We start from the raw sequence: 92,638 nt of genomic DNA on the forward strand, positions 1-92,638 counted from the left end.
CTGCGGGGCCGCCGTGGTCGGCGCCGGGCTGGCGCGCACCGCCGCCGGAGGGCTGCGGTGCCGCGGCCGCCATCGCCGGCTCCCCCACCCGGCCCAGTGGCCCGGTGGCACCGCCGGCATCGGGCACCGCTCCCGCGCCCGGCTGCGGTCGCGGGCCGGTGGTGCTCAGCAGCGCGGCGGGCACGACCGTGTAGGCGTTGACGCCGCGGAACGCCCGGGGCTCCAGCTGCACCCGCAGCCCGTGGCGGTGGGCGATCCGGCTGGCGACGTAGAGCCCCATGTGCCGCATCACGCGCTTGTCCAGCACCGGAGTGCCCGCCAGGCGCGTGTTGATATCGGAGAGCTGGTCCTGGGGAATGCCGATGCCCTCGTCCTCGACCACGATCAGGACCCCGCCGTCGGGCCTGGCCTGGGCGCTGATGACGACCTGCGCGTGGTCGGGCGAGTGGTTGGTGGCGTTGTCCATCAGCTCGGCCAGCAGGTGGCTGATGTCGTCGGCGGCTTCGCCTGCGACGAACCTGTCCGCCAGCCGGCCGATCTGCACGCGGCTGTAGTTGCGGATTTCAGAGGTGGCGGCGCGGGCGACGTCGAGCAGCGCGACCGGTTCAACGCCGGAGTCGTCGCTCTCCTGGTCGGCCAGCACCAGCAGGTTCTCGCCGTTGCGCCGCATCCGCGTGGCCAGGTTGTCGATCTCGAACAGCTTGGCCAGCAGGTCGGGGTCTTCGGTGGAGTCCTCCAGGCTGCCGACGATGTCGAGCAGCGACTCGACCATGGTCAGGTCGCGCATCGCCAGTCCGGCGAGGGCCTCGGTGAGCAAGCCGGGGTCGGGTGCGGGATCGCGCGGCGGGGCGGCGCCCGGCGCGTGGCGGCCGTTGGCCGGAAGGCCGGCTCCTGGTCCTGGTCCTGGTCCTGCGTAGCCCCCTGCGGGGTGCGCAGGTCCGGGCTGGGGGTGCGGTTGGGGGCCGGGCTGGGGGTGGGCCCGGGCGTGGCCGTTGGGCTGGGCATTGGCCTGCGGAGCGGCCGGCCACTGGCGTGCGGCCGCGGGAGGCGGCCCGTTGCCGGGTGCGGGCGGCAGCGCCGCGGGCGGGGACGGCGGCTGGGCCCGGTGCCCGGCCGGTGCCGGGTTGCCGCCCGGTGCGGATCTGCGGCCCAGTCCCAGGCGGCGCAGCAGCCGCCGGAAGCGCCCTGCGCGGGCGGGTTGGTCGTCGTCGGGGGTCATGGCCGATGGCCGGCCTTCGCGGCCTGGCGGTGAGGGCGCCTGCGCCACAACACGCCTCCTCGAATCAGTGGGGGAAACAGGGATGTCAGCCCCTTGAACAGCACCGGAAATGCGCCGCCGCCGCTGAGGGCCGGCGAGGCGCCCGCGTGCCTTGCGGCAGTGCATTGCAGCACTTCCGGACCGGCCTTGCCCAGGAATTTCCCGCGGCGCCCGAACCAGCGACGGAGCAGTCGCGACGGTACCCCGCACCTGAACAGGACAGGCCATGAAGCAGTCGGAATATTCGCACTAAGTAGGCCTTATTTTCGATGGATCCGTAATTGATCTACCGATTCAACGGCGAGCCTAGCAAAGGGAACCGATCGCAACAGGGGGTTCAGGAGAACACGCCAAAAAGATACGCCCGGAAGCCATTCTGCGGACAATGGACACACGTATCTGCAATGCCCGATTTCGTGCCTGCTTCGCGCCCCTTACGGCCGAATCGACACAAGACAGCCGAAGAAGAGGTTCGCCGCAGTTACGACGCCGATATCCCACTAGGGACTTTAGTAAATCCAGTGGGACCGAGAGGGCCGCAGCAGAGCGGCGGCCGGCTCCGCGGTGGCCAGGGGCCGCGGGCGCCCCCGAAGCTGCGGCACAGCCGTCTCAGCCGCTGTCCCGCAGGCCGTTGATCAGGAGGTCGACCATTCGAGTGGCCGCCCGCTTCCAGTTCTCATCGGGATTGACGTTCGCCACGCCGCCGAGTGCGCGGAGCAGGTCGAGCGGCTCGATGTCGGAGCGCAGCGCGCCGGTTTCGGCCGCCCGGGCGAACAGAGCGCCGACGGCGGATGCGAGGCGGGCCGCGGAGTCGTCGTAGAGCGCGTCCGTTCCACCGATGAGCGTATTGAGGACCTCCGACATGCCCTGCTTGGTGTCGAGGAAGTCCACGAACAGCAGCAGCCACTCGCGCAGCGCCGCCACGGCTTCGCGTTCCTCCGCCAGTTGCGCGGCCGCGTCGACGAGCGAGTCGGTCTCCTGGCGGTAGACCGCCTCGATCAGCGCGTCGCGTACCGGGAAGTGCCGGTAGAGCGTGGCGATGCTGACACCGGCCTCGCGCGCGACCCGCTCCAGGCTGACGCCCGCACCCTGCTCGGCGATTGCCCGCTTCGCCGCGGCGACCAAACGCGCCCGGTTGCGTTCGCCATCGGCGCGCGGCCGGCGCGCCGGCTTCGGCGCAGGACCGTGCTGCATGGCCGTCGACACCCTTTACTAAACGTAGGAACCCTACGTATATTAACCGTAGTCCCCCTACGTTTTACCACGACCGAGTTGGAGTGGCCATCATGCCCATGGATCGCACCATTCTCGTGACCGGTTCGACCGATGGAGTCGGCCGCCGGGTCGCCGAGGGACTCGCGGCACCGGGCGTCCGCCTGCTTGTACACGGCCGGGACGCCGAACGCGGAAAGGCGGTGGTCGACCGTATCGAGCGCGCCGGCGGCTCGGCGGCGTTCTTCGGGGCCGACTTCGACTCGCTTGCCGATGTCCGCAGACTGGCTCGGGCGGTGCAGGCCGAGCACCCGCAGCTCGACGCGCTGGTCAACAATGCGGGCATCTCCAAACCCAGCGGTCCGCGCCGCGAGAGCGCCGACGGGTTCGAGCGCCATTTCGCCACCAACTACCTGGCGCACTTCCTGCTGACCTACCTGCTGCTTCCGCAGCTCGGGGCGCTGGCGCCTTCGCGGGTGGTGAACGTCGTCTCCGCCGCCCAGAATCCCATCGACTTCGACGACGTGCAGCTGGAGCGCGGATACAGCGGCTACCGCGCCTACGGGCAGAGCAAGCTTGCCCAGGTGATGCTGACCCTCGACCTGGCCGAGGACTACGCGGGGGCGGGCATCACCGCCGACTGCCTCCACCCCGGAACCCACCTGGACACCACGATGGTGCGTGCGGCCGGAATCAGACCGGCCGGCTCGGCCGACACCGGGGCCCAAGCGGTCATCGCCCTCGTCGGCCCGAACGGCACCGCGGGAGGAACGGGGCGGTACTTCGACGGCAGGCGGGAAACGCGAGCGCACCGCCAGGCGTACGACCGCGAGGCGCGGCGCAGGCTGCACGCCCTCGGCCGGCGGCTGACAGGGCCGGACCGCCCGGACCGCTGACCCGCTGCCTCCTCCGGCGGGGTCCGGCGGGTGATCGCAAGCGGCGTTTCTCCGGCCGGGGAGCGCAGTGCCTCTTCGGGCCGGAAGCGGCCCCGCCTCCCGCAGGCCCGAGCGGCGCCCCGCCCGGCAGGCATCAGCGGTAGGCCGCCGTGGAGCCGCGTACCACCAGCTCCGGGGCGAACCGGAGCCGTTGGTGGCGGTGCTCGGGGTCGTTCAGCTCCGACAGGAGCAGGTCCATGGCGGCGCGGCCGAGTTCGTACTTGGGCTGGGCGACGGTGGTCAGGCCGGGGTGGACGAGTGCGGCCAGGTTGACGTCGTCGTAGCCGACGACCGACAGGTCGGCCGGTGCGCTGAGACCGCGTTCGCCCAGGCCTTTGAGCACGCCCACGGCCAGCTGGTCGTTGGTGCAGAACACCGCTTGGGGGCGGCGCTTGGGGCCGCCCGCCAGCACCTCCTCGACCGCCTTCTCGCCCGACTCCGCGTTGAGCTGGGGCGTGTGGATGACGCGCACCACGTCGTCGGGGTCGGCGCCGGCCGCGGTGACGGCCGCGCGCAGGCCTTCCAGGCGGGTGCGGCACTGCTCCAGGTCGGCCGGACCGCTGAGGTAGGAGATCCGCTCGTGGCCGAGGTTGATCAGGTGCCGGCCCGCCGCCATCCCGCCGGCGTGGTTGTCCACGGAGACGCTGCAGGCGGTGTCGTCGGTGACGTCGCCGCGGTCCAGCAGCACGCCGGGAACCCCTTGCTTGCGCAGCCACAGCAGGTCGGCTGTGTCGCCGTCGACGGGCATGATGACCGCGCCGGCGGCGCGCTGCTCGGCCAGCAGCCGGATCGAGCGGCTCTGGCGCAGCGTCTGCTCGGCGGAGTTGAGCAGCACCACGGCCAGCCCTTCTTCGCCGGCGGTGTCCTCGACGCCGCGGGCGACCTCGGCGAAGAACGGGTTGGTGACGTCGAGGACGATCAGGCCGACCGAGTCGCTGCGTCCGGCGCGCAGGCTGCGCCCCGAGGAGTTGCGCACGTAGTCGAGCTCCTGGACGGCCCGTTCGACGCGGCGCCGGGTGGATTCCGCGACGCGTTCGGGGCGGTTCAGGACGTTGGAGACGGTACCGGGTGAGACCCCGGCTCGCGCGGCCACGTCATTGATGCCGACGGGGCGCCTGGTGCCTTCGGTCGGGGACAACTCTGCTTCTCCGAGGTGCTCGTGCGGCTCGTGGCCGCTCATGCTCACAGGTTTATTAAATCGTGTCAATGACTATGCCGCACACTACGCTCCCGAGTCCACCGCTGCCGGAGGATAACCACATCCGGCACGTCAGCCAGCACGCCCGCCTCGCAGCGGCAATCCGGCGGCAACCCCCTTGACACACACGCTGTGACCCACTTAACGTCCAGCTTCATTGAATCGTTTTTCAACGCGCCGCCCAGCGGCGCTCGATTTCGAAGGAGGACGCCGTGGCCCATCACCCACCACCGGCTCCTCCGCTCCTGTCGCTGGTCGGCGTGTCGAAGTCCTTCGGGACCGTGCACGCCCTCCAGGACGTCTCCCTGGAGCTGTGTGCGGGCGAGATCCACGCACTCTGCGGCGAGAACGGGGCGGGCAAGTCAACCCTGGTGAAGACGATCGCCGGGGTGCACCACCCGGATACCGGGCACGTCGAAGTCCTGGGCGAGCCGACCGTGTTCGGCGCACCGGCCGACGCCCAGCGCGCCGGGGTCGCGGTCATCTACCAGGAACCCACTCTTTTTCCCGACCTCTCGGTCGCGGAGAACATCTTCATGGGCCGCCAGCCGCTGGCGCGCGGACGCCGCATCGACCGGCGGGCCATGCGCGAGGCCGCCGAGCGCCTGTTCGAGCGCCTGGGCGTGCACATCGACCCCGACCGCCCCGCCCGCGGCATGTCAATCGCCGACCAGCAGCTCGTCGAGATCGCCAAGGCGATGTCGTTCGACGCCCGGGTGCTGGTGATGGACGAGCCGACCGCGGCACTGTCGGGCGTCGAGGTCGAGCGGCTGTTCGCGGTGGCGCGCTCGCTGCGCGACAACGGCGCCGCGGTGCTGTTCATCTCGCACCGCTTCGACGAGGTGTTCGCGCTGTGCGACCGCGTCACCGTGATGCGCGACGGCTGCTACATCGGCACCGATCCGGTGGCCGAAACGACCGTTGACGCGGTCGTGCGCCAAATGGTCGGCCGCGAGGTCGCCGCCCTGTTCCCCAAGCAGGACGTGGCCGCCGGCGAGACCGTGCTGGAGGTCGACGGGCTCGGCCGCGCCGGCGTGTTCGCCGATGTGGGCTTCTCGGTGCGCGCCGGCGAGATCGTCGCGCTGGCCGGGCTGGTCGGTGCCGGGCGCAGCGAAGTCGTACGCGCCGTCTTCGGTGTCGACCGCTACGACACCGGCGCCGTGCGCGTGGCCGGCAAGCGGCTGCCGGGCGGCCGCCCCGCGGCGGCGATGGGCGCCGGAGTCGCGCTGGTCCCCGAGGACCGCCGCCAGCAGGGCCTGGTGATGGAGATGTCCATCGAACGCAACGCCACGCTGACCCGGCGCTGGTCGTTGAGCAGGCTGGGCCTGCTGCGCCGGCGCGACGAGGAGCGCGCGGCGGCCGTGTGGGCCGAACGGCTGCAGCTGAAGTCCGGGCGGCTCTCCGACGCCGTCACCACCCTTTCGGGCGGCAACCAGCAGAAGGTGGTGCTGGCCAAATGGCTCGCCACCGAACCGCGGGTGCTCATCGTGGACGAGCCCACCCGCGGTATCGACGTCGGCACCAAGGCCGAGGTCCACAAGCTGCTGTCGGAATTGGCCGGACAGGGCATCGCCGTGCTGATGGTCTCCAGCGAACTGCCGGAGGTGCTCGGGATGGCCGACCGCGTCCTGGTCATGCACGAGGGCCGTATCACCGCCGAAATCGCCCGCGGCGACGCCACCGAGGAGTCGGTCATGTACGCGGCGACGGGCGAGAAGGGAACGGCGGCGTGAACGGAGCGGACAACAACGGATCCGCGGCCGCGGGCCCGGACCCCCAACCGGGCGCAGGCGCCGCCGCGCAGACGGCCGCGCCCACGGCAGCCGGCCCGGACGGTCCTGCTGCGGGCGACCAACACGGCGGGCCCGGCGGCGGTGGCACCGGCGCCAACGGCGCCCGCACCGGCCGGCGCATCCGCCAGGTGCGCGAGCTGGGCATCCTGCTGGCGCTGGTGCTGCTGGTCGCCGTGACCGCGTTGGCCAGCCCGGGTTTCCTGTCCGGGCAGAGCGTGCGCGACCTGCTGCTGGGCGCCACCCTGCTGGCGATCCTGGCCGTGGGCCAGTCACTGGTGCTGATCACCCGCAACGTCGACCTGTCGGTCGGCTCGGTCATGGGCCTTTCGGCATTCGCGGTCGGCACACTGTTCGTGTCCTTCCCCGGGCTGCCCACGCCGGTCGTGGTACTGGCCGGCGTGCTGGTGGGCACGGTGTGCGGCGCGGTCAACGGGGTTCTGGTGGCCGCGGCGCGCGTGCCGGCGCTGGTGGTCACGCTGGGCACGCTGTACATGTTCCGCGGCATCGACTACTGGTGGGCCTCCGGCCGCCAGATCAACGCCGCCGACATGCCCGACGGTTTCCTGGGCCTGGCCCGGACCACGCTGCTCGGCGTGCCGCTGCCCGCTGTGATCGCCCTGGCGGTGGTGCTGGCGGCGGGCTGGTACCTGCGCAACTACCGCAGCGGGCGCGAGCTGTATGCGGTCGGTTCGCAACCGGCGGCGGCGCGCCTGGTCGGCATCCCGGTGGACCGGCGGGTCTTCGCGCCGTTCGTGGTCAACGGGGCCCTGGCCGGCCTGGCCGGGGTCCTCTACGCCTCGCGCTTCGGCACCCTGGACGCCACCGTGGGCACCGGCATGGAGCTGGAGGTCGTGGCGGCCGCCGTTGTCGGCGGCGTGGCGATCTTCGGCGGCAGCGGCACGGTCTACGGCGCGGCGCTGGGCGCGCTGCTGCTGTCGACCATCGACGCGGCGCTGCCGATGCTGCGCGTCGATTCCTTCTGGCAGCAGGCGGTCGTGGGCCTGCTGATCCTCGTATCGATCGGACTGGACCGGGTGCTGGCGCTGCGCACAGCGCGCCGGCTCCGAGGAGGTGGTTCCCGTGGGGCCTGACGTCGATACGCCCGGCAAGAGCGCCGCGCCCGGTGCCCCGGCGCCCGAGCAGCAGCCCGCCGCGCGCCCCAAGGCGCCCTCGGCACTGGGCTCGCTGCTGCGCACCCGCGAGACCTCGATCATCGGCGCGCTGGCCGTATCGGTGCTGGCGGCCTCGCTGCTGGTCGAAGGGTTCGCCAGCGGCCGCAACGCCGGCTTTCTGATCCTGGACATCGCCTGCATCGCGCTGATCGCGCTGCCGATGACCCTGGTCATCATCACCGGCGAGATCGACCTGAGCGTGGCCAGCACACTTGGGCTGACCAGCGCCGTCATGGGCCAGCTGTGGGTCATGGGCCTGCCGCTGGAGAGCATCGTGCCGCTGTGCATACTGCTCGGCGCGGTGCTGGGCGCCCTCAACGGGCTGCTGGTGACGGTGGCGGGGCTGCCGTCGCTGGCGGTGACCATCGGGACGATGGCGATGTACCGGGGCCTGGCCTATGTGGTCCTGGGCGACCGGGCCGTGGCCGACTTCCCCTTTACCTGGACCGGTGGGGCGACCGCGCGGATGCCGGGTCTGGATCTGCCGTGGATCGCGCTGCTGATCGCGGTGCTGGCGGTGGTGTTCGGCGTGCTGCTGCACGCCACCCCGGTGGGCCGGTCGCTGTATGCCATCGGCAACAACGACGAGGCGACCCGGTTCTCCGGGATCTCGGTGCGCTGGACCAAGCTGTGGCTGTTCGTTGCTTCGGGGACGGTCGCGGCGGGCGCCGGCGTGTTCTGGACGCTGCAGTACGGCAGCGCCCGCGCCGACAACGCCTTCGGCCTGGAACTGTCGGTGGTGGCCGCGGTGCTGCTGGGCGGGGTGTCGATCTTCGGTGGCCGGGGCGCACTGCCCGGGGTGCTGGCGGGCGTGCTGCTGCTGGGCACCATCCGCAACGCGCTGCGGCTGGCCGATGTGTCCTCCGACGTGCTCAACATCATCACCGGCCTGCTGCTGGTGGTGTCGGTGGTGCTGCCCAACACCCTGGCCCGCATCCGCGAGCACCGCTCCCGCCGGTCAGGCCAACCCCGCCGGACTCCGCCGCCATAGCGGCCGCCGCACCCCCTGCCCCCCTGCCCCCTGCTCCCTTGCTCCCTTGCTCCCCGGCCCCCATCCCCGCATCCCCCGCGCAGGAAAGAGAGAACGATGATGAGAAAACGCGTCCGCTACGGCGTCACCGCCGCGGCCCTGGCCGGCATCATGCTGGCGACCTCGGCCTGCGGCGGTACCACCCGCGGCGACGGCGGCGGCTCGGGCTCCGGCTCGGGCGGCTCCGATGCCGAGGCCGACCCCGGCGCCGAGATCCCCGAGGGCATGGCGATCAGCTACCTGCCCAAACAGCTGAACAACCCCTACCACCAGGTGGCCAACAGCGGCGGCGAGAAGGCCGTCAAGGAGCTGAAGGGCGACTACAAGGAGGTCGGCCCCTCCGAGGCGACCGCATCCTCCCAGGTCAGCTACATCAACACGCTCAGCCAGCAGGGCAGCGAGGTCATCGTCATCGCCGCCAACGACCCCAATGCGGTCTGCGGCGCCCTGAACCAGGCGCGCCAGGCCGGCAGCGTGGTGGTCACCTACGACTCCGACACCAAGGCCGACTGCCGGGACCTGTTCATCAACCAGGCCACGGCCGAGGACATCGCCAAGACCCAGGTCGAGATGGTCGCCGAGCAGATCGATGGCGAGGGCGAGATCGCCTTCCTTTCGGCCACCCCCAACGCCACCAACCAGAACACCTGGCTGGAGATGATGGAGAAGGAGCTCGCCAAGGACGAGTACTCCGACATCGAGGTGGTCGACACCGTCTACGGCAACGACGACGACCAGAAGTCCTTCAACGAGATGCAGGCCCTGCTGCAGACCCACCCGGACCTGGCCGGGGTCGTCTCACCGACGACCGTGGGCCTGGCCGCGGCGGCGCGCTACCTCAGCGGTTCCGATTACAAGGGCGAGGTCGCCCTGACGGGGCTGGGCACCCCCAACCAGATGCGCGAGTACGTGCAGAACGGCACGGTCGAGGAGTTCGCGCTGTGGGACCCGGCCGACCTGGGTTACCTGGCGGGCTATGCCGGCGCGTCGCTTTCGGCCGGGCGCATCACCGGCGAGAAGGGCCAGACGTTCAAGGCCGGCGAGCTCGGCGAGTACACGATCGGCGCCGACGGCGAGGTCGTGCTGGGCCCGCCCACGGTCTTCAACAAGGACAACATCGGCGACTACGACTTCTGATCCGGCCGGGTGTGCCTGCCGCGGGCGGTGCGGGCCGGTGAGACCGCCGCACCCGTGCCCGCCCGCGGCGTGGCCGCACCGGCCCCCGTGTGGAGAGGATGGCGATGCAGCGCGTCTGCTTCCTGCTCAAGGTCAAGCCCGACCGCCTGGAGGAGTACCGGAGCCGCCACGCCGACGTCTGGCCCGAGATGCGGGCCGCGCTGAGCGAGGCGGGCTGGCGCAACTACTCGATCTTCTGCCGCGACGACGGTCTGCTGGTGGGCTACCTGGAGACCGAGGACTTCGCCGCCGCGCAGGCGGCGATGGCCGAAACCGGCGTCAACGCCCGCTGGCAGGCGGAGATGGCGCCGTTCTTCGAAGGGCTCGACGGCCGGCCCGACGAGGGCATGGTGCCCCTGACCGAGATATTCCACCTGGACTGACAGCCGCCGGGTGCCTCCGAGCGACCGCAACGAACCGCGACCCGCCCCTTGCCCGCCCAATGCCGTACCGGCGGCCGGCAACGGAAACCGAACCGGAGCCGGGACGGCGACCGCCCGGCCCCTACCGCCCCGCGCCGGCCCCTGCCCGGGCCTGCGGACCGCTTCCGCTCCGGGGCAGCGGAGCGACCGCCGCACCCCCTCCGCACTCCGCACTTCTCATTGAAACGTTCGAAGGAGCTTCCGACATGACCGACCTCAGTGCCGTCAAGGCCGCGCTGCGCCGGCAGGCCATCGAGCTGCCGTCCTGGGCGTTCGGAAACAGCGGCACCCGCTTCAAGGTGTTCGGCCAGCCCGGCGTTCCCCGCACGCCCCAGGAGAAGATCGCCGATGCGGCGCAGGTGCACCGCTACACCGGCATCGCCCCCAGCGTGGCGCTGCACATCCCCTGGGACAGGGTGGAGGACTACGCGGAACTGGCCGCCTACGCCCGCGAGCAGGGCGTGCGTATCGGCACGATCAACGCCAACGTCTTCCAGGACGACGACTTCAAGCTCGGCAGTGTCGCCAACCCCGACCCGGCCGTCCGCGCCAAGGCCCTGGAGCACCTGAAGGCCTGTGTCGACGTCATGGACGCCACCGGCTCGGCCGACCTGAAGCTGTGGTTCGCCGACGGCACCAACTACCCCGGCCAGGACGACATCCGCGCCCGCCAGGACCGGCTGGCCGAGGCCCTGGAGGCGGTGCGCGACCGGCTGGGCGCCGGGCAGCGGATGCTGCTGGAGTACAAGCTCTTCGAGCCGTCGTTCTACACCACCGACGTGCCCGACTGGGGCACCGCCTACGCCCACTGCCTCAAGCTGGGCGACCAGGCCCAGGTGGTGGTCGACACCGGGCACCACGCGCCCGGCACCAACATCGAGTTCATCGTGGCCGTGCTGCTGCGCGAGCACAAGCTCGGCGGTTTCGACTTCAACTCCCGCTTCTACGCCGACGACGACCTGATGGTGGGCGCGGCCGACCCGTTCCAGCTCTTCCGGATCATGTACGAGGTGGTGCGCGGCGGCGGCCTCGACCCCGCCGAGGGGATCGCCTTCATGCTCGACCAGTGCCACAACATCGAGCAGAAGATCCCCGGCCAGATCCGCTCGGTCCTCAACGTCCAGGAGGCCACCGCCAAGACGCTGCTGGTAGACGCCGATGCGCTGGCGGCCGCCCAGCGCGACGGCGACGTGCTGGCCGCCAACGCGGTGCTGATGGACGCCTACAACACCGATGTGCGCCCGATGCTGGCCGAACTGCGCGAAGAGGACGGCCGCGACGCCGACCCCATGGCCGCGTTCAAACGCTCGGGCTACCTGGAGTCCATCGCCGCCGAGCGGGTCGGCGGCCAGCAGGCCGGATGGGGGGCTTGAGCATGGCAGGGGCAAACACCCGCGGCACCGCACGCGCCCGCCTGCGGCTGGCCGCAGCCGGGCTGGCACTGGCGGCGCCGCTGACCGCATTGAGCACACCGACCGGGCTTACCGGGGTGGCGGCCGCCGACACCGGTACCGGTGCGGCGGCAGGCGCCGACCTGCTCCGCGACCGGGTACTCGACGAGCAGGCGCTGTACTTCGAGTCCTACGACGGCATCGTCAACAACAACTCCTTCCAGCAGGACGGGATCCTCACCCACGGCCGCTACCAATACGCGGCCTGGTACACGGCCGACCGCACCGCCGTCATCGCCCGCAGGCCGGCCGGCTCGGCAGCCGCCTGGCAGACCGTGCGGCTGCCGCACAAGCTGAGCGCGGACGACTCGCACAACGTCATCGCCATGGGGGTGTCGGCCGACGACGGCCGCCTGCACATCGCGATGGACACCCACAACTCCACCGTGTACTACCTGCGCTCGCAGGCGGGCCTGGCCGACGGGCGCGGCGCTTGGAAGAGCGGTTCCTTCGGCGACGTGCAACGCGACCTGGAAGGGCTCGACCTAGGCGGCATCACCTACCCCAGGTTCGTGCCCACCCCCGAAGGCGGCCTGCAGCTGACCTACCGCACCGGCGGGTCCGGCGACGGCGTCGTCAACCTGGCCGAGTACACCGGGGACGGCTGGGACCACCTGGGCGCCTGGTCCTCGGCCGAGGGCGACTACAGCGCCAACGGCAGCACCAGCGACACCCGCAACATGTACCTGCACGGAATCGGCTACGGCGCCGGCGGCCGACTGCACGCCTCCTTCACCTGGCGCGAGACCGCCGCCGGGGGCGACATCCTGTGCGACCCGGGCGGGTTGGCCAACCACGACACCGGCTACGTCTACAGCGACGACCAGGGCCGCACCTGGCGCACCGGCGACGGCAACCCCGCCGCAACCACCGGCACCGGCCACCGCGTGTCGGTGGACACCCCCGGCCACGTCGTCGACCCGCTGGGCGTCGACCACGCGCTGATGAACCAGGAGTCCCAGGCCGTGGACTCCGCGGGCAACCCGCACATCATGGTCAGCTACGTGCCCGGCCGCCACACCCAGTGCGTCACCGACTTCGTCGCCCAGCGCGAGCAGTGGGCCCGGCCGTTCCACATCTTCCGCGACCGCTCGGGCCAGTGGCACAAGACCGAACTGCCCGAACGGGTGGCGGCCTTCGGGCGCTCGCGCCTGGTAATGGGACCCGACGACACCGCCTATGCGGTACTGCCGGGCGGCAAGATCCTGGCGGCCGCGGACGACTCGGACTGGAGCGACTGGCGCACCGTCTACAACGGGGCCGGGATCGACTCCTTCGGAGAGGTGCTGGTCGACGACTCGCGCCTGGACCAGGGGCGGTTGTCGGTCTTCTACCAGGAGCCCAGCACCGGCCGGGAACCCTCGCCCATCCACGTCGCCGACTTCGCGGTCGGCTGATCCGGCCGGCGCACGCACAGCACCAGTAAGCACTGATCAGGGGATGAGATGACCGAGCAGACGACCCACCCGGAGGTCGAAGCGCTGCTGGAGCGCTCGCACAAGCTGGGTGCCGATCCGCGCAACACCAACTACGCCGGCGGCAACACCTCGGCCAAGGGCACCGCCACCGACCCGGTCACCGGCGAACCCGCCGACCTGATGTGGGTCAAGGGCTCCGGCGGCGACCTGGGCACCCTCACCGAGGCGGGGCTGGCCGTGCTGCGGCTGGACCGGCTGCGCGCCCTGACCGGGGTCTACCCGGGCGTCGAACGCGAAGACGAAATGGTCGCCGCGTTCGACTACTGCGCCCACGGCAAGGGCGGCGCGGCCCCCTCGATCGACACGGCGATGCACGGCCTGGTGGAAGCCGCCCACGTCGACCACCTGCACCCCGACTCCGGGATCGCACTGGCCTGCGCCGCCGACGGCCGGCAGCTCACGGCGGAGTGCTTCGGCGACCGGGTGGCGTGGGTGCCCTGGCGCCGCCCCGGATTCCAGCTCGGCCTGGACATCGCCCGCATCAAACGCGAGAACCCGGGAGCCATCGGGGTGGTGCTGGGCGGGCACGGCATCACCGCTTGGGGGGACACCGCCCAGGAGTGCGAGGCGAACTCGCTGGAGATCATCCGCACCGCCGAACGCTTCATCGCCGAACGCGGCGCGGACGGCCCCCACCCCTTCGGCCCCGTTGTCGAGGGTTATGCGCCGCTGCCCGAAGCCGAGCGCCACGCGCGCGCGGCCGCGCTGCTGCCGGCGGTGCGCGGGCTGGCCTCGACCGACCGGCCGCAAGTGGGCCACTACACCGACAGCGACGCGGTGCTGGACTTCCTCTCCCGCTCGGAGCACCCGCGGCTGGCGGCGCTGGGCACCTCCTGCCCGGACCACTTCCTGCGGACGAAGGTGCGCCCGCTGGTGCTGGACGTGGCCCCCGACGCGCCGCTGGAGCAGGCGCTGGAACGGCTGCGCGAACTGCACACCGCCTACCGCGAGGACTACCAGGGCTACTACGACCGCCACGCCGACGCCGACTCCCCCGCCATCCGCGGCGCCGACCCGGCGATCGTGCTGGTCCCGGGCGTGGGCATGTTCTCGTTCGGCGCCGACAAGCAGACGGCGCGGGTCGCCGGCGAGTTCTACACCAACGCGATCAACGTGATGCGCGGCGCCGAAACCGTCTCGACCTACACGCCCATCCCCGAGTCGGAGAAGTTCCGCATCGAGTACTGGGCGCTGGAGGAGGCCAAGCTGCGCCGCAAGCCGGCACCCAAGCCGCTGGCCACCCGTGTCGCGCTGGTGACCGGCGGCGGATCGGGCATCGGCCGGGCGACCGCGCTGCGGCTGGCCGCTGAGGGCGCGTGCGTGGTCGTGGCCGACCGCGACGCCGACGGGGCGGCCGCGGTGGCCGCCGAGATCGGCGGCAGCGACGCCGCGGTGCCGGCCGTGGTCGACGTTACCGAGCCCGAGCAGATCGCCGCGGCGCTGCGCACGGGGGTGCTGGCGTTCGGCGGGGTGGACCTGGTGGTCAACAACGCGGGACTGTCGATCTCCAAGCCGCTGCTGGAGACCACCGAAGCCGACTGGGACACCCAGCACCGGGTGATGGCGCGCGGGTCGTTCCTGGTGGCCCGCGAGGCCGCCCGGGTGCTCACCGAGCAGGGCATGGGCGGCGACATCGTCTACATCTGCAGCAAGAACGGGGTGTTCGCCGGCCCCAACAACATCGCCTACGGGGCGGCAAAGGCCGACCAGGCCCACCAAGTGCGGCTGCTGGCCGCCGAGCTGGGCGGCGCCGGCATCCGCGTCAACGGGGTCAATCCCGACGGTGTGGTGCGCGGTTCGGGCATCTTCGCCGGCGGCTGGGGCGCCAAGCGCGCAGCGGTCTACGGGGTGCCCGAGGAGGAGTTGGGTGCGTTCTACGCCCAGCGCACCCTGCTCAAACGCGAAGTGCTGCCCGAGCACGTGGCCAACGCGGTCTATGCGCTGACCTGCGGGGAGCTCAGCCACACCACGGGCCTGCACATCCCAGTGGACGCCGGGGTGGCCGCGGCGTTCCTGCGCTGAGCCCGGCGGGGCGGCGGGGACCGGCACCGGCCCCCGCCGCCCCTGCAGGCGGGGCTGCGGGGGCAGGAAGACCGGCGAGGCCGGCCCGAAAGGCGCCGTGTCCGGCAGGCCGGCCCGGATGCGGACAAGCCAAGGGGCCGCGCGGCCGAATGGGCGCGCGGGGCCGTTACTCGGGGGATCCCCTAATTTCAAGTCAACCCTGCCTCCGCCCCCGGCCGCCACCTCCATTGCCCGCCTGTGGACAACGGCGGCATCCGCCCGCCGGCCCGCACCCCGCCCACCCCCGTAGTGCCTCCCCCCTCCTTCCTCCTCAGCGGCCCGCTGCGGTCGCCGTCTCTTCGGAAAGGCCCGCCCGTGTCCCACTCCGACGTCTTCGCCGCAGTCGACCTCGGTGCCTCCAGCGGACGCGTCGCCGTCGGCCGCGTCGGCCGCGACGAATTCGCGCTGACCGAGGTGCACCGCTTCGCCAACCGGCCGCTGCGCCTGCCCAGCGGCCTGCACTGGGACATCGGCGGGCTCTACCACGGTGTGCTGGACGGGCTGCGCGCGGCCGCCGGCCACCGGCCGCGCTCGGTCGGCATCGACTCCTGGGCCGTCGACTACGGCCTGCTGGACTCCGCCGGCGCGCTGCTGGGGCTGCCACACCACTACCGCGACTCCCGCACCGACACCGCCGCCCCCGCCATGGTGGAGCGTGTCGGCGCCGCCGAGCTCTACACCCGCAACGGCCTGCAGTACCTGCCGTTCAACACGGTCTTCCAGCTGGCGGCCGCCCGCGCGACCCCGCAGCTCGCGTGCGCCCAGACCCTGCTGCTCATCCCGGACCTGCTGGGCTACTGGTTGACCGGCGAGCGCGGCGCGGAGGTCACCAACGCCTCCACCACCGGCCTGCTCGACGTCGCCACCCGCGAGTGGTCGGCGCCGCTGCTGGAGGCCGCCGGGGTGCGCCCGTCGCTGGTGGGCGCGTTGCGCAACCCGGGCGAGCGGATCGGGCCGCTGCTGGCCGAACCGGCCGGGCACACCGGCCTGGACGCGGGCACCGACGTGGTGGCCGTCGCCTCGCACGACACCGCTTCGGCGGTGGCGGCCGTGCCCGCGCTGACCGAGCGGTTCGGCTACGTCTCGTGCGGTACCTGGTCGCTGGCCGGGCTGGAGCTGAGCGCTCCGGTGACCAGCGAGGCGGCGCGCGCGGCCAACTTCACCAACGAGCTCGGCGTGGACGGCACCACCCGGTTCCTGCGCAACATCATGGGGTTGTGGCTGGTCCAGGAGTGCCTGCGCGACTGGGGGCTGGACGACGCGGCGCTACCGGGCCTGCTGCAGGAGGCCGCTGCGGCTCCGGCCTTTGCCGGACTCGTCGACGCCGGCGACCCGCGCTACCTGCCTCCGGGCGGCATGCCGGCGCGCATCGCCGCCGACCTGCGCGAGAACGGCCGGCCCGAACCCCGCAGCCGCGGCGCGCTGCTGCGCTGCGTGCTGGAGAGCCTCGCGCTGGCCCACCGCGACACGTTGCGCCGAGCCTGCGCCCTGTCCGGGCGCGACATCGATGTGGTGCACCTGGTGGGCGGCGGCGCCCGCAACGAGCTGCTGTGCCAGTGGACGGCCGACGCGCTGGGGCTGCCGGTGGAGGCCGGTCCGGTGGAGGCGACCGCGATCGGCAACATCGCGGTGCAGGCCCGCGGCGCCGATCCGGGGGCTTCGCAGGCCGATCTGCGCCGGCTGATCCACACCACCCAGCGGCCCCGCCGCTACGAGCCCGCCTCGGGCACCGCCGCCTGGGACGCTGCCGCGGAGCGCTTGGGCCTGGCCTGAACCGGCGCCCCCTCCCGCTCCCCCGTCAGGCCTCGTGGCTCCCGGGGGAGGCGTGCGGTGCGGCGGGCGCGGCGCCGCCGGAACCGTCCCCGCGCCCGTCCTCGTCCTCGTGCCGCAGAGCTGCAAAGGTCTGGCCGAGCCCGTCCAGGAAGGCCGACAGCGCCAGTTCGAAGCTGTCGGCGTCGATCTCGGCGGCGTGCTCGGCGAGGCGGTGGGCCTGGGAGAGGTTGGGGTAGCGGTCCCGGTAGACCTGGACGTCGGCGTCGAACCCCCGGGCGAAGGAGTTGATGGCGGCCCCCACCACCAGGTACTTGGTCGAGGCGCCGATCATGGTCGCGTAGCGGGCGGGCCAGCCCGCACCCACCAGGCCGCCGTGCACGGCGTCGGCGCGGCGCAGCGCCGCCTCGCGGCGCCCCGGGCCCGCGGCGATGACCGGAACCAGGTTGGGGTGGGCGGCCAGCGCCGCGCGGTAGGAGCGCGCCCACACCGCCAGCCCGTTGCGCCAGTCGCCCGTGTCGAATCCGGAGACGTCCACCCCGGCCATGATCTCGTTGGCGATGTCGGCGAGCAGGTCGTCCTTGGTGCGGTAGTGGCTGTACAGCGACGCCGCCTGCACCTGCAGTTCCTGGGCCAGCCTGCGCATCGACAGGTTCTCCAGGCCCTCGCTGTCGACAAGTGCGAGCGCCGCCGTGCGGATGCCGCCCACGCTCAGCATCGGCGTCCTGGGTCGGGGCACCCCGTCCTCCCTCCTCGGCTGCTGCGGCGCCGCCGCAGCGGGCCTACCGGTCGTCCGCTTGCGATCCTGCCACGCCCACCCGATGCCCGCAGGCCCTGCCCGCCGGGCTGCGGGTACCGCCGGCTGCGCTGAGCGGCCGTGCTTGCGCTGCGGCACGCCCAGCACCTACGCTCAAAAACCGAACGCCGTTAGGTTAATTGGGGAGCGGGCGCATGGTCGACTTCGGACTGAGCGAGGAACAGCGGGAGATCCGCGCGTGGGTACGCACCTTCGTCGAGCGCGAGATCATGCCGCGGGAAAACGACGTGCTGCGCCGCGAACGCGCCGGCGCCGCACCCGGACTGAACGCCGAGGAGGTCGGCGAGCTGCGGCAACTGGCGCGCAGATCCGAGTTCTGGGGTGTGCAGACCCCCACCGAATACGGCGGCATGGGACTGGACGCCGTCACCGCCGCCATCATCGAGACCGAACTCGGCCGCACCTTCCTCACGTTCAAGTTCGGCGGCGAGGCCGACAACATCCTCTTCCACGCCAACGAGGAGCAGAAGCAGCGCTACCTGCTGCCCACGATCGCCGGTGAGCGCCGCTCCTGCTTTGCCATCACCGAGCCCGGCGCCGGCTCTGACGCCAAGGCCATCCGCACCCGCGCCGTCAAGGACGGCTCCGAGTGGGTGATCAACGGCGAGAAGACGTTCATCACCGGTGGCTGCGAAGCCGACTTCACCATGGTGTTCGCCGTGACCGACCCCGAACTGGGCGCCGACGGCGGTGTCACCTGCTTCCTGGCCGACCGCGCTGCAGGCTGGACGTCGGAACCCATCGACACCATGGGCGAGCGCCGCCCGGCTTCGCTGGTGTTCGACGATGTCCGGGTGCCCGAGGAGAACGTCCTGGGCGAGGTCGGCAAGGGCTTTGAGCTGGCCATGCAGTGGATCGGCAAGGGCCGCTACCTGTTGCCGGCCCGCGCGCTGGGCGGCTGCGAGCGGATGCTGGGCATGAGCGTCGACTACGCCAATACCCGCCGGACCTTCGGTGCGCCCATCGCCGAGCGCCAGGCGATCCAGTGGATGATCGCCGACTCCCAGACCGAGATCGAGGCGCTGCGGCTGCTCGTGCTCCATGCCGCCTGGCAGGTCGACCAGGGCCGCGACTCCCGCCACGCGCAGTCGATCGCCAAGCTCTACGGCGGGGTCAAGGCCAACGAGATCGTCGACCGGATGATGCAGATCCACGGCGGCATGGGCTACACCCGCGAGTTGCCCTTCGAACGCTGGTACCGCGACCTGCGGCTGCTGCGCATCTTCGAGGGCACCGACGAGATCCAGCGCCGCACCATCTCCCGCGACCTACTCAAAGGCCACGTCCAGGTCGGCGCGACGCTGCGTTAGGGGGCCGACTGTGCGGCCTTGTGGTCTGCCCGGCGGCGGGTGGCCTGCAGGCAAAAGCGGCACCAAAGGCGGCGGGGCCGGGCGGGCGCGTGTCCGTTATGTCGGGTAGCGGGGCGGTGTTCGGCGATGACCATGCAGAAATGCCCATCTCAGCTCCGATATTTGAGCCTTACTGCAGGGTCATCGGTGCGCCGGGCGGCCCGCCACCCGCGGCCGACCGCGGACAAGGCCGCCCAGCGCACCCGTGTCCCACCGAATCCCAAACGCACTAACCAATCAGGACATTAACGCACGCCGACCAGGTCCACCACGAACACCAGGGTCTCGCCCGGCTTGATGACCCCGCCCGCGCCGCGGTCGCCGTAGGCCAGCTGCGGCGGGATCACCAGTCGGCGGCGCCCGCCCACGCGCATGCCCAGTACGCCCTGTTCCCAGCCCTCGATGACCTGGCGCCCGCCGAGCGCGAAGCTGAGCGGCTCGCCGCGGTTCCACGAGGCGTCGAACTCCTCGCCGGTGGAGTGCGAGACGCCGACGTACTGCACGTCGACCGTTGATCCGTAGCCGGCCTGCGTGCCCTCGCCGATGCTGAGGTCGGTGACCTGCAGGTCGCTCGGCGGCGGGCCGGGAGCGACGTCGACTCTGGGACGTTCGAGCGCCATGGCAGAACTCCTCGCAAGATCGTGATGGGGGTCTCAGCGTACCGGCGCAGGCCCGTTGCCGCGCCGCGGCCGCCCTCCCGGGCGCGCCCGCCTGCGCATCGGCCCACCACGGGGCCCGGCGGCCGCGCCCGGCCACGTGCTCAGTCGCCGACCGTTGCAACCACCAGGTGCCCGTGCCCGCGCACCTTGACCCGCCCGCAGCCGGCCGGCACGAACACCGACTCGCCGCGGCCCAGCGCCAGCACCTCGCCCGACTCCGCGACCAAATCGGCGGAGCCGTCCAGGGCAAGCACCACCGAGGGTGCGCCGCCCTCCAGCCGGGTGCTGATCGGTCCGGGCCCGGCGGTCGCCAGCGCGAAGTCGGGCACGCCCGGGCGGTACTCGGCCCGCCCGCCCGATCGCACCGGGCCGGCGAAGGGGATCGGCAGCACGGAGAAGTCCACCACCGCCAGCAGTTCGGCGGTGTCGACGTGCTTGCCGGTCAGCCCGGCGCGCAGCACGTTGTCCGAACTGGCCATCACCTCGACCGCAACACCGCGCAGGTAGGCGTGCACGTTGCCCGCCGGCAGGAACAGGGCTTCGCCGGGGTGCAGGGTGACCCGGTTGAGCAGCAGCGCCGCAACGGCGCCCGGGTCGCCCGGGTAGCGCTCGGCCAGCTCGACCAGGGTGTCGTGGTGGGCGCCCGAGCCCAGTCGCTTCCACTCGGCCACGAACTCCGCCACCAGTTCGGCGCGCCCATTGTCGGGCAGCGTGAGCAGCCGTGTCAGCGCGCTGCGCAGCGCGGCGTGCGGGTCGGCGGCGGCGAGGTCGCCGCGCAGCACCTCGGCCAGCTCGCTTGCCAGCCCGTCCAGGTCGGCCCGTGCCGCGACGGGGTCGCGGAACCCGCACAGCGCCTCGAACGGCTCCAGGGCCAGCACCAGCTCGGGCTTGGGGAAGGGGTCGCGGTAGTTGCGGTGGGGCGCGCCGACGGGGATGCCGGCCGCCTGCTCGGCGGCGAACCCTGAGCGGGCGCGCACGGCGTCGGGGTGCACCTGCAGCGATAGCGGTTCCTCGGCGGCCAGCACCTTCAGCAGGAACGGCAGCCGCTTGCCGAACCGCTCGACGGTGCGTTCGCCCAGCATCTCCGTTGGCGCGCCGGCGATGACGTCGTCGAAGGACGAGGGGCCGCCGGGTGTGACGACCGTGCTCGGGGCCCCGTAGTGGGCGCCCAGCCACAGTTCGGCCTGGGGCCGGCCGTCGGGCTCGACACCCAGCAGCCGCGGGATGGCGGTCTTCGCCCCCCACGGGTACGGCCGTATCTGGTTGATCAGCCTGTGCATCCGGCCCGCTCTTCCCGTTCGCTGCGGTCACGCTGTCGGGGACCAGTCTGATCGACCGGGCTCCGCCGCGTCAGCCCGGCCGCCCCCTCACCTGCCGGTGGTGCTGGCACCACCGCGGGCCGCGCGACACCCGCAGACCCAACGTATCGAACCGCGCCGCGCATCCCTTGACTTGCCGGGCGGCGGCGGAGAGCGTACCGGAAGGCCGCCCCCGAGCATTCGGAGCACCGCATGCACGACGAGTACGCCCAGCTCGACCGCAGGCTCGCCCGGGTGCTGGGTGAGCGCCTGTGGCCGGCGGTCTACGCCGCGGCGGTGCCGCTGGCCGTGGAGCGCTGGGACGCCCCCGCGGGACCGGTTCCGGCCGCCGAGGGTGTCGCGGCTCCCTACTCCCCCGCCGCCGTCGGCCAGGAGTGGGGACCGGCCTGGGGCACAACGTGGTTCCGCTTCACCGGCGAAGTACCCGACCAGTGGGCCGGGCGCACCGTCGAGGCGGTCATCGACCTGGGGTTCGATCCCGACCGGCCCGGTTTCTGCGCCGAAGGCCTGGTCCATTTGCCCGACGGTACCCCGGTCAAGGGGCTCAACCCGCGCAACCGGTGGGTGCGAGCGGCCGCGCCGGCGCGCGGCGGCGAGCAGGTGGACCTGCGGGTGGAGGCCGCCGCCAACCCGGTGATCCTGGGCCCCTCCGGCTTCGCGCCGACCCCGTTGGGCGATCCCGCCACCGCGGGCGGCGAGCCGCTGTACCGGCTGCGCAGCGCAGACCTGGCGGTCCTCGACACCGAGGTGTGGGAATTGAGCATGGACGCCGAGCTGCTGGGCCAGCTGATGCGGGAGCTGCCCGAGGGGTCGCCGCGCCGGGCCCGCATCCGCACCGCCCTGTCGCGGGCGCTGGACGTGCTCGACCCGGTCGACCCCGCGGGCACCGCCGCGGCGGCCCGCGCCCGGCTCGCGCCGGTGCTGGCCGATCCGGCCGAGGCCAGTGCGCACCGGGTTTCGGCGGTGGGGCACGCCCACATCGACTCGGCCTGGCTGTGGCCGCTGCGCGAAACGGTGCGCAAGGTCGCACGGACCGTCGCCAACACCACTGCGCTGATGGACGACCATCCCGAGCTGGTGCATGCGATGTCGCAGGCCCAGCAGTTCGCCTGGCTCAAACAGAGCCATCCCGAGCTGTTCGCGCGGCTGCGCGAGCACGCCGCCGCCGGCCGGTTCGTGCCGGTGGGCGGCATGTGGGTGGAGGCCGACACCAACATGCCCGGCGGGGAGGCGCTGGCCCGCCAGTTCGCCTACGGCAAGCGGTTCTTCCGCGACGAACTCGGTGCCGACACCCGCGAGGTGTGGCTGCCCGACTCCTTCGGGTACTCGGCTGCGCTGCCGCAGCTGGTGCGGCTGTCGGGTTCACGGTGGTTCCTCACCCAGAAGCTGTCGTGGAACGCCGACAACCCCTTCCCGCACCACACCTTCTGGTGGGAGGGCATCGACGGCACCCGGGTGTTCACCCACTTCCCGCCGGTCGACACCTACAACGCCGAGTTGACCGCCCACGAACTGGCCCACGCCGCCCGCGGCTTCCGCGAGGCGGGCCCCGCCTCGCGTTCGCTGGTGCCCTTCGGCCACGGCGACGGGGGCGGCGGGCCCACCCGCGAGATGCTAGCGCGGGCGGCGCGCCTGGCCGATCTGGAAGGCGCGCCGCGGGTGCGGTTGGAGAGCCCGGCCGCGTTCTTCGCCGCCGCCGAACAGGAGTACGCCGACGATGCGCCGGTGTGGCTGGGCGAGCTGTACTTGGAGCTGCACCGGGGCACCTACACCAGCCAGGCCCGCACCAAGCAGGGCAACCGGCGCAGCGAGCACCTGCTGCGCGAGGCGGAGCTGTGGGCGGCGACCGCGGCGGTGCGCACCGCCGACGATGCGCAGCGGGCCTACCGCTACCCCTACGAGCGGTTGGCCGAGCTGTGGAAACGGGTGCTGCTGCACCAGTTCCACGACATCCTGCCGGGTTCCTCCATCGCCTGGGTCCACCGCGAGGCGGCGACCGCCTACGCCGAGATCACCACGGAACTGGAGCGCATCGCGGACGAGGCCCGCGGAGTGCTGGCAGCGGGCGCGGGAGGCGGCTCGGTCGCACACGCCGGCGCCGGCGTGTGCGACCGCCCCGATGCCGGCACGGTGACCGTGTTCAACTCCTGCCCGCACGAGCGCGGCGGTGTGCCCGCGATGGGCGCCCGCGCCCGCCCTGCCCAGGCCGGCGGCGCTGCGGCACCTGTGCCGCGGGGGCCGGGCCCGGGCGGGCCGGGAGGCGCGGACCTCGCCCTGCTCGCCCGCGAGGGCGGCGGTTACCTGCTGGACAACGGCCTGCTGCGGGTGGCGGTGGACGGCCGGGGCCTGATCGTGTCGGTCGTCGAGACCGCCACCGGCCGCGAAGCGCTGGCGCCGGGCACGGCCGGAAACCTGCTGCAGATACACCGCGACCTGCCCAACGCCTGGGATGCCTGGGACGTCGACTCTTTCTACCGCCGCACCGGCTCCGACATCACCGCCGTCGAATCGCTGGCGGCCGCCGATGAGGGGCCCGAGCGCGCCGCAGTGGCGGTGACCCGGCGTTTCGGTGCCTCCACCGTCCGCCAGGTGGTGGCGCTGGCCCGCGGATCGGGCCGGGTGGACTGCACCGCCGAGGTCGACTGGTACGAGCGCGAACGCTTCCTCAAGGCCGCGTTCCCGCTGGACGTGCGCGCCGCCGCGGCGGCCGCCGAGATCCAGTTCGGGCACGTGCACCGGCCCACCCACACCAACACCTCCTGGGACGCGGCCCGGTTCGAGGCGTGCGGGCACCGGTGGGTGCAGGTGGCCGAACCCGGGTACGGCCACGCGCTGGCCACCGCCTCCACCTACGGCCACGACGTTGAGCGGAGGGTGCGCACTGACGGCGGCACCACCACCGTGCTGCGGCTTTCGCTGCTGCGGGCGCCGCGGTTCCCCGACCCGGAGGCCGACCAGGGGCGCCACGTGTTCGAGTACGCGCTGGTACCGGGGGCCGGCATCGCCGAAGCGGTGCGGGAGGGCTACCGGCTCAACCTGCCCGAGCGCACGGCCTCCGGGGGCGCCGATGTCGCGCCGCTGGTGTCGGTGGAGGGCGAGGGCGTGGTCGCCGAGTCGGTGAAGCTGGCCGAGGACCGCTCCGGCGACGTGGTGGTGCGGCTGTACGAGGCCCACGGTGCGCGGGCGCGCGGCGCGGTGCAGGCGTCGTTTCCGCTGGCGGCCGCGGTGGCGGTGGACCTGCTGGAGGAGCCGCTGGACGGCGCCGGACCGCTGGATGCCGATGGCGATCGGGTGGGCTTCGGGCTGCGGCCCTTCCAGATACTTACGCTGCGGCTGATCCGGGGCTAGGCCGGGGCTGGGCCCGGGCCCGGCCGGCGGGCCGCGCGGCATCGCGCACCACCGCTGCTGCGCGCGTGCGCAGGAGCGGGGCGGGGCGTCGGGGACGGTTGGCGGAGATCGGGGCGGCACCGCAGGTCGCCGGGGTCGCTGCGGGTCACAAGCGGTAACAGTGGGCGGCAACGGGGGCGCAGCGGGGCATCCGGCGGCGTCCAACACGGCCCGACACACAGCCGGATAACAATTTCGAACGGAGCACGTCACACAAGCTCACAAATGGTACTACCATTGCCGCCAGCATTCCTCCGGCGCACGTCACACCGCGCGCCGACCCGTCCCCATTCCCGGAGGAACCCGTGGAACCCATTGACCCCGCATACGGCACGGCGCCGCTGCTGCTCATAGCAGGCGCAGCGATCGCCGTGCTGCTGGTGCTCATCATCTGGTTCAGACTGCACGCGTTTGTTGCGCTCGTGCTGGTCAGCCTGGGTGTCGCACTGGCCACCCGCATTCCGCTGGACGACGTGGTCCCGACCATGCTCTACGGCTTCGGCGATACGCTCGCCAGCGTCGGACTACTCGTCGGCCTGGGCGTGATGATCGGCCGGCTCTTGGAGGTCACCGGCGGAGCCGCCGTGCTCGCCGGGGCGCTGATCAGGGCCTTCGGCCAGAAGCGCGCACCGCTCGCACTGGGTGTGGCCTCGCTGATCTTCGGCTTCCCGATCTTCTTCGACGCCGGGCTGATCGTCATGCTGCCGATCGTCTTCAGCGTCGCCCGCCGCCTCGGCGGCTCGGTCCTGCTCTACGCGCTGCCCACCGCGGGCGCCTTCGCCGTGATGCACGCCTTTGTGCCGCCGCACCCGGGCCCTGTGGCCGCCGCCGGCCAGATCAATGCCGACATGGGCATCACGCTGATCGTGGGCCTGGTGCTGGCCGCGCCGACCTGGTACATCGCCAGCTACCTCTACGGGCTCTACGCCGGGCACCGCATCCACCTGCCGGCTCCCGCCGAGTTCGGCGCCGCCGCCCACGAGGCCGGCCGCTCCGGAAGCGCTCCGGCGCCCTCCTCCGGCGGCACCGCGACCAAGACGGCCGAGCCGTCCGCGCCCGCCGGCGAGGACGTTCCCGGCAACGCCCCGCGGGTCACAACGGTGCTGGGCATCCTGCTGCTGCCCATGCTGCTGATCTTCGCCAACACCGGGCTGACCACCCTGGCCGCCACCGGCACCGTGTCCGACGACGCCGCCTGGGTCAAGGCGCTCATCCTGATCGGCCAGACGCCCATCGCGCTGCTGATCACCACGGTCGTGGCCATGGTCGTACTCGCTCCGGGCCGTTTCTCGCGGGGCTACGTCGAGACGCTCGCCAACGCCTCGCTGGGCCCGGTCTGCTCGATCATCCTCATCACCGGCGCCGGCGGCATGTTCGGCGGCGTGCTGGAGATCAGCGGCATCGGCCAGGCGCTGGCCGGCAGCCTGGAGAACACCGGCATGCCGGTCATCGTGGCGGCGTTCGTGATCGCGGCGTGCCTGCGGGTGGCGCAGGGTTCGGCCACGGTCGCGCTGACCACCACGGCCGCGCTCATCGCCCCGCTGGTGGCGAACTCCGATTCGCTGAGCACCATCGACCTGTCGCTGATCGTGGTGGCGATCGCCTGCGGCTCCACCGTGCTCTCCCACGTCAACGACTCCGGTTTCTGGCTGGTGGGCCGCTTCCTGGGCATGGACGTCAAGACGACGCTGCGCACTTGGACGGTCATGGAGACCCTGATCGGTACGGTCGGCTTCGCGCTCGCCGCGCTGCTGAGCCTGGTCCTGTAGATGGTTTCCGGCGGGCCGCCTGCCCGGGCCGCTTCCTAGGCCAAGGGCGGTCGGGTCCCACCGGAGACGACCTTCGGGTCCGGTGCACCGGAGGGCAAAGCCGCGGGAGGCCTCAGCGGGTCCCGGCGGCTTCGTCCTCCAGGGCGGCCACGACCTCGTCGACGATCGCGTGCATGGCGGCCTGGGCGACATCGGCCAGGCCGCCGGCGATCGCGTCGGCGACGTGGGTGTGCAGGCGCAGCGCCTCGGGCCGGGGCAGGCTCGGCATGAGGTCGTACTCGGTGCGACCGGTGAGGACCTCGGCGACCACTCCGGACAGGCCGGAGAACATCTCGTTGCCCGACATATCCAGGATGCGGCGGTGGAACTCGATGTCCAGGCGCAGGAACCCCTCCAGGTCGCCGCTGCTGCCGGTGGCGACCATACGCGCGTTGAGGTCGGCGATGTCCTCGCGGTCGGCGGCGCAGGCGCGCCGGGCGGCGAAGGCGGCTGCGGGCGGCTCGACGGCGGCACGCAGCTCGGTCAGCGACCGCAGCTGCTGGATGCGGCCCGGCCCCGCCAGGCGCCAGCGGATGAGCTGGGGGTCGTAGACGCTCCACTCCCCGGGCGGGCGCACCCGCACCCCGGTGCGGGGGCGGCTGACGACCATGCGCATCGACTCCAGCACGCGTACCGCCTCGCGTGCCACGGTGCGCGAAACCCCGTAGTCCTGGGCCAAACGGTCGAGGGTAAGAACGGATCCGGGCTCGTACTCGCCGGCGGCGATGGCCGGGCCCACCTCCGCAAGGACGCGGTTGTGCAGGGTCCGGTGGTCGGAAGCGGCCATTGCAGGTCTCCTTCGGCCCCGCCCGGTGGCGGATCCCCCGGGCGCCCGCCGCACAGCGGCGCTTGATTGGTAACACTATTAGTACCCGCGCAGAGCGGTTTCACAGATCCGCACGGTTGGAGCAAGGAATGGCACAAGCCACGCACTTCGTCGTCATGGGAGTCTCGGGTACGGGCAAGAGCACCGTGGCCGAACCCATCGCCAAGCGGTTGGGACTGCCCTTCGCCGAGGCCGACGACTTCCACCCCGAGGCCAACGTCGCCAAAATGTCGGGGGGTACCGCGCTGACCGACGACGACCGCCGGCCGTGGCTGGAGGCGCTGGCGGAGTGGATCACCGAACACGACCGGCGCGGGGAGTCGACGCTCATGGCGTGCTCGGCGCTCAAGCGCCCCTACCGCGACATCCTGCGGGCCGCCGCTGCGGACGTCCGGTTCCTGCACCTGGACGGCTCGACCGAACTCATCGCCGCCCGGCTGCGCGAGCGCAAGGGCCACTTCATGCCCGAGACCCTGCTGCGCTCCCAGCAGTCCACCCTGGAGCCCTTGGGCGACGACGAACCGGGCGCCACGCTCGATATCGCACCCCCTGCGGAGGAGGTCACCGAGCGTGCCGCCCGGATCGTGGCCGCAGCACTGGGCCACGGGGCCGGCTCTTAGGAGTCCGCAGGGGCCGCAGAGCCCGCACGGATAGTCGGCGGCGTATCGGATCGGGGTCAGGTGTCGACGGTCTCCATGTGCCCCATGCGGATCGAGATCTCCATAGCGGCCGTGCAGACCGTCTCGCCGATGGCGGACAGCTTGTCCTCTTCCATCCGGTAGGAGGGGCCCGACGCGCTGAGTGCGGCGATGACCTCGCCGGTGAGCCCCCGGATCGGCGCAGCGACCGCGTTGAGGCCCAGCTCCAGTTCCTCCACTGCCGTGGCGAAACCCCGTTCGAGGATCTCGTCGATCTCGGCCCGCAGGCTGTCGGAGTTGGTGATGGTCTGGGGGGTGAGCTCCTCCAAGCGCCCTCGCAGCACCCGGCGCTGATCGGGGGCGCGCATGTACGCCAGCAGTACTTTGCCGGTGGAGGTTGTGTGCAGTGGGTTCTGCCTGCCGATCCAGTTCTGGCTGACGATCGCCGAGGCCCCGCGGACCTGGTCGATGTTGACGACCATGTCGCCGCTGGGTATGGCGATGTTGACCGTCTCCCCCAGTTCGGAGGCCAGGTCCTCGCAGACGCGCCGACTCTGCTGGGTGAGGTCCAAGCCCGCCGCCATGGTTCCGGCGAGACGGATTATGCCGAACCCGAGTTGGTACTTGCCACGCAGCCCCGGCTGCTCGACCAGCCCGCGCCGCTCCAAGGCTCCAACGAGCCGGAACGCCGTGGACTTGTGCACGCCGAGTTCAGCCGCGATCTCGGTGACCCCGGCCTCGCCGTGCTGCGCGAGGATCTCCAGAACAGTGATCGCCCTGTCGACCGACTGCACGGGCGCCCCATTGCTGCCCGAGCCCGACTTGGTCGACTCTGCTTCACCGCCCGACCCCCGCTCGATCCGTTCCGGACCAAGTGTGCTTTGACTCTTTCCTGCGCGGTGGTCGTTGGAAGCCATGCGACCCACGATAGTGGTCGAACCTGGACACTCCCTGGACACATCCGTCCGACTTGGTGTTATCGCAGGTCAAATCGTTATACACAGGGAACTGGGGCCCCTTGGGCACCGGTGGGCCCACCGGCTGCGGTTCCCCCGGCGCTGCACACGCCGGTACGCAAAGCGGCGCGGACCGGTGCGGAATGCAGCGGGGACCGGTGCGGGGCGGTCCGAGGACCGACGGGCCCGGGGCGGACAGGGCTCAGGTTGAACCGCCCCGATCCGCCTGCCCGGTGCCGGTGCCCGCACCCCGCGCAGCGTCGGCCTGGGCAGTGAGGCGGTCGAGGACCTCCTGCAGCAGCCGCGGATCGGGGTGGTGCAGCCCGGTGATGGCCGCGAGGTACAGGCCGTCGCCGACCAAGCGGATGGTCTCGGCGAGGACCGGGTCGCCCAGCTCCTCGTGCAGCAGATCCGACCAGTGCGCGAACATCCTGCCCAGCAGCTCGCCGGCCTCCTCGGGGATTCCCTCCTTGCTGCGCAGCGCGGCGATGACCGATAGGTACAGTTCGGGATCCTCGACCGATCCAGGCTGCGACGTGCGCAGATAGAACCGCGTTACGCCCTCCGGGCTCGCGCGGGCCGCGGCGAACTCGTCCTCGGCGCGGGCGGTCAGCCGCCGCACCAGCCCGGTCATCAGGGCGGACTTGTTCGGGAAGTGGTAAAGCAGTCCGCCCTTGGAGACCCCCGCCGCCGCGGCCACCGCTTCCAGTGTGACCGCAGGGGCGCCCTCGTCGATCAGGATGCCTTCGAGAGCGTCGAGGATGCGGTCGCGCGTCGTAGAACTCACACCCCGACTGTACTGGCCGGATGGCACTATACCGTCTGGACGGTACAGTTGAAGGCGACGGCGCATGGACACCCCATCGCGCACGACACAGCGGCAAACCGCAGACAGCACCACCGGAAGCGCCGACCCCGGCGCAGCCGGCCCAGCAGCGAACGGAGCAGACCCATGGCCGCGGCCGACCGCACCCCGACGGCACCCGCCACCCGCAGCGGCGGCGGCGCCCGCGACTGGGCGGCGCTGGCCGTGCTCGTCCTGCCCGTCGTGCTGATCTCGGTGGACATGACGGTGCTCGGCTTCGCCGTGCCCTACCTCAGCGCCGATCTCTCCCCCAGCGGCAGCCAACTGCTGTGGATCGTCGACATCTACTCCTTTGTGCTGGCCGGTCTGCTGGTCACCATGGGGTCTTTGGGCGACCGCATCGGGCGCAGGCGGCTGCTGATGGCCGGATCGGCCGGCTTCGGCGCCGCCTCGCTGCTGGCCGCCTACGCCCCCAGCCCCGAGATCCTCATCGCCGCCCGCGCCCTGCTCGGACTGGCCGGCGCCACTCTGATGCCCTCGACGCTGTCCCTGCTGCGCAACATCTTCACCGACGAGCGCCGCCGCCTGACCGCCGTTGCCATCTGGGCGTCGGGGTTCTCTGCCGGGGCCGCCCTGGGCCCCATCGTCGGCGGGTGGCTGCTGGAGCACTTCCACTGGGGATCGGTGTTCCTGATGAACCTGCCGGTGATGGCGCTGATCCTCATCGCCACGCCCCTGCTGGTCGGCGAATCGCGCGACCCTGGCGCGGGGCGGCTGGACCTGCCCAGCGTGCTGCTGTCGCTGGGGGCGATGCTGCCCGCCGTATACGGGATCAAGCACCTGGCCGAGCACGGGTGGTCGGCGGGAGCCCTGGCCGCCCTCGCCACAGGTCTGGCGGCGGGCACCGTGTTCGTACGCCGCCAGCAGCGCCTGCCCGATCCAATGATCGACGTGCGGCTGTTCGCCGACCGCCGGTTCAGCGCGGCGGTGGGCACCAACCTGATGCTCGTGTTCGCGATGGCATCCTCGCTGTTCGCGCTCACCCAGTACCTGCAGCTCGTCGAAGGGCTCAGCCCGATCCTGGCCGGGCTCGCGCTGGTACCGGGCCTGGTGCTGTCGGTGGCCGCCAGCTTCGCCGCGGTGTCGCTGTCGCGGCGGTTGAGTACGGCGGCGGTGGTGGCGGCGGGGCTGGCACTGGTCGCCGCCGGTTTCGTACTGATGGCGCTGCTGCCCGGCGGCGGAGCCGGGCTGATGGCGGTGGCCTTCGCACTGCTGGGCACCGGTATCGGTCTCGCCGAAACACTGACGAACGGGACCGTGCTCACAGCGGCCCCGCCACAGCAGGCCGGCGCGGCATCTGCGGTCTCGGAGACCGCCTACGAACTGGGCGGCGCGCTGGGCGTCGCGCTGCTGGGGAGCCTGCTCACCGCCGTCTACCGGATCCGGCTGGGCGACGTTGCCGGGGTGGGCGACCGGGCGATGGCCGCGGCCTCCGAAACACTGGGCGGGGCGTCGGCGGTTGCCGATGGCGGCCTGTCCCCGGAAACCGCCGCGGTGCTCATGGCCGCCGCCCGGGACGCGTTCACCGACGGCGTGCAGGTCACCAGCGCGCTCGCTGCGGGGGTGACCCTCGCAGCGGGCGTCGTGGCCTGGGTGTTTCTGCGCGAGCGCACCCATGCCGCGGCCGCGGGCGGTCGGGCGGACCCGCGGCGCTGAGGTGGAGGAGCCGTGCGCACCGGTGCCGGCGAACGTGGGAGCCGGGGCTGGGGACGGGCGGGGCGCGCGGATACGGATGCCGGGACAGGCCAGAGTGGCACCGGGCCAGGGGCTGGAGCGGGAGCGGCCGTTGCGGCGGCCGCCTGCGCGCCCGGCCCGCCTCAGCGGTCCGGGGGCACCTCGGCGGTCCGGTGCGCGGACTCCGCCGCGGCCCCCGAGACCCGCGGCTCGGGTACCAGGCCGCCGTCCTCGGCGGCGGGCTGCGACAGCACCGCGTCCAAGCGCCCCTGCAGCGGCACGGAGCGGGCGAACGCGGCCAGCTCGGCGGCCAGCAGCGGCTCGGGATGCTGCTCGGCGATGGCGATGCCCACGCCGGTCGCCTGAGCGGTCCCGGCCATGGGGACCGCCCGCAACCCGCCGGGTACATCGCCGGCCAACCACGAATGCGTGAGGACCGCGCAACCGCCGCCCAGGCTGATGTGCTCGAACAGCGCGGGAAGCGAGTCGACCTCCACCCGCACCACCGGGTCCTCGCCGGTGGTCGCGGCAACGGCGTCGGCCACCCGCGGCCACAGCGGGTCGGGCAGCAGGCGGCACAGCGGCACGCGCGCGAGGTCGGCCCACTCCGCCTGCGTGCCCTCGGCGAAACGGCCGCCTTCGGCCGCCAGCAGGACGGGCCGCTCCCGGTACAGCACCGCCCGGCCGCGCGAGCGGGCCGGATCCAGCGGCGTACGCACCGCAGCGCAGTCCAGGGCGTTATCGGCCAGGCCGCGCTGGATCTCGGGCGCCGGCATGCTGCGCACGCGCAGCGCCACCCGCGGGTTGCGGGCGCCGAAAAGTGCCGCGATGCGCCCGAAGGCGGTCGCCGCCTCGGGTAGCACCCCCACACGCAGGGTGCCGATGCGGCCTTCGCGCACGGTCTCGACATCGGCGGCCAACCGGTCGCACTCGGCCAGGATGCGGGTGGCCCAGCCCAGGACGCGCTCGCCCTCGGGGGTGAAACCCTCGAAACGGTGGCCGCGGCGCACGATGGGTACCCCCAGCTCGGCTTCGAGCTTGCGAATACCGGCCGACAGCGCCGGCTGGGAAACATGGCAGGCAAGAGCGGCCCGGGCGAAATGCCGCTCCCGCGCCAGGGCCACGAGGTATTCGAACTGGCGAATCAGCATCCCCGTTCCCCGATCCGAGGCGATGTCGACCGGGGCCGGACCCAGGGGTTGTCCGGCCCCGGCGTCGGCGTTGCCGCCGGCGCCAACCAGCCCGGCGCCGCAGCCGCCATCGCTACCCCTTCAGCAGAAGAGGTCGAATCTTCATTGTGGTGTCTTACACCACATTCGCGCCAGGCGTAGCACCAAATTCATCCGCGGGCGGCCGCGCCGCCCGGGAACTCGGGGCGGCAGGGGCGGCCGGGAGTGGCGAGAACGACCTTGACGACCGGGCACGGCCGGAGCGCGCCGCGCCGAGGCGCGGCGGCCCGGGCGGGGCCGGGTTGCGGGTCGGCCGCACCCACTGCAGTGGCGCACAGCGGAACACAGCAACGCACAAGGGGACATACAGGCGCCCGCCGCGGCACGGGAGGGCCGGAACCGGCCGAGCCGCAGGGCACCGGGACTACGGGGCTCCGCAGCGGTTCAGGGGGCACCATCGGCCGCGAACCCTCAGATACCGGCGGGCTCCTCAGCCGGGTCATCAGCGGCCTGCTCGTGGTATGCAACGCGGGTCGCCTCGGCGTGCTCGCGCATCAGCGCACCCCGAACACGCAGGCGCCCGCCGCGGCACGGGGACGACCGGGCGGTGGGGACCCGGAACACCCGGGCTCCGCGACAGCTCCGCAGCGGAAGCAGGCGCCGGCACCGGCCGCGAACCCTCAGATACCGGCGGGCTCCTCAGCCGGGTCATCAGCGGCCTGCTCGTGGTATGCAACGCGGGTCGCCTCGGTGTGCTCGCGCATCAGGGCGGCGGCGCGCTCTGTGTCGCCCGCCTCGATCGCGTCGATGATGGCCGCGTGCTCCTCCCACGACTCGCGACCGCGCCGCTGCACCACCAGCCCGTGGTACCAGCGCACCCGCCGCGCCACCTGGCCGGCGAGTCCGGCCAGCACCTGGTTGCCCGCGAGCTCGACGATGCAGCGGTGCAGTTCGGCGTTGCGGTCGACCACCGCGTCGGTGTCGCCGCGCTCCAGCCCTTCCATACCCGAACGCCACAGCTCCCGCAGCCGGCCGACACCTTCGGCGGTGGCCGCGCCCGCGGCGAGCCGGGCCGACTCCGTCTCCAGCAGCGCCCGCACCGCCAGCAGCTGGTCGGCCTCGCTTTCGCTGGGCTGGTGCACGAACGCGCCGTAGCCGGGGCGGAGGTCGACCCAGCCCTCGTTGCTGAGCCGCTGCAGGGCCTCGCGGACGGGCTGTCGGGAGACGCCCAGCTGCTCGGCCAGGTCGCTCTCGACGAGGTGGCGTCCAGGCGGCAGCCGGCGCCGCGTGATCAGCTCCAGCAGCGCGTCGTAGACGCTGTCACGCAGCGGCGCGGGACGCTGGACCGGGTTGGCCAGCACGCCTTTGTCGAGATGGGACGAGGTCATTGTTCGCGGCTTTCGTCGGCTACGAGTGAGCGCCCTTGCGAGTACGGGATTTCCGGGTGCGAGTCTAGGCCAGGGCGGGCCCGGCCCGGCCCGCACCGATCCGCGCGCCCGGAACCCGCGTGCAGGCGCGAGCGCGGCGCCCGCTCCCGACTACCGGGCTACCCGCACCACCAACCTACCGACGTGCGGCTCCGGGCGGCTTCAACGCGGCAGCCACAGCAGGGCGGCGTGGGGACCGCGCCAGCCCGGCGGGATGACGGCATAGGCGTCGGCAAGCGCGGCACCGCGCAAACTACCGGGCCGGTCGTGGCCCACCGGTTCGGCCTGGCCTCCGGCCACGCGCACCGCCACCAGCCGCGTGTCGTGGGCGTGCGGTTGGATCGCGCCCTTGACCCGCATCGACGGCGCCAACACGGTGTCGGTGTCCGGACCGCCCGCCATGGCGCGCAGCACCGGCATCAGCAGGGTCGCTGCGGCGGCGAGGGCGGCGTTCGGGTTGCCCGGCAGGCCGACGACCACCGTCCCGGGGTCTTCGGGCGGGCCCAGGTGGGCCAGCAACTGCGGGTGGCCGGGGCGGCAGGCCACCCCGTCGACCACAACCGTGGCCCCAACCCCGGCCAATGCTCCCCGCAGGTGGTCCGCGGGGCCCTTTGACGAAGCGCCGCAGACCACCAGCACGTCCACGAGCGGGGCCGCCGGCACGTCCACCGACAGGTCCGCCAGCGGGGTCGGCAAGGGGTGCGGCGGCGCGTCCGCCGCGGCCGGGCCTCCGCGGTCGGCCGCACCGTATCCGGCGCCTCCGGCGGCGCGCAGGACCGCCGCCATCGGTTCGAACCCGTCCGGGAGGAACCGGGGCGCTCCCACCGGCTCCGCCCCCGATCCGGCGGCGATACCGGGCACCATCGGACCGATCGCGTCGCGGACCCGGCCACCGCTGGGCCTGCCCGCAGCGGTGATCTCGTCGCCGGTGACGACCACCGCCACACGGGGGCGGCGCACCAGGAGCGTGTCGTGGCCGAGGGAGGCGGCCAGGCCGACCACAGCGGGCGTGACGGCGGTACCGGCCGGCGCCACGGTCTCACCGGCGGCGGTGTCCTCACCCGTCCGGCGCACATGCTTGCCAGCAGCGATCTCACCGCGTATCCGCTCTCCCCCGGCCGGGGAAGCGGTGACGGACTCGTAGGGCAACACCGCGTCGGCGCCAGCGGGCACTTGGGCGCCGGTGGCGATCTCGACCGCCTGCCCGGGGAGCAGCGGAGGCGCCGCATCGGCGGCACCGGCCAGCACCTGCCCGACCACCGCCCACTCCGGCCCGGTCCCGGCGACCGCGTATCCGTCCATGGCCGAGGCGTCGTAGGGCGGAACACCCACCAGCGCCGTCAGATCGCGTGCGAGCACCGCCCCGAGCGCTCCGCCGAGCGCGACGGCACGCTCGCCGCCGGCACGCCCACTGCGGGCCCCGAGCCGCCGAGCCTCTTCACGCGCCTGCGCCCACGGCAGCACAGTCGCAGCGTTCCCGCACCGGACCATCGCACTCCTCCGGCCAACCCCGACGTCTCACCCCAGCGTGCCCCTTGTATATCTGCGGCCCCCAACAACCCCGCTGTCAACCCGCCCGCCGATTTGCCGTCTGCTGACTTTCCGCTACAGTTCTAACTGCACGACAACGGCGCAGCCCAAGCAGGGAGGCGCCGGAGCGTACGCGGACGTGGCTCAGTGGTAGAGCATCACCTTGCCAAGGTGAGGGTCGCGGGTTCGAATCCCGTCGTCCGCTCGGAGACACCATGGGGGTCCCCTACCCTCACAAGAGTCCGGTGGAGTGGCCGAGAGGCGAGGCAACGGCCTGCAAAGCCGTCTACACGGGTTCAAATCCCGTCTCCACCTCCGGTTACACCTAGGGGCGGTTAGCTCAGTTGGTTAGAGCGCTACCTTGACACGGTAGAGGTCACAGGTTCGAATCCTGTATCGCCCACCAGCATCATCGCAGGTCAGAGGCCGTTCATCGGTCTTGTTCAGTTATCGCGGGCTCCGGTCGTGGAGCGAATCTGGAGACGATCTTGCTCCGGGACGGTCACGACGCCCGCTTCGCACCCGGTGCACGGTAGTACTCACCGAGCCGCGGAACCTTCTCCACGGCCCACTGACGCTCGGTTTCCTTGAGGGCGTGCAGGCTCCGTTGCCAGCGCTCCTCCAGCACCGTGCACACCTGTTCTTTCATCGCCGGGGTGACGTTTTCGCAGACGTTTCCCATCCCCCGCATCCGATGCCCCAGCCGAGCCGTCCGCGCAACCTCAGGAATCCCGTCCTCGGCCAGCCACGTGCGGTGGGTGCGGCGCATGCGGGTGCGGCGTTTGGCGGCCTCGCCGCGCAGCGCCAGGTCGGGCGCCAGCCACAGCACCACGGCCGGCATCGCCCACATCGCCAGCCCATACATGCCCCAACGGATGCGCGCGAACTGCTCTACTGTGCGCATCCGGATCCCGCGACGCACTTCGTGAGCGCAAGCTCTGCGGGAGCCCGTGGGCGGCTGCACCTCCGAACCGATACTGCCCGTACACGCCGACGATGCAGAACACAAAGCTGCAAGGCCTTCCGCGGGTGATGAGAGCTACCCCTGATTCGCGTCCTCGGTCGAGCGGGGGTGGGTCAGTGCGGGTGGCGATCGGGGGGTCATGGGCTCAGCTGCGGCGCGGCCAGTCGATGACCAGGCGGCTGTGCGGCTTGTCGATGACAAAGCGCGGATCGTCGGCCCTCAGCCTGTTGCGGGATTCGCCGAGGGCCATGCGAAAGGTGGGGGCCGGTGCGGTATTGCCCCAGCCCTGGTCCCATTCCGCGATCTCGGCCGCGACCTGCTCGGCGAGCCCGGTGGCGCGCGGGCCGTGGCCGATAACGCCGATTTCCCAGAACCGGCCCTGCGCATCTTCGCCTTCGCGCACGGTCAGGTAGGCGAGGCTGTCGCCGTCGAGGGCGGCCATGGAGCCCCAGCCGAAGTGCGGGGTGAAGCCGGGGCGGGAGCCGGGCATGCGGGACAGGCCGTTGGGCAGCACCGCCGCCAGGTACAAATAGAGCCACTCCCACGGGTCGCCCTGGCGGAACTTCACGCCGGAGTAGACCTTGGCCTGCTGTTCGTCGAGAACGGTGCGGATGGCGTCGCGGTCCACCTCCTGCTCGCTGAAGGTCTCCAGGAGCACGTTGCCCTCGCCGGCCATGGGCACGCGCGTGTAGATGTCGTCGCACACCCCGTGGCGCAGGGGGATGAACGTCGCCATCTCACACGAAACGGTTTTCCAGGTGTCGCCGTCACGCTCGAAAGCGAAGCTGCGGGAGATGCTGCCGCGGATCCGCATGGGCAGGACCACACGCCCGTTCGGGGCCAACTGGTCGAGGAGTCGGGCGGGGACATCACCGGCGCCGACGGTGAACTGGATGCGGTCGTAGGGGGCGTGGTCGGCCAAACCGGCCGCTCCGTCGCCCAGGACGGCGGTGACGTTGGAGGCGCCGGCGTCGGCGAGGTTCTTGCGGGCGCCCTCGACGAGGTCCTGGTCGACGTCGATCGTCCACACATGGCCTGCGGGGGCCACGAGGCGGCCGAGGAGGGCGGCGTTGTAGCCGGTCGCGGCTCCGGCTTCCAGCACCCGGTGTCCGGGCCGGGCGCCCACCTGCTCCAGTTGGGTGGCGACGATGGAGGGGGCGGAGATGCAGGAGATCATCTCGCCTGTCTCGTCGTGCTTGGTGGCAACGGCGTCCTCGGCGTAAGCGGCGTGCGGGTCGACACCGGGCAGGAACCGGTCGCGCTGGACCTGGCGGAAGGCGGCGATTGCCTCGGGGGTGCGCAGGTGGCCGCTGCCGATGAGGCGGTTCACGAGTGCCTCGCGCAGGTCAGCGGGGTCGGTGGCGGAAGTCATGGTCTCCATTCGCGTTGCATCGGTTGTTGCGTGTGTGGACAGGCGGGCGGAGGCGTCGGCATCGTCCCCGGTGGCGAAGGCGACATGGCTGAGGAAGACACCGGGCCGCTGCTCGACATCGGGGTGTCGAGCGGAAGGATCTCGAATGCCGCTTCGCGGTCGCGGAAACCGGACTGACTGGCACCGTCAGACCTAATAACCGATATGTGGGCGCCAAAGAGGCCCCAGGTGTGTCTCGGCTTCCGGGCCGAGCACTCATACCAGAATGGTCCCTCGCGCAGAGTGGGCAAGAGCGCTCTGGGTACGGCCATGAAACCCCATCCGATTCCAGTGGAAGATCACGTGGTAAGCCAATATCGCTCGAAGCCCGCGATGTAGCAGGCCCTGGCGGGATGCGTCCTTGAGGCTCTTTCCTAAGTCGCGGAATGCCGAGGTCCAAGCTGTCGCCTCGTGCGCGGCCTCACCCGCGCTGAACAATGAATCCATACCTTCAGCCTGGGTGCGGAGGATCGTGCCCAACTGCGCTTCCATTTCCTGAAGCCGGTCCGGATGCACACCGTCCGGGAGAGGACGCTCCGCGCAGACGCGGTGCCATACGTCGCCTTGTTCGTACCACTCCAGTCCAGCAGCTCGCAGCATGATCGTGCACAGCAGCGTCGACAACTCTCGCGGCCCGAGGGCGTATTCGGACGTGGCATGGCAGTGGTGGAGTATCGACCGGCTGTCGGCGTGGAAGAGCCGGTGCGCCGCGCACATGGCGTCGTTCCCCCCGAACGCCGCGGTTTCCGGCTCGTAAATGCCGTGCCACCAGTCCGCGATGTGTCCGGCGACGGCCAACTCGTCCAGCCCCGCCGCAAGCGTCGACTCCACCCGCTGTCTCGGGCGGATCCGCAGCCGCCATTCCGGGTACTTACGGATGAACCACCATTGTGCTCCGGCGGTGGCCTCGGCATCGGAAAGCAACGGCAATAAATGAGCGGCTGCTACGGCATCGGCTTCGTGCCAGTCGGAGAAGGTGAGGTAGATCTGCCACCAGTCGGTGTCGGCGTCTTCGTTCAGTGCGGCGCGACCAGCCCGGTCGTAGCGCTCGACGGCGGCGCCCAGTTCCCGCAGGGCTATCGGCACAGAGGCAGCGGCCTCCTCCAGCGGCGCGCCGCTGAGAACCTGCACTACAGCATCGGCGAGGCGCTCCGATCCTTGCACGTCAGCCGAATCGCGCGCGAGCAGGCCAGCGTTCAGTCGATCAGCAGGCATGAGTCCCATCCGGTCGTCGGTGCGGTGTCGGTTGCCGCGGTCATCAGCGCCAGCGCGGTTCCGGCGCGACCTTCGAGGAATCCCGATGCGGGGGTAGCGCGATCGGCGCGGCTGGTCAGTTGGTGGACCATCGTCGGCAAGAGGGCACACAGCCGGGGATCGGAGGCGTCCCGGGCGGCGCGCCACGCTGTCTGATAGGCGCCGCCCCAGCCGTGGCAGAGCCCGGCATCGATGAGGCGAGTGGTCTGCGCGGAGTCTGTCAGGCAGCCGACCAGAGCGGTTTCGGCCATGCGTTGTCGGGCGTAGTCGCCGGTGGCGATAGCGGCGACTTGTTGGGCGCGGGCGATGCCAGGAGTCCCATAGCACCAGCTCGGTCGTGCGGGTGCGGTTTGTTGGCAACGGCCGGAGCGAAGCTCTGCAAGCGAGAGTTGTTCGGGCCACCAGGCGCCAGCGGGGTGATCGCGCTGCCAGGTGTCGAGGTGGTGGCAGATGGTCTCGACGGCTTCGCGGTGGCCTTCGACGCTGTGGCCGCGGCGCAGTGCTTGGCTCAGCAGCAGGAGCGGGCCGGCGATGCCGTGTGCGGCGCCGTGGTTGGCGTGTCCGTGAGCGAAGAACGGGGAGTAGCTGCGGTGCGGGTCGTGGTGCACCCACCAGCCCGGCACCTCGGTACCGTCGACGCGCAGCGGGCGCGTCAGCCGGACCAGATAGTCCAGGATGCGGCCGAGCGCGCTGTTGCCGGGGTCGCGGTGCAGGAGTTGGGCACCGATGCCGGTGAGGCCGTAGAACACGTCATAGTCGGCGAACCCGCATGTCCCTCCCCGGTCGATGCGGCCCATGGCGGCGTTCACGCGCCGGTGGGCCAATGCGGCGACTGCTTGGTCGAGGTGCCGGCAGGCGCGTGCGTAACGGGGTGAGGGTCCGGTGGCGGCCAAGGCGGCGGCCAGCGCCGGGGCGCCGAGAAAGAGGCCGGTGTTGTCGGCGGCGCTGATCTCTCCCGAGGTGGCGGCCGTGATCCAGGCGTGGGCGGTCTCCCACCCGCCGTCGCCGGTGCGGGCGCGTTCGATGTGCAGGAGCGCACCGCCGGCGTGTCCCTCGGCGAGCGAGTGGGCCCGCCAGGGTTCGGCCGGGTCCTGCGGCGGCGGGTGGTGCAGTGCGGCGGCGATGCGTGCCGCCGTGTGGTGCGCGGTGGCCGCCGCGTCGCTGCGGATCGGCGCACTCATGGTCTGCTCCCTTCAGCCGTGTAGCGGAGCGCGCAGGCGCGGGCGAGACGAAGGACGACGGCTTCGTGATCGGGGTGCGGATTCACAGCGCGCCGGTGGTGCAGGTGCAGCAGCGAAGGCAGCAGCCGCAGCGGCTTCCGCTCTGGGACGATCTGGGCACGATAGACAGCCAGTGTTTCAGCGCGCTGATGCCAGGCTTGGGCGACTTCGGTGCCGCCGCGCCGTTTCGTGAGACCGGAGTATGTTCCGTACGGATCGGCCAGTTCCAGGGTCTGGTCGCGTTGATGCCGTTCCACTGAACCGGGCGTGTAGGGAAGATCGCTCACCAGCCAGCGCAGTCCGGCGTCGGGGTTGGGTGCGAGGTCGCAGACAAGGGCGACCATGCTCGCCGCCGCCAACGCCGCGGGGTCGCTGCCGACGATCGCGGCCATGCGGATCTGCGCGAGGGCCGCCCTGGTGTCGGCAGCGAACACCTGCTCGGCTGCTTCTCTCGCCGCCCCCGCCCCATAGCGGCCGTTCTGGGGACGGTAGGTCTCCAACGTCAGGTCTGAGGCCAGGCGGTCGCGGTGCACCGAGTCCGCCCAGGCCTGTAGGTGTGCCGCTGAGGTTCCGTACTCCTCCGCGCGTGGCAGGCGGAAGTGGATCGACAGGTCGGGCCCTGATCCGGGGTGCATGGGGTCGCGGTCGCGTGTGAACCACCAGCAGCGGGGATTGCCGAGGTCGTCGAGCAGGGTGGGAAGGCGGTCGGTGAGGATCTCATCGAATCGGTCGGGGTGGGCGTGTAGGCGGGCCCGCAGCGTTGGGGAGGCGCCGGGGAGCTGCGGGGGCTCCGCCACGGTGGGCGGTCCTCCGAGCGCGGTCCGGGGGTGCTTCTCGGGGGGCTGCTCCAGGTTGAGGGGCAGCAGGATCTCGTGCGGCCGACCGATCCAGGAGAGATCGTCGCCTGTCGGTGCCTCCCGCAGTTCCAGGCGGCCGTTCGCGGAAAGGCGGCGCCGCAGCAGCAGTCGGTGGAAGGGATGGGACAGGTCGAGTGGCAGGTGCTGCTCGTGCTCGACCACCGTGACGCGCTCAGGCGCCCACCACCGCTGCATCCAGTCCCGCAGCCCCGCCTCCCACTCGGCGGTGCTGGTGTCGTGGCGGGGCAGGTCACTGTCCGACAGCAGCCACCGCGCGGGTGACAGGATCGTTCGCCGGTAACGGATGCGTGGCAGGTAGGGAAGTTTCGCGGCCGCGCCGAGGTCGAGCGGTCCGTAGGCGGCGCAACGGGCCGTCGGAATCTCCGCGAGGAAGCGCGCCAGGGGCGGCGTCTGGTTTCCCGCTTCCAGCGCGTGTGTGGTCCGGGTTTCGATGGGCGCCCCGGTGGAGCGTTGAATGAGCCAGAACCGGCGGGCATCCGCCGTGACGGCCAGGTCTGCCACGCCGAGCGCGGGCTCGGATGATGAACGGTGCTCGGCCAGGGAAATCACGACGGGAAGGAGCTGCGGCGTGCGGGCGACGTTGGCGTTGCGGCATCGGCGCGGGGTGAACGACAACTGCGCGGCCACGGCGTCGGTGGTTTCGTAGGTGGCGGCCAGCTCGGCGGCGTCCTTGTCGCCGAGCAGGTGGGCGAAGCGCCCGGCCATGCTGCTGGCTGGGCGAGGGGTCCCGGTGACGACCAGGTCGAAGTCACCCCGGTTCACGGCCGCCATGCTGGAAGCCTGCACCTGCACGCAGATCTCGACGCGCGAGGGGAAGCGGAGATCAGCCGCGTCGCCACCGGACAGCTTTTCCAGGTCATCGTCAGTAAGGGCGATCTCGTCGCGTTGGTCGACCATGGCCGTCTGAATGAGCGCGAGGACGGCGGCGTCGCGGTCGTGGCGTTCGGCAGGGCTGGGTTCCCGGGCCGAACCCAAGTAGGTGGCCGGAAGGCCGAGACCGCTGTCTGCGACCAGATCGGTGACCGGGACCAGGGCTCCAGGGCCGTAGCGCTGCCGGAAGCGGTGGTGGTATTCGCGCCAATGCGGCGCGCCGAAGGGATAGGCCGACAGGCGGGCAAGGACCGCGGCGGCCTGCTGAGCCTCCTCCACAACTGGCGCGGGTAGCCGCAGGTCGCAGTCCAGGGCCGTGTCGACCATGAGTGGTGTGGAGGAGGCGTTGTTGAGCGTCGCCATTCGGTGCTGTACGCGGCTCGGTGACGCAGCCGGTGCGGTGGAGGGTTCCGTTAACGAGGCGTGGAGGTCGTAGAGCTCGCGCACCTCGTCGGCGGTCTCGCCGACGAGGTGTGCCCGGACGTGCTGCAATTCCTCACACAGGTACCCGAGCGCGTCTATGCAGGTCATTGGCGCCCACAGGCTGGAGATAAGCAGGTTCTGCGCCAACAGGCCCTGAAGTAGCCCGTCAAGCTGATGAGTGGAAGCGTCGGGGAACGAGGCTTTCAGGTGCGCGTGCAGGCGCTCGTAGGAGATCGGTGACCGCGCGGTCTCCAGCGCCGTCACGGTGGGACGAGTCGCCCGCACGGAGACCTCAATGGGCGCCGCCAGCTCGTCTGCAGGTCCCGCTGGCACCCCTTGAGCGACCAGGCGGGCCCCGCGAGCATGCACGGTGTCGTTGGCGACGACTGACAGGCGCCGCCGCAGCGGTTCGCACTCTTCCAGACGGGTGATAACACCCGCCAGCCATGCGCCATCGGCACGCATCGACCGCCGATGATCCTCTCCCCAACGCAACTCCGCGGTCTCCCCCACACTCACCGCAGCGATGCCGGCGAAATCCCCGAACGGCGTCGAGCGCTGCTGCCAGCGAAGCAGGTAGGACGCGACCGATACTGCGGCCTTGACGATCTGGCGCGGCTGCCTTCGGTGCCCGGAAACGACCGCCTCGACCTGTCGGCACAGCGCCGGACTTGCCGATTCCAAGCCCGCACGCACGTCCTCGCGGGCCCAGACTTCACCGAGCCACGTGCCGAGAGCCGCGGGGTCGTCGGCCGGATCGTCCAGGCGGGGCAACTCCAGACCGCCTGGATCGGTGGGGGCGCGGAGCTGGGCGCCGCCTCGGGACCGGTAGTCCGGCGCGTCGAAGACCATGCTGCACTCTCCCTTCACGAGACGGGGCAGCCGCCCTGGTGCAAACCGGGCGCGCTGCCCCTGATCCGTTGTCGACCTCCCGGAGCGTCAGAACGGGTCGCCGGTAAAGGAGAGGCAGGCCGACGCCTGGGTCTGGCAGGTCTGGCCGCAGCCGTCGCCGGTGTTGCACTGCAGCTTGCCGTTGGGGTGGGCGGCCAGTACGACCTGGACGTCGAGTTCGAACTCGTCGTCGGAGACAGGCAGCTCGGCCGTTGCCGTCGCGGTTGCGGATCCGTCCATGGTGATCACGCTCCTTGCGTTTCTATGGGGTGGGTGAGTCGGCGGGCGTGCCCGCGGGTGGCCAGGTGAGGACTACACGGGAGTGGCGCTTGTCGATGACCTGAGGACCGGGAAGGTCGGCGTCGGGAGTGTCGGCCGGCACGACTTCGATGCGCGGTCCGGGGCCACCGCGTTGCTGGGTGTTCCAGGCGTGTACGAGATCGATCAGTTCCGCGGCGAGGTCGCCGCGGTGGGGCCCGAGCGCGTGCACACCGAATTCGGCTGTGGCGCCGTCGGCGTTGCGGCGGGTGGTGACGTAGCCGAAGGTGTCGCCGGTCGCGGTATCGACGGCAGCCATGGCGAACGAACGGTTGGCAGGCGCCACCAGACCGGTGTCCAGGTCCGGGTCGACGCCCATGATGCAGAAGCCCGTCAAGTAGGTGGCGAGGTACATCGGCAGGGATTCGATCAGCTCGTGACGGCCGACGCTGACACCGGTCCAGGCCTCTTCGCGCGGGCTACGCACCGCGTTGTCGAGGCGGCTCGGCTCGATCGGCAGGCCGTCGTCGAAGCGCAGCCCGATCTCATCAGTACCGTTGACCAGGAGGAGTTGCTCACGGTGGGTACCTGACCCCTGCATCGGTACGAATCCGCACACCAGTGCGGAATCGCTGACGAGGCGGTCTCCGCGGTTTTCGAATCCGATCGAGCGGGTGAGTCCGCGCATCCGAAGCGGGACGACCAAGCGGCCCTTCTCTGTCACCTGCTCCCGCCACGCTGGCGGGATGTCCCAGGCGCCGGCGGTGACCAGGATGCGGTCGAATGGGGCTCGGCTCTGCACGCCGCTTTCGCCGTCGGTGGTGAGCACCCGGACCTGGGAGTATCCGGTCTCGGCCAAGAGGTGCGCGGCCCGGGCGGTCACTTGCGAGTCGATGTCGACGGTGGTGACGTCGCCTTCGGGGCCGACGAGTTCGGCGATGAGGGCGGCGTTGTAGCCGCCGGACCCGATTTCGAGTACCCGCATGCCCGGTTCCAGGCGCGCCTGCTCCAGCATCATCGCCTGGATCTGCGGAGCCGAGACCGAACTCATGGGGATCCCGTGCTCATCGCTCTTGGTGGTGACCGGCGCGTAAGTGCTGTAGACCTCCTCCAGGTTGTTGTCGGGGGCGAACGCGTGCCGCTCGACGCGGCGCATCACGTCCTCGATCTGGGGCGTGGTGATCGTGCCGCCTTCGACGAGGTCGTCGACGACTTGCTCGCGTAGCTGCTTCGCCCGCTCGGAATCGGTCATATTTCTCTTTCTTGTGCATTTGTCGCAGTTGGGAACTGAACGCGCGACGGGAGCTTCTCCATCGGGGGCTTTTGCGCCCGAGTACTCCTGTTTCAGGCGCGCCCGGCCGAGAAGGTGTTCGAGACGGCCTGTCCCGCCTCCGCTTCCAGAGATACCGTCAGAGCGCGCGTCTGCGACAGGGTGTGAACGAACGGGATGTGGCATCCCTTTCACACGGGGTGTGAAGCGAGGGATATCGAAATGAGCGAACCGAACGTCCTGCTTGCTGCTCTGATTGCTGAGGCGGGCGTGTCCAACGCAGGGCTCGCTTCCCGCGTCAACCAGGTGTTGGGCACTCGTTATGACCACACCGCGGTGGCGCGCTGGATCCGTGATCGTGCCGTGCCTCGGGGCCGCGCGCCCCAGGTCATCTGTGACGTGCTGTCGCACCGCGTCGGCAGACCGCTCGCGATGAGCGACATCGGTATGGAGCGCGCCGACTCCGCTCCCATGCCCGGGGATCTGGAGGCGACCGTCAGCCGCACCACCGCCACGTGGCGGCAGGACGCGAGGGACGAAGGGTTTCTGGAAGGTGCCCGGCCGACCGTCGGCGCCGGCGCCATTCTTCCTTTGTTCGAGTGGGAGAACCCGCCGGGCGATGCCGACGTTTCACGCCGAGGCCGGGTCGCCATCGGGGAACACGAGGTGCAGCGCCTCCAGGTGGCACGCCGACGGTACGAAGAGATGTACCGGCGAGCCGGCGGAATTCCGGTGCGCCCCCGCCTGGCCCGCTTCCTGTCCGAGCAGGTGACCCCGCTGCTGTCGGCGTCCTACACCGATGCCACCGGGCGCCGGCTGCACCGAACGGTCGGCTCGCTCACCGCGCTCGCCGGTATCTGCGCATACGACGCCTCCCGGCAAGGGCTGGCGCAGCGCTACTTCCTGGCCGCGCTGCGCATGGCCAAAGCGAGCTCCGACCGCGCGTTTGGCGCCTATATTGTCGCCCTGCTCTCCAACCAGGCCATGGCCGCAGCGGAGTACCGGCTGGTCATTCAGTACTGCGACACTGCGCTGCGCGCGGCGGGGGGTGACGTCTCGCCGGCGCTCGCCAGCGACTTGGGCACCATGCAGGCGCGTGCCTACGCGCGGATGGGCGATCGCTCCTCGTGCCACACCCATATGACCCGCTCGGAATCGATGGCCGACCGCATCCGCATCGGCCAGGAACCGGCCGAGACCTCCTATGTCCAGCCCGGCCTGGTCCAGACCCAGCACGCTGAGGCGCTGCGGCACCTCGGGGACCTCGCTGCGGCCGAGGACTACGCCACAGAGGCCGTTCTCACCGCCGACCACGCCCACCTGCGCGGCCAAGTCCACCGCTACGCCGGGCTCGCCACCATCCGAGCGCAACGGGGAAGAGTCGACGAGGCACTCGACCCCGCGAACCACATGCTGGACCGGGTCCGAGGCATGGAATCGGGGCGCCTGCACGACCGAGTGCGCTCCGTCCGCACGGCCCTGCTTTCCCGAAGCAGCGAGCCGGAGGTGCGCGAGTTCGCCGAACGTGCCGATGCGGAACTGGGCCTCGGGCTGTGATCTCCTGGGGTCGACGCCGACGATGCTGCGGGGAGCTGCCGAATGCGCTGGACCGTCCATTCCGAAAAACCGCTGTACAGCGATCCCTGGCTGGATATCCGGATAGCCGATGTGGAGATCACCGGCGGACGGCATCTCCAGCACCGGCTGATCCGGTCGGCTGCCGGTGCGGGCGCCGTCGTCCTGGACGGCCAGCAGCGCGTACTCCTGGAGTGGCGACACCGCTTCATCACGGACACCTGGGGCTATGAGATCCCGATCGGCGGGATCCACGACGGCGAGGACGCCGCGGCGGCTGCTGCCCGCGAAGTCGAAGAGGAGACGGGATGGCGGCCGGGCGTACTGCAGCCGCTGCTCTACGCCCAGCCGAGCCCGGGCATCAGCGACTCCGAGCACCACATCTTCATCGCCGACACCGCTGAACACGTCGGCCAGCCGGTGGAGGATTGGGAGGCGGAGCGGATCGATTGGGTACCTCTTGCATCGGTCCCCGAACTGGTGGCTCGCCGCGACATCGTCTCAGGCACTTCGCTGAATGCGTTGCTGTACGCGTTCGCCTTACGCCATGCCACCAGCAGTCTGTAGGAGGCTGGGTCTGGTGAGCCCTGCCCGCCCGCAGGGACGGCATGCACCGCGACGGGTAGCGCCGACTATCGACGGCGATCGGTACCGGGCGCGTCGGCTCGTTCGGCGACGACCTGGGCGAGATGGCGGCTAATATCGGCGTTCTCCAGCGTTTTCAGGACGAGGTCGGCTCCCGCATCGGTCAAGTCGCGAAGCGTGCTCGCTCCGGAGGCGACCGCGATTACCGCTACTCCGGCTGCCTTTCCCGCCGCGATGTCATTGGGGGTGTCGCCGATCAGTACGGTCCTGCCTCGGGCGATGGGGGCTTCGTACCGCTCTGCTGCGCGGGTGCGCGCGACCTCGACCAGGTTGGGCCGGTGGGCATCATCGTCTCCGTAAGCACCGATCCCCAAATCAAGGTGGTCGTCCAAGCCGAACGCGCTGAGCTTGATCTGCGCGGCGGTTCGCGTATTTCCGGTGAGGACGCTCTGGATCACCGCGGGGTCGACAGCGACGGCGCGGAGAGCGGACTCGACACCGGGCAGTGCCCGGCCGCGGGAACGGAGTTCTTCCAAACGTGCGCGGTATGCCTCGGCCTGTGCCGCTGCAAAACGACCGAACAGTTCGTCGTCGCGATCGCTGATTCCATTGAGGACCAAGGTCTTTTCCAGCAGTACCGGCTCGGTCTCTCCATGTGCCCTGGCCATACCGGCATTCATCGGGCGTCCGGTCGCCTTCTCGAACGCGTCGCCGAAGACGGCACTGCCGACACCGCGCGTCTCGATCAGTGTGTGGTCGACGTCCCAGAGCACAAGCGAGCGCGGCGGCATGTGCGCCTCCATCGGAATCCAGATCAGGGGGGTGGCCCTTTACCATGTACCCCCACGGACACGGTTCCAGTCAGAGGGGCGATGCCATGTCGTTGGGGAGGGTCTTCGCGCAGCGGTTGCGGTGGCACCGCCGCCACCAGGGCAAGTCGCAGGCCGTCGTCGCTGGGCTGGCGGGCATCAACGCCGAATACCTCGGGCAGATCGAGCGGGGGCACCGGAATCCTTCACTCGACCTTGTTGAAGCCATAGCAGGCGCGCTCGGCGTTCCTGTAACAGATCTCGTGACTGAGACTCCCGAGCCTCCTTCCGTGGCCGCCGACGTGCTTTTGGCATCCGAACTGCACCGATCGCTTCTACTCAGGGATTCGGAAACACCGTCTCCGCGCGGGAGGGTCGCGGAGCTGGAGGCAAGGGTCGAAGACGCCTGGGACCTCTGGCAGGGGGCCTCCAATCGCTACAGCCGACTCGCCGAACTGATACCCGGGCTCATCGGTGATGTGGTCGCTACATGCGACGCAGCCACATCAGACGAGCCTGCTGAGCAGCATGTAGCTGCCGACGCTTATGCACTCCTGCGGACCGTGGCCCGACGGATCAATCGCCCCGACTTGGCGCTTGTGGCCGCCGATCGTGAACGACGAGCCGCCGACCGCACCGACGATGCGATCCGCCTGGCCAGCGCCGACTGGAATCTAGCGCACGCCCTGCTCGGGCAGGGGGAGCCGCATACAGCTGAAGAAGTCGCCTTGGCTGCCGCTTCCAGACTGGAGCGCCGTACCACCCGCGATGCCATCGCCATGAGCGGCGCGCTCTGGCTTACGGCGGCCGTCGCCGCGGCGCGCCGCCGGGACAAGTTCACTGCGGTGGAACGTATCGAGTCACACGCCGCTCCTCGTGCGGCGAAGACCGGAGAAACCAACGTCGGTCGGACGGCGTTCGGCCCCACCAACGTTGCCATGCACGTCTTAAGTATCGAACTGGAGGACGGCCAGGCCGGCAACGCGCTCGCCGTCGCTGACGGGATCGACCCCGCGCCTCTGGCCTCCCGGGAACGCCGAACCACGCTGTTCCTCGACCTCGCGCGTGGCCATGCTCTGCGTTTCGACCCTGGGGCAGCACTGCTGCACCTTCTCCAAGCCGAGCGAAGCAGCGCAGAGGAGTTGCGCTACAACCCGACCGCTCATGAAACCGTCCGCCGGGTGTTTCAGCGGGCCCGGCCGTCTATGCGCACGCAAGTGAGGGAACTTGCGCAGCGCATCGGTATCGAAGAGCACATTATTACTGGTCACACAGTTCCCTAGCAGCGGGCTAGGCCCTCCCGAGGTCACTCTTTCTCAGTCGCGTTTCGTCTTAGCGTCTTCCTCGCTGAACATGCCCAGAGCCACCGCGAGGAGGCACGTCGTGATCTTCAGTCTGTCCTTAAGAGTTGCCGCGAGCGCTGGCCCCTGATCGGAGAGGGCGAATGGCCCCCGACCAGCCAGCCAGCTTGCACCGGTTCTGCTGACCGACCAACGACAGCGTCCGAGCTTGTTCGCTGCCCGCCAAGGGCGCATCCGGCAGCCCTGCAGAACACGCGGGGGAAATGAGCAGGGTCAGAAAGCCACATGTCAGCGACGACTCCCACCTCGTCGCCCTGACCGCCCCGGCCACCTGACCCCCAACCGTGCGTGCGTGCCTCCTGTCCGCACCGACCACCGACAAGGCCTGATCAAGATGACCACTCCGCGCATCACCTACACCAAGCCCGGCACCGACCCGCACCGCCGCACCAGCATCACCGCCGACGACACCATCTCGCCCGGCGACACCCAGACGGCGGACCTGGCCTTGTCAGTGGTGCAGCACTGTCGCACCCAGACCGCCACCGTGGCGCAGGTGGCCAAGGCACTGAAAGTGCCACTAAGCGCGGTCTTGCTGGTGGCCAGCGACCTGGAAAGCGCCGGCCTGATCACCGTCGCCGCGGCGCCCACGGACAAGACGGCCGGCGGGGGTGTGCGGTGAGCCGGAAGATCCTGATCGTGGGAGCCGGCCACTCCGGCCTGCAGTTGGCCCACGGGCTGCAGCAAGCAGGCTACGACGTCACGGTGATGACGGCGCAACCCTCCGAAGAGATCCGCACCGCGCCCCCGTCGATCACGCAATTCTCCCTACCGACCGCGCGGGAGGCCGAACAGCGGCTGGGATTGGACTTCTACGCCACCCTGGCACCCCGCATCGCCGGAGCGCACCTGGAGCTGTACCCGCCCCATACCCCCGAGCCGCTGGTGGCTTCGGGCTACTTCGGAGGCCACGCAGTAGCGGTTGACGCCCGCCACAAGCAGGCCGACTGGCTGGAGTATTTCGAAGACTCCGGCGGCAAGGTCGTCAACCACGGCTGCACCGAAAGCGATCTGTCCTACTTCACGCGGATGTATCACCTGGTCGTGGTCGCCACCGGCGGAGCCGAGCTGGGCCAGACCTTCCCCGACATCACCGCGGACGGGGCGGGCTCCTACCCGCGGGTTGTGACCCAGGTGCTGTGCGAAGGCATCGACCCCAGCCCCTCCGGCCCGGAATACGCCGAAGTCGTCTCCTCGCCGCTGGGCCGCATCCTCATCGCACCGATCCTCAGCCCCTACGGGCCCGCCACATCGCTCTGCGTGATGGACGACCCCGGCGGACCCTTGGACGGTTCCCACCTGCGCCCCGCACGCGGACGCCCCGAACCGGCCGCGGTAACCGCATGGATCACCGAGACCCTCCGCAAACACTTCCCCGAAGTGGCGCCGCGGGTGCGCAACGCCGCGCCGATCGACGCCCACGCCGCACTGGTGGCCAAGGTGCGCCCGCACATGCGCGCCCCCGTCGCCGCACTGGGCGGCGGCCATGTGCTCGGGCTGGCCGACACCGTGGTCCACACCGACCCGCTGGCCGGCCAGGGCTGGTCCGTCTCCAGCCTGGCCGCCGACACCTACCTGTAGCGCATCCGCGACCACGGCGACCAGGAGTTCACACCGGAGTGGATGCGACAGACCTTCGCCGCGTCCTGGGACAACGGCGTCGCCGCGGCCCACCGGCTCAGCGCCGCACTGCACGGCATGTGGGAACCCGATGCCCCCGCCCACATGGCCGAGGTACTGGCGGCCGCTGCGCATCACCCCGAGGTCGCCGGCCGGTTCGTCGGAGGCCTGGCCGACCCGGGCGACTACGACGAATGGCTCTACGACCCTGAGGCGGCCCGCTCCTACCTCAGCCGCGCCACCGGCTCGCACTGAACCCCCTGCGACCTGCCCCTTCCCCGGATCGTCTGGTCCTCTCGTCCCCTCTATGGAGGCCCTGCCATGTCTCACCCGCCCATGCCTGATCCCGTGCCCGTCTCGGCTGCCGCGCCTGATCCGCGGGTGTGGAGCCGCCGCACCATGACCCAGGCCTACGACCCCCTTGTCGTCCACGGCACCTACCGGCTCCTGTGGGGCTGCCCCCACCCGCGGGTCGGCGCCCTGTACTCCGCAGCGGTCACCCCCGGCGCCACGATGCTGGAGGTCGGGCCCGGCGCCGGCTACTTCCTGGACCGGCTCAACCCGGACGACCTCGACCTGCACCTGCTCGACATCCACGACGGACCCTTGGAGACCACCGCCGCGCGCTTGGCCCGCTACACCCCCACGACGCACCGGCACGACGCGCTGCAGCCCTTCCCGCTCAAGCCGGGCAGCGTCGACGTGGTCTCGATGTCGATGGTGCTGCACTGCCTGCCCGGTTCTTCCATTGCAGAGAAGGCGCCGGTGTTCGACAACATCGCCGCGGTACTCACGCCGACCAGTGGGACGTTCATCGGCGCCACCGTCCTCAGCCACGGGGCCGGCCTCAGCCCCCTGGGCCGGGCCGGGCTGAGATACCTCAACGCCAAGAACGTATTCCGCAACAGCGGCGACTCCCTGACGGACTTGTCGAGAGTGCTGCACGACCGCTTCACCGACGTGCGCTTGGCGGTGCGCGGTTCGGTGGCGCTGTGGAAGGTGAGCGCCCCATGAGCAGCACCTCCCGCACGAGCGGCGCCCCGGCCATCACCGGCATCGCATGCCGCCTCCCCGGCGGGGTGCACAGCCCCCGCGCCTTCTGGCAACAGCTGGTGGCAGGCGGCGATGCCATCGCCCCGATCCCCGAGCACCGGTGGAAACCCATGGCGGCGCTGCTAGCTGAGCAGCACCAGCCCGATACCCCGTGGCAGGGCGGGGTCCTCGACGACATCGACGTGTTCGACCGCACCTTCTTCGCGATCACGGCGGAGGAAGCGGAGGTGCTGGACCCCCAGCAGCGGCTCCTGCTGGAGGTCACCGTCGAAGCGCTGGCCGATGCGGCCCTGCCCCTGTCGTCAGTGGCGAGCACCCGCACCGGCATCTACGTGGGCTGCGCCTCCATCGACCAGCAAAGCACCGCCTTCGCTCCGGGACAACGTCCGGGAATGCTGGATGCCGGCGGAACCGGCGCCAGCATGCTGTCGGCCCGTGTCGCCCACCACCTCGACCTGCACGGTCCCGCCCTCACGATCGACACCGCCTGCTCCAGCTCGCTGGTGGCCGCCGACTACGCCCGCCGCGACCTCGACGCCGGCGTGGTCGATCGGGCGATCGTCGCCGGAGCCAACCTCATCCGCAACCCTCTTGTCGGTCTCGCCTTCCACCAGGGCGGAGTGCTTTCCCACGGCGGTCGCTGCCGCCCCTTCGACGCCGACGCCGACGGCTACGTGCGCAGCGAAGCCATCGCCGCCATCGTGCTCACCCCCGCCCGCGCGCTGCGCCCGGAGGTCGACCGGGTCTATGCCCGCCTGGCGGGCAGCCACGTCAACACCGACGGAAAGTCCGCGGGCGGCGTGTTCGCGCCCAATCACATCGCCCAGACCGCACTGCTGCGCGACGCCTACACCCGCGCCGGCATCGCCATGGGCGACGTGGGCTATGTGGAGGCGCACGGCACCGCCACCAAGGGCGGAGACCGCACCGAAGCCCAGGCTCTCAGCGCGGCCTTCGCCCGCGGCAACGATGCGCCGCTGCCGGTCGGGTCGGTCAAATCCAACCTCGGCCACACCGAAGGCGCCGCCGGGCTGGTCGGGCTGATGAAGGCTGCCCTGGTGGCTTACCACCGGCGCATCCCGCCGACCCTGCACCACGCTCGGATGCGTCCGGCGCTGACCGGCCTGGCAATCCGGATTCCCACCGAATCGGAAGAGCTGCAGGGCCCCGGAGTGGTGGGGGTGTCGAGTTTCGGTTTCGGCGGTGTCAACGCCCATGCCATCGTCCTCACGCCGGATTCGCAGTCGCCACCAGCCACCGAGGAGGAGGCAGCTACCACCGCCGCAGCTCGGGGGCCGGTGGTGGTACCGGTCTCGGGCCGCACCCCCGCCGCCCTGGCCGCTGCGGCTCACCGCCTGGCCGACGTGCTCGGTGACGGCACCGACCTGCCCGCCCTGGCGGGGCTGGCCACCCGGGGCCGGGACCACCACGCCCACCGCGCCGCCGTCATCGCCGCCGACACAGGTCAGGCCCGCCGGGCGCTGCAGGCACTGGCCCAGGGCCGCAGCGATGCGGCCCTGGTCGGACCGCACGAGTCCAGCGCTTCGCCGAAGCGGGTGGTGTGGGTGCTACCGGGCCAGGCCGCCTTGGAGGAGGCACCCGGCGCCGGTCTTGGCGCCCTGCCCGGCTTCGCCGGCACCGTGGCGGCGGTGCAGGAGGCGATGGCCGCCCACCCTGCCCACCAGCCATGGGCTCTCGGTGAGGAACCCCGGGACGTGGCCGGCGTCCAGCAGGCCACCACCACCCTGCAGATCGCCCTCGGCCGGTTCCTGCTCCAGCACGGGCCGGGCCCCGATGCGGTGGTGGGCCAGTCGCTGGGCGAGGTCGCCGCCGCCCACCTGGCCGGCGCCCTGTCCTTGGAGGACGCGGCGTGGCTGGCGTGTGCGCGCAGCGCCGTGCTGGCCCGCGTCGCCGCCCGCGGCCACCTGGTGGCCGCCGCCCTCGACGCCGACACGGCCCGCGCCCTGCTGCGGGGTGCGGGGCGGGTGTGGGTGGCCGCCGACAACGGCCCCGGCCACGTGCTCTTCTCCGGCGCCACCACCGACCTGAAAGTCCTGCAGCGCCTCCTCGGCGAGCGCGGCATATGGACGAAGGCGGTGCCCCTGTCCTCTCCCGCCCACAGCCCGTTCCTCGATCCCCACCTGGACACCTTCACCGCCGACCTGGCCCACCTTGCACCCCGGGACGCGACGATCGGGATGGTCTCCACCGCCACCGGCGTGCCCCTCACCGGCACCGACCTGCACGCCGCCTACTGGACGGAGCAGATGCGCGCCCCGGTCGACCTGCCCACCGCCCTCCACGCCGCTCTGGGCGATGGCCCGGCGCTGATGGCGGAGATAGGAACCCGCCCTGTACTCACCTCGGCGCTGGAAGCGATCGCCGCCGGCGCTTCGGCGACGGTGGCGGTGGCAGGTCCGGGCCTGGGCGGCGAGCACACCGGCGTGCTCGCGCTGCCGGCCGCCGCCTACGTCCACGGGCAGGCCCCCGGCTGGCCGGTGGGCCGGTGCCGCCCGGCCGAACTGCCGCCCCCGGTGTGGGACCACACCCCACCCCCGCCCAGCCAAGGGCCCGATCTGCACCAGCGCCTACTACAGGCCGCACCCCAATGGCGCCTGGACCTGGTCACCGCCGCCGTCCAGGACGCCGTCGCCGACCTGGCCGCCGACGGCGGCGAGGCCGATGCCCGCACGGACCTGACCCTGCGGGGGATCACCTCGCGCGACCTCATGATCGCCGCGCTGCGTCTGCGCGCCCTGCACCCCCGCCTGGCCACCACCGACCTGGCCGGGCTGCTGCAGCGCCACCAAAGTGCCGCCGAGGTGGCGGGGGCGTTGCTACCGCTGATCGATCCGGACCCGGCCCCGCCGCCATGAAACCTGCCTGCCAGACGCCTTGCCTCGCCCCCTTGACCGCTCCCAAGCAGAGGCCGCACGCACCGGCATGACTGCGAGGACCGTCACCGCCCGGACCACCTCACGGCCGACGGCCGTGAGGAACCCGGGGTCCCGGCTGTGCCGGCCGCCGTTCACGCCGCGGCGCCCGGACGGGGCACACAGCCGCGGACCCCGTGCCTGCGGGGCGCACCACCACCGGCGCCCGCGCCCCGCAGGCCCCTCCACATCGCCCACCACGACCGATTGCCACCCCATGGACGAACACCACCCACCCGGCTCTGCCGCGGCGCGGTACCCGGCAGCTTGGGACCACCTGCCCATCGAGACCGCTCTATCCCGCCTGGGCACCGACCTGGCCGCCTTGTTGACCGGCTACCAGCCGCCTGACGGCGTGGCCACGGCCTGGGTCGACGACGAGGACCGCCTCCCATCCCTCCTGGACATCACCACCGCCGCGGCGGCTGGGGCGGCCGGTCCCACGTGCGGCACCGCGCGTGTGCGCGCCCGGCTGCTGACCTACGCCGACCGGCTGCGCAGCATCACCCGCGTCATCCGCGCCATCGACGCCGTCACCATCGCCCCCGAAGCGCTGGCCGGCCTCGCCCAGCGCCACGGCGGCGAACCCGACCGGCTGCACGACGAAGTCGAGGAGCACATCGGCGAGCAGCGTCACCACGCCGCCGAGGCGGCCGGCTACGACACCGATCTGCAGGCGTGTCTGAGCGCCGGCAACGCCATCCTCGACAACCGCCCGGGGGCCGACGGGTTCCCGAGGTTTCTGGTCGCGCGGTCCGGACTGCTCGACCCCCGCATCAACGCCGCCGCCGACGTGCTGCGCCTGGGACAGACCCTCGACCTCGTCGTCGCCGCCTACACCCGCACCAGCCGTGTTCGCCGCCACCGCGCCCTGGCCGTACTGCTGGCGGCCGGATACCCGCCCCTGCGGCACCCGCTCTGACCCGGCCACCCGGCCCCGTGTGCGGACACACATCCACCGGCCCATCCACCGACCGGCCCGCCTTCACCCGCCGCCACACCCAGAACCGACCCTGAACCCGGAAAGAGCCATGAGCACCCCACCGCCGCCACCCTTCACCACCAACCAGCCCACCCCCGCCCGCGTTTACGATGCCCTGCTGGGCGGCAAGGACAACTACGCCGCCGACCGCGAAGCCGCCGACCGCAGCCGAGCGCGCGAGCCCAACGCCGAACTCGTCGTCCGCGCCAACCGCGACTTCCTGCGCCGCACGGTCACCTACCTCGTCCGTGATGCCGGCATCCGCCAGATCATCGACCTGGGCTCGGGGCTGCCCGAGGAGAACAACGTTCACCAGGTCGCCCACGCAACCGCACCCCAAACCCGTGTGGTCTATGTGGACAACGACCCGATCGTGCTCGCCCACGGACGCGCCCACCTGGCCGACAACCCCAACACCACGGTGGTCAGCGCCGACCTGCGCGATCCCGACGCGGTCATGGGAGCACTCGAAACCCGCAGCCTCATCGACCCCGCACGCCCCTGGGCGCTGCTGGCGATCGCCGTCTTCCACTTCGTCCCCGAGGACCCCGGCGGCATCGTGGCCGCCTACCGGGGCCACATGCCGCCCGGCTCCCACCTGGCGCTGAGCCATTTGTCCCAGGACGCCACCACCCCCGGGATCGCCGACGCGATCACCCGCATCTACCAGGACGCCACCGCCCCCATGGTCCTGCGCACCCGCGACCAGATCGCTCAAATTTTCGCCGGCATGACGATGGTCCCGCCCGGCCTGCCCTTGATCCAGCAATGGCGCCCGACCATCGAGCCCGAGGCGCCTGAGCGGGTGTGGCTGTTCGGCGGCGTCGGCTACCTGCCCGAGCCCTCAGCGGTCGCCGCGCGGTGAGTCCCGCACCTCGGGCCCGCGGCCCACCCCCACCCTTCATTGCTCCCCCTCGGACGGTCCCGCCCCCGCCGGCCAAGCCGCCGACCGAACACGCCGCCTCGACGGTGCTCCTCCCCCAACCGCTGCCGTGTCCCAGCCGGCCCCGACACAGAAAACCGATTGTGACCACACCAACAACTCCCCCCGCGACCACTACCGAGCAGTCCGCCCCCACCGGGCGCGGGTGGCGGCGCCTGCTCCCCGCACCCACCCCCGCGGCCCGCATCAGCCAACCCCGACCCATCCCCGGGTGGGCCGCCTTCGTGACGTTCGCCATCTCCTACGGGCTGGTGTTCGGACCCTGGGTCGGCATGGTCTGGCCCGCGCCGCCGGTACCCACGACCCTGGATACCGACCTGTGGGCGGTATGGGCGGTCCGGCAGTGGACCATCCACGGTGTCTACAGCGTCGTCGTACTCGGCCTCGCCGTAGCAGTGACCCGCCGACTCGGTCTGCGCCTGTCCGATATCGGTATCCGCCCCAAGTGGACACGCGAATCCGCCCACCCCCGCCGCCAGGCCTGGGCCGTGTTCACTTGGGTCCTGGCCGCCTATACCGCAGCGACCGTCCTCAAAATGGCCGCGGCCCCGCTGACCGGGGGCGGCACCATGGACGAGGCGCACCCGCTCGGGTTCGCGCTGGCCACCCTCCCGATCCATCTCACGACCAGCTGGGTCGAGGAAACCCTCGGCGTCGCGCTGCTCGTGCTGCTGGTGACCGCGGCCCGCCAGCCGCTGTGGGTCGCCCTGATCGTCACCGCTGCGGCGAAGATCGTCTACCACCTGTATATGGGACCGGGCGCGATCGCGGTGGTGCTGCCCGCGCTGGTGTGCGTGTGGCTCTACCACCGCACCGGCCGCCTGACCCCGATCATCGCCGCCCATGCGGCCCACAACTTGTGTGGCGCAGCGGTGACCATCGCGGCCTTCGGTCTGTGAGGTCCGCGCCCGGGGCGCCGGGAACAGGCGCCCGACGCCCCGGGCGTGCCTCCCCGCACACGCCGACACCACGAAAGCGCACTCCATGACCCGCTCCTACCCCCCACGGCGGCGCCGCGCCGACGTTCTCCGGCGCCTGCAGGCCCAGGTCGACACCATCACCGCCGCCTACCGAGCCGGGGCCACCATCCGCGACCTGGCCGCCGACCACGACTGCTCCTACACCAGCATGCGCACCCTGCTCACCCGCGCCGGCGTCGACCTGCGCGGACGCGGCGGCTCCCGCGCACACTCATGACCCCTGCATGCCGACCGCTCCCACCCCGACGCAGAAACCCCGGCCGTGACACCCGTATCCATCGCCGCCAGCGCCGTGGCCATCACCACCGTGATCGTCATCGTGGCGGGCGGGGCACTGCTGGTGACGGGCGCCTGCACCGGACCAGTGCGCGATGGCGCGAAAGCACTCTGCCGCCTCGTGATGCCCGCCACCACCATCGCGTGGGGCCGGGCCTGCTCATCAAGGTGGCGTATCTCCTCGACCAGCTGTGACAGACCGCGCCGGGATGGGCGCCGCGGTGCCCCGGCCTCCGTTGCCCCACACCGTTTTTCTGCCTGGCTCGTCCGCACCGGCCGCCCCAGCGGCCACGGACACCCAGCCGCGACGAGAAGCCGACGCGCGGCGATCCGGCAACTCCCGCCCCCTTGCCGAAGGCCAATGAGCAACAATTCCGCAACCCACATCACCGGCAGCCTCGTGCAGGCGGGCGCCGTCACCGGCGGCATCCACCTGCACCCCTCCGCCTCCACACCAGCGCCCGTTCCTTACCAGTTGCCGCCGCGCCGGCGGTTCGTCAACCGCACCCGCGACCTCCGCGCGTTGGAGTTGGCCTGGCAAGAGCGCGACCCGCACACCGCGTGCTGGATCGCCATCGACGGGCCCAGCGGCATCGGAAAAACCGCGCTGGCCGTGTCGTGGTTGAGCGCCTGCGCCGACCGGTGGCCCGACGGGCTGCTGTACGCCGACCTCGCCCGCACCGATGCCGACACCGCGCTGAGCGGGTGGCTGCACGCGCTGGGCGTTCCCCCGCCACGCTGCCCGCCCACCCCGACCACCGCACCGCCCACTGGCGCACACTTTCCTCCCGGCGGCGCCTGGCCGTACTCGCAGACAACACCACCCCGGCCCAGGCCCGGCTCCTGCTGCCCGCCGGACCCGGCTGCGCCGGCATCGCCACCGCCCCACACCCTCTGGCCGACCTGGTCGCCGACGGCGCCACCCGCCTCCGGCTGGGCGCACTCACCGAACACGCGGCGGAGCACCTCCTGCACGCGCTACTCGGCACCAACCACCCCGCACCCGAACACCTGCAACGGGCCGCGGCCCGCGCCTGCCGCGGCCTGCCGCTGGCCGCCTGCCTGGCCGCCGCCCACCTCACCCGCCACCCCAGCACCACACCCGACCAACTCACCCGCTCCCTGACCCAGGAGACCCCCGTGGACGACCGCCTCACCGACCTCGACACCCACCTGCCCGCCGAACAATCCCGCGCCGCCCGACTCCTGGCCCTGCACCCCGGCCCCCGCATCGGCCCCACCGCCGCCGACGCCCTCCTCCCAGGCGACCACACCCACCTCCTGCACGGCCTGGTCGAAGCCGACCTGCTGACCGACCACGGCCACCACACCTACACCGTCCACGACGCGGTCCACACCTGGCTGCACACCCGCGCCACCCGCGACCTCACCGACCACGACCGCGCCGCCGCCAGGGCCCGGCTTCTGGCGGCCTACCGCGACATGGCCACCACCGCCGACCTGGCCCTGAACCCCTGGCGGTGGCGCCTGGACACCGACCCCGCCGCCGACATCCGCACCCGCCAAGAGCACCGCGGGCCTGTCTTCGCCGACGCCCCCGCGGCCATGGCCTGGCTGGATGCCGAACAGGCCAACATCCGCGCCGTGATCCGCCTGGCCCACCACACCGGCCACCACACCGCCTGCTGGCAAACCGTCGAGCCGCTGAAGCACTACCTCACCGCACGCCGCAGCTTCTCTTTCTGGCAGGAGGCCACCCACCTCGGCCTGGAATCAGCGCAGGCGTGCGGCGCTGCGGAGGCGACCGCGTTCATGCGCATGCTCCGGGGCGAACTGGACAACGCCCGCCACGAGTTCCTCGACGCCCGCGCCCACTACCGCGCGGCCCTGACCGCCTGGCAGAACCTCGACCACGCGCACGGGATCGCTTCCTGCCGGGCCGGGCTGGGCGTGACCTACCTGGCCCTCGAAGACGACCTGGACGCGGCTGTCGACCTCCTCCAGCAGAGCGTCGCCGAACACAAGGCCCTCGGGAGCACCCGCGGCGCCGCCCTGCACACGCGCCACCTCGCCGGCGCCTACCGCAAACAGCGCCACCTTCCCGAGGCGATCGGCCTGCTCGACGAGGCGATCGGCGTGCTGGCCGAGGCCGGCGACCACTACCAACTCGGCCGGGCCCAGCGCTACCTCGCCGAGGTCCACCTCGACGCCGGCCACCCCGACCAGGCCGAGGCCGCCGCCCGCGACGCGCTCGCCTCCGCCGCACGCGCCGACACCGCCTACGAGACCGCCGGTACCCACGTGCTGCTCGCCGACATCGCCCACCACCGCGGCCACCCCGGCAGCGAACGCACCCACCTCGCCGAAGCCCTCGACATTTTCGAGCCCATCGGCGCCCCCGAGACCGCACGCATCCGGCGCCGCTTGGACGAACTCGCCGCCGGCTGACGCCATACACCGGCCGTCCACCCCCATCTCACCGATTCCTACGGCATCGACGCATCAGCTCTTTCCAGATGACAACTGCCACTGGTGTCGCCGCAGCGCTCAGCACCTTTGCGAACGTGCTCAACGGGAGCAAGGCCGCCACCGCCGTCGGCGTCTTCCCAGCATCCGCATCGACGCCCCGAAGACGCCCCTTCCTCCGACGACGGAGAGGGGCCATCCCCCGCCCGCGTGCGCCGGGAGCACATGGACACACCGTGCTTCACGTCGTTGCGGGCGGGGCCATCCCCGCGTGCGCGGGGAGCACTTGTCGCGGTGGTCACCCACATAGACGATCTCGGGACCATCCCCGCGTGCGCGGGGAGCACCTCCTCCAGTTCCGTGCTGCGCGCCCGGTCCCGGGACCATCCCCGCGTGCGCGGGGAGCACACGCCTACTGGGTGGAGCCGCCGCGCACCCTCGGGACCATCCCCGCGTGCGCGGGGAGCACTCAAGCGCGCCGGGGAATTGGGGCCCGGCGCGGGGACCATCCCTGCGTGCGCGGGGAGCACCTGTCCGACGAGATCCAGGACGGCCGCAACCGGGGAGCATCCCCGCGTGCGCGGGGAGCACGCGTCTGTGCGTGTGGTGTGCGTACGCATGGCGGGACCATCCCCGCGTGCGCGGGGAGCACGGCGGTCATTAGCTCTCCCCGTTTTCTAGCGCGGGACCATCTCCGCGTGCGCGGGGAGCACTTCGGACCGGCCGCGCGACCTTTTCGAGAACGGGGACCATCCCCGCGTGCGCGGGGAGCACGCGTCTGTGCGTGTGGTGTGCGTACGCATGGCGGGACCATCCCCGCGTGCGCGGGGAGCACTCAAGCGCGCCGGGGAATTGGGGCCCGGCGCGGGGACCATCCCTGCGTGCGCGGGGAGCACCTGTCCGAGCATGCCCGGTCGAAGATCGGATCGCCGTACGGGACCATCCCCGCGTGCGCGGGGAGCACCTCCTCCAGTTCCGTGCTGCGCGCCCGGTCCCGGGACCATCCCCGCGTGCGCGGGGAGCACACGCCTACTGGGTGGAGCCGCCGCGCACCCTCGGGACCATCCCCGCGTGCGCGGGGAGCACATCCCGCGGCGAGCACGCGGGCTTGCAACTGCGGGACCATCCCCGCGTGCGCGGGGAGCACAACAGGTGCGGACCTGTGCGCCCGAGGGCGCGGGGACCATCCCCGCGTGCGCGGGGAGCACACGGCCGAGGCGCGGTCGGTGAGCCCGGAGTGGGGACCATCCCCGCGTGCGCGGGGAGCACTGCCGCCCGGTGTCGCACAAGCAATGGCGCTGGGGACCATCCCCGCGTGCGCGGGGAGCACCGGACGGTGTCGTCGGTCTCCACGCCGGCGTCGGGACCATCCCCGCGTGCGCGGGGAGCACGGCCGCGTCCGACGGCGCCTCGTCGGCGGCGGGGGACCATCCCCGCGTGCGCGGGGAGCACATCGGACATGAGCCCGTAGGCATAAGGTTCGCGGGACCATCCCCGCGTGCGCGGGGAGCACGCCACCAGCCCCTCGCCCAGCCGTTGCGCCGCGGGACCATCCCCGCGTGCGCGGGGAGCACTGGCTGGTCGAGCGGTCCGCGGCTGAGCTGGGGGGACCATCCCCGCGTGCGCGGGGAGCACTGCGGGAGTTCTGTGTTTGTGCTGGTGGATGGGGGACCATCCCCGCGTGCGCGGGGAGCACGCACCCTCAAGCCCGGCGTGTCCGCCCTGCAAGGGACCATCCCCGCGTGCGCGGGGAGCACTACCGTTGAAAGAAGCACAACCGGGAGACGTGGGGACCATCCCCGCGTGCGCGGGGAGCACTGGTTGTTTTCCCGGTTGTCTTTGCCTTCGAGGGGACCATCCCCGCGTGCGCGGGGAGCACGCCGGTTTTGCGGTACGCGTCCGCCAAATTCCGGGACCATCCCCGCGTGCGCGGGGAGCACCCTTCGACGAGTGCGACTCCGGAGCCGGCCGCAGGACCATCCCCGCGTGCGCGGGGAGCACTGACGACATGATGGTCGACACCCTCAAACGCCGGGACCATCCCCGCGTGCGCGGGGAGCACAGCAGGTGGCCGAGCATGCGGCGGTGGGTGTGGGGACCATCCCCGCGTGCGCGGGGAGCACTCGGCTGCGGTGACGGTGGCGTTCTGGGTCGCGGGACCATCCCCGCGTGCGCGGGGAGCACATCGAAACCCTCCGCGACCACGTTCCACCGCCGGGACCATCCCCGCGTGCGCGGGGAGCACCCCGGGTCGGTCTTGATCAGCAGCAGGGCTTCGGGACCATCCCCGCGTGCGCGGGGAGCACGTCGGTTTCGATCACGGCCTGCCCGTCGGGGAGGGACCATCCCCGCGTGCGCGGGGAGCACACCCTCAGTGTCGGCGGCGAGATCGGCGCAATGGGACCATCCCCGCGTGCGCGGGGAGCACGTCTCGGTTGCAGTGTCCGAGTTCTGCCGCCAGGGACCATCCCCGCGTGCGCGGGGAGCACAAGGACGGGCGCTGGCGCTGGATCCGCGCCCGGGGACCATCCCCGCGTGCGCGGGGAGCACGACGCCCACGCATGTACGGGGACCGGCGCGGTGGGACCATCCCCGCGTGCGCGGGGAGCACACTGAATGACCTGCGCCTTTACCAGCGGCAGGGACCGTTTTCATTCACTCCTTGAAAAACCGGCAAAACACACACAATACGCATACGACTCACCGGTTCCCGAAACGGCGGCGCTTGGACGCCTTGCTCCACCCTTTCGGCGCGGCCGCCGCAGCAACTGCCGACTCTTCACTAGGGCGCCGGATCAGCGTCAGACCCTCGTGGTCGATCGGATGCCACTTATGGTCGAATGTCGCAAAGGTGAAGCCCTGCTCATTGTCCGTGCTGTAAGCCAGCAGCGCGCGGCCGTTGCCGGCATACGCCTGCACTTCAGCCCACAGGACATCGCGGATCCGCGCGGTGGGACCGCCGATGAACACGCCCGGCGAGATCTCCAGGAGCCAGCGGGTGAGAAACCCGCGGAGCCCGGCCGGGCAGTTGGTCAGCACGATGACCGTCACCAGATCACTCCGTCGGCGTAGTTGCGCCCCGATTCCACGTCGCCGCCCCGATCGATCTGCAGGCCGACCCGGTCGAAGGCGTCATCGGCGACGTCGCCGTGGGCGCCGTCCCCGGGCAGGAGGAGCCGCTGGACGTCTGCCACACAGCGGTCCAAAAACGCGGTGTCGTTGATGTGGTCGCGCAGTGCGCGGCGGGTGCGCGGGCCGACCTCTTCCGGGCTTTCGGCCGCGGTGTCGAAGGCGACCGGTATCCCGATCTCGGTCTTGTACAGGTCGGCCACATCCAGCACGAAGGAGAGCTCGTGGCCGGAGTGGACAAATCCCAGCCCGGGGACGCACCCCAGCGCGGCCACCACCGCGTGGCAGACCCCGTAGAGGCATTGGGCTGCCGCGGTCACCCCTTGGTTGAGGGGGTCTCCGGAGTCGAAGTCGCCGGGGACATAGCGCCGCCCCTTCCACTGCATCCCCACGCGTGCGGCGTCCTTGCGGTAGAACTCCTTGACCCGCTTTCCCTCTCTGCCCAGCAGTTGCTGGCGGGTCAGCCCGGCCGGGTCCTCGTCGGGAAAACGCATCCGGTACATCGCACGGGCGACTTCCAACCGCGCCACCCGGTTGGCCCAGGCCCGCGCCTGGGCCTCGGCCAGGGCGGCTGAACGGGTCAGGGCCCGCCCGCCCGCATAGAAGCGCACGCCGCGCTCCCCCACCCAGACCACGCCGGCGCCGCACTCGCCGAGCACACTCATGGCCTGGTGGGTGACCCGCGTTCCGGGCCCCAGCAGCAGGGTGCCGATCGTGGCCGAGGGGATGTGGGTGGTGCCGTCGCCGTCTTCGGCGGTGATGGCGTTGGCGTCGCGGTGCACCGTGCACCGCTCCAGGTAGACGAACGAGAGCCGGTCCTGGACCCGGGTGAGCTCGCGTGGTGTGGAGGCGGCGCGCCTGCCGGCCGTTGCCATGGGCTACCTCACCCGACCGGGGCAAGGGTCATCAGCCCGCACCCGTAGGCCTTGGCGCGTCCCAGCCCGTGGGTGAGGGTGCGGCGCAGCGCTTCGGGGTCGACGACCTCCAGGCGCCCGTCGAACGTCGCGGTGACCAGGGAGACGCGATTCTTCTTGCCGCCCTTGCCACGGTTTCCCGCCGCGGATTCCTGCGCCGGCTTGTCGAAGGAGCGGTCGCGGCGATCGTGGACCAGGAGTTCGTGTTCGTCGCCATCAGGCAGCAAACGCTGTTCGTGCGGTTTCTCCATGATCCGGAAGCCCGCGGCCTCTTGGCGCTGCAGTAGCCACTGCGCCTGGTGGCGCGGTGTGACGTGGGCGGTGACCTTGGTGGGTTCTCCGTCCTTGCGGCGGATGCTGTGCACCGGGTTGGCGGTGAGCCGAAACGCCCACGTGTCGCCCTTGGCCAACCGCGACAGGAACGGGGCGTAGTCGTAGGTCTGCCAGTTCGGCTGCTCCTGCCAGCCGGCTTGCTCCACCACGTGGGTCAGGTCGGGCCGTGCGGGGCCGACGATGTAGAGGAACACCTCGGCCTTGGCGTTGCGGTCCACGCGCCACAGCACCCGCGGGGGTTCCGGGTCGGTGGGCAGCACGTCGGGAAACGCGTTCATCACCGCGGCGTGCATGGCGCGCTGCGAGGACAGCAGGCGCCGCGCGCCGCTAAGCGCGGTGTTGATGCGGAAGCGGGTGAGATACATCAGGCGCCTCCCAGCAGGCTGGCGGGATCGTGGTCGGGCACCGCGGGGCGGCGGGCCCGGGGGTTGGCCACCTCGACCGTGTGCGTACGGACCCCGCGCAGTGCGTAGCGCCGGTGCAGCGGATCGAAGCTCAGCGGCGCATCGCGCAGGCTGTCGGCTTCGGTCGCCCCAGGGGCGGCATCCAGCAGGGTGGTGAGAGCGACGGTGGCCTCCCGTGCCCGGCGGCGCTGAAACCAGGCCGAGGCCCGCCATACCTCGGTTTCCAACGCCTCCTCCAGGCTCGCCCCGGCGCGGACGCCGATGTCGATCGGCCGCGCCGGGGGGCACGAGCGCCGCCCCAGGTAGGGCAGGAACCCGGGAGCCTGCACCGCCCGATGCAGGTCGCCGACCAGTGTGTCCTCGCCTTCGACCGCCGCGACGAAGACGGCGTCGGCCAGGTAGAACCGTTCGGAGACGGGCATGGAGGTGCCGGTGTCGAGGTGGTGGGCGGTCTGGTAGTCGCGCACGCGGGTGCCGGCTTGGTCCACACGCACACCGAACCGCAGCGCGGCCAGGTCGGACAGGTCGTCCGTACGCTCGCGCCCCTGGGCAGCGGCCAGTAACCCGAGCACGCCGCTCTTGGTGGGCGCGTTCTCGGTGGTGCGCCGCGCGAAGCGGGCTGCGGATCCCCACGCCTGCAGGGGCCCGGCCAGTTGGAGGACCAGGGTGCTCATGCCGGGGTTGCCGCGCGCTCGGCCGCGGCGCCGACGGCGGAGACCAATTCGGTCAGGGGCAGCTCGGTGCCCAGCGCGGCGAGCTTGGCGGTGTTGGGCCCCACCCGCAGCACCCACGTGTCGGCGTCACCGGCTATTCCGTAGGCCTTCTCGACATCGCCGACGTACTCGGCCAAGCGCTCACTGGCTTCGCGCACGTGTCCGCTGCCGAGCGCGACCGGTTCCTCGAAGGCACCGGCGAAGCTGACCGGGCGGCTGCGGCGCAGCTTCACGATGACCGCATCCGGCAGCGTGTGGTTGCCGAAGGTGTTGACCTTGCCGGTGGGCAGCGATTCCACGAACCCGCGCACGAAGGCCTCCACAGCGCGGCGCAGCGGCTCGGTGACCGGCTCGTCTTCGCGCAGCCCCTCCCCCAGGTTCTTGCGCAGCAGGTCGACATCCAGGGCGGCGTAGCGGTACAAGGTGGCGGAATTGAACTCGACGGTGCCGATCATGCCCGCGCCGGTCTCCTCGTCGGGATTCTCGTCGTCGACGGCGGTGTAGTAATCGGACTCGTTCTCCACCGGGTGCACGCTGATGGCGTGGGCGACCTGTGCGGCGGCGTCGACGTTGACGTCGGCGCCGTCGGCGACCATGCGGCCGAACAGGGCGATGTCGACGGAGTGGCGGGTGTCGGCGAGCTCTTTGGCCCGCTTCTTGTTGTCCTTGAGGAAGGCCTTGATGTCGGCGCGGCCTTCGACGGCGAGCTCGGCCAGGGCGTCGAGTTGGCGGGCGCTGAGGAACATCAGATAGGCGGATTCGGGGGCCGGTTCCTGCTGGCCGTTCTTCTTGGCAGCGTCGGCTTTGCGCTTGGGCACTTCGATCTTGGAGCCGGTGGCGGCCTGCACGGTCTCGGCGGCCAAGGTCCAGGCCGCGCGCTCCTCGATCGAATCGTCGATGTTCTGGATGCGCTCAGCCAGCAGTTCGGCGACCCGCTTGGTGCGCACGCCCAGCTCACTGGGATCGAGCAGGTCGTCGAAGGCCATGCGGGTGGCGCGTTTCCAGGCCTGGCTGGAGACGCGGGACCGTCGCGCGCCGCCGTAGACCGCGGTTTTCGGGGCTCCGGTGTCGTCGCGGTTGATGTTGCTGGGCGGGACGGTCTGGAGCACGTGCAGGTCCAGAATGGTGCGGCTCATGCGTTGTCCTCATCGGTCTCGGTGGGGATGTCGGTGCCGGTTGCGGGAGCCTCGGCGGGGACCGCAGCGGAGGAGGCGGCGTGGAAGCCGCGCCCCCAACTGGCGCGGACGTCGCTGCGGCCGCCCGGGTGCTGGAAGCGGTGGATCTGGTCGGCCAGCAGGCCGTAGTCGAGGGGGATAGAGTCGCGCCGCAGCAGCACGACGATCTCGCGCAGCCGGTAGGCGAGTGTGGGCAGGTCGTGGGCGGTACCTGCCTGGACGAACCTGCGGCGCACCGGCTCGTCGATGTCGCCGGGAGGCATAAGCCGGCGCACGGCTCCCCCCAGGTCGCGTCCGCGCTGGTGCATGCGCTCCTCGCGGCGCGACTGCTGGTGCACGGCGAAAAGGGTCAGGGCGATGTGGGCGGCGTTTTCGGCGAGTTGCCGCTCGTTCTCCGCCCGCTCCTTCTCCTGCTCGTCATCCGGGTTCGGCTTCAGGAGGTAGGCCGGCATGGCCTGGTAGAAGCGGTCGTCCAGGGTCAGGCCCCACAGTTCGGGGGCCTCGCCGATGGTTTTGCCCGCGCCGCGCCGCAGCTCGGCCAGGGTGGCCACAGCACCGGAGCGGTCATGGATGTAGCCGTTCTGGATCTCGCGGACGCGTTCGTCGACGAAGGCGCCCACCCACTGCAGGGGGATCGTGCGTTTGGTGTCTGTGGTGGTCACGCTCGTGCCTCGTCTGCCTGATCGTGGGTGGTGGACAAGGGAAGCTCCTGTTTCAGCGCCGCGCGGAAGCGCAGATCGGCGCCGCCGGCTGTGAGCCAGAAGGATCCGTTCTTGGCTTCGATGAGCCGACCGGTCCAGGCGGCGTCGCCCGCCTGGTCGACCAACTGCTTGCCGAGGTCGCGGATCGTTCGGTGGACCAGGTGCTGCCATTGGCCGCGTTTCGCTTCGGGATCGTCGCCAGCGCGAAGTCCGAACAGCCAGGTGCGGAAGGGGCCGTCGAGCGCGGCGAAGCCGAGATCGCGGGCGGTGGTCCGCGGGCCATCGGACTCGGCTCCGGCGGCTTGGGCGAGTCGCTGGCCCAGATCGCCCACGGCGGTCACGGCACGTTCGGCGTCGACGACCGCGTCGACGGCGGCCTGGCCGAGGTCGGCGTCGCGTTGGCGGAGTACGACCACGTGCATGGCGACGCCGTCGTCGACGATTTCGTCGATGACCGACTGCTGGGTGCCATAGACCGCACCGAACAGGCGGGGCCTGATGAGATGGGTGTCCTCTAGGAATCCTTCGTTGGCCAGCCGCGCAACCCAGTCGAGTACGCGGGGCCGCACCACCGCGGCGGCCTCCTTGCGCTGTTCGGCGTGGGGATCTTTCCCTGTGATCAGGGCCGCCAAGCTGCGCCAGGCACTGCGGGCGGGATCGTGCTCGCGCGGCAGATACACCTGGGCCAGGCTGTGCTTTTTCTCCTGGGCCGGGCTGCGCCGCCAAGCGGTCATCGGTTCGCGGTTGTGCATGTTGCGCGCCGGCAGCGGGTCGCCGTAGGCCAGCAGGACACCGTAGACCCCCTCGGTGTCGTAGCGCAGCCGCAGCCGCCGGCTCTGCCAGGTGTAGAGGTCGCGGATCCCGGTGGGGCGCGCTGCGAGGTCGCGGGCGTCGGCGGGGGCGGCACCGGCTGGGTCGCGGCGCCAGGCGGGGCGGTCATCGGCGTCGATGCGCAGGTTGTCGACATCGGCGGCGACCAGGTTGAGCAGCAGCGTCTCCTGCAGGGTGTCGCCTTCGGCGAGCACGCCGCCGAGATTTCCCGCCCACCCCACGCCTTGGGGGTAGCCCTTGCCGTTCTTGACGCGGGGGTCGCCCACCGCGCCGGACTTGATTCCGGAGGGGTCGAAGGCGTGGGCGTGGACGACCCAGCGGGCGGCTTCGGCGAAACCGAGCCGGTCGGCGCCGCGCGCCCGCATGGTGAAGAACGGATCGCCGTTGGGAACGTCGGCCACGATCCGATCGAGCGAGAAGACCTCGTCTTTGGCCGTGCGCAGGTCGGCGACCTGGAAGAACGGTGTTTGCGGGTGCAGGAGGTCGAAGCGGTCGCGGTGGCGGTCCAGGTAGGCGGCGATGCGCCCGGCGGGCAGCCCGTTCTGCCACAACTCGTCCCACGCCCCGGTGTCGCTCGGGCCCTCGACGGCGTCGTGCACGATCGCCAGAACCAGCCGCATCAGCGCGAACTCCTGGGTGGGGACGTCGCCGACGATCCGGCGCAGTGCGGCGGCCTTTTCCACGACCTCCTGCAGCGACAGCTCCTCCTCGGTGCCGTCGAGCCGCTGGACGGGGATCCACGGGCGGGTGGTCAGGTCAAAGGACGGCGGGGGGACGTCATCCGGCACGGTGCACCTCAAGACCGTCGGAGCGGCTGTAGTGGAGTTCGTAGCCTGCCAGGCGGCGCCGACAGTTCTCGTCCAAGACGAGGATCAGCTCGCCTGCGAGCCAGTGCGCCTCCTTGGTCTGCCAGGCGGGCAAGCAGTCGGCTTCAAGCTCGGTGATCGCCGTGTCGAGCGCATGGGGGTCGGAGAACTCGGGTGGCAGGCGCAGCCCGCAGGCGGCGACGATCCGGGCGAGCCGCGGAGCGGGAGCGGCGTCAACGGGCAGTTCCAGACCTCCGCGCTCGCGTCCCTTCCGGTCGGGGCCCAGCCAGGGCACCGTGGTCAGCGCGCCGTCGGCGCGCCGCTGGACGACCAGGACCTCCACGGTCTCCTTGCTGTCGCGCACCTGGGCTTTGCCGCCGCGGGTGTCGTCGGCATCGCCAACCCCGGCCTCAACCCAGCCCACCAGCGGCCGGCCGGGGCGTGCGTGCGGGTTGAGCAGGAAGTCGCCGGCCCTGCGCTGCTGCTCGGCTTGGTGGGTCTCGTGGTCGGCGCGCGCCGCCGCCAGGGTCTCGGCCCACTCTGGAGGACCGATCTCCTGGTCGCCGTAGGCGCGCTGCACCAGCGGGCTGATGTCCTCGGGCAGGCGCACCGTGCTGTCCGTCTCGGCGGTTGCCGCGAGGTAGGGCTCCAGCGCCGCGAGGGCGCGCAGCAGCGGGTAGGTCCGGTAGACCATGCGGGAACCCTGTACCGGTTGGGGCACGGCCGCGGCCCAGTCGACGCCGGTGACCAGGCAGCGGGCGGTGCGCAGCCGGAGCGGGCGCTCGCCTTGGCCTGGGCCGCGCTGGTGGCGGTGCAGGCGCCCCATGCGCTGCAACAGCAGGTCGATGGGGGCCAGGTCGCTGACCAGCAGGTCGAAGTCGACGTCCAGGGACTGCTCGACGACCTGGCTGGCGACGACGATGCGTTTCGTCGGCCGGGTTCCCCCGCGCTCGGCGACCTTCTCCGGGGGCCCGAACTCGGCGAGCAGTTTGGCGTCGTTGTCGGCGCGGTCCAGGTCGAGAAACCGTGCATGGGCCACGGCCACCTGGGCGTCGCCGAAGCGTGCGCGCAAGTGGGCGGCGGTTTCCAGCACGCGGCGGACCGTATTGCGTACCACCAGCGCGCAGCCGCCGTCTTCGAGTTCGGTCTCCAAACGATCGGCCAACCGCTCGACGTCATCGTCGAGGCTCTCCACGTGCACGTGTGTGGCGCGGCCCGAGGCTCGGGGAGCCGAAATCCGCGGCGCGCTGCCCGCAGCGACCGCCGCGATGAGCGGATACTCCTGCGCCGCCTGCACAGAGGCGGAGCAGTCGGGCTCGGCAGCGTCGGTGTCGCCTCCGGCATAGGCCCGGGCGAGTTCGCGGCGCCGCCCGGCCGGCAGGGTGGCCGAGAGCACCACCACCGGCACACCGTAGGCGCCCAGCCACTCCAGCACCCGGTCGAGGTAGGCATTCATATATGTGTCGTAGGCGTGGGCCTCGTCGATCACCACGACCTTGCCCGCCAAAGCAAGGTGGCGCAGCGCCAGGTGCCGGCTCTTGAGCCCGGCGAACAGCAGTTGGTCGATGGTGCCCACGGCGAAGGACGACAGCATTCCCTTTTTGCGTCCGCGCAGCCAGTGGTGGGCGACGAGTTCGGCCGAGGCAGCCCGGGTATCGGCGCGGTGGGCCCAGGCGCCTTCTCCGCCGTCGGAGGCGATACCGGCCAGCGAGCGGCGCCCGGCCCGCATCAGGTCGGCGAAGTCCTCGTTGAGCGCCGCCTTGGAGTGGGCGAGGAACACCGAGTGCGCCCCGGTCTCCACACGGGCGTCGGGTAGGTGGTCCAGCCAGTCGAGCAGGCGGGGGAACATGGCGTTGCCGGTGGCCATGGTGGGCAGCGCGATGAAGCAGCCGCCGGCGCCGGAACGGGCGGCGAAGATCTCCGCGGCGGCGAGCGCGGCCTCGGTCTTGCCCTCCCCCATGGGCGCCTCGATCACCATCAATCCCGGTGCGGCCATGTCCCGGGCCATGGTCACCACGGCCTCCTGCACCGGGCGGACGCGAGCGCCGGCGGGCAGGTCGAAGCGGGCGGCGAAGAGCTCGTCCGGTTCGGTCTTTGGTTTGACCGCGGACCAGGGGCGCGGCAGGTCGAGGCCTTGCCACGCCGCTGTGATGCGCTCGGGGTCGCTGCTGCGCTCACTCGGGAAGTAGGGGAACAACTCGGGGTTGCTGGCGATCCAGTCGGCCATGATCACCAGGCCGGCCAGCAGCACCTGCACCGGCTGCGGCAGTTTCATACCCGCCCAGTGGGAAAGGCGGTCCTGGACACTGCAGGCCTGGGCGGCGGCGTCGAGGAGCTCGTGTTGGACACTGCGCCAGGCGTTCTCGCTGCCGCGGGTACGCAGCAGCGACCGGTGCCGCGCCAACTCGGCGATATCGGACTGCGTCGGAGCAATGCCGTGGTGACCGCCGACGATGACCGACAGTTGGAGGGTGGCCGGTTTGCGCCACCCGTGGTGCTCCACAAGCCATTCTTGGAGCAGCAACTGACCGGCGAGCCCGTGCGGGGCGAGCTTGCGGTCGGGCATCTGCTTCTGCAGCCGCATGTCCAGGCCTTGGGCACGCATGCGGTCGGCGAGCCCCTCTACCTGGCAGGCGAAGGCCGGCGTCGCCTTCCCGATGTCGTGCACGGCGGCCAACCACACAGCGAGCCGCCGGGCGTCGTCGGGGCCGCCGGGCACAACGGCGGACACCAGCCGACGCACCCGGTCGGGAACCCATTCGTCCCACAACCGCTCAGCGACAGCGGCGCTGTCGGCCATGTGCCGCCACAACGGCAGCCACCCCTCGGAATCGAAGTCGTGCTTGGCCCACGCACTCCACGCGGCCACCGACATGCCATCGGGCCAGGGGCGGGGGGCGCCCTCGAAGTTCATGTGGGGATTCAACCGCACGGGACCTCCGCAAGGCAGGCAGATCGGAAAATTCGGCGCTCCGAGAGTCCAGAAATCGGGGCCGGAGGATGCGCGTCCAGATCAAGGCTCGGGGTGAAGAGCAGCCGATCAGCCACTTCTACAGCGACGACTGCGTCTACGTTGGTCTCGTCAGCGACGTGGGCGGCCGCCTCGACCTGAGGCATCTCAGGTACACCCAGCGCCCGCCCGACAACCCCAGGCCCTCCATACTCGATGGTATGCGGCAGCGTCGACTCCACTTGGAGTGCAAGTACGACTACCCGTCGTCGGAGAAGTTCTTCGACTCGCAGGTCATGTGACGCAGGGCGGGGCGTACGGGAGGAGTGCCCACCGCGTCGCCCTGCGGGCCGACATTGGCTCACCGGGTGTGTGATCAGCACAGACGCGCTGCACGCCCGTTCGCCACAAAGCAGAGGAATCCCCCTGCGCCGCTGAGTTCGGGATGGGACTATTCCCGTATGCCCGGACAGCACTTCGTTAATAGCCCGGTGTCGCGGAGAGGAACGGTGCTTCCTCGGGTCCGCTTGCCCGCACGCAAGGAGGATGCTCTGATGCCGGATCCGTGCGGCGAAGCGCACTCGGCGGCAGATTGGGACGTGTTCATTAGTTTCACGCGCGCGGACGGGCGCGCGGAGATCACCGATCGGCTCCACCGAGAGTTGCAACAGTGTGGTCTTCGCGTCTTCAGGGACGAGCGCATCAGTTTCGGCGACGGGATCACCGAAGGGCTCGTAAGCGAACTCGCACGCAGCAAGTTGTTCCTCGCGGTGTTCTCGACCGAGTACCCGCGGCGCCCAGCCTGCCAGTGGGAGCTGACGTCGGCGTTCCTCGCGGCGCAGCGGCGCCGCGGATCCGCGGCCGCCCGGATTCGCGTCGTAAACCCTGAGCCCGATACCTCCGAGCACATCGAACTCGTCCAGGTGCAGGACACAAAGCTCCACCCCGTCCCCGGTAGCCGACGAGAGTGGCGGGAGTTTGCGGCGAGCATCAAAAGAGCCGCCGACCGGTTCACCACTCCCTTGGGGCCGCCGCCGCGCAAGCGTCCGAAGGTCTTGCCCGTCGAACCCGCCGGGAACCGGTCCTTCGTCGGCCGCCTCCCGGAACTGTGGCGCGTCCACTCCGCGCTGACGGACGAATCCTTTCCCGCCATGCGCGATTCGGCCGGCCGCCGCCCCTGCGCCCTCGTCACCGGTACGGGCGGGGTCGGAAAGACCGCATTGGCCGAGCGCTACATCGAACTCTTCGGCCCCTTCTATCCCGGTGGCGTGTACTGGTTGCAATTGAACGAGAGCACGGGCGCACCCGGCGGGCGACGACGGGATGTGCCCGCCCGTTTCCGCACCGAACTCTCGTCCGTCGCCGTTGCCATGGGCCATGACGTCGAAGGGCTCGACCACGCCTCGATCCGTCAGCTGGTGGCTCGAACCTTGGAACGGGCCCCAGGCGACGTGCTCTGGGTGGTCGACGACGTGCCGGAGGGAGCCGCGGTCGACGATGTCCGCGAACTGCTGGCACCGGCAGCGTGCGGCCGCACGCTGATCACCACCCGGGACCGGCGGCACATCGGTTTCGGCACGGAGATCGCAGTCGGGGCCATGGCCCGTGACGATGCCGAGTCGCTCCTGGCAGGGCGCCGCCGCCCCGGAGACGCCGAGGAGCGGGAGCAGATGCGGGCGCTCATCGACGAACTGGGCGGGCACGCGCAGGCCTTGCAGGTCGTCGCCCGTGCGATGGGGCGCGGTGCGTCGGCCTCATACGCCGAATACCGGAACGACTTGCGCGATCCCCGGTGGCTCTCGTTCCTCCCCGCCGAGCGGCTTCGGGATGTTCTGCCCAGCGCGGCTTCACCGGACGTCGCGAAGGTGCTGCTGCGGGCCGTCGCCTCCCTGTCGCCGACGGCCAGGGAGGTGCTGCTGATCGCCTCACTGCTCGCGCCGGCCCCGATACCGATGGGTTATGTGCGGTCATGCCTTTCCCGGCTCTGCGAGACCTCCTTCTCACACCCCGGTGAGCCAGTGGCCGAAGCGCTGCACGATCTCGACATGACCTCCCTCGCCTCGACGGGAGACCGACTGCGAGTACACGCCCTCGTCGCACGCGCCATAGAGGCCGACGACGCCGACCGCTACGCCGCCGAAAAACCGCGCCGCCTCAGCGTCCTCACCGAGGAGTTGCACGCCCTGCTCTCGAAGCCGTCGACCGCGGCTACCGAGCGGGCGCAGTTGATCACCCACGCCCGCCACCTAACAGAGGTCGAGGCGCACAGCCGGGCCCACGCCGCCCTGCTGGGAGCCATTGCAGATGTGGACGACGCGAACGGGGACCATGTGTTGGCTCTGCGGTACCGCGAACGCCAGGTGCAAGCCCACGCCGAGTTCTTCGCGCCGCGCCATCCGCAGCGCCTCCGGGGGCGGGTCGCCTTGGCGTCCACGTTAGAGGCGGTCGGCCGGTTCGAGGACGCGCGGCGGGCCTGCGAGGAGGTCTTGCGAGAACGCGAGGGCGCCACCGGCCCGGAGCACGTGCTCGCCCGCCACCGGATCGCCACGGTCGTGTCCCGTCTCGGGGATCCCTTCTCGGCGGCCAATGTCACCCGTGAGACGGTCGACTACTTCCGGGAGCGGGGGGACTACCCGGTTCTTCCCCTGGTCACGGAGCGTGCGCGGGTGCTGCTGGCCGCCGGCGAACTCGCCAAGGCGCAGCGAGTCATCGACGCGGGTCTCCGGGACCATGGGGACGGAACCGACGAACTCCACCTATTAGAGGCACGCACGGTCCGGGTCGCGGTGCGCACCGCCCAAGGCCACGTGATCGAGTCCCGGAGCAAGGCGAAGAACGTCGTCGAGCGGTTCGGGGAACTCGGTTATGAACGCCATCCGTCGCTACTCGATGCGCTGACCGCCCAGGCGATCGCGCTTGTCATCACCGACTGGCCGCCATTTGGGAACAAGCCCTTGGAGCAGGAGGCCATCACGCTCCTCACGCGGGTTCACGGAGTGCGGGCGGAGTCTCTGGGCGCGGACAACCCGCTCACCCTCGCCTCCGCCGCGGTACTCGGCAGGACCTTGGTGCGCGGAGGATCGCGGGAACAGGGGCTGCCGATCCTGGATGCCACGGAGCGTCGAGTGCAGCCGCTCCTGGGCGCCCGCCATCCCGTACTCCTCGAAGCGCGGCACTGGCTGGCCCAAGGGCTGCTGGAGGACAACCAATACCATCGAGCGCGCCGGGTTTTCGAGGAAGTCTACGAGGCCCGCCGCCGGATCCTCGGCCCCGCCCATGTCGCGACGGTGGAGACGCAATGCCGACTCGCCGTGGCGTTGGCAGCCGACGGGGCTCCCGCGCAGGCTCTGCGCATGGCGACTGAGGCGCAGCGCCGGACCGTCGTCTCCGACTACCGGCTGCGCTTGGAACTCCCCTTGGAAGCACTGTTCACGCAGTTCATGAGCACTGCCGGGGCACCTCTGCCGTGGGCTTACACCAAGCTCAACCCACTGTTGGACCCAGCGCGGTGGCCGACGCGGAGCGGAGAGGACGGCGGGTACGAGCAGGATTAGTCGGCAACGTCAACGAGGAGCCACGCTGCCTCCGAGGCGGCGCTCCACATCGTCGGCCTCCCGGGCACGGAGCCTGCGGTACAGCGCGAGCGCCTCGGCCCAGTGGGACTCGGCGCTTGCGATGTCGCCTCCCGCCCATGCCGCCCTTCCCTCACCGTCGCGGGCCCGCGCCTGCTCGAATACGCTGCGGCAGGCGCCGGCACGCTCGGCGGCCTCGGCGAAGTCGTGAGCGGCGGCCGCGTGGTCTCCCGCCTGCTCACGGACCTCCCCGAGACAGTTGTAGGTCATCGCCGTGTCCAACGCTTCGCCGAGCCCGGTGAACAGCGCCAGAGCTTCCTGCAGATGCGTCTCCGCAGCGTCGAACCTGTTGAGCGCCGCCTCGTCCAGGGCGAGTCCGCGCAGGGTGATGCCGACGTTGCGGTCCGAACCAAGCGACCTGTACGTCTCCAGTGCACGCGTGTTGAGGTGGTGCGACCGGACGTACTCGCCGCGGTAGTGGTGGATCCAGGCGAGGTTGGCGATGGAGGTCGTCCGCCCGTGCGGCTCGCCCAGTTCCTCGAATATCTCCAGGGCCGCCCGGTAGTGCTCGGCAGCTGTGTCGAGGTCACCACTCTCGATGCGGGCGAGTCCCAGGTTGTTGGCCGTCATACCCTCGGCCTGCCGGTCGTCGAGGCGTCGCGTCGCTTCGAGGGCCGCCTGATGGGTCGCCAGCCACAGGTCCCATTCCTTCACGAGAAAGAAGTACCCCTTGAGGGTGTAGGCCAGCCGCCAGAGGCGGTCGTCCAGGACGGGGTCCGGAGGGGAGTCGCGGCATAGCGCCGCCATGTTGCCCGCTTCGGCAGAGATCCAGGCCAACGCCTCGCCGCGGCTCTCAACGGGTGCCGCGTCCGGCGCCGACGCGCGGGGAATCGGGATCCGGTAGCGATACGGGTTCAGAACGCGGTCGGCGGCATCGGCCCGGGCAAGGTAGAAGTCCCAGATCCGCAGGGTGGCAGCCTGCCGCTCGTCGTCGTCCTCGTTCTCGTTCAGCAACTCGCGGGCGTAGGCACGCAGCAGGTCGTGCATTCCGTACCGGCCTGCGCCCGCCGCTTCGAACAAGTGAAGCCGCAGGAGCGCGCTCAATGCCTCGTCTACGACCGACTGCTCGGCCTGGGCAAGGGCCGCCAGCGCATTCTCGGTGAAGGTGGAGCCGGGGAGCAGGCCGGAAAGCCGGAAAAGGCGCCGGGCGGAGTCCGGAAGGGCACGGTAGGACCAGGAAAAGGCGGCGCGGAGGGCGGCGTCGGGTTCGTCCGGTTCCGCGAGGTCTAGCCGCGCGCGTTCGTCTTCCAGCGCGTCGACTGTGCGCTGGATGTCCCAGCCCGGATGGGCCAGCATGAAGTCCGCCGCCAAGCGAAGGGCGAGGGGAAGACCGGCGCACTGGCCCACCAGCCGCGCGGCGGGGTCGCCGGACGCGGCGGGACCGACAGTCCTTTGGAGGAGTTCGACACCTTCGTCCCTACTCAGAAGGCCGAGCTGCACCACGGCCGAGCCGTAACGAGAGGCTAACCCGGGCAGATCTTTGCGGGCGGTGACGAGGACGGCCGACGCGGAGCTTCCTGGCAACAGGGGGCGGATGTGCCGCTCCGAGGGCGCGTTATCGAGAACGACGAGCAGGCGCCGGCCGCCGAGCAGACTCCGGAAAAGCGCGGCCCGCTCATCGGTTCCGGAAGGGATCTCATCGGCAGGGACACCCAGCGACCGGAGAAACCGGGACAGGACGCCGCCCGCAGTCGGCGGCCCTCCTTCGGATCCGTAAGCGTGGAGGTCGACGTAGAGTTGACCATCCGGGAAGTTCTCCGTGAGGGCGTGCGCGACGTGGAGCGCGAGAGCGGTCTTCCCGACTCCCGCACCGCCGAACACCGCTGCCAGCGCCCCGCCGTGGCCTCGGCCGCCATTCACGAGCGCGTCGGAGAGGGCGGAGCGCTCCGCCCTGCGGCCGGAAAATCCGTGCGGGGCCGGCGGCAGCTCACCCGGAATCTTCACGAGAGGTCCCGCGCCGGCGTAGACATTCCCATAGACGCTGCCGACCTGCACCACTGTGCCCGCATCGCCGCTGAGTGTGTTTGCCGTCCAATGCTGCGGGCCGGACCCAGTCTGGTTGCTCCCCATCCGTCTCTCCCCTCGCCCCCACGCGGCTCCGCCCGCGGGATCCTATTGGCGGCGTTCCAGCCGAACAGATGGTGGCGTCCGCTTCAGTCGGCCGACGTGCCTTCGCCCCCATTTCAGGAACCCGGTGGGCGGTATCCGTCAGCCACCCCCAGGCGGTCGAGAAGCTCTTGCATCAGTTGCTCGAACATCGGCTCCTGATCCTCTATCAGAGGAGCGAAGTGCTCGAACGCCTCCAGGGCGACGGCGCCGTAGATGGACCGCCAGCAGGAAAGGAATACCACGAGCGCTCCGAGGGGAAGCTCCACGCCCGTCGCTGCACGATAATCGGCAATTTGCTGGCGGAGCTGCGGATCGAGGTCGTCGTCCGCGGCGACGGGGAATGGGCGCTTAGCCCACAGAGTGACAAAGAGCGGCCCCCAGACCGCCGCGAGACCACGTACCCAACCTCCCGTCATCTCCGTATGCGCGTCGCCGATCGCGGCGGTCGGCGTACCGAACAGCAGGTGGAACTCCTGCCGATGCCGGAGCGACCAACGACGCAGGGTGCGGCACGGGGCAACGAGGCGGGCTGCCATATCATGCTCCGGCTGGGCATCCACCGACGCCTGCAACTTCGAGTACAACTCCTCGGCTATGTCATTGCCGACTTCGACCACGATTTCGGGCAGTCCCGAGAAGTGCCGGTACAGCGCCGCGGGCGTGACTTCGACCCGGCGGGCGATAGCTGCCAGTGTCAGCGCCTCGACGCCGTCTTCGCTGATGATCGCACGCGCAGCTCGCCGCACATCCTCGGACAACTGTTGACGCAGTCGCTCGCGTCTGCCCCCCACACTCAGACTCCTTGTCACTGGCCGCAGGCATACCGCACGCCTCTCGAAGCGGACTACGCCCGCCGGGGCGCGCTGGTCCGGAGTCTATAGCCATACCGCAGGGGGATGCCCCGGGACGTTTCGGGTGCTCGGTTGGCCGGCAGCCGACGACAACCTCACCCGAACTCGTTGGGAAAACGGCGCCCGCTGCGACTCAGCGCGATACCTTCACACGGCACCGCTGCCGCTCCCGGAGGCAGGTCCGCTCGATCGCCGCGTGACAGTCGGCGCTCGCCTGCCGGGGAGCCGTCCCGTTTGCGCGAGACGACGGCAGTGCCGTTCGCACTGGTATCGGTCACGGTCAGGCAGCGCCCGTCGAAGGACAGTCGGCAATGGGATCGACTCAACCGCCCCAGCACGTGATCGGGCGCCCATTCGGCGAGGGAGTACCCCGGAGTGTCGGGAGATCGGCCGATATTGACCGAATCGTCCTTCAAAAGGATGAAGCGTTCGCACACGGTCCCATTGACACGTACCTTCACTTGAACAAAGGGCGGGCGCGGACCTGCGTCCGCAAGCACATCGCCATGGAATGGGCAGCGCACCTGCCCTTTCACAACCTGTGGCAACTGCTGTCCTGGACGTCCTTCGCCGATGAAGGGACAGGGGTTCCGGGGACAGCGCCAGAGGCGGTCGAGGATGTCGAGCCGCGGCTTCCGTGAACTCCGTTCAAGTAGACCCCGCCCATTCATCAGGTCCTTCTCCGCGTACAAGGATTGGCGCCAGGATCCGACCGTGCCCATGGCCACAGGGCGCAGTCGCACAGTCCCGCCGTCGCGTACCCACTCGAGGAAGCGGTCGACCGTGCCGTCGATCCAGGGGTGGGTGTCGCGGTGGCCGCGGAAGCGGTCGCGGCTGATCACAGGCAGGCCTGTGGTCTCGGCCAATTCAAGGATCCGCGAGTCGGCTTCGGGCTGCTCGTCCAGGAGGCCCTGATCCCGCCAGCGCAACAGGACTCGCCGCTCAGAATCCGACATACAGCCACGTTTCAATACAGAACTATCGCACACTAGGTAAACCTGCATCGCAGGGTCACCACAGTCTTCCGCCGCCGCTTCGAGAACGAGTCGCAAGCGCGCAAGAGACGTGCGCGCACCACCGAGATCCTTGTTCCTGACGATGTTCGCCGTGTCGATGATGTAGTCGGCCATCAGGGGGTCCCGGCTGAGCCAGTGGTCCATCGTCTACTCCACACCCGAGCTTCACAAATGTAAATTACTTAGTTATTATTCTTTACCAGACTGGCTGTCAGCAAGTTGCGGAGCATACAAGTGGCGAACCCGGACTGGACCCCTCTGTCTCCATTACGGCCGCCATCCGGCGTCGGCACCGACGAGAGACGTCAGGCGGACCAGTGGGCTTCCCGGGACCACCCGCCCCCGCGCAACGAGCACAAGCCGGATGCCGCCAAGGACGCTGCCCTTTCTGTCGCTCCGGCGCCGCCGCCGGAGGCAGCCGCCGAACTGCTGCGGCCGGGTGAGGTCGTTTGGGCCAAGCTCGACGGCGACGACGCCGTACTCGGCTCCGGTGTGCACCTGCAGATACCGGAAGGCCCCTTGGACCGCTTCACAGGCTGGCGCCGCGTCGAGATCCTCGATCCCGCGGCGTTGACAGCGCGCGCGGTCCCCATTCCCGCGTTTCCCCTGACCGTGAACGCGGCCGACGATCCCGCCGATCTGCACCGACCGCCCCCCGCCCCCGCTCCGGGTGCAGCACCCCTGCGTGCGCCTGCGTTCCCTGTCGGAGCTGGGTGGACTTGGTGGCCCGTCGTCGCGGCTGCGGCGGCCGCCGCCCTGGTCGCGGCACTCGTCGTCATCCTGGCCATCGCGTTCGTGGGCTGACAAACCGACCGACGCCGACTCGACCCCCGAGAGGTCCCGTGAGCACCTACGCAATAGAGACCAGTGCCGACCGCGCCCTCGTGACCGGAGGCGACGACTTCGTCGCCGTCTTCGGTCCCACACCGTTGGAGCACCGGCTTCATTCCGCCGCACCGGCGGAGTTCGCGCTGCTATTGGACGCAAGCCAGTCCATGCTCCACAGCGTGTCCCCGGGATCGGCCGCCACCCGATGGGAGTTGGCCCGGCGAGCCGCCGTCGAATTCGCGGGGGAACTCCAGGCGGAGTCGCCCGTGCACGTGTTCGTGTTCGCCCACCGCGCACAGCATGTCAGCAGCGATCAGGCGGAAGGGGCGCGTTCGTCGCTTCCAGGGCGACTGCACAGCGACCCGCGACTGTACAACGGGAACGGGACCAACATCGAAGCAGCCCTTCGGCAGGGATATGCGGCTCTGGAGCGCTCATCCAGCCCCTCGCGCCGACTGGTCCTACTGTCCGACGGGGAGCCCAACGTCGGCTTGACCGGCCCTTCGCACCTGGCCGGGCTCGCCGGAGAGGCGGCCCGCAAGGGGGTCTACACCGACACCGTCGGCATCGGCGCTGGCGCCAACATCGAGTTGCTGTCCGCGCTCTCGGCCACGGGTGGCGACTTCGACCACGTGGCGAGTTCGGAACGCGCCGCCGTCGAACTGGGTACCGCACTGAGCCGGATGGCCGCCTGGGGCCGCGGGGCCGTGGCCACCGGAGGGGAGATTAAATGCGAAGTGCACCCGGAGTTCGCCATCGAGGGTGTGTACCAACTCCATCCCAAGAGGCGCCGGCTCGACGCCCATGTGTCCGGCAACCGGCTCGCATGCCCGCTCGGGGCGGTCGGGACAGGCGAGGATCGACCGCTGTTCGCTCTGCGTATCCGGGCTCCGTACGCGTCCGCGCCCGCTCCGGTTACGGTGGTACGGCTGCGCGGCCGCCTGGCTCTGCACAGCGGTGACACTGAGCTTGCGGCTGCGAACCTGACCGTGCAACCGGTCGAGCACGACGACACCTCCTATGACGGCGCGCTTCACCGCGATGTGGCCGCCATCGACGTCGAGGAGGCGGTGAGCGCCGAACTGCGGACGAGTTCACCCGGCCGGTTCGCCGAGATCTATCGGTCCGCCTGCCGGCGCGCAGGCGACGCCGGGCTCTCCGACCTCGCCGCCCAGTACGCCGCTTCGCTGGACGCGCTGAGCGGCGGACAACACCCGAACGACGTGCGGAACTCCCAGCACGCTACTTCGGCGCGCAGTGAAACGGTTCCACAGGATGTCCTGCGCCGACGGCCCACTGTCGAGGCGCACCCGCACCAACGCGACGACGCGGTCCAGCATCCCGAGGACGAATGGGACGATGACGGCGAGTCCCGCGAGGCGGCGCCGCAGGCTCCGCGGCCATCCCCGATTCGGCCCTTGCGTGCCCAGGTCGACCTGGCGGCGCCCACAGAGCCTGGGCAGTGAGGGGATATCGATGAGTGCTGTCGTCGCCGTCCTGGATGCGGCCAATATCGCCGTCTATGCCAAGGGGCGGGCGCGCTTCTCCCGCGTCGCCCAGGTTCGAGAGCTCTGCCGCGCGCGGTGGCCGCAGGGAGACGTCCACGCCTACATCGACGCAGACGTGCGCTACCGCGTGGAAGACCCCGAGCGGCTCACCCGCGCGCTGAACGAGAGGTGGGTCGAGGTTTCCGCAGGGGACGCCGATGACGACGTCCTCGCCCACGCCCAGCGCGTAGGAGCCGTCGTCGTCAGCAACGACAAATTCGCGGACGCGCGCAATGAGCACCCGTGGCTGCAGGACACGGAGCACACGCGAGTCTTCGGTGCCAGCTGGCTGCGCGGCACACCGCGTCTTCGGCCCGTCACCCTCACCTCCCTCACCGCCGAACAGCGCGAGCGGGCACTGCGCCACAAGAGGTTCAAGACGGGCGAGCACAGCGCCGCCGATGGCCGGGCCTTCCGCTGTCGGGCGCCGCGCGAGGACTGCGCGTACGCCGGCACCGTGGTGGAGCACTGGTCCATCCGCTGGTACCAGGGTGAGGCGTTCCATGCCTGCAATCATCCGGTGGAGGAGGTCGGCCACCGGGTCGCCGAACCGATTGCCCCCGCCGACCCGACTCTGTCGGTCATGCACGGGCACCGCTTCCAGCACAGTGTGCAGATCGGCACGGCGCCGGTGGTGTTCGGCCGCGGCGGGGGGGACATCAACACGGTCGCGGGCCTCCCCGAGGAACAGCGCCGATCGATCAGCCGCCGCCACATCGAGTTCGCGGCCGACGACGACGGGCAGGTCCTCGCCACCCACCGCTCCCGAACCAGCGCGAGCTTCCTCAATCCCGCTTTCGGCACCGATGGACTACCCGAGAACAACCTGCTGCGCGACGAGGAAGAGTACCTACTGAGCCCGGGCGACGTCGTCGTGCTCGGCCGCGACGCAGTACGCATACGCGTGGAATGAGCCGTTATGAATAGTTTCCAGCTGATCAACAGCGAGTCCGGCCCGGGCCGGTTCACCGCCCTGGCCGACTCCTACGGTGGCCGATTCGAGACGGTGCGATTCCTCGCCGGCCATGGGCAGGGATACGCCGTCCTCGTGCGCGATACCTGGTGCGACAGCCTTACGGTGCTCAAGGGCATGTGGCTGCCCGACCCCGTGAAAACGGATCCCCGCCAGGCCCGCAGCGAACTGGCGAGAACCGCGGCCGAACTCCGCGAGGGCGTGCACGCCAGCCTCCAGACCAGCCAGCTCACCCAGCACTCCCCCGCGATCGTCAACGTCGTGGAAGAGCCTTCGCCCGCTTTGCAGGCGCTGGGCCACATCGACCGCGAACGCGAGAGCTTCGTCGTGCAAGAGTACGTGGGTTCCGAGGACGCGGGCTCGACCACGCTGGGCGGGCTCATCGCCGATTACGCCGCACGCGGGGCCCAGTTCTCCACCGTGGAGCTCCTGGACGTCGCCGAACAGTTGTGCGACGCGCTTGCGGCCATGCACACTCCTCGGTACCGCGAGGACGACGGCGGCGCGTCCGTCTCGACCTCCTGGGTCCATGCCGATGTGAAGCCGGACAACGTGCTCGTCCTGGAGACACCTCGGCGCTACGTCCTCATCGACTATGACGCGGCGAAACGCTCCGGCGACCGGATCGTTGTCTCAACCGATCCGTACGCGCCGGTTCAGCGCTACGCTGGCAGTCCGCCCCCAGAGAGAGACGCCGCCGACCAGCGATTCGACGTCTACATGTTGGGAGCGACTCTCGCTCATGCCGCCGGACTGCGGCCACTCGACGACAACCAGCGCTGGGCTCTCTACTGGGGCGACCCCCGCCAAGCCGAATCCGCGGTCACGGAGCTGGCCGACCTGGGCTACGGACCGATCATCACCCATGTGATCCGCAGTTGTCTGGCACGGCAGGAGTACCGACTCGCCAACGTCGGCATCGTGCGCGCCGAACTGCGCAAGGCCCGCGACAGCCACACCATGTTCGCCGCGCTGCAGGCGCGGAGGTCCCGATGAGCGGTTACCGGGGCAGGTCGGGACGCTCGTGGAAAGTGGAGCACGTGCGGCTGCGGCCGGGGCATCTACGTCCGGGGGACACCGGGGACGGCGCCGCTCCGCACCGGGTCGACCTGGTGGTCGACGAGCACGGCGGCGGATACGGAGCACTCCGTCGTTTCGCCGACCGCCAGCAGCGCGCGGACGCCCTCGGCATGCTGGCTCCCGGAGCGACGGTGCTACCGATCCTCTTCGACGTCGTCGACGACCCGCGCCTGCCGCCGAGCATCGTCAGTTCGTGGGCGGCCGGAGGCTCCGACCGTGTGCTCGCCCAGCTCAGCGAAGCCGATGACTTGCACTGGCTCATCACCCAGGACGCCCGCCGATGGCGCCCGTCGGAGGCGCTGCGCGTCCTGGCGCCTCTCGGGCAGGCGTTGGACCGCCTGGCCACACACGGCTACGCCCCCATCGAACTGTCGCCCGACCATGTCGTCCACCGCGACGGCCGGATCCGCCTCGTCGGGCTGTCCCGCCACACCTACCTTCCCGTCGAGGGCCGGTTCCCCTCCGCCACCGGGATGTCCCTGCCGACCGCCGAACTGCTGGGCGAGGACATCCCCGCACACGGCGCACCACTGGGCGTGTGGCGCGACGCCCAGATCCGGGCGCTGATGCGACTCGCCGGGTGGATGGCCTCAGGCCTTCCCCCTGTCGCCTTCGGCCCGGTCTCTGAACAGGGCGCAACTGCGCAGTACCTGCGCCACTCGGGGTTTTGTGACCTGCCGACCCTGCGCCCCGGGACATTGGCCGAGGACCTGTTGCACGCGGCACGTGAGGAGGAGATCTCTTCCGCGCAGGAAAGGATCGCCGCGGCATCCGCGGTAGTGGTCTACGACGACGCCGCCGGAGCGCCCTGGCGGCAGCCTTTGGAGGAGTGGCTGGGCGAGCACCGAGGATCACAACTCTCGGCCACCGTCACCAAGTCCGCTAAGGGGTGGTTCATCGCAGAGATCGACACGGGCGAGCGCCCCTGGTCCGTGTGGGTCCACGCCCGCGAGACCCCCGAAGGGCGCGGCCAGTGGATCGACGTGGAGCGGACCTACCCGGTCAGCTCCCCTGTGGTGGTGCGCATCGACGGCATTGAACCGCAACCCGACGGACGCCCGCCGAAGCTGTCGGGGGCGGTCGTTCGTCGCGGCTGGGGCGGCGTGCAGCCCAGGCCCCGGAAGCGGCAGGAGGCCGTCTCAGTCAATCCGGAGTGCGTCCGTCTCGCCCTTCAGCGCGAACACGGTCCGGGCGTGCTGGCGGTCGCGGCGTTCCCCCGGGAGCGCCAAAGCAGCCCACTCGCCGGGCTGCTATCGGGGGCCGGGTGGCTCCTCGTCGACCCCGCCAGCCTCGCTGACACCGTCCACGCGCTCCGCCGGTGTGCCGCCCGCCCCCGGTGGTTCGTCGTCGGCCGACGGGGAGCAGGTCTTTCACCGGCCCTACCCCCGGGTACGGAAACCGTCGATCCGGCGGAACCCCTATCCGCGCCCGAGATTGACGGGCGCTCGGCCCTGGACCTGCCGTTTCTAAGCGATCCCGCGCTGGAGGAATACCACAGCCAGGTGCTCGGCGGGGCGGGCGGACAGTCCCTGCGACGCCGCACGTTTCCCGCCGGGTGGGCCCTGGCCCTATCGCCGGACGCGCTTCAGCATGAGCAGCGGCGCAAGGGCGACGGAGCGCTTCCCGGATTGACGCAACTCATGGAACTCCTCCCCGAGGACACCGAACTGCTGCTGCGCGTACGCGACCGCCTCAACCGCCCCGGCTCCAGAAAGATCCAGGCTGCCAGGCTGGCAGCGACTCTGGACAAGGCTGTCCCGTTGCTCACGGTGACTCCCGCGCAGACCAAACTGCGGGACGAACTGCTGTCCGTGCTGCTGCATCCAGGGAACAGCCGGCTGCTCCCCACGGTCCGCACCCGGTTGCTGCCGGTGATCGCCCGACTCGCGGAAATCTTCGAGCCCACCTCGCGGATCGGGAACACTCCCATGCCGCAGCTACTGACATCTCGGGAAGGGCTGGAACGGATCTCGCTGCTGGCCCGCATGGCGATCGCCGTCGGCGACGAAAACCTGCACCGCGCGGCCGACTACACGGCGCTCCTGGACCCGCGCACCGTCCATGCGCTGCTGGATGTTCCCGCGCCGAGCCTGCGGTTCCTCGTCGAGCGCATTGCCGCCGGCGACCTCTCGGCACAACTCGCCGGGCTCGGCGCCGGACCCGACGCCGACCTCCTGGCGCGCTACACACCGCACGCCTGGCGGCTGCTTGTCGAAGGGATGCGCGACTCTCAGGAGGTCGGCTCCCTCGGACTGGCGTGGGCCCTGGTCGTTGACCAGGACCCGGACGGGATCGTCGACCCGAACGCGCTGAAGGTGCTGGCGGCCGACGCCGGATGTGAGCCCCGCTATGCCGTGCGCGCGCTCCTGAACGTGGAACCCCGGCTCCGGCCCTCGGTACTTGCCCACCCGGCCCTGGCAGCCGCCTGCTTGCGCGCCTCGGGCGACCTGGACATCGCAGACGTCCTGCAGGTGTTTCCCGACGCCGACACCCTGATCGGGCGGCTCGCCGCGCCGCAGCTGCGCGCGGCCGCATATGCCGGGTGGTCCCGTGAGGACCTGGATAGCGCGTTCGCCCTGGCCGAGCACCTCGGCCTCCCGCCCGAAGATGTGGTCCACTCGCTGATCAACGCCGGCGCCGACGATCCCGAAATCGTGGCCCGCGTCACAGGCGTCGCCGCCGCTGCGTGGCTGCTGCCACGCGTCGTCGCCGGATCCCCGCTGCAGGACCTGCTCGACCAACTGGTGCGGGATGAGGACGTGCTTCGGCAGTGGGCGATCGGCGGTAGTCGACCACCGCTGCGAATTCTCGCCGACGTGCTCGGAACCGACCCCCGCACCCTGGGCGTCTCCGGATCCATGGGCCGCGAGATGGTTGGCCGCATGGCGGCCGAACCCGCCCTGCTCTCCATTGCCCGGCGTTTGGAGACACCGCGCCTGCGGTTGGCTCTTCTCGAACTTGCCCGCATCCATGAGCCCGGCCTGTTGAGCCGACCGCACGTCCGGGTGTCGCTTCCCGACATCCTCTCCTCGCCACGGGCGGCGCAGGTTGTGCGCTACATCGGCTATGCGCGGCTCTCGGTCCCGAGTGCGGTGATCGCGGACGAGTTAGGGCTTCACGTTTCCGAGGCCGCCCTTCTACGCCACGTGGATCCCCTCCTGCCCGGCTTGGCGCAACGATGCCGTCAACAACTGGTTGCGCTCGGACGCGCGCACGGCGGCGCCGCGATGTACCGGGCGGCCGTGCTGGAGCACGCGCAGCCCGGCACGATCGACGTGGCGTACCGATGGGGCGTCGACTGGCTTCCACTACTCGCCGGTCCCGATGCCCGGACCGTCATGGCCATCGCTGCCCGGCACACTCCAAGCCCGCCGGTGTCGGCTTGGCTTCTGCGCGCCGGCCTCGATGGGCTCCGGGTAGTCGAGCGCCACGGCGACGCGGCCCTCGGTCTGCTCGACTCGCTGGGGCCTGAGTCCACTCCTCCTCAAGACGCGCGTGTGCTGGGAAGGCTCATGGATCTCACGCGCTCCACGGCGGGCGAACTCTACCGCTTGGTGACCGAACACGGCCTTCCTGTCGAGACCTGGCCATACGCGGCGGATTCCCTGGACGCCGGGCGGTCGCGCCGCCGCGTGCTGTCCGGGCTCCGCCGCCGAAAGGCGGCCCGACTGGTCCGGGCATCCGGGGCAGCCGGTGAAGCCGCTTCCGCACGCTGATTGCGCGGTGGTCGCTGACGCGCACGCTCGTCACGCGCGCCGCCCAGAGTACAGATACGTGTGCAGACTCTGAAACCGCTTGTAGCAGGGCGGGTGGCTAGCGGTCCACTTCTCCCAGAAGTTCATCTGCACATAAGCGGCATCGTGGCCGTTCTGGCCCCAGTGCTGCAAAAGCGCCTGGAGGGCGGGGCCGTACCCAAGGTCGGCGGCATAGCGGTCCGCGGCCAATTCCGACGAGCGCGACAGCGCCTGCGCGCCGGCCACGGCCGCCATGGCGACCATGAGGAATGGGAGAACATAACCGAAACAGCACAATCCGACAGCGGCCACCACAAACACGACGAGGTAATTATCGGTACTGCGAGCGAACACCAACGGTGTCACCACGGCAATGGAAGCCACGAATTTGATCACCTTCGCTATCAGAGCCGCCGGACGGCCGAAGTAGGCCATGGCCAGCAGAAATCGAGGGTGCCCAAGATTGTGGTGGCCCAGTTCATGAGCTAGGACGGCTTCCAACTGTGCAGGGGGGAGGTGGTGCAGTGCCGTGCGAGTGATGGCGACGATCCCTGAACCAACGGCGCTAGCGTTGATGTCGTCGTCGTCTTCGATCCAGACGGTGTAGTTATAGGGGTTCTGCCCCGCCAACCACAGCACGCGCTGCCAGGGTCCGGCGATGCGGTGCTGCTCTTCGAGAGTCGGGGGACGCAACCCCAGCAGCCAGCGCGCGATTCCGTTAGCGGTCCTTCCGTAGAAGCATAGGCTCCCGAGGCCCAGCCAGATACAGGCGACCATGGAGGCGAGCAGAAGAGGTACATATTCAACCAATCCTCCGTTCACGGAACCAAGAAGGACAAGGCAACCAAAAACGGACACCATGTACGCCACACACCACACGACTGCCACACTCACGACAGCTTTTGGTATCTCGATCAAGATCAACTGGGCATACGTAACCCCGTCGACCGCGGGTTTCCGCCGACGAGGGGATGAAGGATCGCCTTCCTGCGGAGGTTGCTGCGGCGGAATAAGAGGAACCTGGTGTTCGCGATGCACAGGGAACTCGGGGGGATAATAGGTCACTTCAACTCCAGGAGAAACAGCGCAACCGGTAGATCCTCCGGTTGCGACAACGAGAGTTACCAAGTAACTGATATTTACATAGTAACTTACCATTACCCCATTGCAAGGTAGAAGCTGTCGCTATTGCGATTGCGTGTAACCACCGGGCAACGGAACACAGGGCTGCCCGAATCTGCTGCAATCGCCACCTCCGGGCCAGCAGCGTGAATCCGCCCTCGCCCGGATCACAGCCGCGCTGGAGCCGATTGAACGTCCAGGCGCCGGGCGGTTCGCGTCTCCTCGATTGACCGGGGTGATGATGCCGACGCCGACATCGCACAGGCCAGGTCGGCCGGCGTGGGTGAGCCGCGGGGCGGCTGCGGCGAGGGGAGGCGCCTAGAGTGCATGCGCGCCGCGGTGAGGTCTCACACCGAACGGAACGGACTCCACCTCACTGGTACAGGGTGAAGCCGTCAAGGCACTTCAGCCCATGCAGATTGACGCTGTGAACGCGGGCCATCTGGAAGACCACCGGAAGCTCCACTCGCCAATGGCGCTGAGGCTCTTGTCCGAGCAGCGGTCGGTGGGGGCGGGACCAGCAACCGGGGAAACACTCCACATGGCGGGGAGCCCTCGAGAGGATCAGCCACTGATCCCGACTCAGGACCATCCCCCACGATGCCGATCTCACCTGACCAAACCAACGAAAGCTCCACCAAGTCCAAACCCGCCACACACTAAAGCGTCAACCTGTTGCTACAGCGCAAGGGGAGACTTCCTTGCCCGGTCGAAGCGTCCCTGCTGACCCCACTGCTTGATCAGCCGACCCCAACGGTCCTTGTGATCGAAGCGGGTCGCGATCTCGCGTCCGGTCGGGAGGGAACCGTCTTTCCTGAGGTTGGCCAGGGCCCAACGCCAGGCCTCCGACTGAATCGGGGGCACCGCATCCGCCGGATTCGCGATCTCCGTGGCAATGGTTGCGGCAGCCCGGTCGGCTGCCTCGACCACATGGAGGCGCGGGCGGTCCTCGACGTTGCAAGCGGGCGCAGGTTCTTGCTCGGCCTGTGTAGGCGCCTCCGGATCAGCCGGCTCGACCGCATCTGTGCGTACCGCTTGCTCATCGTCGGCGTTTGCCGTGCGTACGCCCCGCGCATCGATGCGGAACTCGCGCATGAGCAGCTCGTAGGCACCCATGAGGGCGAAGCTCGGCCAGGCGTGGATCACCCGCGACCACAGCGTGGGGTCGGCGACCGCGATGTTGGCCGCAAGCGACGCGACGCTCCCGAGAATTAGCAGCATCCACGGCAGCAGGCCGCCGCGCCGGCCGTGTCGGGCGTCGGCTAGCAGCGCCATCGACGACGCCACAATCATGCCGTCGACGGATAGGGGGAACAGCGCCGCGCGCCAAGCGGGTTCGCCGTGGCGCTGCGCCAGCTCGTACATGTGGCTGTAGCTGACCACCGCGGCGATCGCGGCCAACAGGAACACGGCGGCGATGGTTGTCCAGCGCGACCAGCGGGAAGACTCCATTCGAGGTCACCGCCCCGCCAGGTCAAGCTCGGTGGACAGGCGAACCCTCGTTGTGGAGAAGGCCGAGGGGGTATAGGAAATTGGTTCAAGTCCCCCCTCGGACTCGACCCCCCATACACCTGAACGCACCACCCCGCGCCTGCGCGGGAAAACGGTCGGCAACCCGGCCTCCCGCGTTCCGCTTCACCGGCTACCTGCGTCCACCACCGGATCACTCACCGGCAGGGCGATATAGGTCTCCGCCGTTGCCGCCTCCAGGACCGTGCCCGGAACCGGTCCCACCGTCGGTTCCAACCGCCCCATCACCGCCCCGAGCCGCTCACCTGCCTCCTCGCCATAGGCCTCGCGCACAGCATCACGCACACGCGCGCGCTGTTCGGCTGCGCGCACGCGGTACCGGCGAAACCGGTAATCGAGCTCCTGCTCCCGTGCACGCATGCCGTCGCCTTCCGGCACCCGATCGGCAAGCACTCCATCCCCCGGCGATGCGGCATCGTCGGAGCGGGTCTCCTCCACGATGCGCTGCTGCTCCTGGTGCAGACGCATACAAGCGGCAAAGAGGTGCGACGACATCCCCACCGTCATTCCCGTGCCCGGCAACGGAGCGGTGAGCATCGCCCGCAGCCCGTCGCGCTGCAGCAACTCCGCCGCACCAGCCGGCAGTACTTGGCGCAACCGCCGCCTCAACCACCCGGTAGCCCCGTCGCGTTCGAGCAGACGCAGCCCGGGCCGACCGGTCTGTGCGGAATCGGCGTCGCGGGAGATGGGGACCACCCGCAGCCGAGCGGCCGAACCGTAGCGCAGGAGGAAGTAGACCAACATACGCGAACGCACGACATCCAGCAGCACCTCGGCGTCGGCACCGGCCCCCTCCTCCCCCGGCTTGGTGGGATCCTGCGGCGCGTCGGGCCCACCTGGACCGCCGGGCCCGACGCAGGTGTATCGATGTCGTCGACCGTCATGAACACGTCGTCCTGGATGCTGGTGCCGCACAGGACGAGCCGATGCGGACGGCCGCCCCGTAGGGTTGTCGCCGCTTTCAGCTGCTTCTCGCCTTCCTGCAGCTTGCGTAGTCCGATGCGCCGCGCCGCCTTCGCCTCGATCAACCACATGCGCTGGTCCGACGAGGGAACCCGAACAGATCGGGGCGGCGGCCGTCGCCGAACCAGTCCTGCACCACGAACGGGGCGGCCGTTTCGGCGTGGGTGGTCGGCCCCAGCCCCATCAGCCGGCGGCACGCCCATTCGGCCATGGTCATACCCAGTCGGTAGGCGAAGGCGCCGCGGGCGCTTGCCTCGGCTCCCTGGGTGTAGGCCAAGCTGGGCAGCAAGCGGTGGCCCGGCAGCGCCGGCGTGGAAGCGCGGGTGCGGGTGAGGTAGGCCTGCAGCGGGGCGACCCTGGCCACAAGCTCCTGACCGGCCCGTTCGGGGTGGTGCACCAGCCAGGGATGCAGATCGCGCCCTACCGTCATCGCGGCGTCCATCACTTCGCGCCACGTCGTGGACGCGAGGTATAACCCAGCGGGAGGAACCGTCCCCGCGGCGGGCCATGGTTCATGGGCCCGGCGCCATGCCACGGCACGGCGCTTGTCCGGCGCATCGCGCACAACGACGGGGATTCCGACTTCATCGCGGGCGTCCAGGACCGGACCGTCCGGGCTGTGGGGGGAAACCATAGACCGCATGATGGCAGCCGGCCTCCGCCCCGACGAGAGCCCACCGACTCACGGACCGTGCCCACTCGCTAGGACTGGAAGCAGGCAGTCGCGGGCTCGGATCCGATCACCACAACGCAGCTGCGACCGATCATCGGGACTCGTCCAGGTCGATAGCGGCGGCGGTGACGGACCGGCACCTCGTCCGGGCTCGCGGACATCAGGCAACCAGGAATACTCAGCGGTTCGATTGTCCCTTTAGCCTCGGGCTTTCACGGCGGGCGTGACCGCAGACCCCTCTGGACATGCGAAAGGTGCTTC

Annotated in this window: 70 protein-coding genes, 3 tRNA genes and 1 CRISPR repeat array; of the genes, 38 read left to right on the forward strand and 35 right to left on the reverse strand. The window is 70.8% G+C overall.

What is annotated here, in order from left to right; all coding sequences use genetic code 11:
- Both ACYVD5_RS12045 and ACYVD5_RS12050 read right to left on the reverse strand, forming a co-directional pair.
- Positions 1 to 1,219: sensor histidine kinase (locus ACYVD5_RS12045; RefSeq protein ID WP_461001080.1), on the reverse strand; the 1,219-nt coding region annotated here is incomplete at its 3' end.
- A gap of 648 nt (positions 1,220 to 1,867) precedes the next feature.
- Positions 1,868 to 2,452 (reverse strand): TetR/AcrR family transcriptional regulator, encoded by a 585-nt coding sequence (locus ACYVD5_RS12050; RefSeq protein ID WP_461001081.1) that lies wholly within the window; start codon positions 2,450 to 2,452, stop codon positions 1,868 to 1,870.
- A 92-nt stretch (positions 2,453 to 2,544) separates the two neighbouring features.
- Here ACYVD5_RS12050 and ACYVD5_RS12055 point away from each other — a divergent pair, with 92 nt between their 5' ends.
- Positions 2,545 to 3,366 carry an SDR family NAD(P)-dependent oxidoreductase gene (locus tag ACYVD5_RS12055; protein WP_461001082.1) on the forward strand — a complete coding sequence of 274 codons (822 nt, stop codon included), beginning with the start codon at positions 2,545 to 2,547 and terminating at the stop codon, positions 3,364 to 3,366.
- Positions 3,367 to 3,499: 133 nt separating this feature from the next.
- Here ACYVD5_RS12055 and ACYVD5_RS12060 read toward each other — a convergent pair whose 3' ends face one another.
- Entirely contained in the window at positions 3,500 to 4,585 is a 1,086-nt protein-coding gene (locus ACYVD5_RS12060) for a LacI family DNA-binding transcriptional regulator (protein WP_461001083.1), read from the reverse strand.
- Between the two features lie 230 nt (positions 4,586 to 4,815).
- On the opposite strand from ACYVD5_RS12060, the gene ACYVD5_RS12065 reads away from it, so the two are divergent.
- The 9 genes from ACYVD5_RS12065 (at position 4,816) to ACYVD5_RS12105 (ending at position 16,959) form a co-directional block, all read left to right on the forward strand.
- Positions 4,816 to 6,336, forward strand: coding sequence for a sugar ABC transporter ATP-binding protein (locus ACYVD5_RS12065; RefSeq protein WP_461001084.1), 1,521 nt, complete (start codon positions 4,816 to 4,818; stop codon positions 6,334 to 6,336).
- Positions 6,333 to 7,487: an ABC transporter permease gene (locus ACYVD5_RS12070; protein WP_461001085.1), complete on the forward strand. Its 1,155-nt coding sequence runs from the start codon at positions 6,333 to 6,335 to the stop codon at positions 7,485 to 7,487. The genes ACYVD5_RS12065 and ACYVD5_RS12070 overlap by 4 nt, the downstream gene beginning before the upstream one ends.
- Positions 7,477 to 8,559 carry an ABC transporter permease gene (locus tag ACYVD5_RS12075; RefSeq protein WP_461001086.1) on the forward strand — a complete coding sequence of 361 codons (1,083 nt, stop codon included), beginning with the start codon at positions 7,477 to 7,479 and terminating at the stop codon, positions 8,557 to 8,559. The genes ACYVD5_RS12070 and ACYVD5_RS12075 overlap by 11 nt, the downstream gene beginning before the upstream one ends.
- Positions 8,560 to 8,655: 96 nt before the next feature.
- Positions 8,656 to 9,735, forward strand: coding sequence for a rhamnose ABC transporter substrate-binding protein (gene rhaS, locus ACYVD5_RS12080; RefSeq protein ID WP_461001087.1), 1,080 nt, complete (start codon positions 8,656 to 8,658; stop codon positions 9,733 to 9,735).
- A 104-nt stretch (positions 9,736 to 9,839) separates the two neighbouring features.
- The gene (locus ACYVD5_RS12085) at positions 9,840 to 10,157 is read left to right on the forward strand and encodes an L-rhamnose mutarotase (RefSeq protein ID WP_461001148.1); all 318 of its coding nucleotides are present in this window, start codon (positions 9,840 to 9,842) and stop codon (positions 10,155 to 10,157) included.
- A 245-nt stretch (positions 10,158 to 10,402) separates the two neighbouring features.
- Positions 10,403 to 11,569, forward strand: a complete 1,167-nt coding sequence (rhaI, locus tag ACYVD5_RS12090; protein ID WP_461001088.1) for an L-rhamnose isomerase — start codon at positions 10,403 to 10,405, stop codon at positions 11,567 to 11,569.
- Between the two features lie 2 nt (positions 11,570 to 11,571).
- Positions 11,572 to 13,044 (forward strand): BNR repeat-containing protein, encoded by a 1,473-nt coding sequence (locus ACYVD5_RS12095; RefSeq protein WP_461001089.1) that lies wholly within the window; start codon positions 11,572 to 11,574, stop codon positions 13,042 to 13,044.
- A 48-nt stretch (positions 13,045 to 13,092) separates the two neighbouring features.
- Positions 13,093 to 15,147, forward strand: coding sequence for a bifunctional aldolase/short-chain dehydrogenase (locus ACYVD5_RS12100; RefSeq protein ID WP_461001090.1), 2,055 nt, complete (start codon positions 13,093 to 13,095; stop codon positions 15,145 to 15,147).
- Positions 15,148 to 15,501: 354 nt separating this feature from the next.
- Positions 15,502 to 16,959 (forward strand): rhamnulokinase, encoded by a 1,458-nt coding sequence (locus ACYVD5_RS12105; protein ID WP_461001091.1) that lies wholly within the window; start codon positions 15,502 to 15,504, stop codon positions 16,957 to 16,959.
- 25 nt (positions 16,960 to 16,984) lie between these two features.
- Here ACYVD5_RS12105 and ACYVD5_RS12110 read toward each other — a convergent pair whose 3' ends face one another.
- Positions 16,985 to 17,695, reverse strand: a complete 711-nt coding sequence (locus tag ACYVD5_RS12110; protein ID WP_461001092.1) for a TetR/AcrR family transcriptional regulator — start codon at positions 17,693 to 17,695, stop codon at positions 16,985 to 16,987.
- Positions 17,696 to 17,907: 212 nt separating this feature from the next.
- Here ACYVD5_RS12110 and ACYVD5_RS12115 point away from each other — a divergent pair, with 212 nt between their 5' ends.
- Positions 17,908 to 19,083 (forward strand): acyl-CoA dehydrogenase family protein, encoded by a 1,176-nt coding sequence (locus ACYVD5_RS12115; RefSeq protein WP_461001093.1) that lies wholly within the window; start codon positions 17,908 to 17,910, stop codon positions 19,081 to 19,083.
- A 284-nt stretch (positions 19,084 to 19,367) separates the two neighbouring features.
- Here ACYVD5_RS12115 and ACYVD5_RS12120 read toward each other — a convergent pair whose 3' ends face one another.
- Positions 19,368 to 19,742 carry an FKBP-type peptidyl-prolyl cis-trans isomerase gene (locus tag ACYVD5_RS12120; protein ID WP_461001094.1) on the reverse strand — a complete coding sequence of 125 codons (375 nt, stop codon included), beginning with the start codon at positions 19,740 to 19,742 and terminating at the stop codon, positions 19,368 to 19,370.
- Positions 19,743 to 19,882: 140 nt separating this feature from the next.
- Entirely contained in the window at positions 19,883 to 21,061 is a 1,179-nt protein-coding gene (manA, locus tag ACYVD5_RS12125; RefSeq protein WP_461001095.1) for a mannose-6-phosphate isomerase, class I, read from the reverse strand.
- A 231-nt stretch (positions 21,062 to 21,292) separates the two neighbouring features.
- Here manA and ACYVD5_RS12130 point away from each other — a divergent pair, with 231 nt between their 5' ends.
- Both ACYVD5_RS12130 and ACYVD5_RS12135 read left to right on the forward strand, forming a co-directional pair.
- Complete coding sequence (locus ACYVD5_RS12130; protein WP_461001096.1) at positions 21,293 to 24,448, forward strand: alpha-mannosidase; 3,156 nt, start codon at positions 21,293 to 21,295, stop codon at positions 24,446 to 24,448.
- Between the two features lie 344 nt (positions 24,449 to 24,792).
- A complete protein-coding gene (locus ACYVD5_RS12135) occupies positions 24,793 to 26,256 on the forward strand; it encodes a GntP family permease (protein WP_461001097.1) in 1,464 nt (487 codons plus the stop codon).
- A 112-nt stretch (positions 26,257 to 26,368) separates the two neighbouring features.
- On the opposite strand, the gene ACYVD5_RS12140 is transcribed toward ACYVD5_RS12135, so the two are convergent.
- Entirely contained in the window at positions 26,369 to 27,082 is a 714-nt protein-coding gene (locus tag ACYVD5_RS12140) for a FadR/GntR family transcriptional regulator (RefSeq protein ID WP_461001098.1), read from the reverse strand.
- Positions 27,083 to 27,210: 128 nt separating this feature from the next.
- On the opposite strand from ACYVD5_RS12140, the gene ACYVD5_RS12145 reads away from it, so the two are divergent.
- Complete coding sequence (locus tag ACYVD5_RS12145; RefSeq protein ID WP_461001099.1) at positions 27,211 to 27,741, forward strand: gluconokinase; 531 nt, start codon at positions 27,211 to 27,213, stop codon at positions 27,739 to 27,741.
- Positions 27,742 to 27,797: 56 nt separating this feature from the next.
- Here ACYVD5_RS12145 and ACYVD5_RS12150 read toward each other — a convergent pair whose 3' ends face one another.
- Together ACYVD5_RS12150 and ACYVD5_RS12155 are read right to left on the reverse strand one after the other, a co-directional pair.
- Positions 27,798 to 28,553, reverse strand: a complete 756-nt coding sequence (locus ACYVD5_RS12150; RefSeq protein WP_461001149.1) for an IclR family transcriptional regulator — start codon at positions 28,551 to 28,553, stop codon at positions 27,798 to 27,800.
- A gap of 364 nt (positions 28,554 to 28,917) precedes the next feature.
- A complete protein-coding gene (locus ACYVD5_RS12155; protein ID WP_461001100.1) occupies positions 28,918 to 29,502 on the reverse strand; it encodes a TetR/AcrR family transcriptional regulator in 585 nt (194 codons plus the stop codon).
- 165 nt (positions 29,503 to 29,667) lie between these two features.
- On the opposite strand from ACYVD5_RS12155, the gene ACYVD5_RS12160 reads away from it, so the two are divergent.
- A complete protein-coding gene (locus tag ACYVD5_RS12160; RefSeq protein ID WP_461001101.1) occupies positions 29,668 to 31,236 on the forward strand; it encodes an MFS transporter in 1,569 nt (522 codons plus the stop codon).
- 161 nt (positions 31,237 to 31,397) lie between these two features.
- On the opposite strand, the gene ACYVD5_RS12165 is transcribed toward ACYVD5_RS12160, so the two are convergent.
- The 3 genes from ACYVD5_RS12165 to ACYVD5_RS12175 all read right to left on the reverse strand — a co-directional run bounded on the left by ACYVD5_RS12165 (position 31,398) and on the right by ACYVD5_RS12175 (position 35,341).
- Complete coding sequence (locus ACYVD5_RS12165; protein WP_461001102.1) at positions 31,398 to 32,405, reverse strand: LysR family transcriptional regulator; 1,008 nt, start codon at positions 32,403 to 32,405, stop codon at positions 31,398 to 31,400.
- A gap of 698 nt (positions 32,406 to 33,103) precedes the next feature.
- Positions 33,104 to 33,811: a GntR family transcriptional regulator gene (locus tag ACYVD5_RS12170; protein ID WP_461001103.1), complete on the reverse strand. Its 708-nt coding sequence runs from the start codon at positions 33,809 to 33,811 to the stop codon at positions 33,104 to 33,106.
- A gap of 201 nt (positions 33,812 to 34,012) precedes the next feature.
- Positions 34,013 to 35,341 (reverse strand): molybdopterin molybdotransferase MoeA, encoded by a 1,329-nt coding sequence (locus tag ACYVD5_RS12175; protein ID WP_461001104.1) that lies wholly within the window; start codon positions 35,339 to 35,341, stop codon positions 34,013 to 34,015.
- 172 nt (positions 35,342 to 35,513) lie between these two features.
- On the opposite strand from ACYVD5_RS12175, the gene ACYVD5_RS12180 reads away from it, so the two are divergent.
- The 3 genes from ACYVD5_RS12180 to ACYVD5_RS12190 all read left to right on the forward strand — a co-directional run bounded on the left by ACYVD5_RS12180 (position 35,514) and on the right by ACYVD5_RS12190 (position 35,786).
- Positions 35,514 to 35,585, forward strand: a tRNA-Gly gene (locus ACYVD5_RS12180).
- A gap of 39 nt (positions 35,586 to 35,624) precedes the next feature.
- Positions 35,625 to 35,695, forward strand: a tRNA-Cys gene (locus ACYVD5_RS12185).
- Between the two features lie 14 nt (positions 35,696 to 35,709).
- Positions 35,710 to 35,786 (forward strand) — tRNA-Val (locus ACYVD5_RS12190).
- A gap of 96 nt (positions 35,787 to 35,882) precedes the next feature.
- Here the strand turns inward: ACYVD5_RS12190 and ACYVD5_RS12195 are convergent.
- The 7 genes from ACYVD5_RS12195 to fxlM (ACYVD5_RS12225) all read right to left on the reverse strand — a co-directional run bounded on the left by ACYVD5_RS12195 (position 35,883) and on the right by fxlM (ACYVD5_RS12225) (position 44,801).
- Positions 35,883 to 36,284 (reverse strand): hypothetical protein, encoded by a 402-nt coding sequence (locus ACYVD5_RS12195; protein ID WP_461001105.1) that lies wholly within the window; start codon positions 36,282 to 36,284, stop codon positions 35,883 to 35,885.
- Positions 36,285 to 36,489: 205 nt separating this feature from the next.
- The gene (gene fxlM, locus ACYVD5_RS12200) at positions 36,490 to 37,716 is read right to left on the reverse strand and encodes a methyltransferase, FxLD system (protein WP_461001106.1); all 1,227 of its coding nucleotides are present in this window, start codon (positions 37,714 to 37,716) and stop codon (positions 36,490 to 36,492) included.
- 255 nt (positions 37,717 to 37,971) lie between these two features.
- On the reverse strand, positions 37,972 to 38,970 hold the full coding sequence (locus tag ACYVD5_RS12205) for a thiopeptide-type bacteriocin biosynthesis protein (protein ID WP_461001107.1): 999 nt from the start codon (positions 38,968 to 38,970) through the stop codon (positions 37,972 to 37,974).
- The gene (locus ACYVD5_RS12210; protein ID WP_461001108.1) at positions 38,952 to 40,190 is read right to left on the reverse strand and encodes a lanthionine synthetase C family protein; all 1,239 of its coding nucleotides are present in this window, start codon (positions 40,188 to 40,190) and stop codon (positions 38,952 to 38,954) included. The genes ACYVD5_RS12205 and ACYVD5_RS12210 overlap by 19 nt, the downstream gene beginning before the upstream one ends.
- Positions 40,187 to 43,252 carry a lantibiotic dehydratase gene (locus tag ACYVD5_RS12215; protein ID WP_461001109.1) on the reverse strand — a complete coding sequence of 1,022 codons (3,066 nt, stop codon included), beginning with the start codon at positions 43,250 to 43,252 and terminating at the stop codon, positions 40,187 to 40,189. The genes ACYVD5_RS12210 and ACYVD5_RS12215 overlap by 4 nt, the downstream gene beginning before the upstream one ends.
- An 87-nt stretch (positions 43,253 to 43,339) precedes the next feature.
- Entirely contained in the window at positions 43,340 to 43,531 is a 192-nt protein-coding gene (locus ACYVD5_RS12220) for an FxLD family lanthipeptide (RefSeq protein ID WP_461001110.1), read from the reverse strand.
- Positions 43,532 to 43,553: 22 nt separating this feature from the next.
- Entirely contained in the window at positions 43,554 to 44,801 is a 1,248-nt protein-coding gene (fxlM, locus tag ACYVD5_RS12225) for a methyltransferase, FxLD system (protein WP_461001111.1), read from the reverse strand.
- Positions 44,802 to 45,041: 240 nt separating this feature from the next.
- On the opposite strand from fxlM (ACYVD5_RS12225), the gene ACYVD5_RS12230 reads away from it, so the two are divergent.
- Complete coding sequence (locus tag ACYVD5_RS12230) at positions 45,042 to 46,376, forward strand: transcriptional regulator (RefSeq protein ID WP_461001112.1); 1,335 nt, start codon at positions 45,042 to 45,044, stop codon at positions 46,374 to 46,376.
- A gap of 42 nt (positions 46,377 to 46,418) precedes the next feature.
- Positions 46,419 to 46,961, forward strand: coding sequence for an NUDIX domain-containing protein (locus ACYVD5_RS12235; protein WP_461001113.1), 543 nt, complete (start codon positions 46,419 to 46,421; stop codon positions 46,959 to 46,961).
- A gap of 65 nt (positions 46,962 to 47,026) precedes the next feature.
- On the opposite strand, the gene ACYVD5_RS12240 is transcribed toward ACYVD5_RS12235, so the two are convergent.
- Positions 47,027 to 47,782 carry an HAD family hydrolase gene (locus ACYVD5_RS12240; RefSeq protein ID WP_461001114.1) on the reverse strand — a complete coding sequence of 252 codons (756 nt, stop codon included), beginning with the start codon at positions 47,780 to 47,782 and terminating at the stop codon, positions 47,027 to 47,029.
- 74 nt (positions 47,783 to 47,856) lie between these two features.
- Here ACYVD5_RS12240 and ACYVD5_RS12245 point away from each other — a divergent pair, with 74 nt between their 5' ends.
- From ACYVD5_RS12245 to ACYVD5_RS12295, 11 genes are all read left to right on the forward strand, one after another.
- Complete coding sequence (locus ACYVD5_RS12245; protein WP_461001115.1) at positions 47,857 to 49,071, forward strand: helix-turn-helix domain-containing protein; 1,215 nt, start codon at positions 47,857 to 47,859, stop codon at positions 49,069 to 49,071.
- Between the two features lie 370 nt (positions 49,072 to 49,441).
- Entirely contained in the window at positions 49,442 to 49,771 is a 330-nt protein-coding gene (locus ACYVD5_RS12250) for a DUF742 domain-containing protein (RefSeq protein WP_461001116.1), read from the forward strand.
- Positions 49,768 to 50,730: a styrene monooxygenase/indole monooxygenase family protein gene (locus tag ACYVD5_RS12255; RefSeq protein WP_461001117.1), complete on the forward strand. Its 963-nt coding sequence runs from the start codon at positions 49,768 to 49,770 to the stop codon at positions 50,728 to 50,730. The genes ACYVD5_RS12250 and ACYVD5_RS12255 overlap by 4 nt, the downstream gene beginning before the upstream one ends.
- 42 nt (positions 50,731 to 50,772) lie before the next feature.
- Positions 50,773 to 51,024 carry a hypothetical protein gene (locus tag ACYVD5_RS12260; RefSeq protein ID WP_461001118.1) on the forward strand — a complete coding sequence of 84 codons (252 nt, stop codon included), beginning with the start codon at positions 50,773 to 50,775 and terminating at the stop codon, positions 51,022 to 51,024.
- 81 nt (positions 51,025 to 51,105) lie between these two features.
- Positions 51,106 to 51,783, forward strand: coding sequence for a class I SAM-dependent methyltransferase (locus tag ACYVD5_RS12265; protein ID WP_461001119.1), 678 nt, complete (start codon positions 51,106 to 51,108; stop codon positions 51,781 to 51,783).
- Positions 51,780 to 54,698 (forward strand): type I polyketide synthase, encoded by a 2,919-nt coding sequence (locus tag ACYVD5_RS12270; protein ID WP_461001120.1) that lies wholly within the window; start codon positions 51,780 to 51,782, stop codon positions 54,696 to 54,698. Before ACYVD5_RS12265 ends, ACYVD5_RS12270 begins: the two co-directional genes overlap by 4 nt.
- A gap of 274 nt (positions 54,699 to 54,972) precedes the next feature.
- On the forward strand, positions 54,973 to 55,677 hold the full coding sequence (locus ACYVD5_RS12275) for a hypothetical protein (RefSeq protein WP_461001121.1): 705 nt from the start codon (positions 54,973 to 54,975) through the stop codon (positions 55,675 to 55,677).
- Between the two features lie 109 nt (positions 55,678 to 55,786).
- On the forward strand, positions 55,787 to 56,602 hold the full coding sequence (locus ACYVD5_RS12280; RefSeq protein WP_461001122.1) for an SAM-dependent methyltransferase: 816 nt from the start codon (positions 55,787 to 55,789) through the stop codon (positions 56,600 to 56,602).
- Between the two features lie 161 nt (positions 56,603 to 56,763).
- Complete coding sequence (locus ACYVD5_RS12285) at positions 56,764 to 57,579, forward strand: lysostaphin resistance A-like protein (protein WP_461001123.1); 816 nt, start codon at positions 56,764 to 56,766, stop codon at positions 57,577 to 57,579.
- An 85-nt stretch (positions 57,580 to 57,664) separates the two neighbouring features.
- The gene (locus ACYVD5_RS12290; protein ID WP_461001124.1) at positions 57,665 to 57,877 is read left to right on the forward strand and encodes a helix-turn-helix domain-containing protein; all 213 of its coding nucleotides are present in this window, start codon (positions 57,665 to 57,667) and stop codon (positions 57,875 to 57,877) included.
- A gap of 764 nt (positions 57,878 to 58,641) precedes the next feature.
- Positions 58,642 to 60,345, forward strand: a complete 1,704-nt coding sequence (locus tag ACYVD5_RS12295; RefSeq protein WP_461001125.1) for a hypothetical protein — start codon at positions 58,642 to 58,644, stop codon at positions 60,343 to 60,345.
- 275 nt (positions 60,346 to 60,620) lie between these two features.
- Positions 60,621 to 62,974: direct repeats of the CRISPR family, unit length 29 nt; unit sequence GGGACCATCCCCGCGTGCGCGGGGAGCAC.
- Between the two features lie 89 nt (positions 62,975 to 63,063).
- On the opposite strand, the gene cas2e is transcribed toward ACYVD5_RS12295, so the two are convergent.
- Genes cas2e through cas3 form a run of 8 tightly spaced genes read right to left on the reverse strand, consistent with a single transcriptional unit; the run spans position 63,064 to position 72,283 of the window.
- Positions 63,064 to 63,414 (reverse strand): type I-E CRISPR-associated endoribonuclease Cas2e, encoded by a 351-nt coding sequence (gene cas2e, locus ACYVD5_RS12300; RefSeq protein WP_461001126.1) that lies wholly within the window; start codon positions 63,412 to 63,414, stop codon positions 63,064 to 63,066.
- Positions 63,411 to 64,367: a type I-E CRISPR-associated endonuclease Cas1e gene (cas1e, locus tag ACYVD5_RS12305; RefSeq protein WP_461001127.1), complete on the reverse strand. Its 957-nt coding sequence runs from the start codon at positions 64,365 to 64,367 to the stop codon at positions 63,411 to 63,413. Before cas1e ends, cas2e begins: the two co-directional genes overlap by 4 nt.
- Before the next feature lie 8 nt (positions 64,368 to 64,375).
- On the reverse strand, positions 64,376 to 65,104 hold the full coding sequence (cas6e, locus tag ACYVD5_RS12310) for a type I-E CRISPR-associated protein Cas6/Cse3/CasE (RefSeq protein ID WP_461001128.1): 729 nt from the start codon (positions 65,102 to 65,104) through the stop codon (positions 64,376 to 64,378).
- Positions 65,104 to 65,817: a type I-E CRISPR-associated protein Cas5/CasD gene (gene cas5e / locus ACYVD5_RS12315; RefSeq protein ID WP_461001129.1), complete on the reverse strand. Its 714-nt coding sequence runs from the start codon at positions 65,815 to 65,817 to the stop codon at positions 65,104 to 65,106. Before cas5e ends, cas6e begins: the two co-directional genes overlap by 1 nt.
- Positions 65,814 to 66,992: a type I-E CRISPR-associated protein Cas7/Cse4/CasC gene (gene cas7e / locus ACYVD5_RS12320; protein ID WP_461001130.1), complete on the reverse strand. Its 1,179-nt coding sequence runs from the start codon at positions 66,990 to 66,992 to the stop codon at positions 65,814 to 65,816. Before cas7e ends, cas5e begins: the two co-directional genes overlap by 4 nt.
- On the reverse strand, positions 66,989 to 67,693 hold the full coding sequence (gene casB / locus ACYVD5_RS12325; protein WP_461001131.1) for a type I-E CRISPR-associated protein Cse2/CasB: 705 nt from the start codon (positions 67,691 to 67,693) through the stop codon (positions 66,989 to 66,991). The genes cas7e and casB overlap by 4 nt, the downstream gene beginning before the upstream one ends.
- A complete protein-coding gene (casA, locus tag ACYVD5_RS12330; RefSeq protein WP_461001132.1) occupies positions 67,690 to 69,351 on the reverse strand; it encodes a type I-E CRISPR-associated protein Cse1/CasA in 1,662 nt (553 codons plus the stop codon). The genes casB and casA overlap by 4 nt, the downstream gene beginning before the upstream one ends.
- Entirely contained in the window at positions 69,341 to 72,283 is a 2,943-nt protein-coding gene (gene cas3 / locus ACYVD5_RS12335) for a CRISPR-associated helicase Cas3' (RefSeq protein ID WP_461001133.1), read from the reverse strand. Before cas3 ends, casA begins: the two co-directional genes overlap by 11 nt.
- 86 nt (positions 72,284 to 72,369) lie before the next feature.
- On the opposite strand from cas3, the gene ACYVD5_RS12340 reads away from it, so the two are divergent.
- Entirely contained in the window at positions 72,370 to 72,621 is a 252-nt protein-coding gene (locus ACYVD5_RS12340; protein WP_461001134.1) for a hypothetical protein, read from the forward strand.
- Between the two features lie 159 nt (positions 72,622 to 72,780).
- Positions 72,781 to 75,873, forward strand: a complete 3,093-nt coding sequence (locus ACYVD5_RS12345) for a tetratricopeptide repeat protein (RefSeq protein WP_461001135.1) — start codon at positions 72,781 to 72,783, stop codon at positions 75,871 to 75,873.
- Between the two features lie 9 nt (positions 75,874 to 75,882).
- Here the strand turns inward: ACYVD5_RS12345 and ACYVD5_RS12350 are convergent, their stop codons facing one another.
- From ACYVD5_RS12350 to ACYVD5_RS12360, 3 genes are all read right to left on the reverse strand, one after another.
- Positions 75,883 to 78,021 carry a tetratricopeptide repeat protein gene (locus ACYVD5_RS12350; RefSeq protein ID WP_461001136.1) on the reverse strand — a complete coding sequence of 713 codons (2,139 nt, stop codon included), beginning with the start codon at positions 78,019 to 78,021 and terminating at the stop codon, positions 75,883 to 75,885.
- Between the two features lie 113 nt (positions 78,022 to 78,134).
- Positions 78,135 to 78,851, reverse strand: coding sequence for a TetR/AcrR family transcriptional regulator (locus ACYVD5_RS12355; RefSeq protein WP_461001137.1), 717 nt, complete (start codon positions 78,849 to 78,851; stop codon positions 78,135 to 78,137).
- 155 nt (positions 78,852 to 79,006) lie between these two features.
- On the reverse strand, positions 79,007 to 80,071 hold the full coding sequence (locus ACYVD5_RS12360; protein ID WP_461001138.1) for an FHA domain-containing protein: 1,065 nt from the start codon (positions 80,069 to 80,071) through the stop codon (positions 79,007 to 79,009).
- Between the two features lie 90 nt (positions 80,072 to 80,161).
- Between ACYVD5_RS12360 and ACYVD5_RS12365 the strand changes: the two genes are divergently transcribed.
- The 5 genes from ACYVD5_RS12365 to ACYVD5_RS12385 are packed head-to-tail and all read left to right on the forward strand — an operon-like array spanning position 80,162 to position 88,071.
- Entirely contained in the window at positions 80,162 to 80,731 is a 570-nt protein-coding gene (locus ACYVD5_RS12365) for a hypothetical protein (RefSeq protein ID WP_461001139.1), read from the forward strand.
- Between the two features lie 38 nt (positions 80,732 to 80,769).
- Positions 80,770 to 82,221 carry a vWA domain-containing protein gene (locus ACYVD5_RS12370; RefSeq protein WP_461001140.1) on the forward strand — a complete coding sequence of 484 codons (1,452 nt, stop codon included), beginning with the start codon at positions 80,770 to 80,772 and terminating at the stop codon, positions 82,219 to 82,221.
- 10 nt (positions 82,222 to 82,231) lie between these two features.
- Positions 82,232 to 83,215: an NYN domain-containing protein gene (locus ACYVD5_RS12375; RefSeq protein ID WP_461001141.1), complete on the forward strand. Its 984-nt coding sequence runs from the start codon at positions 82,232 to 82,234 to the stop codon at positions 83,213 to 83,215.
- A 6-nt stretch (positions 83,216 to 83,221) separates the two neighbouring features.
- Positions 83,222 to 84,271, forward strand: a complete 1,050-nt coding sequence (locus ACYVD5_RS12380; protein WP_461001142.1) for a protein kinase family protein — start codon at positions 83,222 to 83,224, stop codon at positions 84,269 to 84,271.
- Positions 84,268 to 88,071, forward strand: a complete 3,804-nt coding sequence (locus tag ACYVD5_RS12385) for a thioesterase domain-containing protein (protein WP_461001143.1) — start codon at positions 84,268 to 84,270, stop codon at positions 88,069 to 88,071. The genes ACYVD5_RS12380 and ACYVD5_RS12385 overlap by 4 nt, the downstream gene beginning before the upstream one ends.
- A gap of 30 nt (positions 88,072 to 88,101) precedes the next feature.
- On the opposite strand, the gene ACYVD5_RS12390 is transcribed toward ACYVD5_RS12385, so the two are convergent.
- The 4 genes from ACYVD5_RS12390 to ACYVD5_RS12405 form a co-directional block, all read right to left on the reverse strand.
- On the reverse strand, positions 88,102 to 89,154 hold the full coding sequence (locus ACYVD5_RS12390; protein WP_461001144.1) for a M48 family metalloprotease: 1,053 nt from the start codon (positions 89,152 to 89,154) through the stop codon (positions 88,102 to 88,104).
- 735 nt (positions 89,155 to 89,889) lie between these two features.
- Positions 89,890 to 90,663 (reverse strand): DUF2637 domain-containing protein, encoded by a 774-nt coding sequence (locus tag ACYVD5_RS12395; RefSeq protein WP_461001145.1) that lies wholly within the window; start codon positions 90,661 to 90,663, stop codon positions 89,890 to 89,892.
- Positions 90,664 to 90,846: 183 nt separating this feature from the next.
- Positions 90,847 to 91,512: a hypothetical protein gene (locus ACYVD5_RS12400; protein WP_461001146.1), complete on the reverse strand. Its 666-nt coding sequence runs from the start codon at positions 91,510 to 91,512 to the stop codon at positions 90,847 to 90,849.
- Between the two features lie 253 nt (positions 91,513 to 91,765).
- Complete coding sequence (locus ACYVD5_RS12405; protein ID WP_461001147.1) at positions 91,766 to 92,134, reverse strand: hypothetical protein; 369 nt, start codon at positions 92,132 to 92,134, stop codon at positions 91,766 to 91,768.
- Positions 92,135 to 92,638: the final 504 nt, after the last annotated feature.

Source organism: Streptomonospora sediminis (assembly GCF_054778995.1).

Bases quoted from the DNA above. Each gene is read 5' to 3' on its own strand.
- ACYVD5_RS12160 (WP_461001101.1), top strand. From the start codon at position 29,668: ATGGCCGCGGCCGACCGCACCCCGACGGCACCCGCCACCCGCAGCGGC.
- ACYVD5_RS12195 (WP_461001105.1), bottom strand. From the start codon at position 36,284: ATGCGCACAGTAGAGCAGTTCGCGCGCATCCGTTGGGGCATGTATGGG.
- ACYVD5_RS12130 (WP_461001096.1), top strand. From the start codon at position 21,293: ATGCACGACGAGTACGCCCAGCTCGACCGCAGGCTCGCCCGGGTGCTG.
- manA (WP_461001095.1), bottom strand. From the start codon at position 21,061: ATGCACAGGCTGATCAACCAGATACGGCCGTACCCGTGGGGGGCGAAG.
- ACYVD5_RS12260 (WP_461001118.1), top strand. From the start codon at position 50,773: ATGCGACAGACCTTCGCCGCGTCCTGGGACAACGGCGTCGCCGCGGCC.
- ACYVD5_RS12380 (WP_461001142.1), top strand. From the start codon at position 83,222: ATGAATAGTTTCCAGCTGATCAACAGCGAGTCCGGCCCGGGCCGGTTC.
- ACYVD5_RS12405 (WP_461001147.1), bottom strand. From the start codon at position 92,134: ATGACGGTAGGGCGCGATCTGCATCCCTGGCTGGTGCACCACCCCGAA.
- cas3 (WP_461001133.1), bottom strand. From the start codon at position 72,283: ATGAACTTCGAGGGCGCCCCCCGCCCCTGGCCCGATGGCATGTCGGTG.
- fxlM (WP_461001106.1), bottom strand. From the start codon at position 37,716: ATGACTTCCGCCACCGACCCCGCTGACCTGCGCGAGGCACTCGTGAAC.
- cas7e (WP_461001130.1), bottom strand. From the start codon at position 66,992: ATGAGCCGCACCATTCTGGACCTGCACGTGCTCCAGACCGTCCCGCCC.
- ACYVD5_RS12210 (WP_461001108.1), bottom strand. From the start codon at position 40,190: ATGAGTGCGCCGATCCGCAGCGACGCGGCGGCCACCGCGCACCACACG.
- ACYVD5_RS12170 (WP_461001103.1), bottom strand. From the start codon at position 33,811: ATGACCTCGTCCCATCTCGACAAAGGCGTGCTGGCCAACCCGGTCCAG.
- ACYVD5_RS12340 (WP_461001134.1), top strand. From the start codon at position 72,370: ATGCGCGTCCAGATCAAGGCTCGGGGTGAAGAGCAGCCGATCAGCCAC.
- ACYVD5_RS12115 (WP_461001093.1), top strand. From the start codon at position 17,908: ATGGTCGACTTCGGACTGAGCGAGGAACAGCGGGAGATCCGCGCGTGG.
- ACYVD5_RS12175 (WP_461001104.1), bottom strand. From the start codon at position 35,341: ATGGTCCGGTGCGGGAACGCTGCGACTGTGCTGCCGTGGGCGCAGGCG.
- ACYVD5_RS12085 (WP_461001148.1), top strand. From the start codon at position 9,840: ATGCAGCGCGTCTGCTTCCTGCTCAAGGTCAAGCCCGACCGCCTGGAG.
- ACYVD5_RS12350 (WP_461001136.1), bottom strand. From the start codon at position 78,021: ATGGGGAGCAACCAGACTGGGTCCGGCCCGCAGCATTGGACGGCAAAC.
- rhaI (WP_461001088.1), top strand. From the start codon at position 10,403: ATGACCGACCTCAGTGCCGTCAAGGCCGCGCTGCGCCGGCAGGCCATC.
- ACYVD5_RS12345 (WP_461001135.1), top strand. From the start codon at position 72,781: ATGCCCGGACAGCACTTCGTTAATAGCCCGGTGTCGCGGAGAGGAACG.
- ACYVD5_RS12120 (WP_461001094.1), bottom strand. From the start codon at position 19,742: ATGGCGCTCGAACGTCCCAGAGTCGACGTCGCTCCCGGCCCGCCGCCG.
- ACYVD5_RS12140 (WP_461001098.1), bottom strand. From the start codon at position 27,082: ATGGCCGCTTCCGACCACCGGACCCTGCACAACCGCGTCCTTGCGGAG.
- ACYVD5_RS12205 (WP_461001107.1), bottom strand. From the start codon at position 38,970: ATGCCTGCTGATCGACTGAACGCTGGCCTGCTCGCGCGCGATTCGGCT.
- ACYVD5_RS12145 (WP_461001099.1), top strand. From the start codon at position 27,211: ATGGCACAAGCCACGCACTTCGTCGTCATGGGAGTCTCGGGTACGGGC.
- ACYVD5_RS12230 (WP_461001112.1), top strand. From the start codon at position 45,042: ATGAGCGAACCGAACGTCCTGCTTGCTGCTCTGATTGCTGAGGCGGGC.
- ACYVD5_RS12100 (WP_461001090.1), top strand. From the start codon at position 13,093: ATGACCGAGCAGACGACCCACCCGGAGGTCGAAGCGCTGCTGGAGCGC.
- ACYVD5_RS12270 (WP_461001120.1), top strand. From the start codon at position 51,780: ATGAGCAGCACCTCCCGCACGAGCGGCGCCCCGGCCATCACCGGCATC.
- ACYVD5_RS12060 (WP_461001083.1), bottom strand. From the start codon at position 4,585: ATGAGCGGCCACGAGCCGCACGAGCACCTCGGAGAAGCAGAGTTGTCC.
- ACYVD5_RS12220 (WP_461001110.1), bottom strand. From the start codon at position 43,531: ATGGACGGATCCGCAACCGCGACGGCAACGGCCGAGCTGCCTGTCTCC.
- ACYVD5_RS12360 (WP_461001138.1), bottom strand. From the start codon at position 80,071: ATGGACCACTGGCTCAGCCGGGACCCCCTGATGGCCGACTACATCATC.
- ACYVD5_RS12165 (WP_461001102.1), bottom strand. From the start codon at position 32,405: ATGCTGATTCGCCAGTTCGAATACCTCGTGGCCCTGGCGCGGGAGCGG.
- ACYVD5_RS12240 (WP_461001114.1), bottom strand. From the start codon at position 47,782: ATGGAGGCGCACATGCCGCCGCGCTCGCTTGTGCTCTGGGACGTCGAC.
- rhaS (WP_461001087.1), top strand. From the start codon at position 8,656: ATGATGAGAAAACGCGTCCGCTACGGCGTCACCGCCGCGGCCCTGGCC.
- cas6e (WP_461001128.1), bottom strand. From the start codon at position 65,104: ATGTATCTCACCCGCTTCCGCATCAACACCGCGCTTAGCGGCGCGCGG.
- ACYVD5_RS12395 (WP_461001145.1), bottom strand. From the start codon at position 90,663: ATGGAGTCTTCCCGCTGGTCGCGCTGGACAACCATCGCCGCCGTGTTC.
- ACYVD5_RS12055 (WP_461001082.1), top strand. From the start codon at position 2,545: ATGCCCATGGATCGCACCATTCTCGTGACCGGTTCGACCGATGGAGTC.
- ACYVD5_RS12265 (WP_461001119.1), top strand. From the start codon at position 51,106: ATGCCTGATCCCGTGCCCGTCTCGGCTGCCGCGCCTGATCCGCGGGTG.
- cas1e (WP_461001127.1), bottom strand. From the start codon at position 64,367: ATGGCAACGGCCGGCAGGCGCGCCGCCTCCACACCACGCGAGCTCACC.
- cas5e (WP_461001129.1), bottom strand. From the start codon at position 65,817: ATGAGCACCCTGGTCCTCCAACTGGCCGGGCCCCTGCAGGCGTGGGGA.
- fxlM (WP_461001111.1), bottom strand. From the start codon at position 44,801: ATGACCGATTCCGAGCGGGCGAAGCAGCTACGCGAGCAAGTCGTCGAC.
- ACYVD5_RS12095 (WP_461001089.1), top strand. From the start codon at position 11,572: ATGGCAGGGGCAAACACCCGCGGCACCGCACGCGCCCGCCTGCGGCTG.
- ACYVD5_RS12375 (WP_461001141.1), top strand. From the start codon at position 82,232: ATGAGTGCTGTCGTCGCCGTCCTGGATGCGGCCAATATCGCCGTCTAT.
- ACYVD5_RS12280 (WP_461001122.1), top strand. From the start codon at position 55,787: ATGAGCACCCCACCGCCGCCACCCTTCACCACCAACCAGCCCACCCCC.
- ACYVD5_RS12385 (WP_461001143.1), top strand. From the start codon at position 84,268: ATGAGCGGTTACCGGGGCAGGTCGGGACGCTCGTGGAAAGTGGAGCAC.
- ACYVD5_RS12245 (WP_461001115.1), top strand. From the start codon at position 47,857: ATGTCGTTGGGGAGGGTCTTCGCGCAGCGGTTGCGGTGGCACCGCCGC.
- ACYVD5_RS12290 (WP_461001124.1), top strand. From the start codon at position 57,665: ATGACCCGCTCCTACCCCCCACGGCGGCGCCGCGCCGACGTTCTCCGG.
- ACYVD5_RS12050 (WP_461001081.1), bottom strand. From the start codon at position 2,452: ATGCAGCACGGTCCTGCGCCGAAGCCGGCGCGCCGGCCGCGCGCCGAT.
- ACYVD5_RS12215 (WP_461001109.1), bottom strand. From the start codon at position 43,252: ATGGTCTTCGACGCGCCGGACTACCGGTCCCGAGGCGGCGCCCAGCTC.
- ACYVD5_RS12275 (WP_461001121.1), top strand. From the start codon at position 54,973: ATGGACGAACACCACCCACCCGGCTCTGCCGCGGCGCGGTACCCGGCA.
- ACYVD5_RS12235 (WP_461001113.1), top strand. From the start codon at position 46,419: ATGCGCTGGACCGTCCATTCCGAAAAACCGCTGTACAGCGATCCCTGG.